At 71.7% G+C, this 115,023-nt stretch carries 96 protein-coding genes and 3 tRNA genes (2 of these 99 running past the window's edge); 68 read left to right on the forward strand and 31 right to left on the reverse strand.

The window, feature by feature from the left end; all coding sequences use genetic code 11:
- The 10 genes from CP980_RS21835 to CP980_RS21880 form a co-directional block, all read right to left on the reverse strand.
- Nucleotides 1-31, reverse strand: partial view of a hypothetical protein gene (locus tag CP980_RS21835; protein WP_150530314.1) — the 5' end (the start) only. 1,238 nt of this gene lie to the left of the window's left edge; 31 of the gene's 1,269 nt are visible here — the first part of the coding sequence; it begins with the start codon at nt 29-31; its stop codon lies beyond the left edge, outside the window.
- A gap of 71 nt (nt 32-102) precedes the next feature.
- Nucleotides 103-1,206, reverse strand: coding sequence for a glutamate ABC transporter substrate-binding protein (locus CP980_RS21840; protein WP_150528881.1), 1,104 nt, complete (start codon nt 1,204-1,206; stop codon nt 103-105).
- A gap of 5 nt (nt 1,207-1,211) precedes the next feature.
- Complete coding sequence (locus tag CP980_RS21845) at nt 1,212-2,621, reverse strand: hypothetical protein (protein WP_373312895.1); 1,410 nt, start codon at nt 2,619-2,621, stop codon at nt 1,212-1,214.
- Between the two features lie 179 nt (nt 2,622-2,800).
- A complete protein-coding gene (locus CP980_RS21850; protein WP_150528882.1) occupies nt 2,801-3,856 on the reverse strand; it encodes an N-acetylglucosamine kinase in 1,056 nt (351 codons plus the stop codon).
- Complete coding sequence (locus CP980_RS21855) at nt 3,847-5,121, reverse strand: 6-phospho-beta-glucosidase (protein ID WP_132755156.1); 1,275 nt, start codon at nt 5,119-5,121, stop codon at nt 3,847-3,849. Before CP980_RS21855 ends, CP980_RS21850 begins: the two co-directional genes overlap by 10 nt.
- A 5-nt stretch (nt 5,122-5,126) precedes the next feature.
- Complete coding sequence (locus CP980_RS21860) at nt 5,127-6,047, reverse strand: carbohydrate ABC transporter permease (RefSeq protein ID WP_150528883.1); 921 nt, start codon at nt 6,045-6,047, stop codon at nt 5,127-5,129.
- Between the two features lies 1 nt (nt 6,048).
- Nucleotides 6,049-6,930 (reverse strand): carbohydrate ABC transporter permease, encoded by an 882-nt coding sequence (locus tag CP980_RS21865; RefSeq protein ID WP_132756061.1) that lies wholly within the window; start codon nt 6,928-6,930, stop codon nt 6,049-6,051.
- Between the two features lie 116 nt (nt 6,931-7,046).
- A complete protein-coding gene (locus CP980_RS21870; RefSeq protein WP_132755160.1) occupies nt 7,047-8,381 on the reverse strand; it encodes an ABC transporter substrate-binding protein in 1,335 nt (444 codons plus the stop codon).
- A gap of 124 nt (nt 8,382-8,505) precedes the next feature.
- Nucleotides 8,506-9,723, reverse strand: coding sequence for an ROK family transcriptional regulator (locus tag CP980_RS21875; RefSeq protein ID WP_150528884.1), 1,218 nt, complete (start codon nt 9,721-9,723; stop codon nt 8,506-8,508).
- Between the two features lie 148 nt (nt 9,724-9,871).
- Nucleotides 9,872-10,954 (reverse strand): mechanosensitive ion channel family protein, encoded by a 1,083-nt coding sequence (locus CP980_RS21880; protein ID WP_132755164.1) that lies wholly within the window; start codon nt 10,952-10,954, stop codon nt 9,872-9,874.
- 261 nt (nt 10,955-11,215) lie between these two features.
- Here CP980_RS21880 and CP980_RS21885 point away from each other — a divergent pair, with 261 nt between their 5' ends.
- From CP980_RS21885 to CP980_RS21900, 4 genes are all read left to right on the forward strand, one after another.
- Nucleotides 11,216-11,749, forward strand: coding sequence for an HNH endonuclease (locus CP980_RS21885; RefSeq protein ID WP_099892298.1), 534 nt, complete (start codon nt 11,216-11,218; stop codon nt 11,747-11,749).
- Between the two features lie 342 nt (nt 11,750-12,091).
- The gene (locus tag CP980_RS21890) at nt 12,092-12,328 is read left to right on the forward strand and encodes a hypothetical protein (RefSeq protein WP_229907072.1); all 237 of its coding nucleotides are present in this window, start codon (nt 12,092-12,094) and stop codon (nt 12,326-12,328) included.
- A gap of 23 nt (nt 12,329-12,351) precedes the next feature.
- Complete coding sequence (locus CP980_RS21895; protein ID WP_150528885.1) at nt 12,352-14,334, forward strand: 4-alpha-glucanotransferase; 1,983 nt, start codon at nt 12,352-12,354, stop codon at nt 14,332-14,334.
- A 20-nt stretch (nt 14,335-14,354) separates the two neighbouring features.
- The gene (locus CP980_RS21900) at nt 14,355-14,594 is read left to right on the forward strand and encodes a hypothetical protein (RefSeq protein WP_099892304.1); all 240 of its coding nucleotides are present in this window, start codon (nt 14,355-14,357) and stop codon (nt 14,592-14,594) included.
- 131 nt (nt 14,595-14,725) lie between these two features.
- Here the strand turns inward: CP980_RS21900 and CP980_RS21905 are convergent, their stop codons facing one another.
- Nucleotides 14,726-15,229, reverse strand: coding sequence for a MarR family winged helix-turn-helix transcriptional regulator (locus tag CP980_RS21905; RefSeq protein WP_150528886.1), 504 nt, complete (start codon nt 15,227-15,229; stop codon nt 14,726-14,728).
- A 103-nt stretch (nt 15,230-15,332) separates the two neighbouring features.
- Here CP980_RS21905 and CP980_RS21910 point away from each other — a divergent pair, with 103 nt between their 5' ends.
- The 4 genes from CP980_RS21910 (at nt 15,333) to CP980_RS21925 (ending at nt 19,566) form a co-directional block, all read left to right on the forward strand.
- On the forward strand, nt 15,333-16,655 hold the full coding sequence (locus tag CP980_RS21910) for an MFS transporter (protein ID WP_150528887.1): 1,323 nt from the start codon (nt 15,333-15,335) through the stop codon (nt 16,653-16,655).
- 81 nt (nt 16,656-16,736) lie between these two features.
- Nucleotides 16,737-17,672: an EamA family transporter gene (locus tag CP980_RS21915; RefSeq protein ID WP_150528888.1), complete on the forward strand. Its 936-nt coding sequence runs from the start codon at nt 16,737-16,739 to the stop codon at nt 17,670-17,672.
- Nucleotides 17,673-17,724: 52 nt separating this feature from the next.
- On the forward strand, nt 17,725-18,651 hold the full coding sequence (locus CP980_RS21920; protein WP_373312896.1) for a DMT family transporter: 927 nt from the start codon (nt 17,725-17,727) through the stop codon (nt 18,649-18,651).
- A gap of 9 nt (nt 18,652-18,660) precedes the next feature.
- Entirely contained in the window at nt 18,661-19,566 is a 906-nt protein-coding gene (locus tag CP980_RS21925; RefSeq protein WP_150528890.1) for a LysR family transcriptional regulator, read from the forward strand.
- Between the two features lie 96 nt (nt 19,567-19,662).
- On the opposite strand, the gene pepN (CP980_RS21930) is transcribed toward CP980_RS21925, so the two are convergent.
- Entirely contained in the window at nt 19,663-22,248 is a 2,586-nt protein-coding gene (gene pepN / locus CP980_RS21930; RefSeq protein WP_150528891.1) for an aminopeptidase N, read from the reverse strand.
- 140 nt (nt 22,249-22,388) lie between these two features.
- On the opposite strand from pepN (CP980_RS21930), the gene CP980_RS21935 reads away from it, so the two are divergent.
- Nucleotides 22,389-22,910: a DUF1203 domain-containing protein gene (locus tag CP980_RS21935; protein ID WP_150528892.1), complete on the forward strand. Its 522-nt coding sequence runs from the start codon at nt 22,389-22,391 to the stop codon at nt 22,908-22,910.
- Nucleotides 22,911-22,971: 61 nt separating this feature from the next.
- Here CP980_RS21935 and CP980_RS21940 read toward each other — a convergent pair whose 3' ends face one another.
- On the reverse strand, nt 22,972-24,000 hold the full coding sequence (locus CP980_RS21940) for an aspartate-semialdehyde dehydrogenase (RefSeq protein ID WP_132755184.1): 1,029 nt from the start codon (nt 23,998-24,000) through the stop codon (nt 22,972-22,974).
- A 251-nt stretch (nt 24,001-24,251) separates the two neighbouring features.
- Here CP980_RS21940 and CP980_RS21945 point away from each other — a divergent pair, with 251 nt between their 5' ends.
- On the forward strand, nt 24,252-25,742 hold the full coding sequence (locus CP980_RS21945; protein ID WP_150528893.1) for a M28 family metallopeptidase: 1,491 nt from the start codon (nt 24,252-24,254) through the stop codon (nt 25,740-25,742).
- Between the two features lie 90 nt (nt 25,743-25,832).
- Here the strand turns inward: CP980_RS21945 and CP980_RS21950 are convergent, their stop codons facing one another.
- Together CP980_RS21950 and CP980_RS21955 are read right to left on the reverse strand one after the other, a co-directional pair.
- Complete coding sequence (locus tag CP980_RS21950; protein WP_150528894.1) at nt 25,833-29,159, reverse strand: S8 family serine peptidase; 3,327 nt, start codon at nt 29,157-29,159, stop codon at nt 25,833-25,835.
- A gap of 274 nt (nt 29,160-29,433) precedes the next feature.
- Nucleotides 29,434-30,000: a CGNR zinc finger domain-containing protein gene (locus tag CP980_RS21955; protein WP_150528895.1), complete on the reverse strand. Its 567-nt coding sequence runs from the start codon at nt 29,998-30,000 to the stop codon at nt 29,434-29,436.
- Between the two features lie 134 nt (nt 30,001-30,134).
- Here CP980_RS21955 and CP980_RS21960 point away from each other — a divergent pair, with 134 nt between their 5' ends.
- Together CP980_RS21960 and CP980_RS21965 are read left to right on the forward strand one after the other, a co-directional pair.
- Entirely contained in the window at nt 30,135-30,593 is a 459-nt protein-coding gene (locus tag CP980_RS21960; protein WP_180291120.1) for a VOC family protein, read from the forward strand.
- A 23-nt stretch (nt 30,594-30,616) separates the two neighbouring features.
- On the forward strand, nt 30,617-31,519 hold the full coding sequence (locus CP980_RS21965; RefSeq protein ID WP_150528896.1) for a PNPOx family protein: 903 nt from the start codon (nt 30,617-30,619) through the stop codon (nt 31,517-31,519).
- On the opposite strand, the gene CP980_RS21970 is transcribed toward CP980_RS21965, so the two are convergent.
- Both CP980_RS21970 and pepN (CP980_RS21975) read right to left on the reverse strand, forming a co-directional pair.
- A complete protein-coding gene (locus CP980_RS21970) occupies nt 31,495-32,454 on the reverse strand; it encodes a hypothetical protein (RefSeq protein WP_150528897.1) in 960 nt (319 codons plus the stop codon). The two genes, CP980_RS21965 and CP980_RS21970, sit on opposite strands and share 25 nt — an antisense overlap.
- A 169-nt stretch (nt 32,455-32,623) precedes the next feature.
- Entirely contained in the window at nt 32,624-35,260 is a 2,637-nt protein-coding gene (pepN, locus tag CP980_RS21975) for an aminopeptidase N (protein ID WP_150528898.1), read from the reverse strand.
- A gap of 125 nt (nt 35,261-35,385) precedes the next feature.
- On the opposite strand from pepN (CP980_RS21975), the gene CP980_RS21980 reads away from it, so the two are divergent.
- Entirely contained in the window at nt 35,386-36,033 is a 648-nt protein-coding gene (locus CP980_RS21980; protein WP_132755198.1) for a mycothiol-dependent nitroreductase Rv2466c family protein, read from the forward strand.
- Nucleotides 36,034-36,172: 139 nt separating this feature from the next.
- Here the strand turns inward: CP980_RS21980 and CP980_RS21985 are convergent, their stop codons facing one another.
- Nucleotides 36,173-36,829 carry a superoxide dismutase gene (locus CP980_RS21985; RefSeq protein WP_099892332.1) on the reverse strand — a complete coding sequence of 219 codons (657 nt, stop codon included), beginning with the start codon at nt 36,827-36,829 and terminating at the stop codon, nt 36,173-36,175.
- A gap of 160 nt (nt 36,830-36,989) precedes the next feature.
- Complete coding sequence (locus tag CP980_RS21990; protein WP_150528899.1) at nt 36,990-38,399, reverse strand: amino acid permease; 1,410 nt, start codon at nt 38,397-38,399, stop codon at nt 36,990-36,992.
- A 165-nt stretch (nt 38,400-38,564) separates the two neighbouring features.
- On the opposite strand from CP980_RS21990, the gene CP980_RS21995 reads away from it, so the two are divergent.
- Nucleotides 38,565-39,347, forward strand: a complete 783-nt coding sequence (locus CP980_RS21995) for an SDR family NAD(P)-dependent oxidoreductase (protein WP_150528900.1) — start codon at nt 38,565-38,567, stop codon at nt 39,345-39,347.
- A gap of 72 nt (nt 39,348-39,419) precedes the next feature.
- Here CP980_RS21995 and CP980_RS22000 read toward each other — a convergent pair whose 3' ends face one another.
- Nucleotides 39,420-40,844: an amino acid permease gene (locus CP980_RS22000; protein WP_229907073.1), complete on the reverse strand. Its 1,425-nt coding sequence runs from the start codon at nt 40,842-40,844 to the stop codon at nt 39,420-39,422.
- 286 nt (nt 40,845-41,130) lie between these two features.
- Between CP980_RS22000 and CP980_RS22005 the strand changes: the two genes are divergently transcribed.
- Nucleotides 41,131-41,712, forward strand: coding sequence for a biotin transporter BioY (locus tag CP980_RS22005; protein ID WP_132755205.1), 582 nt, complete (start codon nt 41,131-41,133; stop codon nt 41,710-41,712).
- A gap of 100 nt (nt 41,713-41,812) precedes the next feature.
- Here CP980_RS22005 and CP980_RS22010 read toward each other — a convergent pair whose 3' ends face one another.
- Nucleotides 41,813-43,246: an amino acid permease gene (locus CP980_RS22010; RefSeq protein WP_132755207.1), complete on the reverse strand. Its 1,434-nt coding sequence runs from the start codon at nt 43,244-43,246 to the stop codon at nt 41,813-41,815.
- Nucleotides 43,247-43,466: 220 nt separating this feature from the next.
- Between CP980_RS22010 and CP980_RS22015 the strand changes: the two genes are divergently transcribed.
- Both CP980_RS22015 and CP980_RS22020 read left to right on the forward strand, forming a co-directional pair.
- Complete coding sequence (locus tag CP980_RS22015; RefSeq protein ID WP_132755209.1) at nt 43,467-43,952, forward strand: ribose-5-phosphate isomerase; 486 nt, start codon at nt 43,467-43,469, stop codon at nt 43,950-43,952.
- A gap of 124 nt (nt 43,953-44,076) precedes the next feature.
- Nucleotides 44,077-44,886, forward strand: a complete 810-nt coding sequence (locus CP980_RS22020; RefSeq protein ID WP_132755211.1) for an Fpg/Nei family DNA glycosylase — start codon at nt 44,077-44,079, stop codon at nt 44,884-44,886.
- A 49-nt stretch (nt 44,887-44,935) separates the two neighbouring features.
- On the opposite strand, the gene CP980_RS22025 is transcribed toward CP980_RS22020, so the two are convergent.
- Entirely contained in the window at nt 44,936-46,168 is a 1,233-nt protein-coding gene (locus CP980_RS22025; protein WP_150528901.1) for a GNAT family N-acetyltransferase, read from the reverse strand.
- A gap of 117 nt (nt 46,169-46,285) precedes the next feature.
- On the opposite strand from CP980_RS22025, the gene CP980_RS22030 reads away from it, so the two are divergent.
- From CP980_RS22030 to CP980_RS22040, 3 genes are all read left to right on the forward strand, one after another.
- On the forward strand, nt 46,286-47,428 hold the full coding sequence (locus CP980_RS22030) for a PP2C family protein-serine/threonine phosphatase (RefSeq protein ID WP_132755215.1): 1,143 nt from the start codon (nt 46,286-46,288) through the stop codon (nt 47,426-47,428).
- Nucleotides 47,429-47,556: 128 nt separating this feature from the next.
- Complete coding sequence (locus CP980_RS22035) at nt 47,557-48,408, forward strand: ABC transporter ATP-binding protein (protein WP_167535964.1); 852 nt, start codon at nt 47,557-47,559, stop codon at nt 48,406-48,408.
- Complete coding sequence (locus tag CP980_RS22040; RefSeq protein ID WP_150528902.1) at nt 48,408-50,792, forward strand: ABC transporter permease; 2,385 nt, start codon at nt 48,408-48,410, stop codon at nt 50,790-50,792. The genes CP980_RS22035 and CP980_RS22040 overlap by 1 nt, the downstream gene beginning before the upstream one ends.
- 4 nt (nt 50,793-50,796) lie before the next feature.
- Here the strand turns inward: CP980_RS22040 and CP980_RS22045 are convergent, their stop codons facing one another.
- Both CP980_RS22045 and CP980_RS22050 read right to left on the reverse strand, forming a co-directional pair.
- A complete protein-coding gene (locus CP980_RS22045; RefSeq protein ID WP_150528903.1) occupies nt 50,797-51,399 on the reverse strand; it encodes an ATP-binding protein in 603 nt (200 codons plus the stop codon).
- Nucleotides 51,396-51,995, reverse strand: a complete 600-nt coding sequence (locus tag CP980_RS22050) for a DUF4232 domain-containing protein (RefSeq protein WP_150528904.1) — start codon at nt 51,993-51,995, stop codon at nt 51,396-51,398. The genes CP980_RS22045 and CP980_RS22050 overlap by 4 nt, the downstream gene beginning before the upstream one ends.
- Nucleotides 51,996-52,089: 94 nt before the next feature.
- Between CP980_RS22050 and CP980_RS22055 the strand changes: the two genes are divergently transcribed.
- The 4 genes from CP980_RS22055 to CP980_RS22070 all read left to right on the forward strand — a co-directional run bounded on the left by CP980_RS22055 (nt 52,090) and on the right by CP980_RS22070 (nt 54,807).
- On the forward strand, nt 52,090-53,478 hold the full coding sequence (locus CP980_RS22055; protein WP_150528905.1) for a pyridoxal phosphate-dependent decarboxylase family protein: 1,389 nt from the start codon (nt 52,090-52,092) through the stop codon (nt 53,476-53,478).
- Nucleotides 53,475-53,939 carry an HD domain-containing protein gene (locus CP980_RS22060; RefSeq protein ID WP_150528906.1) on the forward strand — a complete coding sequence of 155 codons (465 nt, stop codon included), beginning with the start codon at nt 53,475-53,477 and terminating at the stop codon, nt 53,937-53,939. Before CP980_RS22055 ends, CP980_RS22060 begins: the two co-directional genes overlap by 4 nt.
- A gap of 176 nt (nt 53,940-54,115) precedes the next feature.
- Complete coding sequence (locus CP980_RS22065; RefSeq protein WP_030159386.1) at nt 54,116-54,310, forward strand: hypothetical protein; 195 nt, start codon at nt 54,116-54,118, stop codon at nt 54,308-54,310.
- Nucleotides 54,311-54,537: 227 nt separating this feature from the next.
- Nucleotides 54,538-54,807 carry a hypothetical protein gene (locus tag CP980_RS22070; protein ID WP_150528907.1) on the forward strand — a complete coding sequence of 90 codons (270 nt, stop codon included), beginning with the start codon at nt 54,538-54,540 and terminating at the stop codon, nt 54,805-54,807.
- A gap of 106 nt (nt 54,808-54,913) precedes the next feature.
- Here the strand turns inward: CP980_RS22070 and CP980_RS22075 are convergent.
- Nucleotides 54,914-54,984 (reverse strand) — tRNA-Gly (locus CP980_RS22075).
- Nucleotides 54,985-55,151: 167 nt separating this feature from the next.
- Between CP980_RS22075 and CP980_RS22080 the strand changes: the two genes are divergently transcribed.
- The 5 genes from CP980_RS22080 (at nt 55,152) to clpX (ending at nt 59,879) form a co-directional block, all read left to right on the forward strand.
- Nucleotides 55,152-55,228 (forward strand) — tRNA-Pro (locus CP980_RS22080).
- A gap of 161 nt (nt 55,229-55,389) precedes the next feature.
- Nucleotides 55,390-56,778: a trigger factor gene (gene tig / locus CP980_RS22085; RefSeq protein WP_132755230.1), complete on the forward strand. Its 1,389-nt coding sequence runs from the start codon at nt 55,390-55,392 to the stop codon at nt 56,776-56,778.
- Nucleotides 56,779-57,063: 285 nt separating this feature from the next.
- Nucleotides 57,064-57,681, forward strand: a complete 618-nt coding sequence (locus CP980_RS22090) for an ATP-dependent Clp protease proteolytic subunit (protein WP_099892367.1) — start codon at nt 57,064-57,066, stop codon at nt 57,679-57,681.
- Nucleotides 57,682-57,767: 86 nt separating this feature from the next.
- Complete coding sequence (locus tag CP980_RS22095) at nt 57,768-58,439, forward strand: ATP-dependent Clp protease proteolytic subunit (RefSeq protein ID WP_099892369.1); 672 nt, start codon at nt 57,768-57,770, stop codon at nt 58,437-58,439.
- A 153-nt stretch (nt 58,440-58,592) separates the two neighbouring features.
- Entirely contained in the window at nt 58,593-59,879 is a 1,287-nt protein-coding gene (clpX, locus tag CP980_RS22100) for an ATP-dependent Clp protease ATP-binding subunit ClpX (RefSeq protein WP_030159377.1), read from the forward strand.
- A gap of 66 nt (nt 59,880-59,945) precedes the next feature.
- On the opposite strand, the gene CP980_RS22105 is transcribed toward clpX, so the two are convergent.
- Nucleotides 59,946-60,860 carry a hypothetical protein gene (locus CP980_RS22105; protein ID WP_150528908.1) on the reverse strand — a complete coding sequence of 305 codons (915 nt, stop codon included), beginning with the start codon at nt 60,858-60,860 and terminating at the stop codon, nt 59,946-59,948.
- Nucleotides 60,861-60,988: 128 nt separating this feature from the next.
- Between CP980_RS22105 and CP980_RS22110 the strand changes: the two genes are divergently transcribed.
- The 6 genes from CP980_RS22110 to CP980_RS22135 all read left to right on the forward strand — a co-directional run bounded on the left by CP980_RS22110 (nt 60,989) and on the right by CP980_RS22135 (nt 70,043).
- Nucleotides 60,989-63,610: a valine--tRNA ligase gene (locus tag CP980_RS22110; protein ID WP_150528909.1), complete on the forward strand. Its 2,622-nt coding sequence runs from the start codon at nt 60,989-60,991 to the stop codon at nt 63,608-63,610.
- A 174-nt stretch (nt 63,611-63,784) separates the two neighbouring features.
- A complete protein-coding gene (locus CP980_RS22115; RefSeq protein ID WP_150528910.1) occupies nt 63,785-65,176 on the forward strand; it encodes a glycoside hydrolase family 26 protein in 1,392 nt (463 codons plus the stop codon).
- 8 nt (nt 65,177-65,184) lie between these two features.
- Nucleotides 65,185-65,973 carry a hypothetical protein gene (locus CP980_RS22120; RefSeq protein ID WP_167535867.1) on the forward strand — a complete coding sequence of 263 codons (789 nt, stop codon included), beginning with the start codon at nt 65,185-65,187 and terminating at the stop codon, nt 65,971-65,973.
- A gap of 24 nt (nt 65,974-65,997) precedes the next feature.
- The gene (locus CP980_RS22125; RefSeq protein WP_099892382.1) at nt 65,998-67,446 is read left to right on the forward strand and encodes a glycosyltransferase family 2 protein; all 1,449 of its coding nucleotides are present in this window, start codon (nt 65,998-66,000) and stop codon (nt 67,444-67,446) included.
- 17 nt (nt 67,447-67,463) lie between these two features.
- Entirely contained in the window at nt 67,464-68,798 is a 1,335-nt protein-coding gene (locus tag CP980_RS22130) for a glycoside hydrolase family 113 (protein ID WP_268257421.1), read from the forward strand.
- A gap of 96 nt (nt 68,799-68,894) precedes the next feature.
- Nucleotides 68,895-70,043 carry a sensor histidine kinase gene (locus CP980_RS22135; protein WP_132755241.1) on the forward strand — a complete coding sequence of 383 codons (1,149 nt, stop codon included), beginning with the start codon at nt 68,895-68,897 and terminating at the stop codon, nt 70,041-70,043.
- Nucleotides 70,044-70,077: 34 nt separating this feature from the next.
- On the opposite strand, the gene CP980_RS22140 is transcribed toward CP980_RS22135, so the two are convergent.
- On the reverse strand, nt 70,078-71,127 hold the full coding sequence (locus tag CP980_RS22140; protein ID WP_150528912.1) for a rod shape-determining protein: 1,050 nt from the start codon (nt 71,125-71,127) through the stop codon (nt 70,078-70,080).
- Nucleotides 71,128-71,244: 117 nt separating this feature from the next.
- Between CP980_RS22140 and folC the strand changes: the two genes are divergently transcribed.
- From folC to CP980_RS22190, 10 genes are all read left to right on the forward strand, one after another.
- Entirely contained in the window at nt 71,245-72,774 is a 1,530-nt protein-coding gene (gene folC, locus CP980_RS22145) for a bifunctional tetrahydrofolate synthase/dihydrofolate synthase (protein ID WP_132755245.1), read from the forward strand.
- A 3-nt stretch (nt 72,775-72,777) separates the two neighbouring features.
- Nucleotides 72,778-73,125, forward strand: coding sequence for a DUF4233 domain-containing protein (locus tag CP980_RS22150; RefSeq protein WP_132755247.1), 348 nt, complete (start codon nt 72,778-72,780; stop codon nt 73,123-73,125).
- Between the two features lie 142 nt (nt 73,126-73,267).
- Nucleotides 73,268-73,678 (forward strand): nucleoside-diphosphate kinase, encoded by a 411-nt coding sequence (gene ndk / locus CP980_RS22155; RefSeq protein WP_123514492.1) that lies wholly within the window; start codon nt 73,268-73,270, stop codon nt 73,676-73,678.
- Nucleotides 73,679-73,973: 295 nt separating this feature from the next.
- On the forward strand, nt 73,974-74,993 hold the full coding sequence (locus CP980_RS22160; RefSeq protein WP_008738981.1) for a rod shape-determining protein: 1,020 nt from the start codon (nt 73,974-73,976) through the stop codon (nt 74,991-74,993).
- A 127-nt stretch (nt 74,994-75,120) separates the two neighbouring features.
- A complete protein-coding gene (gene mreC, locus CP980_RS22165) occupies nt 75,121-76,065 on the forward strand; it encodes a rod shape-determining protein MreC (RefSeq protein ID WP_132755249.1) in 945 nt (314 codons plus the stop codon).
- 12 nt (nt 76,066-76,077) lie between these two features.
- Nucleotides 76,078-76,773 carry a rod shape-determining protein MreD gene (gene mreD, locus CP980_RS22170; RefSeq protein ID WP_150528913.1) on the forward strand — a complete coding sequence of 232 codons (696 nt, stop codon included), beginning with the start codon at nt 76,078-76,080 and terminating at the stop codon, nt 76,771-76,773.
- A 13-nt stretch (nt 76,774-76,786) separates the two neighbouring features.
- Nucleotides 76,787-78,964: a penicillin-binding protein 2 gene (gene mrdA / locus CP980_RS22175; RefSeq protein ID WP_132755251.1), complete on the forward strand. Its 2,178-nt coding sequence runs from the start codon at nt 76,787-76,789 to the stop codon at nt 78,962-78,964.
- A 7-nt stretch (nt 78,965-78,971) separates the two neighbouring features.
- Nucleotides 78,972-80,171: a rod shape-determining protein RodA gene (rodA, locus tag CP980_RS22180; protein WP_099892399.1), complete on the forward strand. Its 1,200-nt coding sequence runs from the start codon at nt 78,972-78,974 to the stop codon at nt 80,169-80,171.
- An 80-nt stretch (nt 80,172-80,251) separates the two neighbouring features.
- Nucleotides 80,252-81,775: a CYTH and CHAD domain-containing protein gene (locus CP980_RS22185; RefSeq protein ID WP_150528914.1), complete on the forward strand. Its 1,524-nt coding sequence runs from the start codon at nt 80,252-80,254 to the stop codon at nt 81,773-81,775.
- A gap of 80 nt (nt 81,776-81,855) precedes the next feature.
- Nucleotides 81,856-83,781: a TIGR03960 family B12-binding radical SAM protein gene (locus CP980_RS22190; protein WP_189998565.1), complete on the forward strand. Its 1,926-nt coding sequence runs from the start codon at nt 81,856-81,858 to the stop codon at nt 83,779-83,781.
- A 958-nt stretch (nt 83,782-84,739) separates the two neighbouring features.
- Here the strand turns inward: CP980_RS22190 and CP980_RS22195 are convergent.
- Entirely contained in the window at nt 84,740-86,314 is a 1,575-nt protein-coding gene (locus tag CP980_RS22195) for a recombinase family protein (protein WP_150528916.1), read from the reverse strand.
- A gap of 176 nt (nt 86,315-86,490) precedes the next feature.
- Between CP980_RS22195 and CP980_RS22200 the strand changes: the two genes are divergently transcribed.
- The 9 genes from CP980_RS22200 (at nt 86,491) to galE (ending at nt 98,869) form a co-directional block, all read left to right on the forward strand.
- Nucleotides 86,491-87,318: an SAVMC3_10250 family protein gene (locus CP980_RS22200; protein ID WP_150528917.1), complete on the forward strand. Its 828-nt coding sequence runs from the start codon at nt 86,491-86,493 to the stop codon at nt 87,316-87,318.
- A 215-nt stretch (nt 87,319-87,533) separates the two neighbouring features.
- A complete protein-coding gene (locus CP980_RS22205) occupies nt 87,534-88,460 on the forward strand; it encodes a hypothetical protein (protein WP_229907075.1) in 927 nt (308 codons plus the stop codon).
- 115 nt (nt 88,461-88,575) lie between these two features.
- Nucleotides 88,576-89,355 carry a TIGR03936 family radical SAM-associated protein gene (locus tag CP980_RS22210; protein WP_132755257.1) on the forward strand — a complete coding sequence of 260 codons (780 nt, stop codon included), beginning with the start codon at nt 88,576-88,578 and terminating at the stop codon, nt 89,353-89,355.
- 234 nt (nt 89,356-89,589) lie between these two features.
- Complete coding sequence (locus tag CP980_RS22215) at nt 89,590-93,609, forward strand: Rne/Rng family ribonuclease (protein WP_150528919.1); 4,020 nt, start codon at nt 89,590-89,592, stop codon at nt 93,607-93,609.
- A 278-nt stretch (nt 93,610-93,887) separates the two neighbouring features.
- Complete coding sequence (gene rplU / locus CP980_RS22220) at nt 93,888-94,208, forward strand: 50S ribosomal protein L21 (protein WP_030159347.1); 321 nt, start codon at nt 93,888-93,890, stop codon at nt 94,206-94,208.
- A 13-nt stretch (nt 94,209-94,221) separates the two neighbouring features.
- Nucleotides 94,222-94,476 (forward strand): 50S ribosomal protein L27, encoded by a 255-nt coding sequence (gene rpmA, locus CP980_RS22225; RefSeq protein ID WP_048480572.1) that lies wholly within the window; start codon nt 94,222-94,224, stop codon nt 94,474-94,476.
- A 169-nt stretch (nt 94,477-94,645) separates the two neighbouring features.
- Nucleotides 94,646-96,091, forward strand: coding sequence for a GTPase ObgE (gene obgE / locus CP980_RS22230; RefSeq protein WP_099892409.1), 1,446 nt, complete (start codon nt 94,646-94,648; stop codon nt 96,089-96,091).
- Between the two features lie 77 nt (nt 96,092-96,168).
- Complete coding sequence (locus CP980_RS22235; RefSeq protein ID WP_150528920.1) at nt 96,169-97,788, forward strand: glycosyltransferase family 2 protein; 1,620 nt, start codon at nt 96,169-96,171, stop codon at nt 97,786-97,788.
- 79 nt (nt 97,789-97,867) lie between these two features.
- Nucleotides 97,868-98,869 carry a UDP-glucose 4-epimerase GalE gene (gene galE, locus CP980_RS22240; protein WP_099892413.1) on the forward strand — a complete coding sequence of 334 codons (1,002 nt, stop codon included), beginning with the start codon at nt 97,868-97,870 and terminating at the stop codon, nt 98,867-98,869.
- Between the two features lie 94 nt (nt 98,870-98,963).
- Here the strand turns inward: galE and CP980_RS22245 are convergent, their stop codons facing one another.
- Complete coding sequence (locus tag CP980_RS22245; RefSeq protein WP_150528921.1) at nt 98,964-100,112, reverse strand: glycosyltransferase; 1,149 nt, start codon at nt 100,110-100,112, stop codon at nt 98,964-98,966.
- Nucleotides 100,109-102,991, reverse strand: coding sequence for a bifunctional glycosyltransferase/CDP-glycerol:glycerophosphate glycerophosphotransferase (locus CP980_RS22250; RefSeq protein ID WP_132755267.1), 2,883 nt, complete (start codon nt 102,989-102,991; stop codon nt 100,109-100,111). The genes CP980_RS22245 and CP980_RS22250 overlap by 4 nt, the downstream gene beginning before the upstream one ends.
- A 158-nt stretch (nt 102,992-103,149) precedes the next feature.
- Between CP980_RS22250 and CP980_RS22255 the strand changes: the two genes are divergently transcribed.
- The 7 genes from CP980_RS22255 to CP980_RS22290 all read left to right on the forward strand — a co-directional run bounded on the left by CP980_RS22255 (nt 103,150) and on the right by CP980_RS22290 (nt 109,635).
- Nucleotides 103,150-104,181: a glycosyltransferase family 2 protein gene (locus tag CP980_RS22255; protein ID WP_229907076.1), complete on the forward strand. Its 1,032-nt coding sequence runs from the start codon at nt 103,150-103,152 to the stop codon at nt 104,179-104,181.
- Nucleotides 104,182-104,183: 2 nt separating this feature from the next.
- A complete protein-coding gene (locus CP980_RS22265; RefSeq protein WP_132755269.1) occupies nt 104,184-104,606 on the forward strand; it encodes a GtrA family protein in 423 nt (140 codons plus the stop codon).
- Between the two features lie 89 nt (nt 104,607-104,695).
- Nucleotides 104,696-105,823 carry a glutamate 5-kinase gene (gene proB / locus CP980_RS22270; RefSeq protein WP_132755271.1) on the forward strand — a complete coding sequence of 376 codons (1,128 nt, stop codon included), beginning with the start codon at nt 104,696-104,698 and terminating at the stop codon, nt 105,821-105,823.
- Between the two features lie 61 nt (nt 105,824-105,884).
- Nucleotides 105,885-106,331 (forward strand): hypothetical protein, encoded by a 447-nt coding sequence (locus tag CP980_RS22275; RefSeq protein WP_132755273.1) that lies wholly within the window; start codon nt 105,885-105,887, stop codon nt 106,329-106,331.
- 182 nt (nt 106,332-106,513) lie between these two features.
- Nucleotides 106,514-107,791: a glutamate-5-semialdehyde dehydrogenase gene (locus CP980_RS22280; RefSeq protein ID WP_132755275.1), complete on the forward strand. Its 1,278-nt coding sequence runs from the start codon at nt 106,514-106,516 to the stop codon at nt 107,789-107,791.
- Between the two features lie 77 nt (nt 107,792-107,868).
- Nucleotides 107,869-108,417, forward strand: a complete 549-nt coding sequence (locus tag CP980_RS22285) for an SCO2584 family spore wall biosynthesis protein (protein ID WP_132755277.1) — start codon at nt 107,869-107,871, stop codon at nt 108,415-108,417.
- Nucleotides 108,418-108,486: 69 nt separating this feature from the next.
- Nucleotides 108,487-109,635, forward strand: a complete 1,149-nt coding sequence (locus tag CP980_RS22290) for an SCO2583 family membrane protein (RefSeq protein ID WP_150528922.1) — start codon at nt 108,487-108,489, stop codon at nt 109,633-109,635.
- On the opposite strand, the gene CP980_RS22295 is transcribed toward CP980_RS22290, so the two are convergent.
- A complete protein-coding gene (locus CP980_RS22295) occupies nt 109,619-110,698 on the reverse strand; it encodes a M48 family metallopeptidase (RefSeq protein ID WP_099892429.1) in 1,080 nt (359 codons plus the stop codon). The two genes, CP980_RS22290 and CP980_RS22295, sit on opposite strands and share 17 nt — an antisense overlap.
- Nucleotides 110,699-110,839: 141 nt before the next feature.
- Between CP980_RS22295 and CP980_RS35225 the strand changes: the two genes are divergently transcribed.
- The 7 genes from CP980_RS35225 to CP980_RS22325 all read left to right on the forward strand — a co-directional run.
- Entirely contained in the window at nt 110,840-111,007 is a 168-nt protein-coding gene (locus CP980_RS35225) for a hypothetical protein (RefSeq protein WP_037836848.1), read from the forward strand.
- Between the two features lie 68 nt (nt 111,008-111,075).
- Entirely contained in the window at nt 111,076-111,693 is a 618-nt protein-coding gene (nadD, locus tag CP980_RS22300) for a nicotinate-nucleotide adenylyltransferase (RefSeq protein WP_030297205.1), read from the forward strand.
- A 24-nt stretch (nt 111,694-111,717) separates the two neighbouring features.
- Nucleotides 111,718-113,418, forward strand: coding sequence for an LCP family protein (locus tag CP980_RS22305; protein ID WP_150528923.1), 1,701 nt, complete (start codon nt 111,718-111,720; stop codon nt 113,416-113,418).
- Between the two features lie 108 nt (nt 113,419-113,526).
- Nucleotides 113,527-113,973, forward strand: a complete 447-nt coding sequence (gene rsfS / locus CP980_RS22310) for a ribosome silencing factor (protein WP_030297201.1) — start codon at nt 113,527-113,529, stop codon at nt 113,971-113,973.
- On the forward strand, nt 113,970-114,626 hold the full coding sequence (locus CP980_RS22315; protein ID WP_132755283.1) for a histidine phosphatase family protein: 657 nt from the start codon (nt 113,970-113,972) through the stop codon (nt 114,624-114,626). Before rsfS ends, CP980_RS22315 begins: the two co-directional genes overlap by 4 nt.
- Before the next feature lie 123 nt (nt 114,627-114,749).
- Nucleotides 114,750-114,822: transfer RNA gene (locus CP980_RS22320), tRNA-Ala, on the forward strand.
- Nucleotides 114,823-114,966: 144 nt separating this feature from the next.
- Nucleotides 114,967-115,023, forward strand: the 5' end (the start) of a protein-coding gene (locus CP980_RS22325; RefSeq protein ID WP_008738908.1) for a hypothetical protein. 177 nt of this gene lie beyond the right edge of the window; only the first 57 of its 234 coding nucleotides appear in the window; its start codon is at nt 114,967-114,969; its stop codon lies off the right edge, out of view.

Below are 115,023 nucleotides of genomic sequence, written 5' to 3' on the forward strand. Positions count from 1 at the left end.
CCAGCGCGCGGTCGACGTCGTCCCGGTCCATCACTGCCGACTGCGCCTCCACCCGTCCCGCCTCCGCTTCCCCGACATCGGGATCCGACTCTGCCACCTGTCTCAGCCGTCCCGGTACTTCGGCGCGGGCGGTCCGGCCACACCGGGCAGAACGGGCTTGAGGTGCGTCACGTACGCCTGCATCCAGGGGCTGTTGTCACCGCCGGCGCGGTAGTTCTCCAGCACCTTGTTGACCCGGCGGACCAGGTCGGAGGCGTCCTTGTTCATGGCCACCCCGTAGAACTCCCGGGTGAACGGGGAGCCGACGAGGCGCACCGACGGGTCCTGCGCGGCCTGGCCGGCCGCGAGCGCGTTGTCCGTGATGATGCCGTCCACCTCGCCCAGCTGGAGCCGGACCAGGCAGTCGAGCTGGTTGGGCACGCTGACGGACACCGAGCCGTACGGCTGGGCCCTGAGCGCCGCCTCGGCCGTGGAGCCGGCCGCGGTGCAGATGCGGCGGCCCTTCAGGGAGGCGTCGTACCCGGTGATGGGCGAACCCTTGGGGGCCAGGACCTGCTGGCCGGCCTCGAAGTACGCCGTCGAGAACGCGACGTCCTCCAGCCGCTTGCAGTTGATGGTCATGGTCCGTACCACGACGTCGACACGGCCGTCCTGGAGCGCGGGCACGCGCTGGCTGGTGGGGATCGCCCGGTAGATGACCGCGTTCTCGTCGCCCAGGATGTCCTTCGCGATGGCCTTGACCAGGGCGATGTCGAACCCGTCGAGGCGGCCGTCGACCGGGTTGCGGTAGCCCCACTTGAAGCTGTTCTGGTCCACGCCCGCGACGAGCTTGCCCGCCTTGCGGATCCGCTCGATGGCCGGCCCGTCCACGCCGTTCGGGCGCAGGCTGGCCTCGGGGTCCTGACAGGTGTCGGTGAGCGACCAGGGGCCCGGGGCGGCCGCCATGGAGGCGGGCTCGCGGACCACGGCCGGGTGGCCGCCCTCCGGGGCCGCCTGGGCCAGCGGCAGCAGGACGGCCGCGGCCGTCACCGCGCAGGCGGCGGCCATCGCGCTCACCCCGCCCCAGCCGCGCAGCCGCGCCGCCAGGCGCCGCACCCCGGAAGCGCGCGGCACCGGGCCGGGAGTCCCGGCCGTACCGTGTACCCCGGCCGCACCCCGTGCCCCGCCGTCGTGGCCCTCGTCGTGGGACTCCACGCGTATCCGCATCGCTGTCACCTGTACTCCGAAAGCCGGCGCCCGATGCCGAGCAGTGCCGCCGCGGCGCCGACGACCGCCAGGGCCGCCGAACCCGTCACCAAACCGCCCAGTGCGCCGAGCCCGCCCCGGGCCGCCCGGGTGAACTCCTTCTGCTCATGGGCCACTGCCTGCTCCAAGGACGCGTCGACCGTGTCGAAGGAGGCCCCGCTGCTGTCCTTGTGGTCCTTGTCCCCGATGACCTGGGGCAGCGCGGCCTGGTAGTCGCCGCGCAGATCGGTCTCCCGGGCCGCCGCGTGCCGCTGCTTCCACTGCTTGACGCCGTCCGCGGCCCGGGCCACCGGATCCCGCCCGCTGCTGTCGTCGGCGAGCTTCTGCGCCTTCGCCAGGCCCGCGTCCAGCTCCTTCATCTCGGCCGTGAAGTCCACGTCGTACTTGTCGGACTTGTTGTCCGCGGCCAGTACGGCGCCCCGCGCGATCAGGGTCAGGTTCTCGCTGGCGCGCGCCTGGAGCGAGGCGATCCGCGCGTCGTTGAGCACCTTCAGGGACTCCTGCCCGTCCGATCTGGCCACGGCCAGCTCCGACCGGGCGACCGTGTGCCCCACGGCCAGCCACATGAGCAGCACCAGCGAGGCGGCCGTCGCCGCCGCGAGGCCGTGGTTGAAGACCCGGTTCGTACGCCGGTAGTTGCGGCGCTGCGCCCAGGCCAGCGCGGCGAGCGCGAGCAGGCCCGTGCCGATCGAGGCCAGCGGGAGCGAGCGGGCGTCGTCGTAGTCCGTGTAGAGCCGGCCGGTCTCCGCCTCGTACAGCCGCTGCGCGGCGGGCAGCAGCTGGGTGCTCATCTGCTCGTTGGCGTAGCGCAGGTAGGCACCGCCCAGCGGCAGGCCCTGCTTGTTCGTGGCCCGGGCCTGCTCGATCAGGCCCGTGTAGCGCGGAAGCTGCTCGCCCAGCAGCGCGATCTGCTTGCGCGAGTCCTCGTCCGCCCCGGTGTTGGCCGCCGCGTTCACCAGCAGCTTCGAGGCGTTGGAGACGTCCTTCTCGTACCGCTCGCGGACCTCGCGCGGCTCGTCGGCGCCGGCCAGGAACCCGCTGGAAGAGGCCGTGTCGGCATCGGCGAGCGAGCGGTAGATGCTCGCCGCGTCCGCGCTCAGCGGCTGGCTGCGGCCCACCACGTCGTCCGCGGCGCCGACCCGGGCGGAGATCTCCCACACGGTCACCAGGCCGAACAGCAGCACCAGGGCGGCCAGGGCCGCCCCGATGATCCGCAGCCGGCCGGGCTCGGTCGTGGCGGCCGCGCGCAGCCGCTCCACGCCCTCGGCCCAGGCCGTACCCGGCCGCTCGGATCCGGGCGGCGGGCCTGGCGGGGGACCCGGCGGCGGCACGGCGACAGCGCCCCCCGGCGCGGGCGCGCGTGATGTGATGGCCACCGTGACCTCCCCCTCGGTCCTGACTGCTCCGCAGCAGTATGGCCGTAGTGGCGGTCAACCACAGCACCCGGTGCTGGATCTTGGCGATCCGCCACCGTCGTGCGCCGACCCCACCCCTTCACCGTGAATACGTCTCCACGGCCGCCACGGTTCCAGACGCGGGCCCCTCCGGGGCGGGTTCACCCGAAATGGGCACGGAGTTTTCCGTGTGCCTCGGGCAGCGCCCCGAGCGCGTCCAGCCCCAGCAGCCCCGCGCCCAGGACGGGCGGGGCCGAGACCACCGACACCCGCGCGTGCGGGGCCCGCCGGGCCAGCTCCGCCGCGATCCGCCCGTCCAACTGCTCGTGGCCGGCCGTGAGCACACCGCCGCCGAGCAGCACCGGGGTCTCCACCTCCAGGAGCTCCAGCCGGGCCAGCGCCACCGAGGCCAGCGCCACCACCTCGTCCGCCTGCCGCTCCACGATCGCCGAGGCCACCGCATCTCCGGCCGCGGCCACCGAGAACAGCACGGGCACCAGCTCGTGGGTCCGGCCGTGCGCCAGGGTCCCCAGGTGGAGCGCCTCGATCAGCTCGGCCATCGAACCCAGCCCGAAGTGCCCCGGCAGCGCCGCCGCCAGCTCCGTCGGGCCGCCGCGGCCGTCCTCCGCCCTGGCCGCCCACCACAGGGCCTCCGCGGCCAGGCCGCCCCCGCCGCCCCAGTCCCCGGAGATCTGCCCGAGGGCCGGGAAGCGGGCGGTGCGCCCGTCGGGCCGCATCCCCACGCAGTTGATGCCGGCCCCGCACACCACCGCGACCCCGCGCGGCCGCTCGCCCGCGGCCAGCCCGGCGCGCAGGATGGCGAAGGTGTCGTTGAAGACCCGGGTCGCCGCGCCCCAGCCGCGCGCGCCGATCGCGTCCGCGAGCTGCCGCTCCTCCACCGGGAGATCGGCATTGGCCAGGCACGCCGACACCTGCTCGGCGTACGGGGCCCCGGGTGCGGCCGGCGCCAGCCCGGCCGCCTCCGCGGCCTCCGCCACCGCCCGCCCCAGGACGTCCACCGCCTCCTCGACCCCGGTGCGCGGCGGCTGGAAGCCGCCGGCGCGCCCGGTGCCGAGGACCGTGCCGTCCGCGGCGATCAGGGCCGCGTCCGTCTTGCTGTTGCCCGCGTCGATGGCCAGGACGGCGGGCCGTACGGGCTGGGCGGGAGGGGCGGGAGGGGCAGGAGGGGCGGGAGGGGCGGGAGGGTTCACGCCCATGCCAGGTGCTCCTTGTTGTGCGCGAGGAGACGGTCGGTCAGGCCTTCGGCGAGGTCGAACTGGCCCACCAGCGGGTGGGCCAGCAGCGCCTTGAAGACCCGCTCGCGGCCGCCCCGTACGGCCGCGTCCAGCGCCAGGTCCTCGTACGCCGTGACGTGCGCGACCAGCCCCGCGTACAGCGGGTCCAGGCGGGCCGCGGCCAGCGGCACCGGGCCGGACCGGTCCACCCGGGCCTGCACCTCGATCACGGCGTCGTCCGGGAGGAACGGCAGCGTCCCGTTGTTGAGCGTGTTGACCACCTGTACGGAGGCCGGGCCCGGCCCGCCGTCGCCCAGCAGGGCCGCCGCCAGGTCCACGGCCGCCTCCGAGTAGAAGGCGCCGCCCCGCTTGGCCAGCAGCTCCGGCTTCTCGTCCAGCGCCGGATCGGCGTACAGGGCGAGCAGTTCCTTCTCCATCGCGGCCACCTCGGCGGCCCGCGAGGGCTTGCCGCCCAGCTCGCGCACCACGGCGTCGTGCGCGTAGAAGTACCTCAGGTAGTACGAGGGGACGACGCCGAGGCGGTCCAGCACCGCGCGCGGCAGCCGCAGGTCCTCGGCTACGGCCGCGCCGTGCTCGGCGAGCAGGCCGGGCAGCAGGTCCTCGCCGTCGGGGCCGCCCTTGCGCACCCCCAGCTCCCAGGTCAGGTGGTTGAGGCCCACGTGGTCCAGGTGGATGTCGGACGGGGCCAGGTCCAGCAGCGCCGCGAACTTCCGCTGGAAGCCGATGGCCACGTTGCACAGCCCGACCGCCTTGTGCCCGGCCCGCAGCAGGGCGCGGGTGACGATCCCGACGGGGTTGGTGAAGTCGATGATCCAGGCGTCCGGGTTGGCCCGCCGCACCCGCTCGGCGATGTCCAGCACCACCGGGACCGTCCGCAGCGCCTTGGCGAGACCGCCGGCGCCCGTGGTCTCCTGCCCGACGCAGCCGCACTCCAGCGGCCAGGTCTCGTCCTGGAGCCGGGCCGCCTGCCCGCCGATGCGCAGCTGGAGCAGGACCGCGTCGGCGCCCTCGACGCCCGCGTCGAGATCGGCGGTCGTGGTGACGCGTCCCGGGTGCCCCTGCTTGGCGAAGATCCGCCGCGCCAGCGCGCCGATCAGCTCCAGCCGTTCGGTGGCGGGGTCGATCAGCACGAGCTCGGCGATCGGCAGGGTGTCGCGCAGCCGCGCGAAGCCGTCGATCAACTCGGGCGTGTAGGTGGATCCGCCGCCCACCACTGCGAGTTTCATGGTCACTAGCCTTTCACTCCCGTCAGGGTGACGCCCTCGACGAACGCCTTCTGGGCGAAGAAGAAGAGGACGATCACCGGCGCCATGACCAGCACGGTCGCGGCCATGGTGAGGTTCCAGTTGGTGTGGTGCGCCCCCTTGAAGGACTCCAGTCCGTAACTGAGGGTCCAGGCGGCCGGGTTGTCCGAGGCGTAGATCTGCGGGCCGAAGTAGTCGTTCCAGGCGGAGAAGAACTGGAACAGCGCGACGGCGGCGATGCCCGGCTTGGCCATCGGAAGGACGACGCGCAGCAGCGTGCGGAGCTCACCGCAGCCGTCGACCCTGGCCGCGTCCAGGTACTCGTCCGGGATGGTCAGCAGGAACTGGCGGAGCAGGAAGATCGAGAACGCGTCACCGAACGCCATCGGGACGATCAGCGGCCACAACGTGCCGGACAGGTCCAGCTGCTTGGCCCAGAACAGGTACATCGGGATGACCACCACCTGCGGCGGCAGCATCATCATGGCGATCACCAGCAGCAGGGACAGCCGCCGCCCGCGGAAGCGGAACTTGGCCAGCGCGTACGCCACGGGCACCGAGGAGACCACGGTCAGCAGTGTGCCCAGCCCCGCGTACAGCAGGGTGTTGCGCCACCAGGTCAGGAATCCCGGGGTGTTCCACACCTTGGCGTAGTTGCCCCACTCCCAGGTGTCGGGCACCAGGTCGCGGGTCAGCGCCTGCTGGTCGCTCATCAGGGAGGTCAGGAAGAGGAAGACGAACGGGAGGACGAAGAACAGGGCGGCGGCCACCCCGAGGGCGTGCACCCCGATCCAGTGCAGGAGCGCCCTGCGGCCGGCGACGCCGCCGCGCCGCGGCCCGGCCGTCCCGGCCGCCGCCCCGGAGGTCCTCGGGGCGGCGGGAGCCGTCGTGTCGGTCAGCTGGGCCATCTCAGTCACCTGTTCCGATCAGCCCGCCACGGCGGCGCATCAGGAGTGCGGTGAAGGCCATGGAGAGGGCGAAGAGGACCAGCGCGACGACACACGCGGTGCCGTAGTCGAAGCGCTGGAAGCCGACGTTGTAGACGACCTGGGGCAGGGTCAGCGTGGACTTGTCGGGGTACCCCGGTTCGAACTGCTGGCCCGAGCCGCCGATGACACCCGCGGCGACCTTCCCCGCCACCAGGGGCTGCGTGTAGTACTGCATGGCCTGGATGACCCCGGTGACCACCGCGAACAGGATGATCGGCGAGATGTTCGGCAGGGTGATGTGCCGGAACCGCGCCCAGGCACCGGCCCCGTCCAGCTCCGCGGCCTCGTACTGCTCCTTCGGTACGTCGAGCAGCGCGGCCATGAAGATGACCATGAGGTCGCCGACCCCCCACACCGCGAGGACGGTGAGCGCGGGCTTGGACCAGTCGGCGTCGGTGAACCAGCCGGGGGCGGGCAGGCCGGCGGCCTCCAGCAGGGTGTTGACCGGGCCGGTGCCGGGGTTGAGCAGGAAGACGAAGGCCAGGGTCGCGGCCACCGGCGGGGCCAGGTAAGGCAGGTAGAACAGGGTCCGGAAGACCCCCGCACCCGTCTTGATCCTGGTGATGAGCAGGCCGACGCCGAGGCCGAAGACGACCCGGCAGGCGACCATCACCACGACCAGCCACAGGGTGTTGCGCATGGCCGGCCAGAACAGCGGATAGTCCGTGAACACGTACGACCAGTTGTCCAGGCCGTTGAAGACGGGCGGGCGGAAGCCGTCGTACTTCGTGAAGGAGAAGTACACGGTGGACAGGAGCGGGTACGCGAAGAAGACGGCGAACCCGATCAGCCAGGGCGACATGAAGGCCGCGGTCCGCAGGGCGGCCCGGCGGCGCTTCGCCCGCAGCGGGGGCGCGGGGGCGACGGCGGCGGCACTGGTGCCGGTGCCGGTGACGGTGACGGTGCTGGTCATCGGCGCTACTTCGCCTTCGCGATGTCCGTGTCGATCTGCTGGCCGGTCTTGGCGAGGCCGGCCGCGATGTCGGCGACGTCGCCCTTCTCGACCGCGTACGCGAGGTCCTGGAAGGTCAGCTGGTAGGTGCCGCCGTCGGCCTGGGCCGGGGTGGTGTTCGACTTCGGGTGCCGGGCGATGTCGAGGAAGGTCTTGAACTCCGGGGTGACCTGGAGGTCCGGGGAGTCCAGCGCCGCCAGCGTGGAGGGCACGTTGTGGATGGCGTTGGCGAAGGCCACGACCGCTTCGGTGTCGGTGGTCATGTACTTCACCAGCTCCCAGGAGGCGTTCTGCTTCTTGCTGCCCGAGGCGATGCCCATGATCGTGCCGGAGAGGTAGCCCTTGCCGTAGTCGCCGGCTTGGTCGTCCGGGACCGGCAGCGGCGCGGTGCCGATCTCGAAGGTGACCCCGGCCTCCTTGGCCATCGAGGCCCGCCACTCGCCGTCGATCTGCATCGCGACCTGTCCCTTGTGGAAGGGGTGCTCGGCGCTCCACTCGTCGCCGAAGGTGCTGCGGAACTTCTCCAGCTTCTCGTAGCCCCCCAGCTTGGCCACCAGGTCCTTCTGCGCCGTCAGCATGCCGGCGAAGGCCGGGTCCTTGGCCAGGTTGGACTTGCCGTCGGCGCCGAAGTACGTGGGGCTCCACTGCGCGGCCAGGCGCACCGGGGTGGTCTCGTAGCCGTGGTAGGTCGGCATGATGCCGAGCTGCTCGTAGGAGTCCCCGTCGGGCTTGGTGAGCTTCTGCGCGACCTCGACGAACTGACTCCAGGTCTTGGGCGGCTCGGTGATGCCCGCGGCTTTGAAGGCGTCCTTGTTGTAGACGAGCCCGTACGCGTCGTTCAGCAGCGGCAGCGTGCACTGGTTGCCGTTGAACTGGGTGTAGTCGAGGAGGGTCTTGGGGAAGACCTTCGCCTTGTCTATGCCGGCTTTCTTGAGGAAGGGGTTGAGGTCGGCGAAGGCGCCGGAGTTGCAGAACTTGCCGACGCTGTCGGTGGTGAAGGAGGAGACCACGTCGGGGGCCTTGTCCCCGCCCGCCCGGAGCGCCTGGTTGATCTTGTCGTCGGTCATGTTGCCCGTGACCTTGACCTTGATGTTCGGGTGCGCCTTCTCGAAGCGGGCGATGTTCTCCTCGATCGCCTTGGCCTCGCTCGGCGCGGACCAGCCGTGCCAGAAGTTGAGCGTGACCTCCTTGTCCGGATCGTCGGCGGCTGCGCTTCCGCTCTGGCCCGTGCACGCGGTGGCGAGGACGGACAGCGCGGCGACGGCGGTGGCCAGGGCGGTCAGGCGGCGGGTTCTGGGCATGGCGGGGCTCGCTCTCTGCGGGAGGAACTTCCGGGACGGGTGCCAGGGGTGCGAGGAGGGGCGTGAGGGGAGGGGCGGCGGGGGAGCCCGGGGCCGGTGGTGCCGGTCCCCCGGGGTGCGGTGGTCAGCGGCGCGAGGTGTCGAACACCTCGTCGCGGGTGGTGGCGAGGGCGCTCTCCAGCGCGCCCCGCAGTACGGGCCGCTCGCGTACGGTGCCGGACACCAGGCGGGGCCGCGCGGGGGCGAGCTCGGCGAGCTCGGCCTCGACGAGCCCGCGCAGCACGTCCCCGCCCGCCCCCGTCACCGCGCCGGCCAGGACCACGATCTCCGGGTCCAGTACGGCGACCAGCGAGGCGATGCCGGTGGCCAGGGCGGTGGCGTAGCGCTGGAGGAACAGCAGGTTCGCCCCCTCGGGGTGCTCGGCGGCGCGGGTCAGGAGTGCGACGGCCGTGGCCACCGGCGGGGCCGCCGGCCCGGCTCCGGGGCCGGGCGGCGCCGCGATGCCCAGCGCGGCCGCCATCGCGGGCACCGCCTGTACCCCGGCCAGCTCCTGGTATCCGCCGGAGTTGACCTGGGCGACGTGCCGGACCAGGGGGTGGCCCGGTACGGGCAGGAACCCGACCTCCCCCGCGCCGCCGGTCCAGCCGCGGTGCAGCCGGCCGCCGAGCACCAGGGCGGCGCCGAGCCCCTCCTCGTTCCACAGCAGGACGAAGTCCCCGTGGCCGCGGGCCGCGCCGAGCCGCTGCTCGGCGACCGCGGCCAGGTTCACGTCGTTCTCGTACTCGACCGGCATCGGCAGGGCCGCCGCGAGTTCCTCCAGGAGGGTGGGGGAGTGCCAGCCGGGCAGGTGGTCGGCGTAGCGCAGCGCCCCGGTGCTGGGGTCGAAGGAGCCCGGGGTGGCGATGACGACCCGGTGGACGTCGGAGCGTTCGAGCCCGGCGTCCCGGACGGCCGCGCCGAGGGCCCGGGTGACCCGGTCGACGGCGCCGGTGCCCTCGGCGTACGGGAGCGCGTGGCTGCCGATCACCTCGCCGGTGAGATCGGCGACGGCCGCGACGATGCCGCCGGGGGTGACGTCCAGTCCGGCGACGTGGGCGGCGCGCGGGTTGACCCCGTACAGCTGGGCGTTGGGTCCGGGGCGGCCGCCGGCGGTGCCGGAGGCCACGACGAGTCCGGCGGTTTCGAGGCGGGCGAGCAGCTGGGAGGCGGTGGGCTTGGAGAGTCCGGTGAGCCGGCCGATGCGGGTGCGCGACAGGGGACCGTGCTCCAGCAGCAGGTCCAGCGCGGCGCGGTCGTTCATGACGCGCAGCAGGCTGGGGGTGCCCGGGGTGGTGCCGGTCATGGGTGCTCTCCGCTCACGGGGCCGAGGCTGCGGCCGTCAGCAACTGTTAGGTAAGTTTCCTATCGGTGTTTGAGCTGTGTCAATGCCGCTGCCCCCGCAGAAATGAACCTGCGGGGGCAGCGGCGTGGTGCGGGAGGGGGGAAAGGGGCTACTTGGTGATCCGGGGGGTGCCGGAGGGCGGCGGGATCGGGGCGGTGGCCAGGGACTGCGGGGAGGCCGGGTTGGCGAGCGCCGACGGCGCGGCCACGGCGGCCGAGGGGTCGGCGGCCTCCTCCTCGTCCTCGGCGGCCGGCAGCCCGCCGATGATCCGGATGCCGGCCTCGTCGAAGGCCTCCTTGATCCGCCAGCGCAGCTCGCGCTCCACGGAGAACTGCTGGCCCGGCATCGTCTTCGCCGAGACCTTCACCGTCATCGAGGCCAGCAGCACCTCGTCCAGGCCCAGCACCTCCACCGGACCCCACAGGCGCTCGTCCCACGGGGACTCCTTGGCCAGGCCCTCCGCGACCTGCTTGACCACCTCGCGGATGTGGGTCAGGCTCTCCGACGGCTTGACCTGGACGTCCACGCCCGCCGTCGCCCAGCCCTGGCTGAGGTTGCCGATCCGCTTGATCTCGCCGTTGCGGACGTACCAGATCTCGCCGTTGTCCCCGCGCAGCTTGGTGACGCGCAGGCCGACCTCGACGACCTCGCCGGAGGCCACCCCCGCGTCGATCTTGTCGCCGACGCCGTACTGGTCCTCAAGGATCATGAACACGCCGGACAGGAAGTCCGTCACCAGGTTCCGCGCGCCGAAACCGATCGCCACACCGGCCACACCCGCGCTCGCGAGCAGCGGGCCGAGGTTGATGCCCAGCGCGCCGAGCACCATCAGTCCGGCCGTGCCGAGGATCAGGAACGAGGCCACCGAGCGCAGGACCGAGCCGATCGCCTCCGAGCGCTGCCGCCGGCGCTCCGCGTTGACGAGCAGCCCGCCGAGCGCCATGCCCTCGACGGCCTCGGCGCCCCTGTTCATGCGCATTATGAGCTTGGTCAGCGACTTGCGGACCAGCGAGCGGAGCGCGGCCGCGATCACCAGGATCAGCAGGATCTTCAGGCCGAGGTACAGCCATCCGGCCCAGTTCTCCTCGATGAAACTGGCGGCGTTCGTGACGCTCTCGTGGGCCTCCTTGACGGAAGCGGCCGGGTCCGGGGTGTCGGCTGCGAGGGGCAGCAGGGCGGCATGCCAGGGCACGACGGGAACCTCCAGGTATAGCGGTCTGCCCGCGGAAAGGGGTGTGCGGGCAGGCCTTCCACACTAACGGGGCATTCGGGTGACCCCGTTGCCGTGTTCGAGGGAGAGACCGGACTCACCTGGGGATGAAGCGGGTGTGGTTGAAAACACCTCGGACCCGTTACGGGCGCGTGGTGGCGCTTCGACCAGCCGTAAGGGGAGACTGGAGAGCAGATCGTCCCGGCGCGAGCCACGCGCCGCCGACGTACAAGGAGGCAGTCCGTGCCGCACGTCCTGGTCCTCAATGCGTCGTACGAGCCGCTCGGCGTCGTACCGCTCCGCCGCGCGCTCGTCCTCGTCCTGGAGAACAAAGCCGTCTCCCTGGAGGAATCCGGCGCCTTTCTGCACAGCGCGACAAAAGTCGTCCCCGCGCCCAGCGTGGTCCGGCTCAAGCGCTTCGTGCGGGTCCCCTACCGGGGGCCCGTTCCACTCACCCGCCGCGCGCTGTTCGCCCGCGACGGCGGTCGCTGCATGTACTGCGGAGGGGTCGCCACCAGCGTCGACCACGTGATCCCGCGCAGCCGGGGAGGACAGCACGTGTGGGACAACGTGGTCGCCGCATGCCGGCGGTGCAACCACGTCAAGGCGGACCGGCACCTGCTGGAGCTGGGCTGGCGCCTGCGCCACCAGCCGGCTCCGCCGTCGGGTCTGGCCTGGCGGATCATCGGCACGGGCCACCGGGACCCGCGCTGGATGCCGTACCTGGAACCGTACGGTGCGGAGGCGGCCCTGGACCGCATCGGCGCGGCGTCATAGGCCCGGCCGCCGGTCCGGCCCCGGTGCCGGGGTCCGGGCCCGGCGCCCGTACCCCGGAAGCGTGATCGCGCGCCGCCGAGCCCCCGTCGGGTCGGCGGCGCCGCTCGACGCTGCCCGGTGCCGTCCCCCGCTCGGCGCTGCCCGGTGCCGTCCCCCGCTCCACGCTCCCCACCCCTGCCCCCGCCCGTTCCCCGGGGCCGGTCCCGGGCCCCGCCGCCGAACGGCTCGGCGCCCGTGCCCCGCGCCGCGTCCGTGTCCGCGGCTGGGGGGTTCTGACCTGGATACGCCAGGAATGCGGCGCTCCCCACGGGGTATGGCTGCGATGTTCCCCGGCGGTGTTCCATGGTTCCTGACCCACTCTCACGCCCCGTACGGACAAAGGAGCAACCGCCCGTGAACACCGCACCCGGCACCCGACGCACCCCCCTCCTCGCCCACCTGCCCGCGCAGGCCGGGGCCGCCGAGGGGCCCCTCACCAGCGAGCCCCCGCTCGCCGGTGCCGCCCACGCGCCGCTGACCAGTGAGCCCCCGCTCACCGGCGAGGCGCCGCTGACGAGCGAACCGACCAAGCCCGCCTAGACACAGGGACACAGGTACTCACCATGGACGACCTCGCCCGGCTCGCGGCCCTGCACGGCGTCGCCACCACCTACCAGCCCGCCGAGGACGTCACCGTCCGGGTCCCGGAGGCCACCGTCGCCGCCGTGCTGCGCGAGCTGGGCGTGGACTGCGACACCCCGGACGCCGTCCGGGAGCACCTGGCCGAGGCCGAGCGCGAGGCCGCGCAGCGGCTGCTGCCCGCCGTGCTGGTGTGGTGGGCCGGGTCGCAGCCGCCCGCGGAGCTGGCCGCGCTCCCTCCCGGTACGCGGATCCGCCTGGAGGGTGACGAGGCCGGGGGCTGGGAGCCCGGCGGGCAGGGGGCGCCGCCGCTGGGCGTGCACCGGTTGAGTGCCCGGACCCCCGACGGGCGTACCGGAGACGCCACGCTGATCGTGGCTCCCGAGCGGGCGCCCGGCGCGGGCGAGCGGGTGCACGGGGTGCTCGTCCAGCTGTACTCCCTGCTCTCCGAGCGGTCCTGGGGCATGGGGGACCTCGGCGACCTCGCCGCGCTCGCGCGCTGGGCCGGGCGGGCCCACGGGGTCGGCTTCGTCCAGGTCAACCCGCTGCACGCCGCGGTGCCCGGGGCGCCGACCGACCCCTCCCCGTACCGGCCCTCCTCGCGCCGCTTCCCCGACCCCGTCCACCTGCGCGTCGAGGACGTCCCCGAGTACGCCGACTGCCCGGAGCGCGGGGCCTTGGCCGAACTCGCCGAGCAGGGCGCCGAGCTGCGCCGCGAGGTGCTGGAGAAGGGGGCGCTGATCGACCGGGACGCGGTGTGGGAGGTGAAGCGCCGGGCCCTGGAGCTGCTCTACGCCGTCCCGCGCGGCCGCGCACGCGAGAGCGCGTACCGGGCGTTCTGCGCGGAGCAGGGCGAGGCCCTGGAGCGGCACGCCGCCTGGTGTGCGACGGACGGCCGGAGCGCCGACTTCCACCGCTGGCTGGTCTGGCTGACGGACACCCAGCTCGCCGCCGCGCAGCGGGCCGCACGCGACGCCGGGATGCCGGTCGGCATCGTGCACGACCTCGCCGTCGGGGTGCACCCGCAGGGCTCGGACACCCTCGGCCCGCCCCTCTACGCCAAGGGCGTCTGCGTCGGCGCCCCGCCCGACGCCTTCAACGCGCGCGGCCAGGACTGGGGGCTGCCGCCGTGGCGGCCCGACCGGCTCGCGGCCACCGGGTACGCCCCGTTCCGGGCCCTGCTGCACGGGGTGTTCCGCTACGCCGGCGCCCTGCGCATCGACCACGTCATGGGCCTGTTCCGGCTCTGGTGGATCCCGGAGGGGGCCCCGCCCGCCGAGGGCACGTACGTCACGTACGACGGCGAGGCGATGCTCGCCGTCCTGGTCCTGGAGGCCCACCGGGCCGGGGCCCTGGTCATCGGCGAGGACCTCGGGACGGTGGAGCCGCGCGTGCGCGAGGCGCTGGCCCGGCGCGGGGTGCTCGGCACCTCGGTCCTCTGGTTCGAGCGCGACTGGGCGGGCGACGGCCGGCCGCTCGCTCCCGGGGCCTGGCGCGCCGACTGCCTGGCCACCGCCACCACCCACGACCTGCCGCCCACCGCCGCCAAGCTGGCCGGCGCCCACGTGGAACTGCGCGACCGGCTCGGCCTGCTGACCCGCCCGCTGGAGCAGGAGCGCGCCGAGGACGCCGCCGACACCGCCCAGTGGCTGGACGTGCTGGAGGGGCTCGGCCTGGACACCAAGGGCGAGGAGGCCGCCGTACGCGCCCTGTACGCGTTCCTGCTGCGCACCCCCGCCCGGATGGTCGGCGTATGGCTGCCGGACGCGGTCGGCGACCGGCGGCCGCAGAACCTTCCGGGGACCTGGGACCAGTACCCCAATTGGCGGCTGCCGCTCGCGGACTCGGCGGGACGGCCGCTGACCCTGGAGGCGCTGGCCGCCTCGCCCCGGGCGAACGCCCTGCTGGGCGCGGTGCGGGAGGGGGCGGGTGCCCGTACGGCACCCCCGGGCGCGCGCTGCGTTTAGGTGTTCGCTACGTTTGCACCGTGGACAAGAAGAACGCTCTGCGCGCCGGCGCCGTCACGGCCGGATCGACGCTGATGATGCTGCTGATGACGTCTCCCGCCCTCGCGGTGGCCCGCGACGACGGCGACGACCCGGGTCCGGGCCTGAGCATCGCCCAGACCCTCGGCCTGTACGTGGCCACGCCGATCGTGCTGTTCCTGATCATCGCGGGCCTGGTGATGGTCCTCGACAAGTCGGACAAGCCGCAGTCCGCCAGCTGAACAGCCTGAAGAACGGCTGACCCCGGTCGGGTCGGCCGCCCTCAGACCTCCGGAGCGCCGGGGGTCCGCAGCCCGATGCCTTCCCGGCCCGGGTGCGGACCTCCGGCGCTCCGTCGTGCGTCCGGGGGGAGTCAGACCCCCTGGGCCTCGGCCATCAGCTTGCGCAGCAGGCCGCCCAGGACGGCGACCTCCTCCTCGCCGAGCCCCTTGAGCGCGGCGCGCTGCACCTCCAGCCCGGCGGCGACGGCCTCGTCGATGAGCGCGAGCCCGCGGTCGGTGATCGTCACCTGGAGCCCGCGCCGGTCGTGTGGATCGGGCGAGCGGAAGAGCAGTCCGGCCTTCTCCAGCTTGTCCAGGCGCCCGGTCATACCGCCCGTCGTGAGCATGAGCGTGGCCGACAGCTGGCGCGGCGAGAGCGTGTACGGGGCGCCGGAGCGGCGCAGCGTCGCCACGACGTCGAACTCGCCGCGCGAGATCCCGTACGGGGCGTAGGCCCGCTCCACCGCGTCCCCCACGGTCCGGGCGATCCGGTAGATGCGGCCGAAGACGGCCATGGGGCCGGTCTCCAGGTCCGGTCGCACTGCGTGCCACTGGTCGATGATCGCGTCGACGGCGTCCTTGTTGGCCTCGGTCATGCACGCAGTATCGAGCGTTCCTCCAGTCGTTCGCAAGAAAGTTGCTTGACGGAAAGTAGCTTAGGGGTAAGCTACTTTCCATCGACCTACTTGGGGGGAAGCGATGGACAAGACCAGGGGAACAAGGGTGGCGGGGGAGCGGTCGCTGCTCGTCGGCGCCGGCGTCAGCGCGGTCGGGACCGGGATGTACGTCCCCTTCTCGCTCGTCTTCTTCCACCACGTCACCGGCCTCTCCTTCGCCCTCGTCGGCCTCGTGATGACCGTCACCGGCCTGGCGGGGCTGGCGTTCCTCCCGCTGGCCGGCTCGGCCGTCGACCGGTTCGGCGCGAAGCGGATCGTCCTCGCCCTCTACGGGGTCCGCGCGCTCGGCTTCGCCCTCTACCCCTTCGCCGGGTCGCTGCCCGCCTTCGCCGCCGTCGCCCTCGTCACCGCCCTGGCCGACCGGTCCTTCCCCGTCGTCCAGCAGTCCCTGATCGGCGAGGTCGCCCGCGGAGCCGACCGGGACCGGCTCCAGGCCTCGCTGCGCGCGCTGCAGAACGCGGGGATGGGTGCCGGGGCCCTGATCGTCTCCGGCGTCCTCGCCCTGTGGGGGGCCGCCGCCTTCACGTACACCGTCTGGGGCAACGCGCTGGCCTTCGCGGTCGCCGGAACGCTCGTCCGCAGGGTCCGCCCCGTGCACGAGGCTCCGGCCGCCCGCGCCGGCCGGCCCGCCGCCGGCTACCGGATGGTCCTCGGCGACCGGCCCTTCCTCGCCCTGACCGCCGCCAACTTCCTGACCGCGCTGGGCTACGCCGCCCTGTCCGTGCTCTTCCCGCTCTACATCGCCACCTGGCTGCACGGGCCCGACTCCCTCACCGGAGCCGCCTTCACCCTCAACACCGCTCTGTGCGCCGGGATCGGCGTCCTCGTCGCGGGCCGGGTCCGCCGCTCCGGAGCCCGCCGCACCCGCTCCGCCGCGCTCGGAGCCCTGCTCTTCGCCGCCGCCTTCGTCGGCCAGATCGTGCTCGGCACCCTGCGCCCCGGGCAGAGCGCCACCCTGGTCGCCCTGATGGCCATCGTCGTCGTCTACACCCTCGGCGAGCTGGTGCACAGCCCCTCCAGCGGAGCCCTGTCGGTCTCCGCCGCCCCGGAGGCCGTACGCGGCCGCTACCTGGCCACCTACCAGGTGTCCCACTCCCTGGCCACCGCCCTGGCGCCCTCGCTCTTCACCGCCCTGCTCGCCGTCGACGGCCGGCTGCCCTGGGCCGTCCTCGCCCTCGCCGCCGCTGGGGCCGCCCTGGCGCTGGTCCGGCTGGAGCGCCGGCTGCCCGCCGAGGCCGTGTACCCGCAGCCGTCGGTCGTGGCGGCCGCCTCGGCGCCGCGGCCCACGGCGCCGCAGCCGCAGCCGCAGCCGGCTCCGGCTCCGGCCCCGGCCCCGGCGGTCTGAGCCGTCCGGCCCCGCGGTCCGTCCGGCCCGCCCCCTCGCCTTCCGTCCCGCGTTCCTCATCCGTCCGAGGAGTCACCCGCCATGAAGCGCTTCACCACCGTCGCCCTGACCGCCCTCGCCCCGATCTCCTGGGGCTCGACCTACGCCGTCGCCACCGAACTGCTCCCGCCCGACCGGCCCCTGTTCACCGGGGTCATGCGGGCCCTGCCCGCCGGACTGCTGCTCACGGCCCTGGCCCGCAGACTCCCGACCGGCGCGTGGTGGTGGAAGGCCGCCGTGCTCGGCACCCTCAACATCGGAGCCTTCTTCCCGCTCCTCTTCCTCTCCGCGTACCGGCTCCCCGGCGGGGTGGCGGCCGTCCTCGGCTCCGCCGGGCCGCTGTTCGTCGTCGGACTCGCCGCCCTGGTCCTGGGGGAGCGGGCGCGGCTGCGGACCGTACTCGCCGCCGTCGCGGGGGCGTTCGGCGTGAGCATGGTGGTCCTGACCGCGGCCGCCCGGCTGGACCTCGTCGGCATCGTCGCCGGTGTGGTCTCCTCCGCCTCCATGGCCGCGGGCACGGTGATGACCAAGCGCTGGGGGCGTCCGGAGGGGGTCGGCCCGCTGGCCCTGACCGGCTGGCAGCTCACCGCGGGCGGGCTGGTCATCATCCCCGTCGCGGCGCTGGTCGAGGGGGCGCCGCCCGCGCTCGACGGCAAGGCCTTCCTCGGCTACGGCTACATGATGCTGATCAACACCGGTATCGCGTACTGGCTCTGGTTCCGCGGGATCGGCCGCCTCACCGCCACCTCGGTCACCCTGCTCGGCCCGCTCTCCCCGCTCACCGCCGCCGTCATCGGCTGGGCCGCCCTCGGGCAGTCCCTGTCGCCCGTCCAGGTGCTGGGCATGGCGATCGCCTTCGGGGCCACGGTCGCGGGCCAGCTGTTCGCCGCCGGGACCCCGACGCAACCGTTCAGTTCTGCTGAAGAAAATGATCGAAACATTTCGATGGACCTGACCGATGGGCCGGTGCGACGGTAGAGCCACTTCAGGCGAGAGCCGATCACACCAGCACCCGAGGGGGAGATACACCGTGGCCGTCATGGACAGGGTCCGTACCGTCGCGCAACACCGCTCCGGCAGCCGGGCGGCCAAGGGGTCCGCCGGCCTCGGCCTCCTGCTCGCCCTGGTCGCCACGGTCGTCTGGTCCGGCAGCTTCGTCGCCACGCGGGGGATGGCCGACAGCGTCCCGCCCGTCCAGGCCGTGTTCTGGCGCTGGATCATCGCCACCCTCGCCGTCGCCCCCTTCGCGGCCCGCCAGGCCTGGCGGCAGCGGGCGCTGATCCGCCGCCACCTCGGGTTCGTCGCCCTCGCCTCGCTGTTCGGCGTGGCCCTCTACAACACGCTCGTGCACCAGGCCGGACTGACCACCTCCGCCTCCAACATGGGCATGATCATGGCTGCCTCGCCGGTCGTCATGGCGCTGTACGCCCGCCTCGGCGGCGAACGGCTCGGCGCCCGGCGGACCTTCGGACTGCTGCTCGCCGCGTTCGGGGTGCTGCTGCTCGTCGGGGACGGCTCGCTCGGCTTCGACTTCGGCGCCGGCGACCTGTGGATGCTCGCCGCCGCCCTGTCGTTCGCCTCGTACAGCGCGCTGCTCAAGCGCAAGCCCGCCGAACTGGGCGGACCGGCCTTCCTGATCACCACCTTCGTGCTCGGCGCGCTGATGCTGGCCCCCGCGTACGCCGTCTCCGTCACCGTCCAGGGCGGTTTCGAGCTCACCGCGGGCACCGGCGGGATGCTGCTCTACGTCGGCGTCATGTCCTCCGCGGTCGCCTTCTTCGCCTGGAACAAGGCGATCTCGCTGATCGGCGCCGCCCGGGCCGGAGTCGTCTACTACCTCCAGCCGGTGTGCGTCGCCGGCCTCGGCCTCCTCCTGCTCGGCGAGCGGACGGGCCCGGCGGAGCTGCTCTGCATGGCGCTGATCCTCGGCGGCGTGAGCCTGGGGGCCCGCCGGTAGGTTCGGTCCATGACCGAGTGGGACATCAAGAAGCTGCGGATCCTGCGGACCCTCGCCGACCGGGGGACCGTGACCGCAACGGCCGAGGCGCTGCACATGACGCCCTCGGCCGTTTCGCAGCAGCTGACCAATCTCGCCCGGCAGCTGGGGGTGCCGCTGCTGGAGGCGCAGGGGCGCCGGGTCCGGCTCACGGACGCCGCGCACCTCGTACTGCGGCACGCGGAGGCGGTGTTCGCGCAGCTGGAGCGGGCGGACGCCGAACTGGCCGGGTACCTGGCCGGCGAGGCGGGAGAGGTCCGGATCGGGGCCTTCTCCACGGCCGTGCCGGTGCTCGTGGTCCCGGCGGTGGCGGCGCTGCGGCGCAGCCACCCGGGGGTGGAGGTGCGCGTACGGGAGACCGAGGCGGCGCAGTCGTACGAGCTGCTGGCGGCCGGGGCCGTCGACCTGGCCCTCTCGCTGGCGGCGCACGCCCCGACCGCCCGCGACCCCCGGTTCACCCGCATCACGCTGCTGGAGGACCCCCTCGACGTGGCCCTCCCGCCGGACCACCCCCTCGCCGCGGCCCCGGCCCTGCGGCTGGCGGACCTGTCCGGGGACCCGTGGATCTACGGGGGCAGCGGCCCCTGGCAGGAGATCGCCCGCAACGCCTGCGAGGCGGCCGGCTTCGTCCCGGAACAGGCGCACTCGGCCTCCGGCTGGACCGCGATCCTGGCCATGGTCGAGGCCGGGATGGGGGTGGCCCTGGTCCCCCGCATGGTGTCGAGCCGCGCCTCGGGGGTGGCGGTACGGGTCCTGGCCCACGACCGCCCCACCCGCCACGTCCTGGCGGCCACCCGCAGCGGCGGCGAGTCAGCCCCGGCGGTCTCCCAGGTCCTGACCGCCCTGCGCACGGTGGCCGCGCAGCGCACCCCGTGACCGCGACCGCCCGCCGGACCCCGTGACCGAACGCCGGTGCCCCGGCCCCCGCGTCGAGCGGGGCCGGGGCACCGGGCGGTCAGGCTGCCGGGCGGGTCAGGAAGCCGACGCCGCGTCCGCGGACTGGGCCTTCAGCGCCCGCTCCACGCCCGAGCGGGACTCCGAGATCAGACGGCGCAGGGCCGCGTTCGGCTCCGCCGAGGCCAGCCAGGCGTCCGTCGCCTCCAGGGTCTCCCGGGAGACCTGGAGCGAGGGGTACAGGCCCACCGCGATCTGCTGGGCGATCTCGTGGCTGCGGTTGTCCCAGATGTCCTTGACCACCGCGAAGAACTTCTCGGTGTACGGGGCCAGCAGCTCGCGCTGGTCGGTCTGGACGAAACCGCCGATCACCGCTTCCTGCACGGCGTTCGGCAGGTCCGCGGACTCCACCACCGAGGCCCACGCCTGCGCCTTGGCCTCGGCCGTCGGACGCGCGGCCCGCGCCGTGGCCGCGTGCCGCTCGCCCGCCGCCGTCCGGTCGCGCTCCAGCTCCGCGTCGATGGCCGCGTCGCCCAGGACACCCGTCGCGACGAGGCGCTCCAGGAACGCCCAGCGCAGCTCGGTGTCCACGACCAGGCCCTCGACCTCCGCCGCCCCGTCGAGCAGCGCCGCCAGGAAGGTCAGCTGCCCCTCGGTGCGGGCCGTCGCCGCGAACGCGCGGGCCCACGCCAGCTGGTGGTCGCTGCCCGGCTCGGCGCCGCGCAGGTGCTTCAGCGCGGCCTCGGTCCAGGTCGCCAGGCCCTGCTCCCGCCACGCCGGGTCGGCGTACAGGTCCACGGCCAGCTTCACCTGGCGGTGCAGCGACTGGACGACGCCGATGTCCGACTCCTTGCCGATGCCCGAGAGGACCAGCGCGAGGTAGTCGCGCGTCGCCAGCTCGCCGTCGCGGGTCATGTCCCAGGCCGAGGCCCAGCACAGCGCCCGGGGCAGGGACTCGGTGAAGTCGCCCAGGTGCGCGGTGACGTTCTCCAGCGAGACCTCGTCCAGGCGGACCTTGGCGTACGACAGGTCGTCGTCGTTGAGCAGCACGACGGCCGGCCGGGCGCGGCCGACCAGCTCCGGAACCTCGGTCAGCTCGCCGTCGATGTCCAGCTCGATCCGGTCCGTACGGACCAGCTTGCCGGCGGCGTCCAGGTCGTACAGGCCGATCGCGATGCGGTGCGGGCGCAGCGTCGGCTCGCCCTTCGCGCCGGCGGGCAGCGCCGGGGCTTCCTGGCTGACGCTGAACGCGGTGATCGTGCCGTCCGCGGCCGTCTCGATCCGGGGGCGCAGCACGTTGATGCCGGCCGTCTCCAGCCACGCCTTCGACCAGGCGGTCAGGTCGCGGCCCGAGGTCTCCTCCAGAGCGCCCAGCAGGTCCGACAGGCGCGTGTTCCCGAACGCGTGCGCCTTGAAGTACGCCTGCACGCCCTTGAAGAAGGCGTCCGTGCCCACGTAGGCGACGAGCTGCTTGAGCACCGAGGCGCCCTTGGCGTACGTGATGCCGTCGAAGTTGACCAGGACGTCGTCCAGGTCACGGATGTCGGCCATGATCGGGTGCGTGGACGGCAGCTGGTCCTGCCGGTACGCCCAGGTCTTCATCGAGTTGGCGAAGGTGGTCCACGCCTGCGGCCACTTCGTGCCCTCGGCGGAGGCCTGGCAGGCGACCGAGGTGTACGTCGCGAACGACTCGTTCAGCCACAGGTCGTTCCACCACTCCATGGTGACCAGGTCGCCGAACCACATGTGCGCGAGCTCGTGGAGGATGGTCTCGGCGCGGCCCTCGTACGCCGCGTCCGTCACCTTCGAGCGGAAGACGTACTGGTCGCGGATGGTGACCGCGCCGGCGTTCTCCATCGCGCCCGCGTTGAACTCGGGGACGAAGAGCTGGTCGTACTTGGCGAACGGGTAGTCGTACGCGAACTTCTCCTGGAACCAGTCGAAGCCCTGGCGGGTCACGTCGAAGATCGCGTCCGCGTCCAGGAACTCGGCCAGGGACGGGCGGCAGTAGATGCCGAGCGGCACCGACTGACCGTTCGCGCCCTCGTACGAGCTGTGCACCGAGTGGTACGGGCCCGCGATCAGGGCCGTGATGTACGTGGAGATGCGCGGGGTCGGCGCGAAGCGCCAGACGTTGTCCTTGACGTCCGCGGCATCCGGCGTCGGGGAGTTCGAGATGACCGTCCAGCCCTCGGGGGCGGTCACGGTGAACTGGAACGTCGCCTTCAGGTCGGGCTGCTCGAAGCTGGCGAACACGCGGCGCGCGTCGGGCACCTCGAACTGGGTGTAGAGGTAGGCCTGCTGGTCGACCGGGTCGACGAAGCGGTGCAGACCCTCGCCCGTGTTGGTGTAGGCGCAGTCCGCGACGACGCGGAGCTCGTTGGCGCCGGCCGCGAGGTGGGTCAGCGCGATGCGCGCGTCCCGGAAGACCTCGGCCACGTCCAGGGACTTGCCGTTCAGGACGACCTCGTGGACGGCCGGGGCGACCAGGTCGATGAAGGTCTCGGCGCCGGCCTCGGCGGACTGGAACCGCACGGTGGTCACGGACGGGTACGTGCCGCCCTCCTGCGCACCGCTGAGATCGAGTTCGACCTCGTACGAGTCGACGGTGAGCAGCTTCGCCCGCTGCTGAGCCTCTTCACGGGTGAGATTCGTGCCAGGCACGCGGTCATCTCCTTTGATGGTGACGTTGCCCGGCCATCCTTCCATGCGGGCCCGCCGGGCGCCCCGGAGTAATCCACGGGCGAAACGCGACGTCCGTTTTCCGCCAGCTTCACCGGATCCGGACGCGCACTCTGGACGCCATGACCACACGTTCCGCGCCCCGACCGGCGCTCCACGCCGCACGTTCCGTCGCCCCCCAGACCCTCGCCGGCCTGCGCGTCCGTGACGACGCGGGCCGGCCCTGCCGACCGTACGAGGACCTTGAGGGCGGCGCCCCGCTCCGCTGCTGCCTGCGCCGCAGCCGCCCCGGGGAGCGGATCGCCCTCGTCTCGTACGCGCCGCTGCGCCGCTGGGCGGCCGAGCGGGGCGTCGACCCGGGCGCGTACGACGAGCAGGGCCCGGTGTTCCTCCACGCCGCCGACTGCGGCGGCCCGGCCGGGGCCCCCGGCCACCCCTTCGCCCACCCCGGGGCGCTGCGCACGGTCCGCCGCTACGACGCCGGGGGGCACATCCTGGGCGGCCGCGCCCTGTCCCTCGGCGAGGACCCGGACGCGGTGCTGGAGCAGGCGCTGGCGGAGGCCTTCTGCGACCCGGAGGTCGCCCTCGTGCACGTCCGCGCGACCGAGTTCGGCTGCTTCCTCTTCGAGGTCCGCAGGCCCTGACGGCCGGCGGGAAGACAAAAGGGGCGGCGCCCGCGCGGCGCCGCCCCCGGTCGTGCGCCGATCAGCCGCGGAGCTCCTCGGCGACCAGCTCGGCGATCTGGACCGCGTTCAGGGCCGCGCCCTTGCGCAGGTTGTCGTTCGAGAGGAACAGCGCGAGGCCGTTCTCCGCCGTCTCGTCGACGCGGATGCGGCCCACGTACGAGGCGTCCTTGCCGGCCGCCTGGAGCGGGGTCGGGATCTCCGAGAGCTCGACGCCCGGGGCGTCCTTCAGCAGCTCGTAGGCGCGCTCCACGCTCAGCGGGTTCGCGAAGCGGGCGTTGACCTGGAGGGAGTGGCCGGAGAAGACCGGCACGCGCACGCAGGTGCCGGAGACCTTGAGCTCCGGGATCTCCAGGATCTTGCGGGACTCGTTGCGGAGCTTCTGCTCCTCGTCGGTCTCGAAGGAGCCGTCGTCGACGAGGTTGCCCGCGAGCGGGACCACGTTGTAGGCGATCGGGCGCTTGTAGACGGACGGCTCGGGGAAGTCCACCGCGCCGCCGTCGAAGGTCAGCTGGTCGGCGGCCTCGGAGACGGCGCAGGCCTGGCCCTTGAGCTCGGCCACACCGGCCAGGCCCGAGCCGGAGACGGCCTGGTAGGTGGTGGCGACCATCGCCGTGAGGCCGGCCTCCTCGTGCAGCGGCCGCAGCACGGGCATCGCGGCCATGGTGGTGCAGTTCGGGTTCGCGATGATGCCCTTGGGGCGGTTCTTGATCGCGTGCGGGTTGACCTCGGAGACGACCAGCGGCACCTCGGGGTCCCGGCGCCAGGCCGAGGAGTTGTCGATCACGACGGCGCCCTGGGAGGCGACCTTCTCGGCGAGGGCCTTGGAGGTCGCGCCGCCCGCGGAGAAGAGGACGATGTCCAGGCCGGCGTAGTCGGCCGTGGAGGCGTCCTCGATGGTGATCTCCTGGCCCTCCCATGCGAGGGTCGAGCCCGCGGAACGGGCCGAGGCGAACAGCCGCAGCTCGTCCACCGGGAACTTCCGCTCGGCGAGGATGGCGCGCATGACTCCGCCGACCTGTCCGGTGGCTCCGACGATTCCGACCCTCACGGTGACTCCTTATTGGTGCGTACGACGCGGGCGAGTGAAGCCATCATGCGTTCGACCCCACGAGGCTTGTCCAATCCATTGTCCGAGGAACGGACGGTGTCCCGAATGTGAACCCCCGTGACACGTTCGTGGCGGCTGTGTTGCACCTCCGCCGAGGGCCCGTTCTGCCTGGTCGCAGCCGGTTACGGTCCGGTCTGTCGCGTCCGCTCGCCGGACGGGCATTCCGCATATCGAACTCGGGGAGAACCATCGTGCGCGCCATCCGCCACCGCAGCCGGTCCATACCGGCCCTCGCCGCCCTCGCGGCGGCCGCCGTCGCCGCACCCGTCCTGCTGACCGCCACCCCGGCGTCCGCCCACCCGCGCGAGGGCCGGCTGGCCAAGGAACTGGTCGAGGAGGTCACCGCCCGCGGGGCCTACCGCCACCTGGCGAAGTTCCAGCAGATCGCCGACGCCAACGGCGGCAACCGCGCGGCGGGCACCCCGGGCCACGCGGCATCGGCCGCCTACGTCCACGACACCCTGAAGAAGGCCGGGTACGAGGTCTCCTACCAGGACTTCGACCTCTACGAGGCGCACACGAAGACGGAGAGGACCACCGTCCTGGCCGGCCTCGACGGAGCGCCGCGCGAGCTGCCCACCGCCGCCTTCACCTTCACCCGGTCCACGCCGGCGGGCGGCCTGGTCGCCCCGCTCGCCCTCGCCCGGGTCGACGAGAGCCCCGGCTGCACGGCCGACGACTACGCGAGCGGCACCTTCACCGGGAAGATCGCCCTGGTCAAGCGCGGCTCCTGCACCTTCGTGGAGAAGCAGAGGGCCGCCGCCGCGGCGGGCGCGCTCGGCGTGATCGTCTACAACCACAGCGGTACCACGCCGGTGCGCGGCGGGTTCTCCTCCCCGGACGAGGGGATCATCCCGAGCGCGGGCGTCAGCCTGGCCGACGGCGAGGCACTGGCCGCGGCCGCCGCGAAGGGCGAGGTCAAGGTGCGCCTGGACCTGGACCAGGAGCACGTGAAGAAGACCACCCGCAACGTGATCGCCGAGACCCGGGGCGGCCGCGCCGACCGCGTGGTCACCGTCGGCTCCCACCTGGACTCGGTCCCCGCGGGCCCCGGCATCAACGACAACGGCTCCGGCTCGGCCGGTCTGCTGGAGGTGGCCCTCAAGCTGGCCGACGAGGGCGCCAACAAGAAGGGCAAGGGCCCGGCGAACAAGGTCCGCTTCGCCTGGTGGTCGGCAGAGGAGCTCGGCCTGCTGGGCTCCGAGCACTACGTGGCACAGCTGTCCGAGCAGCAGAGGAAGGACATCGCGCTCTACCTGAACTTCGACATGATCGCTTCGCCGAACCCGGTGCAGTTCGTCTACGACGGCGACGACTCGGACAAGACCGGCGAGGGCGCCGGGCCGGCCGGCTCGGCGCAGATCGAGGCGCTCATCAACGGCTTCCTCGACAAGAAGCACAAGCCGCACGAGGGCAGTGACTTCGACGGCCGCTCCGACTACGGCCCGTTCATCGCGAACGGCATCCCGGCCGGCGGTACGTTCACCGGCGCCGAGGGCATCAAGACCGCCGAGCAGGCCGAGCGGTACGGCGGCACGGCCGGCGCCCCGTACGACCCGAACTACCACGGGGCGGGCGACACCCTGAAGAACGTGGACCTGAAGGCCTTCGACACCAACCTGGACGTCATCGCCCACGCGGTCGGCACGTACGCCCAGGACCTGAGCTCGCTGGGCAAGTAGCCGGCGGGCGCTGCCGAGGGGGGAACGGCGAAGGGGCGGGCGCCCGATGCGGGCGCCCGCCCCTCCGTCATGCGATCAGCCGGTCATCCGCTACGGGGTGACCTTCTCGATCTGGACGCTGCCGGTGCCGGCGGCGGTGCCGCGGGCGTTGAGCAGCTTGACCTCGCCGAAGAACTGACGGCCCTCGGGGGCCGGAGCGGCGGCGAGGACGTTCGCCGTGACGGTCGCCGAGGCGCCGTTGGCGAGGTTCACCGCGGCGCCCTCGTCGACCTGGACGGAGCCCAGGGCGGACGAGAAGTACACGTCGCGGTAGTTGAACGTGGTGGTGCCGGCCGGAACGGCGTAGCCGTCCACCTGGATGGTGTAGGTACCGGCGGCCGGGTTGAGCAGGGTCACGGCCTCCTCGGAGTCGCCGTCGGCGGAGGAGCCGACCTTCACGCCGTCCTTGAGGACGGTGAGGTCGAGGTCGGCACCGGTGTCGGAGACACCGCCGATGGCCACGTCCAGGCGGGAGACGCCCTCACCGATGGTGACGGTGCTGGTCTGGGTCTCGCCGTTCGCGATGGTCGGCTTGGCGACCTTCGCGGAGCCGAGCGGGCCGCCCTGGAGCTTGCCGCCGGAGATGGCGGCGGCCTCGTTCTTGATGGTCCACTGGACCGGGGCCGGGGTGCCCTGCTTCACCTCGGGCAGGACCTTGACCGCCGGGTCGAAGGCCGCGCCGAGCACGGAGACGTCCAGCTTGAACGGGTTGTCGAGCAGCGGCGACGTACGGCGCGACTCGACCTCGATCTCCCAGACGCCCGGCTGCGGGTTCGCGTACGAACGCAGGTCGGGGCGGCACTGGTTGGCCGGGTTGTCGTAGTTCGGGTAGCACTGCGTCGTCGCGCTGTCCTCGACGCCCACGCCGTACGGGTGGATCGAGATGAAGCGCGTCTGGCTGCCCGGGTTCAGGCCGCCGAGGGCGACCTCAAGGGACTTCGCGCCCTGCGGAACGGTCACGAAGTACGACTTGTGGCTGTTGCGCTGGACCGAGGAGGTGTCGGACATCGTGAACGACGGCTGCGCCAGCGGGGTGGAGGCGACGACCGTGGTCAGGATCTGCTTGTCGATGCCCTCGGTGGTCTCGTCGTCCAGCTGCAGGATGCCGCTGTGGACGCCGGCCGACTTCGGGTTGGCCTCGACCTTGATGGTGACCGGCTTGTTCAGCGGCAGCGTGACGTAGTCGTAGCCGCCGACGACCTTGAACGTGCCGTCGTTGTTGCGCCAGGTCAGGTCGTGGCGGGTGCCGTACTTGACGCCCGTGGTGCGGGTGACGACGACGTCGTAGACCTTCTTCTGGCCGACCTTGAGGCCGCCCTCGCGGTCGTAGAGGCCGGTGCCGAAGCCCGGGGTCTTCAGGAACTGGTCGATCGCGGTGTCGACCGGGGCCTTGACGGTGAACTCGTTGGCCTTGGCGCCGCGCTGGAGGGACTCCCACGCGTCGACGATGTTGATCAGGCCCGAGCCCTGGGCGTGCGCCGGGACGTCGGCGATCTTCTTCGCGGTGCTGGTGAGCGCCACGCGAAGGCTCGCCGGGGTGACCGTCAGGTGCTGCTGCTTGGCGGCCGAGAGCAGCAGGGCGCTGGCGCCCGTCGCCTGCGGCGAGGACATCGAGGTGCCCTGCAGCATCGAGTAACCGGCCGGCAGGTTGTAGCCGGCCTCCTTCACCGGGGAGCCGGGCAGCCAGGTCTGGGTGGTGTTGATGGCCGCGCCGGGGGCGGTGATGGTCGGCGTGAAGCCGCCATCCTCACGCGGACCGCGCGAGGAGAACGGGAACATGTCGTACTTCTTGGTCACGCCGGAGCCGTAGTTCGCGGCCCAGGTCTCCTTGGAGACCGCGGCACCCACGGAGATGACCTTGTCCGCGAGACCGGGGTCGCCGATGGTGTTGACGCCGGGACCCTCGTTGCCCGCCGAGATGACGAGCTGGACACCGTAGGTGTCGATGAGGTTCTTGTAGAGCTCGGCGCGGGCGTTGTTGCCGTCGTTCAGCGCCGGCAGACCGCCGATGGACATGTTGACGATGTCCACGCCGCGGTTGACGACGAGGTCGATCATGCCCTCGGTCAGCGCGACGTTGGTGCAGCCGCCCGACCAGGAGCAGGCGCGCGAGGAGACGATCTTCGCGCCGGGCGCCTCGCCGTTCATCTTGCCGCCGAAGAGGCTGTTGGCGGCGGTGATGCCGGCGACGTGCGTGCCGTGCTCGGACTCGATGATGCCGATGTTGACGAAGTCGGCCTTCTTGCCGACCCAGTCCCCGCCCAGCGGGTCCATCGGGACGTCCTTGCGGATCTGGATCACGAACGGGATGCGCTCGGCGACGTCGGTCGCCGGGTTGTCCGTGCCGAAGTAGCCGATCTGGTAGCCGTCCTTGTACGGCTTCATCGGCTCGTTGTTCGTGAAGTCGCCGTCCTGGTCGGTGTCGACGCGGACGGTGCCGGCGGCGGCGTCGTAGAGCATGCCGAACCGGTCGGTGGTGTCACCGTCGCGGTTGACGTCGCCCTTCGCGTCACCGGTGGCGGTGATCGACTCGCTGAACCGGCTCCACTGGTACGAGCCCTCCGGGGCCTTCCAGCTCTGACCGCCGGCGCTGAAGGTGCCGCCCGTGGCCGTGACCGGGGTGATCTGGGCGCGCCAGGTGGCGTCGTTGTCCGTGATCGGGTCGGTCGCGGTGACCCAGTCGACGATCTTGCGCTCGCCGGTGGTGGTCTTCTGGAGCGCCGGGTGGCCGAGGTCGACGCCCGAGTCCAGGATGCCGATGGTCACGCCGCGGCCGTCGGCCTGCGGGTTCTTGGCGACGAAGTCCACCGCGCCCGTCTCGAAGGACGGGTTGTACGGGTTCTTCGCGGGGGTGTTCTTGTCCGGCCCCGGGTAGGTCTCGGAGGCGGTCTTCCTCGCCGCCCCCGCGTCCTTGCCCGCGTCGGGACGCGGGTCCGAGAGCTGGATCTCGTGCTTGAGGTCCAGGGCGTGCACCGAGGACAGCTTCGCGGCCGCCTTCAGGGCGGCCTCGGCCTTGGCGGTCGGCAGCGTGGCGCGCACGTAGCCGAGCTTGTCGTTCGTCTGGCCGACCGAGGCGCCCTGGACCGCACCGAGCTGGTCGGCGACCTGCTTGGTCTGGCCGGGAGCGGTGGCCACCATGACGGTGACGGTCGCGTCGCCCTTGGCCTTGGCCGCCTGGAGCAGTTCGGCGTCGGCCGAGCCGATCTTCTCGTCGGCGGACTTGACGGCCGGGGTCGTGCCCGGGGTGCCGGCGGGGCCGGTCGCCGCGAACGCGGGCATCGCGCCCGCGGTCGCCAGTGCGGCGACCAGGCCGGCCGCGGCCGCGACGCGCGCGACGCGTCTGGCCCCGGATATGGAGCTGGGGGATTCGAGGGTCATCAGCATCCCTGGATAAGTGAAAGATACGGTCCGGATTTCGGTGCCGGATGACCGGTCAGCTTTGCGCAATCGACCGCTCTTTGGGGAGGCTTGTCATTGACCGAGACCTGACATGGCGGACTCTCGCCAGATCACGTCATGCGCCATCGAGGCCGTACCGGGGCGTACTCGTACGAATCACAGGGTCTGAAGAGTTGCTTTGTCGACTTCCCGACCTCTTTGCGAGGAGGGTCCGAAGTCCCGTCTCAGGTCGGGTGTGACAACTTCCGGGCCGTCAGCGCACGCGCGTGCGCGCGTAGTGCCGCGAGGCCTTCGCCCGGTTTCCGCACACGGACATGGAGCACCAACGCCGGGTGCCGTTGCGCGAGGTGTCGTGGAAGTGCAGCACGCACGACTCGGAAGCGCAGGTGCGGATCCGCTCGGGTGCCGAACCCAGCAGGTCCAGGTAGTCGCGGGCGGCCGTCCAGGCCGGACCCCAGGTCGGGTCCTCGAACTCGGCGCGTTCGCCCGGGCCTTCGGCGGTCAAGGTCACCCGGACCCGTCCGTGCTCCAGGACGGCGTCGATCAGCGCGCGCGCACTCTCGTCCGCCGGGTCCGCGACCGCACGGGCGAGCGCCTCGCGGGCGGTCAGCAGGTGGACGAGGGTGGCGGCGTCGGCGCGGAAACGGTCGGCCAGGCCGGTGCTGCGCAGCCAGATCGCGAGCCCCTCGACCCGGGTCAGCCCGAAGGCGCCGGCGAAGAGGTCGGTGAGCACACCCTCACGCATCCAGCGCGTGTTCAGCAGGTCCAGGGAGACCGGTTCGCCCGTCAGGGGCCGGGGGTCCGCCGCCTCTGTAGCCATCTCGCAGCTCCTTTGCGCCCGCCTGCTAACCCCTCAAGGTTACGTGACCGGTTGACGCTTCTCGATCTAACCCATAAGGTCGATTTAGAAGGTTAGATCGATCTGCATCGCCGAACCGATGGAAGGGGGCAGCCGTGACGGCTGTCATCAGCAAGCTGCGCACCGGGCACGTGGGCCTGAACGTCACCGACCTCACCCGCTCGCTCGCCTTCTATGAAGGAGCCCTCGGGTTCGAACTGCTCGGCGAGGGCAAGGAGGAGGGCCGCCGCTTCGCCTTCCTCGGGCAGGACGGTGAGCTCGTCCTCACGCTCTGGCAGCAGGCCGGCGCCGCGTACGCCCCGGCCGCGGCCGGACTGCACCACCTGGCGCTCTCCGCGGCCACCATCGGCGAGGTCCGCGCGTACGAGGAGCGGCTGCGCGGGCTGGGCGTGGATTTCGCGTACGAGGGGGTCGTCGCCCATGGAGAGGGCAGGGCCTCCGGCGGGATCTTCTTCCACGACCCCGACGGCACCCGCCTGGAGATCTCGGCGCCGGCCGGCGCCGAAGAGGCACCCGCCCCCACGTCGGGGGCTCCGACCTGCGGGTTCTTCTAGGCGCTCAGGCAGGAGGCGGCATCATGGAGCGGTACCACCAGGGCTCGCTGGCCGTGCAGGAACGCGTCGGCGTGCGCGAGCTGGCCGATCACGTCGGCCGTTCGATCGGCACGGGGATCAAGGACGTCGCCGCGGCCTTCCTCGCCCTGCAGCCGCACCTCGTCGTCGGCGCCGCCGACGGGGCGGGCGCGCTGTGGGCCTCGCTGCTCACCGGCACGCCCGGATTCGTACGGGCCACCGGGCCGCACCGGATGGCGGTCCGCGGCGGACTGCCGGCCGGGGATCCCCTCGACGGGGCGCTGGCCACGCCGGGCACCCGGGTCGGCACCCTCTCCCTCGACCCGCGCACCCGGCGCCGGATGCGGCTGAACGGGACCTTGGAGGTGACGGCCGGCGGGTTCGCCGTCGAGGCCGCGCAGGTCTTCGCCAACTGCCCCAAGTACCTCCAGAAGCGGCAGCCGCTGGAGCTGGTCGCGGAAGGGCCCGGTGTCGTGCGGCGCGGGGGCGCGCTCACCCCCGACCAGGAGCGGGCCGTCCGCGCCGCCGACACCTTCTTCATCGCCACCACCGCCGGGGACCGTGCCGACGCCAGCCACCGCGGAGGGATGCCGGGCTTCGTCGAGGTGCTCTCGCCGGTCGAGCTGTCCTGGCCGGACTACCCGGGCAACGCGATGTTCCTGACCCTGGGCAACCTGGCCACCGATCCGCGGGCCGGGCTGCTCTTCCCGGACTGGGAGAGCGGAGCGGTACTCCAGCTCAGCGGCAGCGCCCGGACCGAGTACGGGCCCGATGGCAGCCGGAGCATCCGCTTCCGCGTCGAGTCTGTGGTGGAGGGCCTGCACCCCGGGCGGCTGCGCTGGAGCGCCCCGGAGTACTCGCCGGCCAATCCGGCGCTGCCGCCTCACCGCGGGAGTACGACCAGGTAGGCGGCGGGCTCGCGGTCGGCGGAGGCCGTCAGTGCGGTCCGGACCACCGCGGCCTGCTGCTCGGGCCAGTCGCGCAGCTTGCGCGGGGTGATGTACACGACGGTCACGCCGAGCCGCTCCAGCGTCTCCCGCTTGCGGACGGCCTCCGAGAACTGCTCGTCCTCGCCCTGCCGGGGTGCGCGGGTGTCGATCTCGACGGCGACGGCCTGGTCGGGCCAGTATGCGTCGACCCCGCCGAGGTGCGGGCCGCCGGGCAGCCGCAGGTCCACGTTCCACACCGGCTCGGGGAGCTCGTAGCCCCGTACGAGCTGGTACAGCCGGTCCTCGGCGATGGCCCGGCCCTCCGCGAGCAGGGACTCGACGGCGTCCACGACGTGGGGCCGGTTCAGCAGCCGGGCCACCGTCAGCTCCCGTACCACGGCGGCGGGTTCGCAGTGCCCGCTGCGCACCGCCTCGCTGAGCAGGCGGCGTACGGTGCCCGCGTCGGAGAGCCGGCCGACCGCGTCGGCCAGCGCCCGGGCCACCGGGGCCACGGGCAGCCCGGTCACCTGCTGCGGACGCGGCGGGGTGTGCGTCCGTACGATCCGGACGGCGTCGACCGAGCGGAGCCGGCGGGTGTGGGGCACCAGCACGTCGATCTGCGTCAGGGCGAGCAGCGCGGGGGCGGAGGCGAACCGGTACAGCGCGAGGGCCGCGAGCCCGGTGATCATGGCCTCGCCGCCGCGGCGGCCGGCGTACAGCAGGGCGGCGTGCAGGCGCTCCTCGCTGGTCGCGGCGCCGGGGTGGAGGAGGAAGATTCCGGGCAGGATCTCCTGCCAGGGCCGCTCGGCGGCCTCGGAGGCGCTGACGCCGTGCTCGCGGAGCTGGGTGAGGCTCATCACGCGGGGGCTGCTGCCGGTGAGGTGGGCGAGGGGGAGGGGCGCGTTGTGGTTCATGCGGCGGAGATTCCCGCCCGCACCGGCCCCGCTAACCCCTGTTACACGCCCGTCGACAAATCCGGACAAGACCGCACTAAAGTACGGCCGTTCGAATGCCGATAGCGTCGTTCGCATCCGCCGGCGGGGCCGGACCGCCCACAGGGGGTCCGGCCCCGCCGGCAGGTGGCTACACGGCCGCGGCGGCCGCGTCGCAGGCCTGCGCGCGCAGCGCCCGGGCCAGGTCGTCACGGGCCTCCAGCACCAGACGGCGCAGCGCCGGAGCGGCGTCGGCGTGCGCGGAGAGCCAGGCGTCGGTGGCGGCCAGCGTCGACTCCGAGTCCTCCAGCGAGGGATACATCCCCTTCACCACGTGCATGGCGATCTGGATCGACCGGTCCGCCCAGATCCGCTCGATCACCTCGAAGTAGCGTCCCGCGTACGGCGCCAGCAGGGCCCGCTGCGAAGGCTGCTGCATCCCCGCGATCGTCGCCTCCACCAGTGCGTTCGACAGCGCGTCCGACTCGACGACCGCCGCCCATGCCTGGTCCTTGACCGCTGCGGAGGGCCGCGCCGCCAGGCAGCGCACCTGGTGACGCTTGCCCGACGCCGTGTCGTCGCGCGCCAGTTCGGCCGCCAGCACGGCCTCGTCCACCGCTCCGTGCGCGGCCAGCGGCAGCAGGAAGTCCCACCGCAGCTCCTGGTCCACCTCCAGCCCGTCGATCCGCGCCGAACCGTCCAGCAGGCCCAGCAGCAGCTGGAAGTCGCCCTCCGTCGCCGCGCCCGCCGCGAAGAAGCGGGCCCAGGTCAGCTGGTGCTCCGAGCCCGGCTCGGACATCCGCAGCTCCTGCAGCGCGACCGCCGACAGGGCCCGGCCGCCCTGCTCGCGCCAGTCGGCCGCGGCGTAGTGCGTGACCGCGGCCAGTGCCTGCGAGTGCAGCATCTGGAGCACGCCGACGTCGCTCTCGCGGCCGGCGTGGGCCAGCACCATCGAGATGAAGTCGCGCGCCGGCATCAGCCCGTCGCGCGTCAGGTTCCACAGCGCCGACCAGCACAGCGCCCGCGCCAGCGGGTCCACCACGCTCCCGAGCCGCTCGCGCAGCGTCGCCAGCGAGCCCTCGTCGAAGCGCATCTTGCAGTACGTGAGGTCGTCGTCGTTGACCAGCACCAGATCGGGCCGCTCCTGCCCGGCCAGCTCGGCCACGACCGTCGAGGCCCCGGCCACGTCCGCCTCGGCCCGCGCGTAGCGGACCAGCGCGGCGTCCTCCAGCCGGTACAGGCCGACCGCGACCCGGTGCGGGCGCCCCGCCGACGGAGTCGGCTGACCGGGCAGGGCCTCGCTCTCCTGGACCACGGTCAGCTCGGTCACCCGGCCGCCCGCGTCGTACGTCACCACCGGCGTCAGCACGTTCACGCCGGCCGTCTGCAGCCAGGCCCGCGACCACTCGGCCATGTCCCGCCCGGAGACCTCGCCGAGCACCGACAGCAGGTCGTCGAGCGTGGTGTTCCCGTACGCGTTGGCCTTGAAGTAGCGCCGTGCGCCCTCCAGGAAGGCGTCCCGCCCCACGTACGCGACGAGCTGCTTGAGCACCGCGGCGCCCTTGGCGTACGTGATGCCGTCGAAGTTGAGCTTCGCGTCCTCCAGGTCACGGATGTCGGCCGTGATCGGGTGGGTGGAGGGGAGCTGGTCGGCCCGGTACGCCCACGCCTTGCGGTTGTTGGCGAACGTCACCCACGCCTGGTCGAAGCGGGTCGCCTCCACCTGCGAGAAGGAGCCCATGAAGTCCGCGAAGGACTCCTTCAGCCACAGGTCGTCCCACCACTTCATGGTGACGAGGTCGCCGAACCACATGTGGGCCATCTCGTGCAGGATCGTGTTGCAGCGCCGCTCGTACGCCGCCCGCGTCACCTTGCCGCGGAAGATGTACTCCTCGCGGAAGGTCACCATCCCCGGGTTCTCCATCGCGCCCAGGTTGTACTCGGGCACGAAGGCCTGGTCGTACTTCCCGAACGGGTACGGGTAGTCGAAGTGCTCATGGAAGAAGTCGAAGCCCTGCTTGGTGACCAGGAAGACGTCGTCCGCGTCGAAGTGCTTGGCCAGCCCCTTGCGGCACATCGCGCCCAGCGGGATCGTCAGGTCCCCGCGGGTGTAGGTGTCCGTCACGTAGTGGTACGGGCCCGCCACCACGCAGGTGATGTACGTGGAGATCGGCGCGGTCTCGGCGAAGCGCCAGGTCTGGCCCTCCCGTCGCCCACCACCACCCTTCTGAGGAAGCGCTTCGCGCTCAGCCTTGCTGCGGGACTCCTCGGCCCCGTTGCTCCAGACGTGCCAGCCCTCCGGCGCGGTCACCTCGAAGCGGTACGGGGCCTTCAGGTCGGGCTGCTCGAAGTTCGCGTACACGCGGCGGGCGTCGGCCGGCTCGTACTGCGTGTAGAGGTAGACCTCGCCGTCCTCCGGGTCGACGAAGCGGTGCATGCCCTCGCCCGTCCGGCTGTACGCGCAGTTCGCGTCCACCACCAGGACGTTCTCGGAGGCCAGACCGGCCAGGGCGATCCGCGCCCCGTCGAAGACGGCGGCCGGGTCCAGCTCCTGCCCGTTGAGGGTGACGGAGTTCACCGACGGGGCGACGAGGTCCGCGAAGGTGGCCGAACCGGGGGCGGCGGCCCGGAAGCGGATCGTGGTCACCGAGCGGAAGGTCCGGGGGCCCTCTGCCGGTTCGGCCTCGTCCACGGCGGACCTCAGGTCGAGGACCACCTCGTACCCGTCGACGGACAGCAGCTCGGCCCGCTCGCGGGCCTCGTCACGGGACAGATTCTCTCCGGGCACGTGCACTCCTTCGTGCGTGATCGCGATACCTGACGGAATCCTCGCACGGGGGAATGCGCCGGGGCCCGGCCTGGTTGGCGAGGGGGAACACGACCAGTGATGCACACAGCGATTCGAGGAGAGACATGGCCGACACCCAGGTGCGCGAGAAGACCCCGGTCGACTTCTGGTTCGACCCGCTCTGCCCCTGGGCCTGGATGACGTCCCGCTGGATGCTGGAGGTCGAGAAGGTCCGCGACGTCGAGGTGCGCTGGCACGTGATGAGCCTCGCCGTCCTGAACGAGAACAAGCTCGACGAGCTGCCCGAGCGCTACCGCGAGCTGCTCGGCCCCAAGGGCTGGGCGCCGGTCCGCGTGGTCGTCGCGGCCCAGCAGAAGCACGGTGAGGAGATCACCGGCAAGCTCTACACCGCGCTCGGCACCCGGATCCACAACGAGGACAAGGGCGCGACCCGCGAGGTCATCGCCGAGGCGCTGGAAGAGGTCGGCCTGCCGGCCGAGCTGCTCGCCTACGCCGACTCCGACGAGTACGACCAGGTGCTGCGCGACTCCCACAACGACGGCATCGAGCGCGTCGGCCAGGAGGTCGGCACCCCGGTGATCTCCGTCCCCGGCGCCGAGGGCGACGAGGTGGCCTTCTTCGGCCCGGTCGTCACCCCGACCCCGCGCGGCGAGTCCGCCGCCCGGCTGTGGGACGGCACCCTGCTGGTCGCCTCCACCCCCGGCTTCTACGAGATCAAGCGGACCCGCACCAAGGGCCCGTCCTTCGAGTAGGCCCGCCGGTAGGCCGATGCGCCGACGCACACAGAAGACCCCCGCAAGTCACGTCCTTGCGGGGGTCTTCCGTTGGACACGCCCGCACGCGAAGGTTGAGAAGACGATCACGAGTCGGACGGGCTCGGTGGGGCCGTGATCAGCCCTTGGCGGGGATCAGCAGCGGGGTGTTCGCCTTGGCGTCGGTGTAGCGCCTGGCCACGTCCTGCCAGTTGACGACGTTCCACATGGCCTCGATGAAGTCCACCTTCTGGTTCTTGTACTGAAGGTAGAAGGCGTGCTCCCAGGCGTCGAAGACCAGGATCGGGGTGCTGGCCACGCCCACGTTGCCCTGGTGGTCGTAGACCTGCTCGACGACCAGGCGGCCGCTGACGGGCTCGTACGCGAGCACGCCCCAGCCGGAGCCCTGCGTCGCGGAGGACGCGAAGGTCAGCTGCTTCTTGAACTTCGCGAACGAGCCGAAGGACTCGGTGATCGCGTCGGCCAGGTCGCCGAGCCCGTCGGCCGCGGTGGGCTCGCCGCCGCCCTCGCCGGTCTTCGGGCTGGCCATGTTGTGCCAGTAGATGCTGTGCAGGATGTGACCGGAGAGGTGGAAGGCCAGGTTCTTCTCCAGGCCGTTCAGCGCACCCCAGTTCTCCTTGTCCCGGGCCTCCGCCAGCTGCTCCAGCGTGTTGTTCGCGCCGGTGACGTAAGCCGCGTGGTGCTTGTCGTGGTGCAGCTCGATGATCTGCGGGTTGATCACCGGCTCCAGCGCCGCGTAGTCGTACGGAAGCTCAGGAAGCGTGTAGATGGCCATACGTGTTATCCGGTCCCCTCAGCGTGCCAACTGCTTATTGCAATCAATGCGCAACTGCACGCTAGCAGTATCTATTCCGGTGATCACGTAAGGGTCACCTCTGTAAAACGCCGGTGGGCCCCGTGCGCACGCACGGGGCCCACCTGGGTTCGGGGGCGTGTCAGCGGGTGGCCGCCGCCCGCCGCTGCATCACGTACCCGGTCACCGCGAGGGCGACGGTCAGGCCTGCGGTGAACGCCACCTGGACCCGGGTGTCCTGGTCGAGCACCATCAGGACCAGCACCCCGGCCACACCGGCCAGCGCCACCCAGGTCAGGTACGGGAAGCCCCACATCTTCACGACCAGCTTGTCCGGGGCCTCCCGCTCCAGCCGGCGCCGCAGCACGAACTGCGAGACGGCGATGAAGCCCCAGACGACGAGGATGACCCCGCCGACCATGTTCAGCAGCCAGGCGAACAGGGTGTCCGGGTACCAGTAGGACAGCAGCACGGTGACGAAGCCGAACCCGCAGGAGGCGAGCACCGCGCGGCGCGGCACCCGGCCGCTGACCTTGCCCAGCGCCTTCGGGCCCTGGCCGCGCGAGACGAGCGAGTAGGCCATGCGCGAGGAGCCGTAGATGTTGGCGTTCATCGCCGACAGCAGGGCGATCAGGATGACCACGTTCATGATCTCGCCGGCGGCCGGGATCCCGAGGTGGTTCAGGGCGGCCGCGTACGGGCCCTGCTCGGTCACCGCCGGATCGTTCCACGGCAGCAGCGTGACGATGACCAGCATGGAGCCGACGTACACGATCGCGATCCGCCACATGGTGGTCTTCACGGCTCGGGCCACGCCCCTGACCGGGTCCTGCGACTCGGCCGCCGCGATGGTCACCGTCTCCAGGCCGCCGTACGCGACGACCGAGGCGAGCAGTCCGACCAGCAGGCCGTCCATGCCGTTGGGCAGGAACCCGCCGTCGTGCAGCAGGTTGGCGGCGCCGGGGGAGGAGGTGCCCGGCAGCAGGCCCAGGACGGCCAGTACGCCCAGGCCCAGGAAGAGCGCGATCGCACCGATCTTGAGGGCGGCGAACCAGAACTCGAACTCGCCGAAGTTGGAGACGGCGGCCAGGTTGGTGCCGCAGAACAGCGCCATGAAGGCCAGCACCCACATCCAGGACGGGGTGCCCGGGAACCAGCCGGTCATGATGTGCGCCGCGCCGATCGCCTCGATCGCCACGCCCACGCACAGCAGGGTCCAGAACATCCAGCCGGCGGTGAACCCGGCCCAGGGGCCGATCGCGCGGTCCGCGTGGACGGAGAAGGAGCCGGAGGCGGGGTTGGCGGCGGACATCTCGCCGAGCATCCGCATCACGAACATCACGAGCAGACCGGATGCGGCGTACGCGATCACGATCGAGGGACCCGCGGCGGCGACGCCGGCGCCGGAGCCGACGAAGAGGCCGGCGCCGATGACCCCGCCGAGGGCGATCATCGAAAGGTGGCGCTGCTTGAGGCCGTTGCCGAGGGGGGATCCGCCGTCGGCCGAGGAGGGTGCCTCCTGGGTGCGGGGTGCGGTGGATGTCTGGCTCATGAAGGTGTGGCCTGTCCGGTGTGCGGGTGGACGGGAGGAAGTGCCCCAGTCTCGCCCTTGTCCGATCATCGGACGTCAGGCGTCCGCTATTCGGACAACGGGATGACCTTCGGTGATCACCCCCGTACGCTCGCGACACGACACCAAGACGCGGCAGGGGGCCGAATGGACCACGTCATAAGGGAATTGGCGGCGACGGGCCGGGGCGTACTGGTCACCGGGGCCTCCCGCGGCATCGGGCGGGCCGTCGCCACCGCCTTCGCCCGTCAGGGCGACCGGGTCGCCGTGCACTGCACCGCCCGCCGGGCGGACGCCGAGCGGACCCTCGCAGAGCTGCCCGGGGAGGGCCACGTCCTGCTCACCGGCGACCTCGCCGACCCCGCGCAGGTGGCGGACCTGGCCGCTGCGGCCGAGGAGGCGCTGGGCGGTGTGGACGTGCTGGTCAACAACGCCGCCGTCATGGTCGCGCACCCGCTGCCCACCACCTCGTACGCCGATTGGCAGGCGGCCTGGCAGCAGACCGCCGCGGTCAACCTGTTCGGCGCCGCCAACCTCGTGCACTGCGTCGCCCGCCGCATGATCGACGGCGGCCGCGCGGGCCGCGTCGTCAACATCGGCTCGCGCGGAGCCTTCCGCGGTGAGCCCGACCACCCGGCGTACGGCGCCACCAAGGCGGCCCTGCACGCCCTCGGCCAGTCCCTCGCCGTCTCCCTGGCCCCGCACGGCATCGCGGTCGCGGCCGTCGCACCCGGCTTCGTGGCCACCGAACGGGTCGCCGGCCGGCTCGAAGGGGAGGAGGGGATGCGCATCCGCGCCCAGAGCCCCTTCGGCCGGGTCGGCACCCCCGAGGAGGTCGCCGCCGCGGTCCTCCACCTCGCCTCGCCGGCGGCGGCCTGGAGCTCGGGCACCGTCCTCGACGTCAACGGCGCCTCCTACCTGCGGACCTGACGGCCCCGAACGCCGGGCGGGCCCCCGCCGCCTTCCGGCGCGGGGGCCCGCTCCTTCGCCACCGCCGCGGGATCAGGCGCGCCGGGCCCTGATCTCGCGTACCCACGCCACCACGAGGACGGCCGCGGCCGCACCCGAGGACCACAGCAACTGCGGCCGCGCCGAGTCGTCGAACAGCATCAGCACCAGCACCGCCGCCATGCCGAGCAGCGCCGCCCACGTCAGGTACGGGAAGCACCACATCCGCAGGGTGAGGCGCTCCGGCATGTCCCGCTCCAGCATCCGCCGCAGCTTCAGCTCCGAGACGGCGATCAGCGCCCACACGAACAGCAGCACCGCGCCGACCGCGTTGAGCATGTAGAGGAAGACCGTGTCCGGCCACAGCAGGTTCAGCACCACCGAGACGAAGCCGAAGGCCACCGAGGCGAACACGGCCCGCCGCGGCACCCCGCCGCCGGACACCTTCAGCAGCGCCTTGGGCGCCTCGCCGCGCTCGGCCAGCGAGAACACCATGCGCGAGGAGCCGTACAGGTTGGCGTTGAGCGCCGAGAGCAGCGCCACGAACACCACGATGTTCATGATCTGGCCGGCCGCCGGGATGCCGATGGAGTCCAGGACGGCGACGTACGGGCTCTGCCCCGGCTCCAGCGAGTCCCACGGCAGCAGGGTCACGATGACGATCATCGAGCCGACGTAGAAGAAGAGGATGCGCCACACGGCGCTGCGCACCGCGCGGGCCACGGACTTGGCCGGGTCGTCGGACTCGGCGGCCGCGATGGTGACGACCTCCAGGCCGCCGAAGGCGAAGATGACGGCGAGCATGCCGGCGACCACCCCGCCGAAGCCCTCGGGGAAGAATCCGCCCTGGCCGGTGAGGTTGGCCATGCCGATGGGGTCCGTGTCCGGCAGCAGGCCGAAGATCGCGAGCGTGCCGAGGATCAGGAAGAGGACGATCGCGCCGACCTTCAGGGCCGCGAACCAGAACTCGAACTCGCCGAAGTTCTTCACGGCGGCCAGGTTGCTCACCGTGAAGACCACCATGAAGACCAGCACCCAGACCCACTGGTCGACCGAGGGCAGCCAGCCGTTCGCGATCTTCGCCGCACCGGTGGCCTCCACCGCCAGCACCACGACCAGCAGGAACCAGTAGAGCCAGCCCGCCGAGAACCCGGCCCAGCGCCCCAGCGCCCGCTCCGCGTACACGGAGAAGGAGCCGGAGGCGGGCATCGCCGCCGACATCTCGCCGAGCGCGCGCATCACCAGCATGGCGAGGGCGCCCGCGAGCAGGTACGAGCAGATGATCGCCGGGCCGGCGATGCCGATGCCGGCGCCGGAGCCGACGAAGAGCCCGGCGCCGATCACGCCGCCGAGGCCCAGCATGGTCAGGTGGCGCTGCTTGAGGCTGTGGCTGAGGGGTTCCGCCGGGAACTCGGGCCCGGTGGGAGGCTGGGATCCGGGCCGGCCTGCTGGGGGACTGGTGGGCAAGCGGTCGCGCATGAGTGGATGCTCGTACTCTCGTGCTCGGCAGCGGCGGTGGGGGCTCCGCAGTCGGATTGGCGGGACCCTACAGTCTCGCCGGACGGCGCCCATCCGCGCAAAACGGACGTGTTGTCTGAATCTGGCTCGTGACGCGGATCACTCCCCCCGGGGTGTGATCCGGCCTCTTTGTGCACTCCCCACCAAAGCGGTGAGCAGGGCTTTGTCCCGGCCGGAGGTGGGGCGGCGCCCGGCCGCGCACTAGCGTCGGTGATCGTCCCGTCACCCTCACTCCGCGGAGCCTCCGATGAGCACTGCTTCCGTCTCCTTCCGCCCCGGCGCCGTCCTGGCCGACCTGCTGCCCGCGAGCCGCGTCCGCGACATCGCGCTCGTCGTCGGCGGAGCCGCGCTCACCGGCCTCGCCGCGCAGGTCTCCGTGCCCGTTCCCGGCTCCCCGGTCCCGGTCACCGGTCAGACCTTCGCGGCCCTGCTCGTCGGCACCGCGTTCGGCGCCCGCCGCGGCTTCCTCTCCCTCGCCCTGTACGCGCTCGCCGGTATGGCGGGCGTGCCGTGGTTCGCGGGCGGCACCTCCGGCGCGGGCGGCGCCTCGTTCGGCTACGTGCTCGGCATGCTCCTCGCCGCCACCGTCGTGGGGGCGCTGGCCCGCCGCGGCGCCGACCGCTCGGTCCTCCGTACGGCGGGCACCATGGCGCTGGGCTCGGCCCTGATCTACGCCGTGGGCGTGCCGTACCTGGCGCTGTCCACCGGGATGTCCTTCGGCGCGGCCGTCGCGGCGGGCCTGACCCCGTTCCTGATCGGCGACGCGCTCAAGGCGGCGCTGGCGATGGGCCTGCTGCCCGCCGCCTGGAAGCTGGCCGGCCGCAAGTAGCGGCCCTCGCCCTCCGTACGACGCAGCTCGTACAGGCAGCCCGTACGACGCAGCCCCGGACCACGCGTGGTGGTCCGGGGCTGCGTCGTAGGGCGGCGGATCAGACGCGCTCGGCGGCCTTGCGGCGCACGTCGCGCACCACGCCGATGACCAGCACGACGGCGGCGACCAGCAGCGACAGCGTGACCGTCTCGCGGTTGTCCTTGTCGTAGACCATGTAGCCCAGGACGAAGGTGATCATCGCGGCGGTGGCCCAGGTCAGGTACGGGAAGAGCCACATCTTGACCGTCAGCTTGTCCGGGGCCTCGCGCACCAGGATCTTGCGCATGCGCAGCTGGGTCAGGCAGATGACCAGCCACACGAAGAGCGCGATCGCACCCGAGGAGTTCAGCAGGAAGCTGAAGACCGTGTCCGGGGAGGTGTAGTTGAAGTAGACGGCGGCGAAGCCGAAGACCACCGAGCCCAGGATCGCGGCCGTGGGCACGCCCCTCTTGTTGACCTTGGCGAAGACCTTGGGCGCGTCACCGCGCTCGCCCAGCGAGAACGCCATGCGGGAAGCCGTGTACATGCCCGAGTTCAGGCAGGACAGCACGGCGGTCAGGACGATCACGTTCATGATCTGGCCGGCGTGCGCGATGCCGATGGAGTCCAGGGCGGCGACGTAGGAGCCCTTGTCGACGATCGACTTGTCGTTCCACGGCAGCAGGGTGAGGACGATGAAGATCGAGCCCAGGTAGAAGACGCCGATGCGCCAGATCACCGAGTTGGTGGCCTTGGTGACCGCGCGGCGCGGGTCCTCGGACTCGCCGGCCGCCAGGGTGACGATCTCGCTGCCCATGAAGGAGAAGACGACCATCAGCACACCGGTGAGGATGGAACCCCAGCCGTTGGGCATGAACCCGCCGGCGTCGGTGAGGTGGGCGAAGCCCGCGCCCGGGTTGTCCGAGCCCGGCAGCACGCCGAAGACGGCGAGCATGCCGACGATGACGAAGGCGCCGATGGCGACGACCTTGATGCCGGCGAACCAGAACTCGAACTCGCCGTAGGAGGAGACGGAGCCGAGGTTCGTGAGCGTCAGGACCGCCATCACGATCAGGGCCCAGCCCCACTGCGGGACGGCCGGGATCCAGCCTTCGAGGATCTTCGCACCGGCGGTCGCCTCCACGGCGAGCACGACGACCCAGAAGAACCAGTACAGCCAGCCGATGGAGAAGCCGGCCCAGCGGCCGAGCGCGCGGTCGGCGTACGCGGAGAACGAGCCGGAGTTCGGGCTGGCGGCGGCCATCTCGCCCAGCATCCGCATCACGAAGACGACCATCGCGCCGACGAGGAGGTACGAGATCAGGATGGCGGGTCCGGCCTTGGCGATGCCGCCACCGGAGCCGACGAAGAGACCGGCGCCGATGACGCCGCCAATGGCGATCATGGACAGGTGGCGGTTCTTGAGACCGGCCTTCAGACCGTCGGAGGGCTGCGTGTCGCCGGAGTTACCGGACGGGTCGCCTGCCTTCTGAAGGGTCGTCGTGGAGCTCATGGACGGATCCTTAGGTTCTCGGGTTGCGAGCCCGGGCATTCAAACCTGAGATGAACGCAGGACGGAAGACCTCAGTCCGGATCGTTGCTTTGGGACGAACGTCCAAGTCCTGGGTCCCGCCGTGTCCCATCTGCGTTCTTTGGGTTTACTTGAGCTTTAGAAGTGACTTACGCGACACCCTGCCGCGGTCCGCGGGGGGTGCCCGTGCCACACTCGTCCCATGCGCGTGTACCTCGGATCCGACCATGCCGGCTTTGAGCTCAAGAACCACCTGGTGGACTGGCTCAAGAACAACGGCCACGAGCCCGTCGACTGCGGGCCCCACATCTACGACGCGGTGGACGACTACCCGCCGTTCTGCCTGCGCGCCGCGGAGAAGACCGCAGCGGACGCCGACAGCCTCGGCATCGTCATCGGCGGCTCCGGCAACGGCGAGCAGATCGCCGCGAACAAGGTCAAGGGCGTCCGCGCCATCCTGGCCTGGAGCGTCGAGACCGCGAAGCTGGGCCGTGAGCACAACAACGCCAACGTGATCTCCGTCGGCGGCCGCATGCACACGCAGGACGAGGCCGTCTCCTTCATCGAGGCCTTCCTGGCGACTCCGTACTCCGGCGAGGAGCGCCACACCCGCCGCATCGACATGCTCTCCGCGTACGAGAAGACCGGCGAGCTCCCCCCGATCCCGGCCCACCACCCGCAGGGCTGATCCTCCGCTCCACCGTGCCGCCGTGGCTACCGGGCCCGGCGGCACGGCTGTTTCCCCGTCTCCGTCCCCCGTCCTGCCCGATTTCCCGTCCTCCCCGTCCGGGTTCCGCCGAAGGAGCAGCACAGTGCCTGAGGGGCATACGATCCACCGCCTCGCGGAGGACCACCTCGACCGGTTCGCCGGCCGGGCGGTACGGGTCAGCAGCCCGCAGGGCCGCTTCGCCGAGAGCGCGGCCCTGCTCGACGGCCGGGTGTTCGACGGCGTGGACGCGCACGGCAAGCACCTCTTCCTCGGCTTCCGGGGCGGTGACTGGATCCACGTCCACCTGGGCCTCTTCGGGAAGTACGCGCTGGGGACGGCCCCGGCCGCCGCGCCCACCGACACCGTCCGGCTGCGCATCGCCGACGACGCGCACTACTCCGACCTGCGCGGGCCCACCACGTGCGCGCTGATCACGGACGCCGAGAAGAAGGCGATACACGAGCGGCTCGGCCCCGACCCGCTGCGCCGGTCCGACGATCCGGACCGCGCCTGGAAGCGGATCTCCCGCTCCCGCACCACCGTCGCCGCCCTGCTCATGGACCAGAAGGTGATCGCGGGCGTCGGCAACGTCTACCGCGCCGAGGTCCTCTTCCGGCACGGCGTCGACCCGTACCGGCTGGGCAAGGACCTCACGCGCGGCGAGTGGGACGCGATGTGGGCGGACCTGGCGGCCCTGATGCGCGAGGGCGTACGGAACAACCGGATCGACACGGTCCGCGACGAGCACCTGCCCGAGGCCATGGGCCGCCCGCCGCGTGTCGACGACCACGGCGGCGAGGTGTACGTCTACCGCAGGGCGAACATGCCCTGCCACATCTGCGGGACCGAGGTCCGCACCGCCGACCTGGCGGCGCGGAACCTCTTCTGGTGCCCGTCCTGTCAGACCCGCTGAGGCGGCTGGGGCCGCTGAGGCGGCTGGGGCCGACGGAGCCGGCCGGGGCTCAGAACCCGTGCGGGAGCCAGGGGGCCACATCGGCGGCGAAGGCCCGCGAGGCCTCCACCAGGGCCCCCGGGCGCAGCTCCCGCACCCGGCCGGCCGCCGCCAGCGAGGTCAGCGTGACCCCGCCGAGGTACGCCGCGCCCAGCTCCTGCGTCGACAGCTCCAGGTCCGCCGGGTCCGCGGTCCGGGTGCAGGCGACCGCGCCCTGAGCGTCGCGGACCAGCCGCCACCGCCCCTCGTTCCACGGGCAGAACGCGTCCTCGACCTCCATCACCACGTCCAGCGGAGCCGCGTACGCCCGCGCCTCCAGGGCCGCCGGGAGGTCCACCAGCCGCAGGTGCAGCGAGTCGCGCACGTTCGGGCGCGAGCGCCGGACGTCACTGACCAGGTGGAGCAGCGGATCGTCCGCGGGCCGCCTGCCCGCCCGTACGGTCGCGGTCAGGTCGATCTCGAACAGGTAGCGCCAGAGCGCCGCCGTCGTCGCCGGGTCCAGCGCGTCGAGGTCGGCCACCTCGACCTTGCCTTCCCACCCGTGGTCGTACACGGGCTTGACCCGGTAGCGGGCGTACCCGGCGACCTCGCCGTCCGCCCGCTCCGCCACCACGCACTTGAGCGGCGAGGCGCCCTCGCGCATCGACTCCGGGTCCAGCAGGGACAACCGCTCCCAGCCCGGCTGCCGCGCCGGCATGCCGGGCCGACGGGAGACCAGCTCCGCGTACACCTGCTCGCACTCCGGCAGGGCCTTCTCCGGATCGGCGAGCCGCAGCCGCACCTCGTCCGTCCCCGGCGGCACCGTGAGCCGCACGCGGGTGGTGTCGACGGTCAGGGAAAGGGCGTATGTCGCGATGCCGTAACCGAAACGCCCGTAGATCGCCGACTCCGAGGCCGTCAGCACGGCGATCGGCTCGCCACCCGCCCGGACGTCGTCGAGCTGGCGGCGCATCATCGACGTGAGCACCCCGCGGCGGCGGTGCGTGGGCGCGACGCCCACCATCGTGACCCCGGCCGCCGGCACCAGGGCACCACCCGGCACCGACAGCCGGAAGGAGAAGGCGCCGGCCGAGCCGACGCAGTTCCCGCCGTCCCAGACGCCCAGCGAGCGGCCGGGCTCCGTCAAGGACTTGTAAAGTTCCCGCTCCTGGGGAGACTCCGGCACTCCGCCGAACGCCAGTTCCAGGTGGTCGTACCAGACATCCCACTCATCAGCCTGCAATACGCGCATCTCAAGAGCCATACGCCCATCCTTACCAGGGCATTCCGTCACAGTCGAAGGGTTTTCGACCGGCCGGAGACCCCAGGTCCGGGGGTCCCCCTGCGCGCGCACAGCCAGGATGGATAGGGTCCCGAAGCAATGGCCGGAGCACGCGTGGAGACGCTCATGGCCCGGACGCGCATGCTGTCGCACCGGGCCCGCACCGCCCTGCGCAAATCCGCCGTCGACTACTTCCGCGGCGACGCCTCCGACTGGCTCGCCTTCGCCGGGCTGCTCCTGACCGTTCCCGCGATCGCCTGCGGCACACTCATGCTGCCCGTCTGGTTCTCGCCCTCCGCCCTCGTCCTGCCGATCGTCGCGGGCGGCCTGCTGCTGCGCCCCGCGAGCCTGCTCGCGCTGTACGCGGCCTCCGCGGCCGCGCTCATCGTCGAGGCGCTGGTCCTCGGCCCGTACACCCTGGGCCCGGCCCGGGTCACCCCCGGCACGGTCCTGACCGTCGCCGCCTGCGGGTTCTTCGGGCTGATCATCGCGCAGTTCCGCAGCCGCGTCGGCGTGCCCTGGCGGCGCGGCGGCACCATGCTCTTCGACCTGCGCGAACGCATCCGCGTCCAGAGCAAACTGCCCGCCCTTCCGCGCGGCTGGCACCGCGAGATGGCCCTGCGCCCGGCCGGCGGCCAGTCCTTCTCCGGCGACTTCGTCGTCGCCGCCCGGACGAACGGCGGCCGGACCCTGGAGATCGTCCTCACCGACGTCTCCGGCAAGGGCATGGAGGCCGGCAGCCGCGCCCTGCTGCTGTCCGGCGCGTTCGGCGGCCTGCTCGGCGCCCTGCCCCCGCACGGGTTCCTGCCCGCCGCCAACGGCTACCTGCTCCGCCAGGACTGGGACGAGGGCTTCGCCACCTCCATCCACCTCGTCCTGGACCTGGAGACCGGCGACTACGAGCTCCTGTCCGCCGGCCACCTGCCCGCCCTCCAGCTCTCCGCGGGTACCGGCCGCTGGCAGGAGAAGTCCGGCGAGGGACCGCTGCTCGGCGTGTACGACGGGGCCGAGTTCGAGCCCGCCCGCGGCAACCTCCGCCGCGGCGACGTCCTCATGCTCTTCACCGACGGGCTCGTCGAGACCGCCGACCGCGACATCAGCGAGGGCATCGACCGCCTCACCGGCGAGGCCGATCGCTACGTCGCCGCCGGGTGGGAGGGCGCGGCCTGGCACCTGATCGAAAAGGTCGCCAAGGACGTCAACGACGACCGCGCCCTGCTGCTCATCCGCCGCTCGCCCTGAGCCGGGCCCGACCTTCGTACGGGGGTTTTCCCCACCTCCGATCCGCCTGGCTCCGCCATGTCCGCACCCGCCACCGCCTCCGTAGCGTCGTGACCACGATCACCGACGGGTACGGAAGGCGGCACACCATGGGGCTCCGGCGGAGCGGGCGGCGGCGCGAGAGCGTGCGGACGGCGTACGAGGGCACGGCGCAGGCGGCGTACGAAGGCACCGCGCAGGCGCCGCACGAGGGCGCGGCCGCCGTCGAGCTGCGCGGCGTACGGCGCGAGTACGGGCGGGGGGCCGCCACCGTGCACGCGCTGCGCGGGATCGACCTCAGCCTGCCGCGCGGCAGCTTCACCGCCGTCATGGGACCCTCCGGCTCCGGCAAGTCCACCTTCCTCCAGTGCGCGGCCGGGCTGGACGTGCCCACCGCGGGCTCCGTCCGCCTCGGCGGCACCGAGATCACCGGCATGAACGAGAACGAGCTCACCGAACTGCGCCGCAGCCGCCTCGGCTTCGTCTTCCAGGCCTTCAACCTGCTGCCCTCCCTGACCGTGGAGCAGAACGTGCTGCTCCCGATGCGCCTCGCCGGCGGCCGCCAGGACCGGGCGCGGGCCGAGGACCTGCTCGCCCGGGTCGGCCTCGAAGGCAAGGGCCGGCGGCGGCCCGCGGAGCTCTCCGGCGGCCAGCAGCAGCGCGTCGCCATCGCCCGGGCCCTGGTCACCCGCCCCGACGTGGTCTTCGCCGACGAACCCACCGGCGCGCTCGACACCACCACCGCAGCCGAGGTCCTCGGACTGCTCCGCTCCGCCGTGGACTCCCTCGGGGCCACCATCGTCATGGTCACCCACGACCCGGCCGCCGCCGCCTCGGCCGACCAGGTGCTCTTCCTCGCCGACGGCCTGATCGCCGACCGGCTCCCGCGGAGCTCCGCCGCGACCATCGCCGCCCGCATGACCGCGCTCACCGCCCCGGCCTACGCGGGAGCGGCCGCCTGATGCCTCTCCGCCCCAACGGCCTGGCCCGGGCGGCGGTGCGCTTCCGACCCGCCGCCTTCGCCGGCACCTTCGTCGCCCTGCTCATGACCGTCGCCATCGTCTCCGCCTGCGGGATCCTGCTGGAGAGCGGAGCCCGGGCGGCCCTCCCGCCGACCCGGTACGCCCAGGCGCCGGTGGTCGTCGCCGCCGACCAGCGGATCCACTGGCAGGCGGGCAGCGGCGAGGGCGCCTACGAGGAAGCGGTACGGGTCCCGGAGCGGGCCCGGGTCGACGCCGCCCTGCTGGAGCGGCTGGCCCCGCTGGGCCGGGCCGTCCCCGACGTGGTGTTCCCCGTACGGGGCGAAGGGGGCTCCGGCTCCCTGGAGGCCTCGGGGTGGGGCGCGTCCGCCTTCACGGGGACGCCGCTCGCGGGGGGCCGGGCCCCGGGGGCTCCGGGGGAGGTCGTGCTGGGTGCGGGTGCGGGTGCGGGGGCGGGGGCCGCGGGGGAGCGGATCACGCTCGACACCCCGGTCGGGAAGCGGGAGTTCCGGGTCGTGGGACGGGCCGCAGGCACCGGCGTCTGGTTCTCCGACGCCGAGGCGCGGGCCCTGTCCGGACACCCCGGCGCGCTCGACGCCGTCGTCCTCTTCGACGCCGACCCGGAGCGGGTGCGCGCGGCCGTCGACGGCCGCGCCCAGGTGCTGACCGGCGCCGCCCGCGCCGTGGACCCGCAGCTCGCGGGTGCCAAGGAACTGCTGATGGGCCTCGGCGGCTCCTTCGGCGGCATCGCCACCCTGGTCGCCGTCTTCACCGCCGCCGGGACCGTCGCGCTCTGCGTCGGGCAGCGCTCGCGCGAGTTCGCCCTGCTGCGCGCCGTCGGAGCCACCCCGCGGCAGGTCCGGCGCATCGTCGCCACCGAAGCCCTGCTCGTCGCCCCCGCCGCGGGTGTACTGGGCTGCGTACCCGGCATCGGCCTCGCCGCCTGGTGGTTCGGGCAGCTCCAGGCCAAGGGCGCGATCCCGGACGGGGTCGAGCTCACCGTCTCCTGGATCCCGCTCGTCTCCGCCGCCGGGGCCGGCCTGGTCACCGCGCTGCTCGCCGGCTGGGCCGCCGCGCGCCGCCCCGCCCGGATCCGGCCCGGCCAGGCGTTGGCCGCGGCCGCCGTGGAACGCCTGCGGCCGGGGTGGATCCGTACGCCGCTGGGCATCGCCGCCCTGGCCGGCGGGGCCGCCTGCGCGGGGCTCGCCGCCACCTCCGGCGGGGACGACGCCGCCAACGCCGCGCTCGGCGTGGTCATGCTCTTCATGCTGGCCGTGGCCCTGCTCGGCCCGCTGATCGCCCGCGCCTGCGCCGGGGTACTCGGGCTCCCGCTCCGCGCCGCGGGGGCTTCCGGCTCGCTCGCCGCCGCCAACTCCCGGGCCAACGCCCGCCGGTTCGCCTCCGCGATCACCCCCATCGTGCTGGCCATGGCCTTCTCCTCGGTCCTCGTCTTCCTGCACACCAGCGAGGAGGAGGCGACGCGTCAGCAGCAGGCGGCGGGCCTCCTGGCCGACCACGTGATCACCGACCCGCCGGCCGACGCGCGCGGGGGAGTCGCGATCACCCGCACTTCGGTACTGGCGATGTCCGGCACGGGCTCCGAGCGGCGCTTCCAGTCCGCTTCGGCCCAGGGCGTCGCGGGCGACGTCACCACCGTCCAGGACCTGGGCGTACGCGAGGGCAGCCTCGGCGCGCTGCGCCCCGGCACGGTCGCCGTGGACCGCACCCTCGCCGAGTCCGCCCGCCTCGGCGTCGGCGACCGCGTCGAACTCCGCCTCCCCGACGGGGTCCCGGCGAACCCCGAGATCGTGGCCGTCTACACCCGGGGCCTGGGCCTCGGCCTGGTCACCCTCCCCGCATCCGACCTGACCGGCCACACGACGGCCGGGCGCGCCACCGAACTGCTGGTCCGCGGCCCGGTCCCGGCGGGGCTGGGGCCGGCCGTGTCGCCCTCGGAGTGGACCACCGCCCAGAGCACGGAGCGCGAGGTCGGCGCCTGGGCCAACGCCCTCATGGCGGCCGTCCTCGGCGGCTTCGCGGCCGTCGCCGCCGCCAACACCCTGGTGATGACCGTCCTCGACCGCCGCCACGAACTGCGGATGCTGCGCCTGGTCGGCTCGACCCGCGGGCAGGTGCTGCGGATGCTCCGCTGGGAGGCCCTCCTGGTCGGCGGCGCGGGCGTCACCCTGGGCAGCGCGATCGCCCTGGCCACGCTGTACCCGCTGACCAAGGTCGTGACGGGGGCGCCCCCGCACGTCCCGCCGGTGCTGTACGCCTCGTTCGTGGCGGCGGCCCTCGCCCTGGGCCTGACGGCCACCCTCCTCCCGGCCCGCTGGAGCCTGCGCCGACGGACGGGCACGGCCTGACGGCCTAGTCGAACCGGACGTGCCGGACGCCGACGAGCGCGCGCCGCAGCCGCGCGCGGAGCGGGCCGTCGGTGTCCGGGGCGGCGCGCAGCCCGGTCATGGCCGCGATCCGGCCCGCCACCTGGGACACCGTGAGGTGGTCGGTGACCAGGTGGTCGGCGAACTCCGGTCCGCGCAGGGCCTCCAGACAGCCGTCGAGCCGGGCCACCGCGAAGCCCTCCCGTTTCAGCCCGCGCCCGAGCCCGCGCTCCCCGAGCCGGCGCAGCACGGTCCGGCGCTCGGCCAGCAGCGCGAAGTGCCGTACGTCGTGCCCCGCTCCGCGCAGCCGGCCGACGGTCTCGGCGAAGTAGCGCGGCTCGGTCACGGTCATCGGGACGAGGACGGGTCCCGCGTGCCCCTCGGCGGCCAGCTCCAGCACCTCGAACACGCCCTGCCGCCACGCCGGCAGGTCCTGGAAGTCCCCGCGCAGCGCGGGCGGCGTCATGCGGTGCAGCCCGAACCCGACGTGCTCCGGATCGCACACGACGCTGCCCGGCAGCCGCCGGTGCAGTTCGTACGCGGTCTGCGTCTTCCCGCCCCCGAAGGGCCCGTTGAGCCAGATGATCACCGCGCCGCCGCCTTCCAGGGGCTGATCCCCAGCTTCCCGGTGTTCCCGAGGTCGACGGAATGGCGCAGCTCCAGCTCCAGCCGGGGCGCACCGGCCCGCGGGGTCACCTCCAGCACCCACCCCTCGGCGGCGGGCACGGTCGAATCGGTCACCAGGTTCCGCCACACCATGCCGAAGCCGGCCGCCTGTCCGGGCCGGAGCTCGACCCGCTGCGGATCGCCCTCGGTGCCGGTGGGCGCGGCGGCGATGCCGTCACCCCCGTGCTGGACGGCCACCTCGACGGGGGCCCGCTTGCCGTCCAGCAGCCGGACCTCCGGGTAGCCCTCCAGTACGTAGGGCTCCGTACCGCAGTTGACCAGCTGGATGTCGGCGACGCGCAGCCCCATGGCGGCGTCCCCGGCCCCCTCCGCCAGCCGCACCCCGCCCGCAGGACACGCGGGGGCCTTCGGCGCGGGCGGGGAGGCGGCGACCGTGGGCGCCGGGGGCCGGATCCCACTGGGTCCGGGCGCGGCATCCGGAGCGGGCGGCACATCACACCCCACCGCCGCCCCCGCCACGACCACCCCGACAACAACCCCCGCCACCCACCGCGTCATCCCCCGACCCTACGCCGCCCCGGGCACCCCCGGACCGGCCAATCACCCCCGATTGGCCGGTCCGCCGGGCCCGCCGGGTCCCTACCGTGCCCCCATGGACCGCACGCTCGCCACCGACCTCGCCCGCCTCCCCGACCTGCTGGAGGCCACCCGCCGTACCGCCGCCGGGGCCCTCGCAGCCCTGGACGCCCGTCCCGTCGTACCGTCCGCCGGGCCCCCGCGGGAGCCGGAGCCCCTGCCGGAGCGCGCCGACGGCACGGAAGCCGCCCTCGCCGCCTTCGCGGAGCGCTGGGCACCGCGCCTCTCCGCCTCCGCCGGCCCCCGCTACCTCGGCTTCGTCACCGGCGGCGCCACCCCCGCCGCCCTCGCGGGCGACTGGCTGACCGCCGTACACGACCAGAACTCCAACTCCGCCCTGGACGGCGCCGGACAGGACCTCGAACGCGAGACCGTCGCCTGGCTGCGCGAGCTCTTCGGCCTCTCCGACGCCCATACCGGAACCTTCGTCAGCGGCGCCACCCTGTCCAACACCACGGGCCTCGCCATCGCCCGCGAGTGGCTCGGCGAGCGCCTCGGCGTCTCCCCCTCCGAGGACGGCGCGGCGGCGCTCGGCCCCGTCCGCGTCCTCTCCGGGGCCCCGCACTCCTCCATCGCCAAGGCCCTCTCCGTCCTCGGCCTCGGCCGCCGCTCCCTCGTCCGCGTCCCCACCCTCCCGGGCCGCGAGGCCGTCGACCCCGCCGCCCTCGACCGCGCCCTCGCCGACACCCCCGGCCCGGCGGTGGTCGTCGCCAACGCCGGCACCGTCAACACCGTGGACTTCGACGACCTCCGCGCCGTCGCCGCCCTCCGCGAGCGCCACACCTTCTGGCTCCACACCGACGCCGCCTTCGGCGCCTTCGCCGCCCTCTCACCGGACCACGCCCACCTCGCCGAAGGCCTCGACGCCTCCGACTCCGTCTGCGTCGACCTGCACAAGTGGCTGAACGTCCCCTACGACAGCGCCGTCCAGTTCACCCGCCGCCAAGACCTCCAGGCCCGCGTCTTCCAGAACGCCGCCGCCTACCTCGGCCCCCTCGGCGAACACCCCGACCTGGTCCACCTCACCCCCGAGAACTCGCGCCGGCTGCGCGCCCTCGCCGCCTGGTTCACCCTCCGCGCGTACGGCCGCGAAGGCCACCGCGAGATCGTCGAGCGCGACATCGCCTGCGCCGAGGCCCTCGGCGCCGCGCTCGACCAGGACCCGGCCTTCCGCCTCCTCGCCCCGGTCCGACTGAACGTCGTCTGCTTCACCCTCGCCGAGGACCCCACCCCCGACCGCCTCACGGCCCTGCGCGAGGCCGCGCGGGAGGAGGTCTTCGTCACCCCCACCGTCTACGCGGGAACCCCCGCCCTGCGCGCGGCGTTCTCCAACTGGCGTACCACGCAGGCGGACGTACGCCGGGCCGTGCAGGCCCTCCGTACGGCGGCGAAGGGGATCGCATGACCCAACGGCAGCAGCAGCCGCTGACCCTGATCGAGGTCGAGGCCCTGGCGCGCTCCGCGCACGAGGGCCAGACCGACAAGGCCGGCCGGCCGTACGCGGAGCACCTCGCGGCCGTTGCCGAGGGGGTCCGCGTGCGCGGCGGCAGCCCGGAGCAGCAGGCGGCGGCCTGGCTGCACGACGCTGTCGAGGACGACGCGCTCAGCCGGGAATGGCTGGATTCCGCCGCTCTGCCGCAGCCGGTCAAGGACATGGTGCTGGCGGTGACGAAGCGGGTCGGCGAGCCGGTGGAGGAGTACGCGGCCAGGATCCTCGCCACTCCGGGCGCCCTCCTGGTCAAGGAGGCCGACCTGGCGCACAACGCGGACCCCGCGAGGCTCTCCGTACTGGACGGCCCCACCCGGGAACGGCTGTCCGCGAAGTACGCGTATGTCCGCTCCCTCCTCGGCCTCACCGCGCGATGACCCGGGCCCCGCGTCCGAAATATGCCCGGCGCATGGCCGGTTGGCGGGAAAGCGGCGATGCCGATTCGCCACGGGACGGATAGCCGGGGCCCGTTGGTGGGAGGATGGTCCGTGTGGGGTTGCGCTTGGCCGTGCGCCCCGGGCCGACCAGGGGACGACCGAAGGTGTGATCAGTAGTGGCCATTTCGCTGTCAGTGGTGGTTCTGTTGGCGGTCATCCTGGTGGTGCTGATCCGCGGCAACCACATCAAGGCCGGCCCCGCGATCGTCGCGGTCCTCTTCGGCTTCTTCCTGGCGTCCAGCTCCATCGCCCCGGACGTCAACCGCTTCCTCAACTCCCTCGCGGACACCATCGCGGGAATCAAGCTCTAGACCGCGCCCGCCCCCGGGGGTACCGGCCGGCCGCCGGTACCCCGTCGAGGCCGTCCGTGAGATGCCGCGCGACACACCGGCCGATAAAATGAGAGACGCCATCAGCACGGCAGAACGGGCAACGATCAACAGCCCCCGTGCCCACGCCGGCGCTGCCGCACCACAGGGCGTCCAAGGCAGGTCGAATGATGAACCGGACACGCCGTCTTGCAGTACTCGCGCTGATCATGGCTCCCGCTCTCGCGGCGGCCCCCGCGGCCCTCGCGGCCCCCGCGGCCGCCAAGTGCAACGTCGAGGTGGACTCGGCCGGCAAGTACCACGTATGGGGCGAGGGCTTCCCCGCCGGTACGACGGTGACCTACTCCGGCTCCAGCTCGGGCTCGGTCCCCGTCAACAAGTCGGGCCGGTTCGACCTCGGCGGCCTGAGCGGAGCCAAGTACGTCGTCAAGACGGCCGACGGCAAGACCACGGTCACCTGCGCCTCGGTCCACCACTGACCTGACGGCGCTCTCCGCAGGGGGCACGACGGGCTGATCGGAGCCCCGGGAACGACCAAGGGCCAGGTCGAGGAGACATCCTCTGACCTGGCCCTTCGTGCTTCAGAGCGGGCGACGGGAATCGAACCCGCGTAGCTAGTTTGGAAGACTAGGGCTCTACCATTGAGCTACGCCCGCAACGCGTGCGCCGCAGGTCCGGGGACCGCGGCACGGACAGCATCCTAGCGGGTCGGGCCGGGGGAGCGCACACCCCATTGCGCGGGCGCGGTGCGCCGTCCGGAAACGTTCGTAAAAACCCCGCGCATCAGAGGGTCTCCGGCCATGTACCCTACGTGTCGCACCGACGGGGTGTGGCGCAGCTTGGTAGCGCGTCCGCTTTGGGAGCGGAAGGTCGTCGGTTCGAATCCGGCCACCCCGACCACCACCACCGCATCACAAGATCGCGTTGTGGGCTGATTGCCGCTTGCGGTTACTATGCAAGCTGCGTGCCCGTGTGTCTGATGGACCGGGCCGAATCCGCCGAACCGCTGAATCGCAGCGTGGACGCAGACCCCAAGCAGTCAGCCACAAGGAGACCGAACCGTGAAGAGCGCCGTGGAGACCCTGAACCCGACTCGGGTTCGGCTCACTGTTGAGGTGCCCTTCGAGGAGCTCAAGGACAGCCTCGACGCGGCGTACAAGAAGATCAACCAGCAGGTCACGGTGAAGGGCTTCCGCAAGGGCAAGATCCCCGCCCGGGTCATCGACCAGCGCTTCGGTCGCGGTGCGGTGCTGGAGGAGGCCGTCAACGACGCCCTCCCGAAGTTCTACACCGAGGCGGTCAACGAGGCCGACCTGAACCCGCTGGGCCAGCCCGAGGTCGACATCACGGAGCTGAAGGACGGCGAGCTGCTGGCCTTCACCGCCGAGGTCGACGTCCGCCCCGAGATCGAGATCCCGGACTACTCCGGCATCGAGGTCGAGGTCGACGCGGTCGAGGTTTCCGACGAGGACGTCGAGAAGTCGGTCGAGCAGCTGCGCGGCCGCTTCGCGTCCACGAACGACGTCGAGCGCGCCGCCGCCGAGGGTGACGTCGTCACCATCGACCTGGAGGCCAAGGTCGACGGCGAGGTGCTGCCCGACGGCGTCGCCTCCGACGTCTCGTACACCATCGGCTCGGGCGAGCTCCTCGACGGCATCGACGAGGCCGTCAAGGGCCTGGAGGCCGGTGGCGAGGCCACCTTCACCTCCCAGCTGAAGGGCGGCTCCGCCGAGGGCAAGGACGCCGAGGTCACCGTCAAGGTCACCAAGGTCTCCGCCAAGGAGCTTCCGGAGCTGGACGACGAGTTCGCGCAGATGGCGAGCGAGTTCGACACGCTTGAGGACCTCAAGGCGGACAGCCGCAAGCGCCTTGAGAACATGAAGCAGTACGACCAGGCCACGCAGGCCCAGGAGCGCGTCCTGGAGAAGCTGCTGGAGCTCGTCGAGGTGCCGATCCCCGAGAAGCTGCTCGAGGACGAGGTCAACACCCGCAAGCACAACCTGGAGCACCACCAGCTCGGCCAGATGGGCCTGACCATCGAGAAGTACCTGGAGTTCCAGGGCAAGACGGTCGAGGAGTTCGACGCCGAGACCAAGGACCAGGCGATCAAGGGCATCAAGACCCAGTTCGTCCTGGACGCGCTGGTCAACAAGGAGAAGCTGGGCGTCGACCAGGAGGAGCTCACCGAGCACCTCATGCGCCGTGCGGCCTCCTCCGGCATGTCCCCCGACCAGTTCGCCCAGGCCGTCGTCGAGGGTGGCCAGGTGCCGATGCTCGTCGGCGAGGTCGCCCGCGGCAAGGCGCTCGCGGTCGTCGTCGAGGCCGCCAAGGTCGTCGACACCAACGGCGAGGTCGTGGACCTGTCCGACGAGGACGAGGAGACGGTCGCCGAGGCCGTCGAGGCGGCCGTCGACGGTGACGCCGAGGGCGACGCCGAAGAGGCCAAGTAACACCCTGGGCGGCGCCCTGAGCGCCGCCCGCCCAGCAGCATCCGGAAGGCCCGTACACAGCCGTGTGCGGGCCTTCCCGCATGTGCTGCCGGCCCCCGCGGACCTTGCGCTCCGAGCGAACAGTTCGGGAAGCGGGATGGCGTTGTCCGACCTGCGCGTTAGGGTCCATGAATACGAGGGCACGGGAGTAACCGGACGCAGGCGGCCACGCCGCCCCCAACGGTCCGCGCCCCAGAACGAGACGCTGAGACGGCATGTGGCCGTCGGAGACGAGCAGGTGGATACGTGACGAATCTGAAGCCTTACGCCGCGGGTGAGCCGTCCATCGGTGGCGGCCTCGGCGACCATGTCTACAACCGGCTGCTCGGCGAGCGCATCATCTTCCTCGGCCAGCAGGTCGACGACGACATCGCGAACAAGATCACCGCGCAGCTCCTCCTCCTGGCCGCGGAGCCGGAGAAGGACATCTACCTGTACATCAACAGCCCGGGCGGCTCGGTGACGGCGGGTATGGCGGTGTACGACACGATGCAGTACATCCCGAACGACGTCGTCACCATCGGCATGGGCATGGCGGCCTCGATGGGCCAGTTCCTGCTCACCGGCGGTACCGCGGGCAAGCGCTTCTCGCTGCCGAACACCGACATCCTGATGCACCAGGGTTCGGCCGGCATCGGCGGCACCGCCTCGGACATCAAGATCCAGGCCCAGTACCTGCTGCGCACGAAGCAGCGCATGGCCGAGATCACCGCGCACCACTCCGGCCAGACCGTGGAGGCGATCATCCGCGACGGCGACCGCGACCGCTGGTTCACGGCGGAGGAGGCCAAGGAGTACGGCCTGATCGACGAGATCATCTCCGCCGCGTCGCTGGTCCCGGGCGGCGGCGGCACCGGGGCCTGACCCCGGCCCCGGCGCGCGGGCCCTCGTACGAGGACCCGTACGCCCGCCCGCACCCGGCAAGCCCCAGCCCGCAGAACGCCACCAGGATGGTGAACACCCAGATGCACATGAACAACCTCTCTCCCGCGAGCGGCCTCTACACCGGCGCGCCGGTGGACAACCGCTACGTCGTCCCGCGCTTCGTCGAGCGCACCTCGCAGGGCGTGCGCGAGTACGACCCGTACGCGAAGCTCTTCGAGGAGCGCGTGATCTTCCTCGGCGTGCAGATCGACGACGCCTCCGCCAACGACGTCATGGCGCAGCTGCTGTGCCTGGAGTCGATGGACCCCGACCGCGACATCTCGATCTACATCAACAGCCCGGGCGGCTCCTTCACGGCGCTGACGGCGATCTACGACACGATGCAGTTCGTGAAGCCGGACATCCAGACGGTCTGCATGGGCCAGGCGGCCTCCGCCGCCGCCGTCCTGCTGGCCGCCGGCACGCCGGGCAAGCGCATGGCGCTGCCGAACGCCCGCGTGCTGATCCACCAGCCGTCCGGCGGCACCGGTCGCGAGCAGCTCTCCGACCTGGAGATCGCGGCCAACGAGATCCTGCGCATGCGCGACCAGCTGGAGACCATGCTGGCCAAGCACTCGACCACGCCGATCGAGAAGATCCGCGAGGACATCGAGCGCGACAAGATCCTGACGGCCGAGGACGCGCTCGCGTACGGCCTGATCGACCAGATCGTCTCGACCCGCAAGAACTCCCACTGATCCTTGCCGCCAGTTGGCGTGGGCACGTCGTCACATTCGGCGATGTGAACCACGTCAAGGGGGCCCCGAACGGGGCCCCCGGCAAGGTACCGTCGGATATGAGGCACCAGGAGCGCTGAACCAGGCGTCTCCCAGGCGAAGGGGAAGCACCTCGTGGCACGCATCGGTGACGGCGGCGACCTGCTCAAGTGCTCGTTCTGCGGAAAGAGCCAGAAGCAGGTGAAGAAGCTCATCGCAGGACCCGGTGTGTACATCTGCGACGAGTGCATCGACCTCTGCAACGAGATCATCGAGGAGGAGCTCGCGGAGACCTCCGAGGTCCGGTGGGAGGAACTCCCCAAGCCTCGTGAGATCTACGAGTTCCTGGAGAGCTACGTCGTCGGCCAGGAGCCGGCGAAGAAGGCCCTCTCGGTGGCGGTCTACAACCACTACAAGCGCGTCCAGGCCGGCGAGAACGGCGGTGCGCAGGGCCGGGACGACGCGATCGAGCTCGCGAAGTCCAACATCCTGCTGCTGGGCCCCACGGGCTCCGGCAAGACGCTGCTGGCCCAGACGCTCGCCCGCATGCTCAACGTCCCGTTCGCCATCGCCGACGCGACGGCGCTGACGGAGGCCGGGTACGTGGGCGAGGACGTCGAGAACATCCTGCTCAAGCTGATCCAGGCGGCCGACTACGACGTCAAGAAGGCCGAGACCGGGATCATCTACATCGACGAGATCGACAAGGTCGCCCGCAAGAGCGAGAACCCGTCGATCACGCGCGATGTGAGCGGCGAGGGCGTGCAGCAGGCCCTGTTGAAGATCCTGGAGGGGACGACGGCCTCGGTCCCGCCCCAGGGCGGCCGCAAGCACCCGCACCAGGAGTTCATCCAGATCGACACGACGAACGTGCTGTTCATCGTGGGCGGTGCCTTCGCGGGCCTGGAGAAGATCATCGAGTCGCGGGCCGGCGCCAAGGGGATCGGCTTCGGGGCGACGATCCGCTCGAAGCGCGAGATCGAGGCGAGCGACCAGTTCCAGGAGGTCATGCCGGAGGACCTGGTGAAGTTCGGGATGATCCCCGAGTTCATCGGCCGTCTGCCCGTCATCACCTCGGTGCACAACCTGGACCGCGAGGCGCTGCTGCAGATCCTGGTGGAGCCGCGGAACGCGCTGGTGAAGCAGTACCAGCGCCTCTTCGAACTCGACGGCGTCGAGCTGGACTTCGAGCGCGAGGCGCTGGAAGCCATCGCGGACCAGGCGATCCTGCGCCAGACGGGCGCGCGAGGGCTGCGCGCCATCATGGAAGAGGTCCTGATGTCGGTGATGTACGAGGTCCCGTCCCGCAAGGACGTGGCCCGTGTGGTCATCACCTCGGACGTCGTCCGCTCGAACGTGAACCCGACGCTGGTCCCCCGCATCGTCCCGAAGGACCAGGGCCCGCAGGAGAAGTCGGCGTAGCCGACACGACGCACGCGTAGGGGCGCCCGGCCATCGGCCGGGCGCCCCTACGCGTGTGGCCCGCGGTTACTTCTTGACGCGGGCGGTGTTGTAGAGCTTCGCCGCCAGTTCGGCGGTCTGCTCCAGGGTGTAGCCCTGCTTGCCCGCCAGGATGGAGGCGGCGTCGGAGGCGCTGACCATGGTCAGGGTGCTGTAGTCACCCCAGATGCAGATCGGAAGGGTCAGCTCCTTCGGACCCTTCGACGCCGTGGTGCTCGTCGAGGTGATCTTCATTTCCTGGCACTTCATCACTGCGCCGCTGAACCCGGAGGGGGACATCGACTTCGGGCTGCCGATCATGTCGACCGTCGCGGACTTGTCCTTGCCGGCGTTGAGCTTGGCGGTGGCGAAGTAGGCGTCCACCGACTTCTCGGGATCCGCGAGCTCGCCGTACAGGCCCTGGAAGCTCAGGCCCTTGGTCGTCAGCGCGTTGGACGGGTCGCCCGAGGTGTAGTCCATGGCGACCCTGGTGGGGTTCTTGATGCCGATGGCCTCCAGCTCCTGGCGGTCCTTGTCGCTGAGGGGCTTCTCCTTGTAGTTCGGGTTCTTCTTGAAGTCGTCCACCGACGCCGGGGCGACCAGCTTGTAGCCCTTGGTGTTCGCGGCGATCGGGCCCGTGGCGCCGCCGCCCTTCGTGAAGTACCAGCCCGCGCCGGCGACGGCCGCTATCGCGACGACCACCGCGATCACCACGCCCGCCTTGGACTTCTTCGGCGGCTGGGGCTGCATGCCGTACGGGGGCTGCTGGGGGTAGCCGTAGCCCGGCTGGGGCTGCTGCTGGGGGTAGCCCTGCGGGGGGATGCCCGGCGGCGGGGGCTGCTGCGGGTAGCCGTAGCCGGGCTGCGGCGCGGGCTGCCCGTACGGTCCCGGCTGCGGGCCGCCGTACGGTCCCGGCTGCTGCGGCGGCTGGCCTCCGTACGGCCCCGGCTGGTTGTAGCTCATGCCCGCATCCCCCTTCAGGAATCCTTATGCGTTTCAGACATCCTGTCGGAAGCAGATCCCCCGCAGGCCGCCGGGCCCCCGGATTACCGGTTTCATAGCTGGACTGTTACGGCTCTAAACTGTGCCTCGTGACCGAGAACACGCAGACACCCAGCAGCCCCCACTCCGAACTGCCGACCGCGTACGCTCCGGCCGAGGTAGAGGGGAAGCTCTACGAGCGCTGGGTAGAGCGTGGGTACTTCACGGCCGACGCCGCGAGCGAGAAGCCCGCGTACACCATCGTGATCCCGCCGCCGAACGTCACCGGCTCCCTGCACCTGGGGCACGCCTTCCAGCACACGCTCATGGACGCCCTGACCCGGCGCAAGCGCATGCAGGGCTACGAGTCGCTGTGGCTGCCCGGCATGGACCACGCCGGCATCGCCACCCAGAACAAGGTCGAGCAGCAGCTCGCCGAGGAGGGCAAGTCCCGCCACGACCTGGGCCGCGAGGAGTTCGTCGAGCGCGTCTGGCAGTGGAAGGAAGAGTACGGCGGCAAGATCCTCGGCCAGATGCGCCGCCTCGGCGACGGCGTCGACTGGTCGCGCGAGCGCTTCACCATGGACGAGGGCCTCTCCAAGGCCGTCCAGACGATCTTCAAGAAGCTCTACGACGACGAGCTGATCTACCGCGCCGAGCGCATCATCAACTGGTGCCCCCGCTGCCTCACGGCCATCTCCGACATCGAGGTGGAGTACCAGGAGGACGCGGGCGAGCTCGTCTCGATCAAGTACGGCGAGGGCGAGGACACGCTCGTCGTCGCGACCACCCGCGCCGAGACGATGCTCGGTGACACGGCCATCGCCGTCCACCCGGACGACGAGCGCTACAAGCACCTCGTCGGCAAGCTCATCAAGCTGCCGCTCACCGACCGCTCCATCCCGGTCGTCGCCGACACGCACGTCGACCCGGAGTTCGGCACCGGCTGCGTCAAGGTGACCCCGGCGCACGACCCGAACGACTTCGCCATCGGGCAGCGCCACGGCCTGCCCAACATGACGATCATGGACGAGCACGGCAACATCACCGTCCACGGCCCCTTCCTCGGCCTGGACCGCTTCGAGGCCCGTTCCGCGGTCGTCGGAGCCCTGCGCGAGCAGGGCCGGATCGTCGCCGAGAAGCGCCCGTACCTGCACTCCGTCGGGCACTGCTCCCGCTGCTCCACCACCGTCGAGCCGCGCCTGTCGCTGCAGTGGTGGGTCAAGGTCGAGACCCTCGCCAAGGCCGCCGGCGACGCGGTCCGCGACGACCGGGTCACGATCCATCCGAAGGAGATGGAGAAGCGCTACTTCGACTGGGTCGACAACCTCAACGACTGGTGCATCTCGCGCCAGCTGTGGTGGGGCCACCGCATTCCGGTCTGGTACGGCCCGGACGGCGAGATCGTCTGCGTCGGCCCGGACGACGAGGCGCCCACGGGCGAGGGCTGGCACCAGGACACCGACGTCCTCGACACCTGGTTCTCCTCCGGCCTGTGGCCGTTCTCCACGCTCGGCTGGCCGGAGAAGACCCCGGACCTGGCGAAGTTCTACTCCACCGACGTCCTGGTCACCGGCCACGACATCATCTTCTTCTGGGTCGCCCGGATGATGATGTTCGGCCTGTACGCCATGGACGGCGAGGTCCCGTTCAAGACGATCGCGCTGACCGGCCTGGTCCGCGACGAGCGCGGCAAGAAGATGTCGAAGTCCTTCGGCAACGTGGTCGACCCGCTGGACTGGATGGACAAGTACGGCTCCGACGCCGTCCGCTTCACCCTGGCCAAGGGCGCCAACCCGGGCACCGACGTGCCGATCGGCGAGGACTGGGTCCAGGCCTCCAGCAAGTTCGCCAACAAGATCTGGAACGCCACGCGCTTCGCGCTGATGAACGGCGCCACGATCGAGGGCGACCTGCCCCCCGTGGAGCAGCTCTCGGCGACCGACCGCTGGATCCTGTCCCGCCTGAACAAGACGGTCGCTCAGGTCGACGCGTACTACGAGGACTTCCAGTTCTCGAAGCTCAGCGAGGCGCTCTACCACTTCGCGTGGGACGAGGTCTTCGACTGGTACGTCGAGCTGTCGAAGACGACGTTCTTCGCGGGCGGCGAGCAGGCCAAGGTCTCCGGCCGGGTCCTGGGCGAGGTCATCGACGTCATGCTGCGGCTGCTGCACCCGGTGGTCCCGTTCGTCACCGAAACGCTGTGGACCACGCTGACCGGGCGCGAGTCGCTGGTCGTCGCCGAGTGGCCCAAGGACAGCGGCTTCCGCGACGAGGCCGCCGAGGCGGAGATCGAGAAGGTCCAGGCCGTCGTCACCGAGGTCCGCCGCTTCCGCAAGGAGCAGGGCCTCCAGGACGGCCAGAAGGTTCCGGCCCGCGTGGACCTGACCGGTACGGCGCTCGCCGCGCACGAGGCGGCCATGCGCCAGCTGCTGCGCCTCCAGCCGGAGGGCGAGGGCTTCACCGCCACCGCCACCCTGCCGGTCGCCGGTGCCACGGTCGCGCTCGACCTGTCGGGCACGATCGACGTGGCCGCCGAGCGGGGGCGCCTCTCCAAGGACCTCGCGGCCGCGGAGAAGGAGAAGCAGCAGGCCGAGGCGAAGCTGGGGAACGAGGCCTTCCTGGCCAAGGCCCCCGACAACGTCGTGGACAAGATCAAGGGCCGGCTGTCCAAGGCCGAGGCGGACATCGCCCGGATCCAGGCCCAGCTGGACGCGCTGCCCGCCGCGTGACGCGAACCACGCACCACGTGACGTGTAACAAACGGTGAACCATCGGCCCCCGGGCACATTGCCCGGGGGCCGACGCGTAGGGTGAATCCGGCCCCAGAGGTTCCGCGCAACCCACAGGGGGCCGAAGCCTGCCGGCTGTCGACCGAGGGGGGTCTCGGAGTGTGGGGTCGTGACGTGCGCGCCCGCGGGTTAAACCGCGAGCTGAAACGCCGCAACCTCCTCCTCGGCGCGGCCGCCACCGTGGCGACGGGCGGCGCCCTCGCCGGAGTCGCCGCGTTCAACACCTCGCGCGCGCCGGCCGCCGCCCTCCAGAAGGACCTGCTGTCGCGGGACCCCAAGGCCTCCAAGACGGCCCAGGCCGTGTACCGGCTCCTGGTCGCCCTGGAGACGGACGCCCGGGCGGGCCGCCGCCGGGGCACCCTCATGGGCCAGCACGCCGAGGTCCACAACGAGCGGTACAACCCCGAGTACGGCGACCACACCGGTCCCAAACCGCCCGGCTACTACTACCGCAAACCCCGGGACATCACCGGCAAGCTGCCGGCCTTCCTCGAACTCGACCTGGGCCCCGGCTACCAGCAGCAGGGCTGGGGCGTGGGGGAGGCCCGGGACTACTCGCGCGCCGCCTGGCCCGCCCGCCGCGAGTCCTGGACCTACACGAACGACGTGGTGGACCTCGCCCTCGGAGTCTGGCACGGACTGCCCCGCGAGGCCGACGGCTCGTACAACCCGACCGGCACCGAACAGCTGTGGAACGGCACCACGACCGTGCTGCCGGAGAACGGGGGAGCACCCGCGGGCCTGGTCGGGATGTCGTTCCACCAGCCGTGGCCGGGCAGCCCCGTCAAGAGCTACGAGCAGACGCTGCGCCGCAACGCGCCCTCCGCGAAGGATCCCGGCTGGATCGACCGGATGCTCACCCCCGGCACCCCCGAGCACGCGGCGCTCCTGCTCGACCTGTCCTTCCTCGCGGACCACCTCGGTTACCTGGCCGCGTACGACGTCCCCGTACTGCTGCGCCCGTACCACGAGATGAACTCGCTCGGCGGGGAGCAGAGCTTCTGGTGGGCCGGGCTGAGGCCCCAGCAGTACACGGCCCTGTGGAAGTTGCTCCACGACTACCTGGTGGGCTCCCGCGGACTGCACAACCTGATCTTCGTGTGGGCCCCCACCGCCTGGGACGGCGTCCACGGCGGCGAGCCCTGGGACTTCTACCCGGGCGGCGAGTACGTGGACGTGGTCGGGGTCGACGACTACAGCGGAACGCCGGACCGGCCCTTCGACCCCGGCGGCTGGACCACCACCTGGCACCGCGGGCTCGCGGACTACGGCAAGCCGCGGATCCTCGCGGAGTCCTTCCACGTGCCGCTGGGCGCGGCGCAGCGCACGACGCTCGACCAGGCCCCGTGGGTGCTGTGGACCGTGTGGGGCGACGGACTCACGGCGAAGAACTCGGACGCCGATGTCCGACAGACGTACGACGACCCCAAGACGATCACCGGCGGCCGTGAATCCGGCCCCGTGGGCGTGCAGTGGTCCGCCCTGCACGACGGAACATTCGAATAGGAGTGAAGTTGAGCGCGTCAACGCCACGCCCCCACCGTGTGGCCGCCTTCGTGGCCATGGGCTGGGCAGGCATCCTGCTCCTCTGGGCCGTGTACAACTGCTTCTGGCAGGTCGGCGTCGCCGACTTCCTCCAGGGCATCGTGTACTACGGCACCGGTGACGGCTCCGGAACCGCAGAGACGTTCAACCTCAACTGGGGTGTCGTCTATGTGGCGGGCGGCCTGCTGGTCCTGCGGGGGAACACCCTCGGGCGGGGCATCATCATCGGCGGCGCCGCCATCGAGGGCTACAACCGGGTGCGCAGCCTGTCGGGCGCGCTCTTCGACGACAAGCAGACCGAGTACTTCACCACGACCGCCCAGGGCGGCCTCAAGCTGGCGACCTTCGCCGCCGGAGTCCTGGTCACCTGCACCCTCATCGCCTTGTTGCTGCGGGACTTCGCGGTGTACCAGGCGTGGCAGCCGCCGGCGAACCCGTGGACCCAGCAGGCCAACGAGGCCCGGCAGGCCCAGCAGGCGCAGCAGGCGCAGCAGCTCCCGCAGCAGCAATCGCCGCAGCCGGCCCACGGGTTCGGAGCTCCGCCGGCCTACCAGGCGCAGCCCGGGCCGCAGTTGCCGCAGACGGGCTACGGCCAGCCCCAGCCCCAGCCCTACGCGCCCCAGCAGCCGCCGCAGCAGCCCCAGCCCGGCTACGGTCCCGGACCGTACGGCGGTCAGCCCGCCTGGCCGCAGCAGCCCCAGCAGCCGCAGCATCAGCCCCAGCAGCCCCGGCAGTCGCCGCCTCAGCAACAGCAGTAGTAGGAACCCCGAAGGACCTCTTCCATGACCCCCGCCTCCGTACAAGAGGTCGCGCCCGCCACCCGGCGCGATGCGAAACTGGTGCAGCGCCATTCCGAGTGGAAGCCCGGCGTGCTGCCCTTCCTGCTGCCCTTCCTGCTCCTCGCCGGATTCGGCCTGTGGGCGTACAAGCCGAATCCGACCCCGCTGGGCTGGACCCTGTCGGTGGTCTGGTCGCTGCCCGGCGTCGGCGTGATGGTCGGTCTCCAGGGCGCACTGCTGATCCGCCGCCGGCTGCGGAAGTCGCACGAGATGGTTCCGCCGACGCCGGTGGAGGAGGACTTCCTCATCGTGCTCGTGCCGACGATCGGCCGCCACGACACCTACCCGGCGCTGGAACGCTCGGTCCTGAGCTACGTGGAGCACCTGCCCCCGTACTTCCCGCTCATGCGGGTCGACGTCCTCACCGAGGAGGGCTGCGAGGCGACCGAGCAGATCGACGACCTGGCCGCGATGCACCCGCTGATCCGCGTGGTCACGGTGCCCAAGTCGTACGAGACGGCGAACGGGACCCGGTTCAAGGCCCGCGCCAACCACTACGCGCACGAGCTGCGGATCGACGAGGGCGAGGCCCTCGACGACATCTGGGTCCTGCACATGGACGACGACACCGGGGTCGGCCCCGACACCGCCGCGTCCATGGCGCAGTTCGTCAACCGCCAGCGGCGGGCCGGGGACGACGGCAAGCACATGGCGCAGGGCATCCTCGCGTACCCGCGCGAGAACGCCGTGAACCGCTTCACCTGGCTGGCCGACGCGGTCCGCCCCGCCGACGACATAGCCCGGTTCCGCGCCCTCACCGGCCTCGGGACCCCGGTCGCCGGTGTGCACGGGGAGCTGCTGCTGCTCCGCGCCTCGATCGAGGCCACGATCGGCTGGGACTTCGGCCCGAAGGCCATCGTCGAGGACGCGCAGCTGGCGCTGACGTTCTGCCGTACGTACCCCGGCCGCAGCGACTGGTTCAACGGCCGCTGCTACGGCGCTTCCCCGGCCACCACCAGGGACTTCATCAAGCAGCGCGAGCGCTGGGCCTGGGGGCTCGTCGCGCTGTGCTTCAACCGCACGGTGCCGTTCCGCTACCGCTGGTTCCTGCTGCTCTGCGTGGCGACCTGGGTGTTCGGCCCGCTCCAGCACGTCGCGACGGTGCTCTTCGTGGCCTGGCTCATCGGCGACTTCAACACCTCGCCGGTGGCCCAGACCGTCGTGATCATGTGGGCGCTCAATTTCGCGTACGTCATCTGGACGTACTGGGAGGGGCTGCGGCTCAACGCGCTGGTCTCGGCGAACGGCCGGCGGCGCTGGTGGGAGCCGATCGTCGTGCTGGGCCTGATCCCCGTCTTCTCCGTGATGGAAGGGCTCGGCGGCCTGCGCGGGCTGATCAAGTTCATCAAGCGCGAAGAGAACAAGTTCGTCGTCATCGCCAAGCCCGCGTGAGAAACCGAGAGTCCCTCGTGAACGACGAGATGAACGACGTGACGCACCACGACGTGACGCACCACGAGGACGAGAGCAGGAGCAAGAAGGGGAAGGCGGCCCGCCGTTCCAAGGTCCCCCTGCTCGCGATCCTGCCCGTCACCGTGACCTCCCTGGTCATAGGCCTGCCGTTCGTGGTCGGAGACCATCCGCTGCGCTGGCGGCCGGGCTCCCTGGAGCCGGCCCTGGTCCTGCGCGACTCCGCTTCCGACCCCGCCCGCACCACGGCCCACGGTTCCCCCACCGACCCCGCGGCCGGCGGGGCAGAGCCAGAGAAGACCGAGCAGGCCCCGCCCGCCGGGCCCGCGCCGAAGGTGGACAAGCCCTGGAAGGCCGGCATGCCCGAGTGGGGCGTCCAGATCTTCTGGGAGGACAAGAAGGACCGCGACGACGCGTACATCGAGAACCAGGCGCGCCGGCAGGCCGCCTATCTCGTCGGGCTGAAGGCGAACGCCGTCTCCGTCTCCTTCCCCTTCTACACGGAGGGCCGCACCTCGACGAAGCTGGCGGCCGGCCGCGGCACCCCGACGCCCGAGCACCTCGACACGGTGCTGCGCGTCTTCCACGAGGCAGGACTGCGCACCACCGTCCGCCCGACGCTGGACGAGGCGGTGCTCGTCCCCCCGGAGGGCTGGCGCGGCAACATCAAGCCGACCGACAAGGACGCCTGGTTCGATGCGTACGGGGCCCTGCTCGGCCCGTACCTGGACGTGGCCCAGCGCCGACAGGCGGCGACGTTCGTGATCGGCACCGAACTGAACTCGATGGAGGGCCACCCGGGCTGGAAAGGCCTCATCGCCGCCGCCGAGAAGCGGTTCAAGGGCGAGGTGTCCTACGACGCCAACTGGGACAACTACGTGGGCGGCCACATCGACGTGCCCGTCGAGCGGCTCGGCGTCGACGCTTACTTCCCCGTCAAGGTCCCCGACGACGCGCCGGTCGACCAGCTCGTGGACGGCTGGAACGCCTGGCTGGACAAGAAGAGCAAGGGGCCGCTGCCGCGGATCGTGCTCGCCGAGGCGGGGATCAGCGCCATGGACGGGGCGTACTACGCGCCCGGCGACTTCTACGCGCGGCGCAAGCTGAACCCCACGGTGCAGGCGAACTGGTACAAGGCGGTCTGCCAGGTCGTCCGGGAGCGGAAGATGACGGGCGTCTACTGGTGGTCGGTCACCTTCGACGCCGACCCCAAGGCGGCCCCCAAGGAACACGATTCCCGGCTCAACTTCGCGGGGCGCCCGGACTCGGAGCGGGAGATCAGAGCCTGCTTCGGATCGGACTACGCGGGCCCGGGCGCCGATTCCACACCCTGACCGACTGTGTCCCGAGTTGTCCGGAGTGTCGCACATCACGTTTTCGGCCGGGTTGGCTGATCCGATACCCCTCGCCGAGCACGGATGATGGAGGGCATGTACGTCCCGCCCGTCGCCTCGGCGCTCCACCGGGCCGCGGCCGCCGGCCGCCGGCTCGCCGCGAGCTGGGCCGGATCCCCCCGGGCGCTTGACGTGCTCACCGCACTCAGCTGCCTGGGCCTGATGGCGCTGGACCTGCCCGGTCTGGCCGCCGCGGACAACTCGCTCAGCGGCCCGACGGCCGCCGCCGTGCTCGCCGCCGGGTGCTCCTCCCTGGTGGTGCGCCGCCGGGCGCCCTGGATCTCGTACGTCACCGCCCTGCTCTTCATCGGCTGGCTGCACGAGCTGACGCTGATCCAGTTCGCCCTGTACTCGGTCGGCCGCTACCGGGGGCGGCGGCCCGCCGTCCTGGCCACCGCCGGGTACATCGCCTTCGCGCTGACCGTCTTCAGCGTCCCGGGCTGGCCCGAACCGCACGCCCAGACGCTCAGCGCGTTCCTGAGCCTCGTCGTGCCGATCGGGGTGCTGGCTTCGGCGGTCGGCATCGCCGCCTACCGGCACGACCTCGTGGGCGAGCTGGCCGCGCGGCGCGCCGAGTCGGCGGTGTTCCAGGCCGTCGAGCAGGAGCGCACCTCGGTCGCCCGCGACGTCCACGATTTCGTCGGCCGCGAGCTGACGCTGCTGACCGTCCGCTCCGAGGTGCTCTCGACGCGGGCCCGCGAGACGGCGTACGCGAAGGACTTCGAGGAGCTCGCCGACACCGCGCGCCGGGCCCACCTGGTGCTCAACGAGATCATCGTGCAGCGCGGGGAGCGGGCCTCGACCCCGGGCGTCGACGGGCTGCCGGCCCTCGCGGAGGAGAGCGGCCGGGCCGGTTCACCCGTACGGCTGGCCCTGGATCCCGAGGTGCACGCCCTGTCGCCGCTGCGCCAGGCGGCGGTCTACCGGGTGGTGCAGGAATGCCTGACCAACGCGGCCAAGCACGCCTGCGGGGAGACCATCGACGTGTCGATCGAGGCGGACGGCCCGCACCTGCGGATCGCGGTCCGCAACGGCCTGCCCGTCCGGACGCCCGCGCGCGCCCCCGTCTCGGCGGGCTCGGGCACGGCGAGCATGTCCGAGCGCGTGCGCAGCCTGGGCGGAACCCTGACGGCGACGCGTACGCAGGACTCGTACACGGTGGTGGCCGTCCTCCCGCGCGGGTAGCCCGCCGCCCGGCCGGGGCTCGGGCAGCCGCAGCTCAGGCCTTCGCCGGGACCAGCAGGCTGCTCAGCTCGTCCAGGTCCTCCACGCACCGGCCCGAACCCAGCGCCACGCAGTCCAGCGGCGCGTCGGCGACGAAGACGGGGATCCCCGTGGCCGAGGCCATCCGCAGGTCCAGCCCCGGCAGCAGCGCCCCGCCGCCGGTCAGCACGATCCCGTGCTCCATCACGTCTCCCGACAGCTCCGGCGGGCACTCCTCCAGGGTGGTGCGCACGGCGGCGATGACCGCCTCGACCGGCTCGTCGAGGGCGGCCCGTACGTCCGCCGCGCCCAGCGAGAGCGTCTTCGGCATGCCGCCGACCCGCTCCCGGCCGCGGACCGTGAAGGTCCGCGTCTCCAGCTCCGGCCGGTCCGGCACCGGCCAGGCCGAGCCGATGGCGACCTTGACGTCCTCCGCTGTGCGCTCCCCGATGAGCAGGCCGTGCTCCTTGCGCACGTGGTCCATGATCGCGCCGTCCAGCCGGTCCCCGCCGACCCGCAGGGACTGCGAGGTGACGATCCCGCCGAGTGAGATGACGGCGACCTCGGTGGTGCCGCCGCCGATGTCGACCACCATCGAGCCGCGCGGCTCGGCCACCGGCAGTCCCGCCCCGATCGCCGCGGCCATCGGCTCCTCGATCAGGTGGACGGTCTTGGCCCCGGCCCGCTTCGAGGCCTGGACGATGGCCCGCCGCTCGACGGGGGTGACCCCCGACGGCACGCAGATCACCATCCGGGTGCGCGGCCGCCGCCCGGGAACGGCCTTGCGGACGAAGTGCCGGATCATCTCCTCGGCGGCCTCGTAGTCGCAGATCACCCCGTCCTTCAGGGGGCGGATCGCGGTGATGGAGCCGGGGGTGCGGCCGATGGTCTCCTTGGCCTCGGTCCCCACGGCCAGGGCCGTGGTCGTGCCCGCCTTGACCGCGACCACGGACGGCTCATTGAGGACGATGCCGTGCCCCCGGGCGTAGACCAGGGTGTTCGCGGTCCCCAGATCGATCCCTATGTCGCGGCTGGAAGCGGACGTGTCGGTGCTGGCCTGCGGCATTTGTTCCCCTATCTCCTGCTCGCAAGGCTTGCATAACGATCAGGTCGCAGCGGCCGCCGAAGGTCCCGAAACGGCCGGGTCGAAAGTCCCCGGGCCCCCCGTCCGTAGACTGGCCCCGTGAGTGAGCAGCAGCCCGAGAGCAACGGACCCGACGACCGCGACGAGACCTCCGATCTCTTCGAACGGATCGTGGCCGAAGAGTCCGACCGCGACCCCGACCTGGCGGTGATCGAGGCCGGCAGCCGCACCCTGCGCGCCCAGGCCGGACCGCCCCAGGGCGACCCGGTACCGTCGCAGCCCCTCGACCCGGAGGTGGCGCGGGCGCTCCAGGAGGTGGAGCAGGAGCTCTCCACCCGCTGGGGCGAGACCAAGCTGGAGCCGTCCGTCACGCGGATCGCCGCGCTGATGGACGTGCTGGGCGAACCGCAGCGCGCGTACCCCTCCATCCACGTCACCGGCACCAACGGCAAGACCAGCACCGCGCGCATGATCGAGGCCCTGCTGAACGCCTTCGAACTGCGCACCGGTCGCTACACCAGCCCGCACGTGCAGTCGGTCACCGAACGGATCAGCCTCGACGGGGCGCCGATCACCGCCGAGCGCTTCGTCGAGACGTACCACGACATCAAGCCGTACGTGGAGATGGTCGACGCCGCCGAGGAGTACCGGCTGTCCTTCTTCGAGGTGCTCACCGGCATGGCGTACGCGGCCTTCGCGGACGCGCCGGTGGACGCGGCCGTCGTCGAGGTCGGCATGGGCGGTACCTGGGACGCGACCAACGTGATCGACGGCGCGGTCGCCGTCATCACCCCGATCAGCCTGGACCACACGGACCGGCTCGGCTCCACGCCCGGGGAGATCGCTCAGGAGAAGGGCGGCGTCATCAAGCAGGACGCCACCGTGATCCTGGCGCAGCAGCCGGTGGACGCGGCGCAGGTGCTGCTGAAGAAGGCCGTCGAGGTGGACGCGACCGTGGCCCGCGAGGGCATGGAGTTCGGCGTCGTCTCGCGCGAGGTGGCCGTCGGCGGGCAGATGCTGACGCTGCGCGGCGTGGGCGGCGAGTACGACGGGATCTTCCTGCCGCTGTACGGGGCCCACATGGCCCACAACGCGGCGGTGGCGCTGGCGGCGGTCGAGGCCTTCTTCGGCGTCGGGGCGCAGCAGTCGCGGGAGCTGGACCTGGAGACCGTACGCCGGGCCTTCGCCTCGGTGACCTCGCCGGGCCGGATGGAGGTCGTACGGCGCAGCCCGACGGTGGTCCTGGACGCGGCGCACAACCCGGCCGGCGCACAGGTCACGGCGGAGGCGGTGACCGAGGCCTTCGGCTTCAGCCGGCTGATCGGGGTCATGGCGGCGAGCGAGGGCAAGGACGTCAAGGGGGTCCTGGAGGCCTTCGAGCCGATCTTCGCGGAGATCGTCGTCACGGAGAACTCCAGCCACCGGGCGATGTCCGCCGACGAGCTGGCGGCGGTCGCGGTCGAGGTCTTCGGGCCGGACCGGGTGCAGGTGGAGCCGCGGCTGGACGACGCCCTGGAGGCGGCGATCACCCTGGCGGAGGAAGAGGCCGAGTACGGAGGGGCCGGGGTCCTGGTGACCGGTTCCGTGATCACGGTGGGCGAGGCCCGCCTGCTGCTGAAGAGGGGCTGAGGGATGCGCACGCTGTGTGCTTCGACGCTGATCGGCGAGTTCTTCGTGATCGGCTTCGCGGGGCTGGTGGCCATGAAGAACCCGGATCTGACCCAGGCCACGGTGTGGACGGTCTGCGGGGTCGCCATGCTGCTGTCGGTGCTGCTGTGCGGGATGCTCTCGCGTCCGGGCGCGGTCCAGATCGGCTGGGCGCTGCAGATCGGTCTGGTCCTGAGCGGGTTCGTCGTCCCGATGATGTTCATCCTGGGCGCCGTCTTCGCGGGTCTGTGGTGGTGCTCGGTGCACTACGGCACCAAGATCGACGCGATCAAGGCCCGCTGGGCGGCGGCGCAGGGCGAGGCACAGGCCTGAGGAGGCCCGCAGCCCCCGGCCGCGAGGGCCCGGGGCTCCGGGGCCCAGAGTCCGGGTTCCGCGGTCCGGGGCCCGCGCGAGGGCCCCGCTGACTCCCTGTAGCCTCGTCGGACCGCACCCGTATGCCGCAAGGAGCCGCAACATGACCCAGCGCACGCTCGTCATCCTCAAGCCCGACGCCGTCCGTCGAGGCCTGATCGGCGAGATCATCGGCCGCATCGAGCGGAAGGCCGGCTGGACCGTCCCCGCGATGGAGCTGCGCACGCTGGACCAGGAGACCCTGGAGACCCACTACGGCGAGCACAAGGGCAAGCCCTTCTACGAGCCCCTCATGGGCTTCATGGCGAGCGGCCCGGTCGTGGTCCTCGTGGTGGAAGGGGAACGCGCGATCGAGGGTGTCCGCCAGCTGGCCGGACCCACTGACCCGATCGCCGCGGCGCCCGGCTCCATCCGGGGGGACTTCGGCACCATCACCCGGGAGAACCTGATCCACGCCTCGGACTCCGAGGAGTCCGCGGAGCGCGAGCTGAAGCTGTTCTTCCCCTCGCTCTGATGAGTCCTTCCTGACGTAACATCAGCCGAATAGCGCTCATGACCTGGGGCGACCGAAGTAATTTCGGTCGCCCTTCGGTATTGCCGGGCGAGAGCGGGAACGCATGTGCAGGACACGTCGTCACCACTAGGGGGCGGGTTTCCGTTCCGGCGGGATTGCCGGAGTCCCGTCGCGCGGTGTTCATACTTGCGGCACTACGATGGGGCCTCCACCCACACACCCACCTCGCCGACCTGACAGCAGCCGCTATCAACTGGAAGGCCAGACGCTCCTCATGGGGAACAAGGGGAACAACATGTCGTTCATCGGCCGTGACATGGCGATCGACCTCGGGACCGCCAACACGCTGGTGTACGTGAGGGGCCGGGGGATCGTCCTGAACGAGCCGTCCGTGGTCGCCATCAACACGAACACCGGTGGCATCCTGGCGGTCGGCTCCGAGGCGAAGAAGATGATCGGCCGGACGCCCGGCAACATCGTCGCCGTACGGCCCCTCAAGGACGGCGTCATCGCCGACTTCGAGATCACCGAGCGTATGCTCCGGTACTTCATCCTCAAGATCCACAAGCGCCGCTACCTGGCCCGTCCGCGCGTCGTGGTCTGCGTCCCCTCCGGCATCACCGGAGTGGAGCGCCGCGCCGTCATCGAGGCGTCCACGCAGGCCGGCGCCCGCCAGGTGCACATCATCGAAGAGCCCATGGCCGCCGCCATCGGCTCGGGCCTGCCCGTCCACGAGGCCACCGGCAACATGGTCGTGGACATCGGCGGCGGCACCACCGAGGTCGCCGTCATCTCCCTCGGCGGAATCGTCACGGCGCAGTCCATCCGGGTCGCCGGCGACGAGCTCGACAACGCGATCATCCAGCACATCAAGAAGGAGTACTCGCTCCTCCTCGGTGAGCGCACCGCAGAGCAGATCAAGATCACCATCGGGTCGGCCTACGACCTCGACAAGGACGAGCACACCGAGATCCGCGGCCGGGACCTGGTCTCCGGCCTCCCGAAGACGGTCGTGATCTCCGCCGCCGAGGTCCGCAAGGCCATCGAGGAGCCGGTCAACGCCATCGTCGACGCGGTCAAGACGACCCTCGACAAGTGCCCGCCCGAGCTCTCCGGCGACATCATGGACCGCGGCATCGTGCTGACCGGCGGCGGCGCCCTGCTCCGCGGCCTCGACGAGCGGCTGCGCCGCGAGACGGGCATGCCGATCCACATCGCCGAGGACCCGCTCGACTCCGTCGCCCTCGGCTCCGGCAAGTGCGTGGAGGAGTTCGAGGCACTCCAGCAGGTCCTGGACGCCCAGCCCCGGCGCTGACACAGACCCCCGTCCGGGGGCCATGCGGAACACAAGGATCCGCCGTACGGGTGCTGCCGCGCCCGTGCGGCGGATCGTTGATATACAGACCAATAAGTTTCCGACGAGGAAGGCACGGCCGCCGCACGTGAGGGACACACGAGAAAGCCGGCTGCTCCTGGTGCTTCTGATCGCCATCGCGTTCGCGTTGATCACGGTGGACATCAGGGCAGGCGAGGAGTCTCCGGTCGACGGCGCCCGGCAGGCCGCCGCAGCGGCCTTCGGCCCGGTCGAGGAGGGGGTCGCGACCGCGGTCGACCCCGTCGCCAACGCCATAGGGGCCGTACGGGACTCGGGCGAGCGCCACAACCGCATCGCCACGCTGGAGCGCGAGAACGCCGCCCTGAAGGCCAAGCTGGGCAGCGACGACCAGACCCGCAGCCGCATCCACGAGCTCGACGAGATGCTCAAGCGGGCCGGCGCCGGACAGTACGGCATCAAGGGCGCCGAGGTCATCGCCATAGGAGCGGCCCAGGGCTTCTCCTGGACCGTCACCATCGACGCCGGCAGCAAGGACGGCATCGAGCGCGACATGACCGTACTGAACGGAGAAGGACTCGTCGGCCGGGTCTCCACCGTGGGCCCCGACACCGCCACCGTCGTCCTCGCCAACGACCCCGACTTCACCGTGGGCACCCGGCTGGAGAAGACCGGCGAGCTCGGCTTCGCCACCGGACAGGGCGACCGCGCCCTGTCCGTCCAGATGCTCAACGGCAAGGCCAAGGTCAGCCCCGGCGACCGGCTCGTCACCTTCGGCTCGCGCGGCAACAAGCCGTTCGTGCCCGGCGTCCCGATCGGCGAGGTGGTCAAGGTCGACCCCTCGCGCGGCGACCTGACCCGCACCGTCTGGGTGCGTCCGTTCGTCGGTTTCTCGCGCCTGGACATCGTCGGGGTCGTCGTGATGCCCCCGCGCGAGGACCCGCGCGACGCCGTACTGCCGCCCAAGCCCGAGGTGAAGCCCACCCCGACGGTCACCGTCACGGTCACGCCGTCGCCGTCCGCCAGTGTGCCCGCCAAGCCGGCCGACGAGTAGGAGCCCACCGTCATGCGCTTCAACCGGATCCTGCTTTCGGCCACGCTCGTCGTGGTCGCCCTCGTCGTCCAGGTCTCGGTCCTGGGCCGGCTGCAACTGCCCGGCGCCGTACCCGACCTCGTCCTGCTCACCGTCGTCGCGCTCGCCCTCGTGTACGGGCACCTCAGCGGCGCGCTCATCGGCTTCGCCGCCGGACTCCTGGCCGACCTGGCCCCGCCCGCCGACCACGCCGCCGGGCGGTACGCGCTCGTGCTCTGCGTCATCGGGTACGCCGCGGGCCTCGCCCGCCCCGACTCCGGGCGGTTCCGCTCCGCCTGGGGCCCGATGCTGACCGTCGTCGCCGCAGCGATCGGCTCCACCCTGCTCTACGCCGGGGTGGGCGCCCTCGTCGGAGACACCGCGGCCCGCCACGTCGGGCTCACCGGGCTGCTGTTCACCGCGACCCTCTACGACCTGCTGCTCGCCCCCTTCACCGTGCCGTTCATCATGGCGCTGGCCCGCCGCGCCGAGAACGACCCGATGGCCGTCGAGGCGGGCGGCGGCCAGAGCGCGGCCACCGACGTGTCCTCCGGCTGGCTCGCCGGCGGCACCGGTCTGCGCATCGGCAGCCAGCGCGGCGGCCTGCGGCGCGGGCTCGCACGCGGCCGCGCCAACAAGGCCGGCCGGATAAAGGGCGTCAAGGCGATCAAGAGCGTCAAGAAGCTGTGAGGGAGGAGCTCCCGTGACCAACGCCCCCGAGACCGGCCGCACCTCCCGCGTGCGGATCAGACTCGTGATCATGCAGGTGCTCGTCCTCTCCTTCCTCTGCACCCTGGGCGGGCGCCTGTGGTACCTCCAGGTCCGCAACGGCGCCGAGTACTACCACGAGGCCAAGAGCAACCACGTCCAGCAGGTGGTCCAGCCGGCCGTGCGCGGCTCGATCCTGGACGCCCGCGGCATCCCCCTCGCCGACAACGAGACCCGCCTGGTCGTCTCCGCCAGCCGTACCGCGCTGATGAAGATGAAGGACAAGGGCAAGGGCGTCCTGACCCGGCTCGCGGGCGTCCTGGACATGAAGCCGCAGGACGTCATGAACAAGGTCCGCATCTGCGACTCCCAGACCCCCAAACCCTGCTGGAACGGCTCCCCCTACCAGCCGATCCCGGTCACCACCGAGGCCACCACCCAGCAGGCCCTGCAGATCCGCGAACGCCCCGAGGAGTACCCCGGCATCACCGCCGAGCCCACCGCCGTCCGCCGCTACCCCGCGCCCGGCGGAGCCAACACCGGCCAGGTGCTCGGCTACCTCTCCCCGGTCACCGACGACGAGATCCAGAAGGCCAAGAACACCAACTCGCCGCTGCTGCGCTCCGACCAGGTCGGCCGCTTCGGCCTGGAGCGCACCTACGACAGGACCCTCCGCGGCAAGTCCGGGGTCACCCGCTACGAGGTCGACAACCTCGGCCGCGTCATGGGCCAGGCCAAGAACGACCCGACGGTCGCCGGCGCCCACCTCGTGACCAGCATCGACGCCCGCGTCCAGGGCGTCGCCGAGTTCGAGCTGAACGCGGCGATGGTCGAGGCCCGCAAACAGATCGACCGCAACACCGGCGTCCCCTACAAGGCCGACGCCGGCGCCGTGGTCGTCCTGGAGTCCAAGACGGGCCGGGTCGTGGCCATGGCCTCCATGCCCACGTACGACCCGAACGTGTGGGTCGGCGGGATCTCCGCCAAGGACTACGCCAAACTCACCGCCAAGGAGTCCAACGTCCCGCTGATGAACCGGGCGATCCAGGGCCAGGCCGCCCCGGGCTCCATCTTCAAGGTCATCCCGACCGCGGCCGCGGTCAACGCCGGCTACGACTTCGACGGGGACTACCCCTGCCCGAGCTCCTACTCCATCGGTGGCCAGGTCTTCAAGAACTTCGAGTCCCAGGGCCACGGCAACATCACCCTCGGCCGGGCCCTCGAAGTCTCCTGCGACACCGTGTTCTACGCCCTCGGCCACCAGCAGTGGATCAAGGACGGCGGACTCCACCCGAAGAAGCCCCCGGCCGAGATCTTCTACAAGACCGCCCACCAGTTCGGCCTCGGCGCCGAGACCCACGTGGACCTGCCGGGCGAGGAGAAGGGCCGGGTCCCCGACCGGGCGTGGAAGCAGAAGTTCTGGCAGGCCAACAAGGACATGTGGTGCAAGACCGGGAAGAAGGGCGGCACCTACGTCGAGCTGCTCTCGTACGAGAACTGCCTCGAAGGCAACCTCATGCGCGCCGGTGACGCCATCAACTACTCCATCGGACAGGGCGACACCCTGGTCACCCCGATCCAGATGGCCACCATCTACGCGGCCATCTCCAACGGCGGCACCATGTGGAACCCGACCATCGGCAAGGCCGTCATCAGCGCCGACGGCAAGCAGGTCGAGCCGATCCCGCCGCAGTCCCACGGCAAGCTGCCCATGACCGAGGCCACCCGGGTCAAGATCAACGCCGCCCTGGAGGGCGTCGCCACCCGCGGCACCGCCGCCTGGCGCTTCGGCGGCTGGCCGCAGAAGCAGATCCCCATGCACGCCAAGACCGGTACCGCCGAGGTCTACGGCAAGCAGACCACCTCGTGGTTCGCCACGTACACCGAGGACTTCACGATCGTGATGACGATCTCCCAGGGCGGTACCGGTTCGGGTGCGTCCGGACCCGCCGTCCGCAACATCTACAACGCCATCTACGGTCTGAGCATGTCCGGCAAGCAGGACACCGAGAAGGCCTTCCTGCTCAAGCCGGAGGCGAAGCTCCCCACCATCGGGCCCGACGGAACCATCGACGCCCCCGACATCAAGCCGTACGTGCCCCCGTCCCCCGAGGACCTGGCGCCCCCCGCGCTCGCCGGTCCCCCCGCACCGCCCGCCGCGCGGCAGGACTGAGACCCCGATGCAGACCGCCAACAAGTTCTCCGTATCCCGGTACGCGCCCGAGCGCGGCGCGATGGCCAAACTGACCTCGCGCGACTCGGTGCTGCGCCGGCTCGACTGGCCGATACTCCTTTCGGCGCTCGCCCTGTCCTTCATCGGCGCCCTGCTGGTGTGGTCGGCCACCCGCAACCGCACCCAGCTCAACCAGGGCGACCCCTACTACTTCCTGATCCGGCACGCCCTGAACACCGGCATCGGCCTCGTGCTGATGATCGGCACCGTCTGGCTCGGCCACCGCACGCTGCGCGGCGCCGTACCGATCCTGTACGGGCTCTCCCTGGTGCTGATCCTCGCCGTGCTCACCCCGCTCGGCGCCACCATCAACGGCGCCCACGCGTGGATCGTGATCGGCGGCGGCTTCTCGCTCCAGCCCTCCGAGTTCGTGAAGATCACGATCATCCTGGTCATGGCGATGCTGCTGGCCACCCGGGTGGACGCGGGCGACCTCACCCACCCGGACCACCGCACCGTGGTCAAGGCGCTGTGCCTGGCCGCCGCGCCGATGGGCATCGTCATGCTGATGCCCGACCTCGGCTCCGTCATGGTCATGGTCGTCATCGTGCTCGGCGTCCTGCTCGCCTCCGGCGCCTCCAACCGCTGGGTGGTGGGGCTGATGGGATCCGGCGCGGCCGGGGCCGTCCTGATCTGGCAGCTGGGCGTGCTCGACGAGTACCAGATCAACCGCTTCGCGGCCTTCGCCAACCCCGACCTCGACCCCGCCGGCGTCGGCTACAACACCAACCAGGCGCGCATCGCGATCGGCTCGGGCGGGCTGACCGGCTCCGGGCTCTTCAAGGGCTCGCAGACCACCGGGCAGTTCGTGCCCGAGCAGCAGACCGACTTCGTCTTCACGGTGGCGGGGGAGGAACTCGGCTTCCTCGGCGCCGGGCTGATCCTGGTCCTGCTCGGCATCATCCTCTGGCGGGCCTGCATGATCGCCCGCGAGACCACCGAGCTGTACGGGACGATCGTGTGCGCCGGGATCATCGCCTGGTTCGCCTTCCAGTCGTTCGAGAACATCGGGATGACCCTCGGGATCATGCCGGTGGCCGGGCTCCCCCTACCGTTCGTCTCCTACGGAGGCTCGTCCATGTTCGCGGTGTGGGTGGCGGTCGGACTGCTGCAGTCGATCAGGGTGCAACGGCCGATGTCGGCCTAGCGGGGCCGATCTTCGGCCGCTTCGCCGTAGATTTCCCGTTCACCCTGCCGTGGTGATCCGTTCAGGACTAAGTTCGATGCATGGCGGACACGAAACGCGAGATCGAGCGCAAATTCGAGTTCACGACGAGCAAGGCCGCGCGCCGCGGAGTCCCGGACCTGACCGGCACGGACGCGATCGCGTCCGTCGCCGACCGGGGGACCGTCGACCTCGACGCGGTCTACTACGACACCCCCGACCAGCGGCTCGCCGCCGACGGCCTCACCCTGCGGCGGCGCACCGGCGGCGCGGACGCCGGCTGGCACCTCAAACTGCCCGTCTCCCCGGGCGTGCGCGACGAGGTCGGCGCCCCCCTCGGCGACACCGTCCCGCGCGCCCTCGCGGCCCTCGTCCGCTCCCGGGTCCGCGACGCCGCCCTGGAACCCCAGGTCCGGCTGGTCTCCTCGCGCCGCGTGAGCCACCTCCTCGACGCCGAGGGCATCCTCCTCGCGGAGCTCTCCACCGACGCCGTCCGCGCCGAACGGGACGAGGCCGCCGCCTCCTGGACCGAGGTCGAGGTCGAGCTCGCCGACGGGGCCGACCCGGCGCTCCTCGACGCCGTGGAGAAGCGGTTCCGCAAGGCCGGACTCAAGGTCTCCGACGCCCCCTCGAAGCTGGCCCGGGCCCTCGCCGAGACGGGGACCGAGCCGCCGGCCCGGCCCGGTCCGGCCGGCGCCGAGGGCACCGCGGGCGCGCTGGTCCTCTCGTACCTGCGCGAACAGCGCGACGTGCTCGTCGCCCAGGACCCGGCCGTCCGCCGCAACCTGCCCGACTCCGTCCACCAGATGCGGGTCGCCTGCCGCCGGATGCGCAGCGCCTTCAAGACGTACCGCAAGGTCCTGGACCGCGACGTCACCGATCCGCTCGGCGAGGAGCTGCGCTGGCTGGCCGCCGAGCTCGGCCTCGACCGGGACCAGGAAGTCCTCTACGACCGCATCCAGACCCACCTCACCGAGCTCCCCCGCACCCTCGTGGTGGGCCCCGTGCGCGGCCGCCTGCGGACGTGGAACAACTCCCGCCGCTCGGGGACCCGGCGCCGCGCCCTCGCCGCCCTCGACGCCAAGCGGTACACGGCCCTGCTCGACGCCCTCGACGCGCTGCTGGCCGAGCCGCCCCTGCTCCCCGGCGCGGCTGAGCCGGCCGCCCGGCGCCTGCCCAAGGCCGTCCTCAAGGACTACGAACGGCTCGCCACCCGGGTCGCCGCCGCCCTGGACCTGCACCCGGGCGAGGAGCGCGACCTGGCCCTCCACGAGGCCCGCAAGGCCGCCAAACGCGCCCGCTACGCGGCGGAGGCGGCCGTCCCCGAGCTCGGCAAACCGGCGAAACAGCTGGCCAAGGCCATGAAGTCGGTCCAGAGCCTGCTCGGCGAGCACCAGGACAGCGTCGTCGCCCGCGAGGCCCTGCGCGGCCTCGGAGCCCAAGCGTCCGGAGCCGGAGAGTCCGCTTTCACCTGGGGCGTGCTCTACGCCCGCGAGGAGGCGCTGGCCGCACAGGGCGAGCGGGAGCTTCCGGACGTATGGGGGCAGGCCTGTGACCCCGCGCTCCGGGCGGAGCTGGGCGCCTAGGCGGCGATCATGGCGGCAGGAGGCGGCTGCGCCTCGGGTTACGCTTGAGAGTCGCCCCCTGCCCGCTTCACGAAAGTCGCGTGATGTCCGAGTCGGTCTTCCCACAGCTCGAAGCTCTGCTCCCGCATGTGCAGAAGCCCATCCAGTACGTCGGCGGTGAGCTCAACTCCACCGTCAAGCCGTGGGATTCGTGTGACGTCCGCTGGGCGCTCATGTACCCGGACGCGTACGAGGTCGGGCTGCCCAACCAGGGCGTCATGATCCTGTACGAGGTGCTGAACGAGCGCGAGGGCGTGCTCGCGGAGCGCACGTACAGCGTCTGGCCGGACCTCGAAGAACTGATGCGCGAGCACAAGGTGCCGCAGTTCACCGTGGACAGCCACCGCCCCGTGGGCGCCTTCGACGTGTTCGGCCTGTCCTTCTCCACGGAGCTGGGCTACACGAACATGCTGACGGCCCTGGACCTGGCGGGCATCCCGCTGGAGGCCAGGAACCGTACGGTCGACCACCCCATCGTCCTCGCGGGCGGCCACGCGGCCTTCAACCCCGAGCCGATCGCGGAGTTCATCGACTGCGCCGTCATCGGCGACGGCGAGCAGGCCGTCCTCGACATGACCGAGATCATCCGCACGTGGAAGGCCGAGGGCCGTCCGGGCGGGCGCGAAGAGGTCCTCTTCCGTCTGGCCAGGACCGGTCAGGTCTACGTGCCGGGCTTCTACGACGTCGACTACCTGCCCGACGGCCGCATCGCGCGCGTCGCGCCGAACAAGTCGGGCGTCCCGTACCGCGTGTCCAAGCACACGGTCATGGACCTCGACGAGTGGCCCTACCCGAAGCAGCCGCTGGTCCCGCTCGCCGAGACCGTCCACGAGCGGATGTCCGTCGAGATCTTCCGCGGCTGCACCCGCGGCTGCCGTTTCTGCCAGGCCGGCATGATCACGCGCCCCGTGCGGGAGCGAAGCATCACCGGCATCGGCGAGATGGTGGAGAAGGGCCTCAAGGCGACGGGCTTCGAGGAGGTCGGCCTCCTCTCGCTGTCCTCCGCGGACCACACCGAGATCGCCGAGATCGCCAAGGGCCTCGCGGACCGCTACACGGACGACAAGGTGGGCCTGTCCCTGCCCTCGACCCGCGTGGACGCGTTCAACGTGGACCTGGCGAACGAGCTGACCCGCAACGGACGCCGCTCCGGCCTGACCTTCGCCCCCGAGGGCGGCTCCGAGCGCATGCGCAAGGTCATCAACAAGATGGTCTCGGAAGAGGACCTGATCCGCACCGTCGCCACCGCGTACGGCAACGGCTGGCGCCAGGTGAAGCTGTACTTCATGTGCGGCCTGCCGACCGAGACCGACGAGGACGTGCTCCAGATCGGCGACATGGCGGTCAACGTCATCGCCAAGGGCCGCGAGGTCTCCGGCCAGAACGACATCCGCTGCACGGTGTCGATCGGCGGGTTCGTGCCCAAGCCGCACACCCCCTTCCAGTGGGCGCCGCAGCTGTCGGCCGAGGAGACGGACGCCCGCCTGGGCAAGCTCCGCGACAAGATCCGCGCCGACAAGAAGTACGGCCGCTCCATCGGCTTCCGCTACCACGACGGCAAGCCGGGCATCGTCGAGGGCCTGCTCTCGCGCGGTGACCGCCGCATCGGCGACGTCATCCGCGCCGTGTATGAGTCGGGCGGCCGCTTCGACGGCTGGCGCGAGCACTTCTCGTACGACCGCTGGATGGAGGCCGCGGAGAAGACCCTGCCCGCCTACGGCGTGGACGTGGCCTGGTACACGACCCGCGAGCGCACCTACGAGGAGGTCCTGCCCTGGGACCACCTGGACTCCGGTCTCGACAAGGACTGGCTCTGGGAGGACTGGCAGGACGCCCTCGACGAGACCGAGGTCGACGACTGCCGCTGGACCCCGTGCTTCGACTGCGGCGTCTGCCCGCAGATGGACACGGCCATACAAATCGGCCCCACCGGCAAGAAGCTGCTCCCGCTCACGGTCAAGAAGTAGCCGTGACCAGCGGCGACGCCATCCAGCGGATGGCTGAGGCGCTTGCCGAAGTACCTGAGGCGGACCGCGCCGAAGCCCTTCGAGGGCTCGGCGTGAAGGAGTGCGAGCCGGCTCCCCGCCGTGAGCGGCGCACGCCGCTTCCTGCCCCTCGGCGAGATTCGGGCATCGTCTCGGCGGTCGAGTGGGTGTAGACGTAGAGAGGCGTTCGGACGATCCGGTCCGGGCGCCTCTCGGCGTTCCTGGGGTCCTGTTTATGCGACAACGCGCATAGTCGCGTTTCCGCACAGACGACGTGTCCACCCGCTCGTACGGTCGTGGCGACCGGCCCGCAGAGGGCTCGCAAGAGGGGGTTCAGCATGGCGCGCGAAGAACTCAGGAGATCAAGCGGTCGGAGCGCGTCCGGCGCGGCTACCTGCGCCCCGAGGGAGACGGGTCGCACGGCATGGCGGTGGTCTGCCACCACTGCCCGAAGTGCCCGGCCTGATGGTCACGCGGAAGGACATCGGGCACCTTGTCCAGGACAGACACGGCCGCACCGGAGCGCTGACGGACGTGATCCCGGACTACGAGGACCCGGCGAAGATGGCCGCAGGAAGCAGCGCATGGCGTTCGCGCGCCCCTAGGGTGGCGGCGCGGAGTGGCTGGCCCTCCCGAACCGCTCAGCCGCTTATAGCCCTGAGGCTAGCTGATGGCCACCGGTCGCACCCCCTTCCTGGGGGGCATGGCAGCAGTACCGTCCTGCGCTTCGGGATGTCCTCGACGTCCCCGCGAGCCCTTCGGGATCGCGGCCCCTTCACTGAGTGGCCAGCTCTACCGCCGCTGAGCGGTGGGAGCTACGGTCTCCCGCTCAAGGAAGGAGCGGGAGAGTCTTCCTACCCGGAGGCCGCGGTCGTCAAGCCGAACACCCCCGGAGCCTGGCCGGCCAAGCTACCCAGAGGTGTATGTCTCTGCTCGGTCGTCAGAGCCTTGCGGCGAAGTCATCGCCCTTGATGACCAGGCGTTCGCGGACGTCGCGCGGGATCTTGAGCCGCAGGTGTACGGACGGGGCGCGCACCCCCTTCACCTTCGTGCGGGTCACCTCGCACGTGACGCCCACGCGGCGCAGGTCCTCGGCCATGGCCTCCATGCCGCCCGCTTCCCACATCGCACGGAAGGTCTTGCCGTTGTGCACGAGGACCCAACGGTCTTGTGTGGTCTCGGGATCGATGGCGTCCAGCTCTTCCGTGAGTCTGTCGAGCGTCTTCTCCGCCCGCTCGCGAGTGAACCGCGTCTTCGAGAAGCGGCCTTCTGGTTCGAGCTCCGCCATGTAGTAGGAGATGGCGTCTTCGAGCCGCTTCACCTCGGCGCGTGCCTCGGCTCCCTTCGCGTACTCCCGGACCTGGACGGGGAAGTCACCGAGGACGCGGAGCACGTCGCCCACGAGGACGTCGTACACGTCCTGGGGGTTGGGCGCGCCGAGGCCGCCGCCCTTGCACTTGCCGCAGCGCAGGTAGGTGTAGCTCCGGCCGTTGCTCATGTTCTTCTGCACGGTCATGTTGGTCGAGCAGTCGACGCAGATCAGTACACCGAGGAACCGCGTCGCACCGTGCGCCTGCCGGGTGGGCTGGTTCTTGCCCCGGCGGTCGAGTGCCGCTTGCAGCGTCTCGAACTCCTCCTCGGTGAAGATCGGAGGGCCGACCCGTATCGGCTTGCCGTCGTTGCCGAGGACGAGCCTGCTCCGTCGCTTCCCGCCCTGCTTGTCCTCCTCGACCCGGTAGCCCATGAGCGCGGGGTTACGAAGACGTCGGAGAAGAGTCGACGTGGTGAGTCCTGCAGACATGAGGCCGGAGCGGACCAGACAGAGGGCCATGCGTCGGGCAGAGACGCCCCGGAGTGCCATGCGTCGGGCCCAGTGCAGTGCTTTGTGCGCGCTCGGCTCGATGGCGAGTGCCGGCTTGCCGTCCACCTTCGTCGTGACGTAGCCGTACGTCGGTTTGCCCACGAGCCATGAGTCCTGCGTGCGCGCGTAGTCCCACAGTGAGGTGACGCGGGTGGACGTGTTCGCCGCCTCGATCTCGGCGATGCCGCCGATGAGCGTGACCATGATCCGGCCCACGGTCGTACTGAGGTCGATCGCGTCGTTCTTCGACACGAGGTTCTTCCCGTACCGCTCGCACCACTCGATCATCGTGGACAGGTCCGTCATGCGACGGATGAAGCGGTCGAGCTTCCAGAAGAGCAGAGCATCGAACTCCGGGGCCTGGTTGTTGAGCCACTCGCCGAGCTCCTTCCGCTTCCACGGCGGAACCTTCGTCGCCGACACGTTGAGATCGGAGGCGACGCCGACAACGCGGTACCCCTTCTCCCTGGCCAGGAGACGTAGGTCGAGTTCCTGTCGTACCGGTGAGGTGGTGTCCTCCGTAAGTACGGACAGGCGGACGGAGAGAAGTGCGCGCGGAGCGTCCTCGGGGAGCAGAGCCTCCGCCCGCTTCAGGTCCTCCAGGAGGGCCAGGTCCGAGGCTGTCCACTCGCTCTCGATGTCGTACGTCTTCATGGTTACGAAGAGTACGGAGTAGATGTGATGTTGTCGCGGTGTTTCCCGTATGGAAACACACATCCGACTCCTTGATCATGGGGAATCGTCCCAACTGGTTGAGTCCGGCGCGTGTTCGGGAAGGCTCACCAAGCCCGTCGGCCTGGTGGGCTGGTTCTGGGGCGCCTGGAGGCGGCATGAGGGAGTTGCTGTACCTGTCCAGTGCAAAGCTCGCGGAGTTCCTGCCCGAGAGGGGTGGCGGGTTCTCCGGTCGGTCAGTGGAGGCAGAGGTATCGGCGCTCGGCGCCGGCATGCGCCTGGCGGTGGGTGAATCCCCATCCGTTGAAGAGTCACTGGGGGAGCGCTTACAGCAGGCGCTTGATCACGTCAGTGCCAAGTGCGAGGCGCACACGAGCCTCCCGGACTCCTGTGAGTCGCTCACCGCCTATGACTGGCTTGAGTTCACAGGGTTCTTCCGGTACGGGCCCAGGGTGCGGGACTGGGGACTCATCGATAGAGGTGTGTACACGTTCATGTCGCTTGAAGACCCGTCGTGTGCACTCAGGCGCGGTGACGACAGCTGTGCTGGTGTTCAGGTCATCCTGTGTGGTTCTCGGCAGCACGTCCTGACCGAGACTGAGGCTCCACCGACGCGAATGGGGTCTGGGTCTGACTGGCTACATGATCTAGCCGCTGCCTTGGTCGAGAGGGAAGGGCAGGGAGATGCGTCGTTTCCGGATGACCTTGATTCCACGAGCCGGCGCGACAAGGAGTTCGCTGCCCGTTCTGCATACGACATGCTTCTGACCGAGTACGAAGGGCCCGCGTACCTTCACGGCCACGCCCGAGTGTTGTGCAACTTCCCTCCTGGGGCGTGGCAGCACAGGTTGATCGTGGCGACCCCCTTGTATGCGGAGGCTGTGCCGCGTCCTCGGCGCGGAGCCATCGAGATGGCTGGGCAGTCAGCTCCTGTTGGCGTGTGGAAGCGAATGCGGCGGGTCGTGCGTCGAGAGACGCGACGGTGAAAAGTCGTGTAGCCCTGCATGAATCTGTTCCAGATGGACACCCACATCCAGATCGGCCCCACGGGCAAGAAGCTCCTTCCCCTCACGGTCGTGAAGTAGAAGTAACCCTTGAGTCACGAGAGGCCCCCACCCGCAACGGGTGGGGGCCTCGCCCGTGTCCTACGGGTATGGAACTCGACAAGCGGCCTCCCGGTGACGGCGGCGAAGGATGCCTGGTGGGAATCGTCCGGGTGCCCGTCAAGATCGTGGCGTTGATCGTCGTACTGCCCGTACGGGTGGTCTGGGACCTCCTCGTCGCTTGCGGGCGGGCCGCTCGGCGGCACGTGCTGGGACCCTTCTGCGCGTACGTCCTCCAGCCGGTGCTGCGCGGCATCGGCCGGGTGCTGACCGTGCTGCTCAAGCTGGTGTTCGTCTGGCCCTGGATCGGTCTGTGGCGCTACCTGCTCCAGCCCCTGTACGCGTACCTGCTCGCTCCCGTCGGCCGGGGGCTGTACGCCTACCTCCTGCGTCCGCTCGGCGAGGCGCTGGCCTGGGTCGGGCGCGGGGGCGTGCGGTACCTGCTCGCGCCGCTGGCCAAGGGCGTGGCCTGGCTGCTTCGGGCGCTCGCCATGACCCTGTTCGTCTGGCCCTGGGTGGGGCTGTGGCGGTACGTGCTCGCGCCCGTGGGGCGGGGACTGGCCTGGGCGGGCGCGGTGTCGTACCGGTACGTGCTCACCCCGGTCGGGCAGGCGCTGGCGTGGGCGGGCGCCGTCTTCCACCGCTACCTGCTGCGGCCCCTGGGGCTCGGGGTGTACCGGTACCTGCTCGCGCCGCTCGGGCAGGCGCTCGTCTGGGCCTGGCACGTCGCCGGGCGGATCGTCCGCGCGGTGTGGCGCGGAGTCCGACTGGTCGGGTGGGTGCTCATCGGCCTGCCCGCGGCGCAGGTGTACCGGTACGTACTGACACCGGTCGGACATGTCGTACGGGATGTGTGGCGCGCCGTCCGCAACACCGTCCGCGAGGTCCGGGCCGAGGTGCGAAAGGCCCTGTTCGGCAGCCCCGCCCGGGAACCGGCGAGGTCACGGGCGCGTACTCTGGGTAGTACGACAGCCGTGGGCGAGACGCCCTCCGCTCCCGAGATCTCCTGGCGCAAGCGAGGGTGAGCCGGAGAGCGCCGGCTCACCAGACCTCAGGGCGACGCGCGAGCCGCGGAGCCCCGCACAAGGAGAAGAACCACTGGGCAAGCGACAGCCCGAAGGCCCGCCCCCCGCACCGGTGGTGCAGCGCATCCGACTGCGCTACACCAAGCGCGGCCGCCTCCGGTTCACCAGCCACCGAGACTTCCAGCGCGCGTTCGAGCGGGCGCTGCGCCGCGCCGAGGTGCCCATGGCGTACTCGGCCGGCTTCACCCCGCACCCCCGCGTGTCGTACGCGAACGCCGCGCCCACCGGCACCGGCAGCGAGGCCGAGTACCTGGAGATCGCCCTCGCCGAGCCCCGCGACCCCGAGAAGCTGCGCGAGCTGCTCGACGAGTCGATGCCGGTCGGGCTCGACATCACCGAGGCGGTCGAGGCCCGTACCTCCGGGCTCGCCGACCGTCTGACCGCCTCCGTGTGGGAGCTGAGGCTGGAGGGCGTGGAGGGCGCCGACGCCCAGCGCGCGGTCGAGGCCTTCCTCGCCGCCGAGGCGGTGGAGGTGCAGCGCCGCACCAAGAACGGCATGCGCACCTTCGACACCCGGGGGGCCGTCGTGAGCCTTGAGACGGTTCCCGCCCCGGCTGATAGGACGCCGGACAATGCCTGTGCGATACTGCGGCTGGTTGTTCGGCATCTGACACCTGCCGTTCGACCCGACGACGTCCTGTCCGGTCTCCAAGCTGTGGCCGACCTGGCGCCGCCGGTCCCCGCAGCGGTGACCAGGCTGGCGCAGGGGCTCTTCGACGAGGAGTCCGGCACGGTGACCGACCCGCTCGCGCCCGACCGCGAGGCTGTCACGGCCGCCCCACCCACGGCCGCCGTAGCAGCCGACGCGAAGGCGCCGGAAGGTCCCGCCGCGTAGGGATCGTCGTCGTCGCGCAGCCCTGGCACTCGGGAGCCACCTGGGTCGGGCCGCGCACAGACCTGAAGACTTCCGCCAGGCCGTACGACAAGACGTACGGAACCGGCGGCCATGGACTACAGCTCCCGTGTGGCGACCGCGCCCCGGAGGCCGGGTCCGCGCTGATCGCGCGGAACCCGTGCCGGACCGGAAGTCAGCCGCGGCGCCCGGGAGCGTGACGGGAGAACCGCCCGCATGCTCAACAACGAAACCAACAACACCACCGGTGGCGCCGACAGCGGCAGCCCGAGCGACAACCTGCCCCCGCGCAGGCGTCGCCGCGCCGCGTCGCGGCCCGCGGGACCGCCCGGTGCGACCGCCGTCACCCCGGCCGCCGACGTGACCGAGGCCGCTCCGGCCGCACCCGCCCCCGCCGCCGAGGAGGCCGCTCCGGCCGCCGCCCCGGCCCGTACCCGCCGCCGCGCGACCCGCGCCGTGGCCGCCCCCGAGGCTCCGGCTGCCGCCGAGGTCGCCGTGGAGGCCGCTCCGGCCGCCCCGGTCGTCGAGGAGCCCGCTGCTCCCGCGCCGCGTGCCCGTCGCCGTGCCACCCGCGCCGTCACCGCTCCTGAGGCCCCGGCCCCCGCGGTCGAGGCCGTCGTCGAGGCCGCTCCGGCCGCTCCGGTCGTCGAGGAGCCCGCTGCTCCCGCGCCGCGTGCCCGCCGTCTTGCGACCCGCGCCGTCACCGCCCCTGAGGCCCCGGCCGCCGCCGAGGTGGTCGTGGAGGCCGCTCCGGTCGTCGAGACGGCTCCGGCCGTCGAGGAGCCCGCCGCTCCTGCGCCGCGTGCCCGTCGCCGTGCGACCCGCGCCGTCACGGCCCCTGAGGCCCCGGCCGCCGCCGAGGTGGTCGTGGAGGCCGCTCCGGCCGTCGAGACGGCTCCGGCCGCCGAGCCCGCCGCTCCCGCGCCGCGTGCCCGTCGCCGTGCGACCCGCGCCGTCACCGCCCCCGAGGCCCCGGCCGCCGCCGAGGCCGCCGAGCCCGCGGCCGAGGCGCCCGCGGCGAAGGCCACCGTGACCGTCGCCGACGCCGTCGACTCCCCGAAGCGCGGCGGCCGCCGCCGCGCCACCCGCTCCGCCGCGTCCGCCGCCCCGGCCGCTCCCGCCGCCGCTCCGGCGCAGCCCGCCGCGGAGGAGCCCGCCGCTCCGGCGCAGTCTCGCGCCGGCCGTCGCGCCGCGCGCCCCGCCGTCGCCGTGTTCCAGGCGCCGGTGTTCGCCGAGCCGATGTTCCAGACCCCCGAGACCGCCGCCATGGCGGCCGCGGCCGCCGCCGCTGCCGTCGAGGCCGAGGAGGTCGAGGAGGAGGAAGAGCTCGAAGCCGAGGCCGAGGTCGTCCAAGCGCCCCCCGCCCAGCCGGCCGGCCGCCGCCGTCGCCGTGGCCGCGGTGCGGCCGAGTCCGCCCCGGCCGCCGAGTCCGCGCCGGTCTCGCTGGCCGATGTGGAGCGCGTCGAGGACGAGGCCGAGGCCGCCGAGCTCGACGAGGAGAGCGCCGAGTTCGAAGACGGCGACGAGAGCGGCGAGCGTCCGTCCCGCCGCCGCCGTCGCGGTGGCCGTCGCCGCCGCCGCGGTGAGGCCGCCGACCTCGACGAGTCCGCCGAGGAGGAGCCCGAGGCCGCCGACCAGGAAGCGGACGAGGAAGAGGGCTCCGCCGAGGACGACGACGAGGAGAACGGGGCCCTCGGCTCCAGCTCCAGCCGTCGCCGCCGTCGCCGTCGCCGCCGCAGCGGTGACACCGGTACGGACGCCGAGGCGGGCGAGGAGGACGGCGTACGCACCGTCGTCAAGGTCCGCGAGCCCCGCCCGGCCCGCGAGAAGGCCGAGCCGTCCGACGAGGTGCAGTCCATCAAGGGCTCGACCCGTCTGGAGGCGAAGAAGCAGCGCCGCCGCGAGGGCCGCGAGCAGGGCCGCCGCCGGGTCCCGATCATCACCGAGGCCGAGTTCCTGGCCCGCCGCGAGGCCGTCGAGCGCGTCATGGTCGTCCGCCAGGCCGGCGAGCGCACCCAGATCGGCGTCCTGGAAGACAACGTGCTCGTCGAGCACTACGTCAACAAGGAAGAAGCCACCTCGTACGTCGGCAACGTCTACCTGGGCAAGGTCCAGAACGTGCTGCCCTCGATGGAGGCCGCCTTCATCGACATCGGCAAGGGCCGCAACGCCGTGCTGTACGCCGGCGAGGTCAACTTCGAGGCGCTCGGCATGGCCAACGGGCCGCGCCGCATCGAGTCCGCCCTCAAGTCCGGCCAGTCGGTCCTCGTGCAGGTCACCAAGGACCCGATCGGCCACAAGGGCGCCCGCCTGACCAGCCAGGTCTCGCTGCCCGGCCGCTACCTGGTCTACGTGCCCGAGGGTTCGATGACCGGAATCAGCCGCAAGCTGCCCGACACCGAGCGCGCCCGCCTCAAGACCATCCTCAAGAAGATCGTCCCCGAGGACGCGGGCGTCATCGTGCGCACCGCCGCCGAGGGTGCGAGCGAGGACGAGCTGCGCCGCGACGTCGAGCGTCTGCAGGCCCAGTGGGAGGACATCCAGAAGAAGTCGAAGCAGATCTCGACCTCTTCGCCGAGCCTGCTGTACGGCGAGCCGGACATGACCGTCCGCGTCGTGCGCGACATCTTCAACGAGGACTTCTCCAAGGTCATCGTCAGCGGTGACACCGCCTGGGAGACCATCCACGGCTACGTGAACCACGTGGCCCCGGACCTGGCCGACCGGCTGTCGCGCTGGACCTCCGAGGTCGACGTCTTCGCGACGTACCGGATCGACGAGCAGCTCGCCAAGGCGCTCGACCGCAAGGTGTGGCTGCCCTCGGGCGGTTCCCTCGTGATCGACAAGACCGAGGCGATGATCGTCATCGACGTCAACACCGGCAAGTTCACCGGTCAGGGCGGCAACCTCGAAGAGACCGTCACCAGGAACAACCTGGAGGCGGCCGAGGAGATCGTCCGCCAGCTGCGCCTGCGCGACCTCGGCGGCATCGTCGTCATCGACTTCATCGACATGGTCCTGGAGTCCAACCGCGACCTGGTCCTGCGGCGCATGCTGGAGTGCCTGGGCCGCGACCGCACCAAGCACCAGGTCGCCGAGGTGACCTCGCTGGGCCTGGTGCAGATGACCCGCAAGCGGGTGGGCCAGGGTCTGCTGGAGTCCTTCTCCGAGACCTGTGTCCACTGCAACGGGCGCGGTGTGATCGTGCACATGGAGACGCCGACCGCGGTCGGCGGCGGTGGCAACGGCAAGCGCGCCAAGCGGCGCGGCGGCCGAGGCCACGAGCACGACCACGAGATCGAGGGCGTGGAGACCGTCGAGGTCCTCGAAGCCGATACCGAGACCGAGGCCGAGGTGGCCGCCGAGCTCGCGGCGCCGGTGGCGCTGCCCGAGCCGGCGTTCGTCGCGGACGAGGAGCTCTACAGCAGCCCGGCCGAGGCGGAGGCAGCGGCCGGCGGTCTGAGCGGCCGTCGCAACCGCCGCCGTGCCACCCGCAAGGCGACCGCCCCGGCGGGCGCCCCGCGCGGTACGGCCGCCCCGGCGCCGGCCCGCGAGGCCGAGCCGGTCGTCGAGGCCGTCGTGGAGCCGGTGGTCGAGGCCGAGCCGGTGACCGAGGCCGCCGACACGGTGCTGGAGCCGGCCGCCGAGGTCGTCGTGGAGGCCGTGGAGGCCGCCGAGACGGTCGAGGCCGCGCCCAAGGGCCGCACCCGTCGCCGCGCCACCCGCAAGGCCACGGCCCCGGCCCCGGTGGCCGAGGCCCCCGCCGAGCCGGAGCCGGTCGTGGAGGCCGCCCCGGAGCCCGAGGCCGTGGAGGCCGCGGTCGCCGAGGCCCCGGCCGAGGAGGAGGCCCCGGCCGTGGTGGAGGCCGCCCCGGCCCGTCCCCGCCGCCGTGCCACCCGTAAGGCCACCGCACCCGCCGGCTCCCCGGCCGGCGCGGCCGAGGCCGCCGTCCTGGTCGTGGAGACCTCCGCCGCCGAGCCCGAGGCCGCCCCGGCCCAGGTCGAGGCGGAGGAGGCCCCCGAGGCCGAGAAGCCGGCCAAGAAGGCGGTCCGCAAGACGGCCGCCAAGAAGGCCCCGGCGAAGAAGGCCACCGCCGCCAAGAAGGCGACGGCGGCCAAGAAGACCGTGGCCAAGAAGGCGACCGCCAAGAAGACCACGGCGAAGCGGACGACGAAGAAGACCGCGGCGGCCGAGCAGCAGCCGCAGTCCTCCGTCTCGGCCCCGGCCGAAGACTGATCCACCGCACGGCCGTGGGCCCCGCCCGCAGGCGGGGCCCACGGCCTGCGCGGGGCCCGGTTTGACCCTCCGGAACCGGCCCCGTAACCTAGACCGTCGGCATGTCCTAGACGATTACGTCTGGTGCGCGTCGCGCTCCTGAGCACCTTCCTCCGGCCGGGCCCCGCCCGCAGGAGAGGCCGCTCGTCCAATCCGGATCAGTTCGGTCCCCCCGCAAGAGGGGTCTGCCTGAGCGTCTGGCTTCAGGAGCATCCGTCCCGAGTGAGAGAGAGATCCGCGTGTACGCCATCGTGCGCAGCGGTGGTCGCCAGCACAAGGTTGCTGTTGGTGACATCGTTGAGGTTGACAAGATTTCCACTGCCAAGGTTGGCGACACGGTCGAGCTCTCGACCCTGCTCGTTGTCGACGGCGACGCCGTGACCAGCGACCCGTGGGTGCTGGCCGGGATCAAGGTCCAGGCCGAGATCGTGGACCACCACAAGGGCGCCAAGATCGACATCCTGCGCTACAAGAACAAGACCGGCTACCGCCGTCGCCAGGGTCACCGTCAGCAGTACACGGCGATCAAGGTCACCGGTATCCCCACGGCTGCGAAGTAAGAGGGACTGAGACATGGCACACAAGAAGGGCGCATCGTCCACCCGGAACGGGCGCGATTCCAACGCTCAGCGGCTCGGCGTGAAGCGCTTCGGCGGTCAGGTCGTCTCCGCTGGTGAGATCCTCGTCCGCCAGCGCGGCACCCACTTCCACCCGGGTTCGGGTGTGGGCCGCGGCGGCGACGACACGCTGTTCGCGCTGCAGGCCGGTGCCGTCGAGTTCGGCACCCACCGCGGCCGCAAGGTCGTCAACATCGTTCCGGCCGCCTGATCCAGCTCCTGCTGATCAGCGGTACGTAACTTCCCGAGGGCGGATCTCAGCTCTTCCCGGCGCGAGCCGGGAAGAGAGGTCCGCCCTCGGCGCGTTGTCATACAGACCACGTTTTAATGGGCAGCTAGGCCTGCCCGGGACATTCCCGTATGTATCTGGAGGAACAACCATGACCACCTTCGTGGACCGCGTCGAGCTGCATGTCGCCGCGGGTAACGGGGGCCACGGCTGCGCCTCCGTTCACCGGGAGAAGTTCAAGCCGCTCGGCGGCCCCGACGGCGGAAACGGCGGCCGTGGCGGCGACGTCATCCTGGTGGTGGAGCAGGCGGTCACCACCCTGCTGGACTACCACCACAGCCCCCACCGCAAGGCCACCAACGGCAAGCCCGGCGAGGGCGGCAACCGTTCCGGCAAGGACGGCCAGGACCTGGTCCTGCCCGTGCCGGACGGCACCGTCGTCCTCGACAAGGAGGGCAACGTCCTCGCCGACCTCGTCGGCCAGGGCACCACGTACGTGGCCGCCGAGGGCGGCCGCGGCGGCCTCGGCAACGCCGCGCTGTCCTCCGCCCGCCGCAAGGCCCCCGGCTTCGCGCTCCTCGGCGTCCCCGGTACCACCGGCGACATCGTCCTGGAGCTCAAGACCGTCGCCGACGTGGCCCTCGTCGGCTTCCCGTCCGCCGGCAAGTCCTCCCTCATCTCGGTGCTCTCCGCTGCCAAGCCGAAGATCGCGGACTACCCCTTCACCACCCTCGTCCCGAACCTGGGCGTCGTCACCGCCGGCTCGACCGTCTACACGATCGCCGACGTCCCCGGCCTGATCCCGGGCGCCAGCCAGGGCAAGGGCCTCGGTCTGGAGTTCCTGCGCCACGTCGAGCGCTGCTCGGTCCTCGTGCACGTCCTGGACACCGCCACGCTGGAGTCCGACCGCGACCCGGTGGCCGACCTCGACGTGATCGAGGAGGAGCTCAAGATCTACGGCGGCGGGCTGGAGAAGCGCCCGCGCCTCGTCGTCCTGAACAAGGTCGACATCCCCGACGGCCAGGAGCTCGCCGACATGGTCCGCCCGGACCTGGAGGCCCGCGGCTACAAGGTCTTCGAGGTCTCCGCGGTCGCCCGTACGGGCCTCAAGGAGCTCTCGTACTTCCTCGCCGAGGTCGTCGCCAAGGCGCGCGCCCGCAAGCCCAAGCAGGAGGCGACCCGCATCGTCATCCGCCCGAAGGCCGTGGACGACGCCGGCTTCACCGTCACCTACGACGAGGTCGAGGACGTCTACACGGTGCGCGGCGAGAAGCCGGAGCGCTGGGTGCGCCAGACCGACTTCAACAACGACGAGGCCGTGGGCTACCTGGCCGACCGGCTCGCCCGCCTCGGTGTCGAGGACGCGCTGAAGAAGGCCGGTGCCCGCGCCGGCGACGGCGTCGCCATCGGCTCCGACGAGAACGCGGTCGTCTTCGACTGGGAGCCGACCGTGATGGCCGGCGCCGAGATGCTGGGCCGCCGCGGCGAGGACCACCGTCTGGACGCCCCGCGTCCGGCCACCACCCGCCGCAAGGAGAAGGAAGCCCAGCGCGGGGACTCGGCGCAGAAGGAGTACGACGAGTTCCGGCCCTTCTGATCTGCCGCTTCGCCGTTCTTCCCTCCCGGACGGCGGTGTTGAAGGGATGTTTACCCCGGTCGCCTAGGATCCACCGGGTGAGCAGCACCAACACTCCCAGCGTTTCCGTCGTGGTGATCGCGTACAACGACGCCGTGCTCGTGGGCGAGGCCGTATCCTCGGCTCTCGCCCAGGGCCCGGTCGTCGCCGAGGTGATCGCCGTGAACGACGCCTCGGCCGACGGCACCGCGCAGGTGCTGGACGAGCTGGCAGCCGTCCACCCCCGCGTGAAGGTCGTGCACCGCACGGAGAACAGCGGGGGCTGCGGCACCCCGCGCAACGACGGCATCGCGGCCGCGACCTCCCCGTACGTGCTCTTCCTCGACAGCGACGACGTGCTGCCCCCGGGGGCGGCCGACGCCCTCGTGCGGGCCGCCGAGGAACACCGCGCGCCGGTGACGGTGGGCGCGTGCGTACGCCGTGAGCTGCCGCTCCACCACGACGTGCCCTGGATGCCCGGGCTGTACACCGCGGGCGACGTCATCGAGCGGCCGGACGACCGGCCCGAGCTCGTCCGGGACACCCTCTGCGTCAACAAGCTGTACGAGCGGGCCTTCCTGGACAAGCATGCGATCCGCTTCCCCGACGGCCGGTTCACCTACGAGGACTTCGTCTTCACCGCGCGCGTCCTGGCCGCCGCCCCGCGCATCGCCGTCATCGGCGACCTCGTCTACGTCTGGCACGTGCGCCGCGACGCCGCCCAGGTGTCGATCTCCCTGGACCGCAAGGACGTCGGCAACTGGCGCTCCCGGACGGAGGCCCACCGCGAGGCCCGCCGGATCCTCACCGAGTCCTCCCCGGAGCTCGGCCTCGCCTGCCAGGTGAAGTTCCTGGAGTACGACCTGCGCATGTACCTGCGCGAGCTCGGCAAGGACCCCGCGTACCAGGCCGCCTGGTGGACCCTGACCCGCGACTACCTCACCGGCTTCGACGAGGCCGCGGTGGAGGCCGCGGGGGCGCACGCCCGCTGGATCGTCCGGCTGCTGCGGGCCACCGCGACCCCGCCCGCCGACGTGGAGCGGCTCACCCGCTTCGCCGCCGAGCCGCCCCGGCTGCTGCCCCCGTACGCCACCGGCCCGGACGGGCAGCCCGTGTGGAGCCGGGAGCTCCCGGTGGTCCTCGACGGGCTGGCCGGGCTGCCGGTGGCCGAACTGCCCGTCAGCGTCGACGCCGAACCGGTCGGCGCGGGCCGGCTCCGGATCCGGGTGCGCGAGCTGTACGGGCGCCTCGCCGAAGCCGGACCGCGCACCGCCCGGCTGAGCTTCGTACCCCGCTCGGGCGGGCAGCCGGTCCAGGACCGGCCGGTTGAGCTGCGCGCGGCCGCGGACGGCGACGGCTGGACCGCCGAACTGCCGTTCCGGCTCACCGGCGTGGCCGCCGCGGGGCGCCGCCAGGGCCGCCGCGGCATGCAGGCGTGGGGCATCCAGGTCGGCGTGGAGTTCGCCGACGGGAGCTCCCTGGTCACCTCCCCGCGCCCCCTCGAAGGGCTCCTCCACCGCCGCGCGCTGCCGAGCAGCAGGTACGGTGTTCTGCTGGCGCAGCCGTTCCGTACGGGCGGGGGATCGATGGCCCTGCGGCTCGCGCCGGGTGCCGCGGGCGCGCTGAGCCTCGTACGCAACCGTCTCCACCGGGCCCGGGCAGGCCGCGGATCGGAGTGAAGACAGCCGGCGGCCGCCAGGCCGCCCGAGATTTCGGACAGGACCCCGGACCCGTTCCGGGGACCCCAGGGAGATACGCATGACTTTTCTGATCACCGGTGGCGCCGGCTACATCGGCTCGCACGTCGTCCGCGCGATGCTCGCCGCGGGGGAGGAGGTCGTCGTCTACGACGACCTGTCCACGGGCAACGAGGACCGCGTCCCTCAGGGCGTCCCGCTGGTGATCGGCTCGGTCCTGGACCGGCTGTCCCTGGACGAGACCATCCGTGAGCACCGGATCACCGGCGTGGTCCACCTCGCGGGCAAGAAGCAGGTCGGCGAGTCCGTCGAGAAGCCGCTGTACTACTACCACGAGAACGTGGAGGGCCTTCAGGTCCTGCTGGGCGCGGTGGCCGCCGCCGGCGTCCGCAACTTCCTCTTCTCCTCCTCCGCCTCCGTGTACGGCATGCCCGACGTGGAGCTCGTCACCGAGGAGACCCCCTGCGCGCCGCTCAGCCCGTACGGCGAGACGAAGCTGGCCGGCGAGTGGCTGGTGCGCGCCGCGGGCAAGGCGCACGGCATCTCCACCGCCTGCCTGCGCTACTTCAACGTGGCGGGAGCGGCCGCCCCCGAGCTCGCGGACACCGGCGTCTTCAACCTCGTCCCGATGGTCTTCGAGCGCTTCGACAAGGGTGAGGGCGCCCGGATCTTCGGCGACGACTACCCGACCCCGGACGGCACCTGCATCCGCGACTACATCCACGTCGAGGACCTCGCCGAGGCCCACGTGGTGGCGGCCCGCAAGCTCGTCGAATGGGGCGCGACCGGGGACTACAAGGACCTCACCGTCAACATCGGCCGCGGCGAGGGCGTCTCCGTACGGGAGATGGCCCAGCTGCTGAACGAGGGCACCGGGCACACCTACGAGCCCGTCGTCGTCCCGCGCCGCCCCGGCGACCCGGCGAAGGTCGTGGCCTCGGCTGACAAGATCGCGGCGGAGCTGGGCTGGAAGGCCAAGCACGACGTCCGCGAGATGATCACCTCGGCCTGGGCGGGCTGGGAGGCCAACCGCAAGGGCGCCGTGCCGCACGTCGCGCGCTGATCCGCCGCACGTACCCCGTACGAAGCCGCCCGCCCCGGACAGTTCCGGGGCGGGCGGCTTTCGTACGGCGGGCGGCTTCGCCGGCGGACCGCCCTCAGCGCTCCAGGAACGTGAAGAGCTCTTCCCAGCGGTCGGTGATCTCGGCGCTGGAGTACCGCCGCACGTTGCGGAAGGCGTTGTCGCCGAGCCGCTCGCGCAGCTCACGGTCCGACATCAGCACGCGCAGGTGGCCCGCCAGCTCCATCGTGTTGCCCAGCCGGGCCAGCAGCCCGTCCTCGCCGTGCTCCACGATCTCCCGGACGCCCGGCGCGCAGTCGAAAGCGGCCACCGGCACGCCCGCGGCCATCGCCTCCAGCAGTGTGATCGGGAAGCCCTCGGCCCGCGAGGCCTGCGCGAACACCGAGGCGCCGCGCAGCGCGCCCAGCACGTCGTCGGTGCTGCCCATCCACTCTACGGAGTCGCCCAGCCCGAGCGCCGACGCGTGCGCCCGCAGCGCCGGCTCCTCGACGCCCGCCCCGTAGATCCGCAGGACCCAGTCGGGGTGGTGCGGAGCGGCGTCCGCCCACGCGTCGAGCAGCAGGTCCACGCCCTTCTCGAAGGCGAGACGGCCGATGCTGGCGACGACCTTCCCGGTGCGCGGCGCGGGGGAGTCCGGCATGAACGGCAGCGGGTTCGGCATGCTGCCCACGTTCTCCATGCCGGCCCGGATCCACAGGTCCGCGTCCTCCGGGGTCAGCACCAGCAGCCGGTCGACCTCCCGGTAGTGGCGGCGGACCCGATCGGCGCGGGTGGACTTCTGGCTGGCCTCGAACGACTCGTGGCTCATGCCGATGACGCTGAGCCCCTTGGTGTCGGCGAGCGCCACCCACTCCATCGCCCAGACCTGTGTGACGATCACGACGGCCCCGGGGCCGGCCGAGCGGAAGAGCTCGTTCAGCTTCTCCGCCTTGGCCCGCATCTGCGCCCGCCGGGCCGCCTGGCGGCGCCGCTCGGGGGCGTTCAGCCTGCCCTTGATCCCGCGCAGGCGGCGCGCCTTCGGCGGGTGGGCGTCGTACAGGGTGGTCATCGCGTACGGCAGGTCCTGCGGCAGCTTCTGCCGGATCTCCTCGGCGACCGGGGCGATGCCGACGATGTGCACCCGGTGCCCGCGGTCGGTGAACAGCCGGGCCATCTGGTGCGACCAGGTGGTCACACCGCCGAGCTCGTCGACGCTGTTGGAGACGATGAAGATGTCCCGGCTCACTTGCCGCTCCCGGTGAAGAACTTCTCGACGATCTGGCGGGCGGCGTCCCCGCGGTCGTACTCGCCGAACTCGGTGAGGAAACGCTGCCGGGCCTCGGCGTACTTGGCGTCCGCCTCGTCGAAGGCGGCGAGCGCCTGGAGGAGTTCGTCGGCGGTGGCCACCACCGGGCCGGGCGCCTTCTCCTTCAGGTCGAAGTACGTGCCGCGGATGTCGGTCGCGTACTTCTCGTAGTCGTACGCGAAGAACACCATCGGCCGGTCCAGGACCGAGTAGTCGAACATCACGGACGAGTAGTCGGTGATCAGCCCGTCGGCGAGCGCCAGCAGCGGGGTGATGTCGTGGTGCCGGGAGACGTCGATGACCCGGCCGGCGACCGACGGCGGCAGCGAGACGCTGTTGAGGTAGTGGGTGCGCACGAGCAGCGTGAAGCGGTCACCGAGACGCTCGGCGAACTCCTCCACGTCGAAGGGGAACTCGAAGCCCTCCACCGCGCCGTCCGCGCTCGCCCGGAACGTCGGCGCGTACAGCAGCACCTTCTTCTGCGGGTCGATGCCCAGCTCGGCCGCGAGCGGTCCGCGCACCCGCTCCCCGCTCTGCGCCTCGGCGCGGTGCGCCTCGACCAGGGCGTCGTTGCGCGGGTAGCCGGTGCGCAGCAGCACCTCGTCGCGCAGCCGGAAGCCCTTGGCGAGGGTGCGCGCGTCGTGCTCGGAGCGGATCAGGAAGTGGTCGAAGCGGTTGACGGCCGCCTGGAACCTGTCCTGGCCGGCCTTGCCCTGCGCCTTGGTGCGGGGCTCGTGGAAGCCCATGCGCTTGAGCGCGGAACCGTGCCAGGTCTGGATGTACGTGGTTCCCTCGCGCTTGGCCAGGGCCAGCGGGAAGCCCTGGTTGTCGACCCAGAACTCGGCCTGCGCCAGCGCGCGCAGGTACGGCCAGCTCCAGCGGCGCACCAGGGTGGCTTCCTTGGGGAAGCCGGTGGGCTTGCCGCCCGCGTACGACCAGATCGCCTCGAACGGGACGCCCTGGCGGACCATCTCCTCGTAGATCGCCTTCGGGCTGTCGCTGTACTGCTTGCCCATGTGGCTCTCGAAGACGACCGTGCCCTTCTTGACCGGCAGCTTCGAGAAGACCTCGTGGTAGACCTTCACCTTCTGCTCGCCCGAGCCGAGGTTGCGGCGGGCCCGCAGGGCCTTGCGCAGGCCCCGCTTGACCACGCCGGCGGTCTTGCCGTGCATCGCGCTGCTGATCAGCGCCTGCGTGCGGACGGCCGCGGCGCCCTGGGCGGTCAGGACGTAGGAGAGGTTCCCCTTCTTGGTGACCTCCGGCTCGAAGCGGTCGGAGACCAGCCGGGTCAGGCGCGGGCGCACGCGCAGGCCGGCGGCCGACTCCAGGTCGACCCCGCCCACGGAGACGCGGGTGGTGAGGCGGGTGCCGCCGGCCTTCAGCTTCAGCCGGACGTCCCAGACGGCGTCGATGATGCCGAGCGGGCGGACCGTGCCGGCGATGTCGGCCGTGGCGGTCCACTCGATCGTGTCACCGGCGTGCCGCACCGTTGCCACCGGGAAGCTGAAAGACCGCACGCCGATCTGCCGGCGGGCCCGGAACTCCAGCGTGGCCGACAGCTCGGCTTCCGGGCTGATGCGGCCCAGCGGGTTCACCACGGCGCCGGAGAGGGTGACGGTGCCGCGCCCGTCGTCCTCGTACGAGGTCAGGCGGTTGCCCAGCGCGAGGGAGGAGAGCGGGGTGGTGTGGAAGCCCTGGTCGGTGACGTCCAGTATCCGGCGGGCCTCGGCGCCCTCGACCTCGTCGTCGACGTGCTTGGCGCACCAGTAGATCCGGCCGTCGCGCTCGGCGAGCGGCGAGGTGAGCCGGCCCTTGTTGGTCATGGCGTCGGCGGCCGGGAGCAGGTTGTCCCAGTCCTCCTTGCCGAGCAGGTAGGCGCAGATCGCCTGGAGGTACGTGACGTTCTCGTAGGCGGCCGGGTCGATGCCGGCCAGGTAGCCGTTGGCGAGGCGGGCGAACTCCTGGCGGTACGCGTCGCCCAGCAGGGGCAGGTCGCGCAGGTGCAGCACCAGGTCGTGCTTGAGGAACTTGGCGTCCTTGGCGGACTTGATGTCCGTGTGGCCCTTGGCGGCCAGCAGCTCGTCGACGCGCCGGTGGATCTCCATGCGGTGCACGAAGTTGGCGATCTCGTGGCGCCGGTTGCTGATCGACTTCGCCGCGGCCTTCTCGACCACGTTCCAGTAGTAGACGTGGTTGGGGATCAGCGTGATGCGGCGGGCGGCGACGTAGGCCTGCGCGGAGAAGAGCAGGTCCTCGTAGTGGATGCCGACCGGGAACTCCAGGCCCTGCTCCAGCAGGAACGCGCGCCGGTAGCACTTGTTCGTGGAGAGGGTGTCGTAGACCAGCAGGTCCGGGTCCTCGGTGATCGACTCCAGCGTGCGGGTGCGCGAGTAGATCCAGGGGTACCACTCGGTGGTCTTGCCCCATCGGTTGTCGAGGTGCACGCGCACGCACATGCCGGAGACCAGGTCGGAACCGGTCCGCTCGGCGGCGGCCAGCATGTTGCGGCAGGCGTTGCGTTCCAGCACGTCGTCGCTGTCCAGGAACATGACGTACGTGCCGGTGGCCTGCCGGATGCCGTGGTTGCGCGGGGCACCGCAGCCGCCGCTGTTCTCCGGCAGCCGGAAGGCGCGCACTCTGCCCGGGTGCGCGGCTTCGAGCTCCTGGGCGACCGCGTACGACCGGTCCTTGCTGCAGTCGTCGACGATCACGACTTCGACCCCGTGCAGGGTCTGGTCCAAAACCGACTGGACGGCTGTCGGCAGACGCTCTGCGTCGTTGTAGACGATGACGACCACGGAGACGTCAGGCACGTGCACCTCGATCCCTTTGTTCCATTCCGCTTAACCCGTCAAAGCTACCGTGTGCCGCGCTCGGATCCGGCAGGCCGACCCTCGGCGTGCATACTTCTAAGGAAGAGGTGTGTGGCGGGTCCGGTCGCCGACAATCACCCGTTCGGACCCAGCAGGAAGTGTTCATGACGAAGCTGTCCGTAGTAGTCCCCTGCTACAACGAAGAAGCCGTGATCGACCGCTTCGACCTGGAGATCCGCAGGGTCCTGGACTCCCTGCCCGTCGAGTACGAGGTCTGCTACGTCGACGACGGCAGCCGCGACGGCACCCTCGCCAAACTCCGCAAGATCGCCGCCGAGCACGGGGACCGCACCCGGTACGTCTCCTTCAGCCGCAACTTCGGCAAGGAGGCCGGCATGCTCGCCGGCCTGCGCGAGGCCACCGGCGACGCGGTCGTGATCATGGACGCCGACCTCCAGCACCCGCCGGAGCTCATCGCCACCATGCTCGACTACTACCGGCAGGGCCACGACCAGATCATCGCCCGCCGCACCCGCGAGGGCGACAAGAAGGTCCGCTCCGCGCTCAGCCGCCTGTACTACCGGGGCGTCAACCGCTGGGTCGACGTGGAGCTCACCGACGGCGTCGGCGACTTCCGCCTGCTGTCCCGGCCGGCCGTGGACGCGCTGCTGTCGCTGCCGGAGTACAACCGCTTCTCCAAGGGCCTCTTCTCCTGGATCGGCTTCGACACCGTCCACTTCGACTACCGCAACGCCCAGCGCGAGGCCGGCGAGACGAAGTGGAAGTTCGGCTCGCTGCTGAACTACGCCATGGACGGGCTGATCTCCTTCAACAACCGGCCGCTGCGGATCGGGATCTGGGCGGGCGTGTCGCTGGTGGGGCTGACCGTCCTGTACGCCATGGTCATCGCCATCATGGCCATGACCAACGGGGTCACCGCACCCGGCTACGTCACCCTCGTCGCGATCATCACCGGCATCGGCGGCGTCCAGATGATCATGCTGGGTCTGATCGGCGAGTACATCGGCCGCATCTACTACGAGACCAAGCGCCGCCCGCACTTCCTGGTGAAGGAGGCGCACGGCGCGGACCCCCAGGGCCGCCCCGACGCCGCCGGGGTCCCCACCGGCGCCCGCGAGCGCGGCGGCCTGTCCGCCCCGCCCCTGACGGTCTCCGCCGAGCGCGAGGTGCGCTGACCATGCGCAGCCAGTTCGGCCAGATCCTCCGCTTCGGCCTCGTCGGAGCCGTCAACACCGGCACCTTCTTCGTCATCTACCTGCTGCTGCACCCGTGGATGCCGTACTTCCTCGCCTACACGCTCGCGTTCCTGCTGGCGATGGTCGGCTCGTTCTTCATGAACACGTACTTCACCTACCGGACCAAGCCCACCTGGAAGAAGTTCCTCCTCTTCCCGCTGACCAACATCACGAACTACGTGATCCAGTCCGTCGGGCTCTACGCCCTGGTGACCTGGGCCGGACTCGACACCCGGATCGCCCCGCTCGTCGCCGCGATCGTGGCCATCCCCTTCACCTACCTGCTCTCGCGCAAGATCCTCGTTCCGGGCGCCGCGGCCGCGGCCGAGGACCCCGAGCCGGCCCGCAGCGGCTCCGGGGCCTGAGTCCACCGGCTGAAACCCCTGCGCGGGCGCGGCGCACCACCCCGTAGATTGAGGTGGCAGACGTACCGGCAAGGGGCAAGGGGACAGACGTGTCAGCGGCTAGGCAAGGTGTCGTGGACGCCCGCAGGATCGTGGTCAAGGTCGGCTCCTCCTCCCTGACCACCGCGGCGGGCGGACTCGACGCCGACCGGGTGGACGCCCTGGTCGACGTACTGGCCAAGGCCCGCAGCGGCGGCGAGAAGGAGATCGTCCTCGTCTCCAGCGGGGCCATCGCCGCCGGACTCTCCCCGCTCGGCCTGCGCCGCCGCCCGACCGACCTGGCCCGGCAGCAGGCCGCCGCCAGCGTCGGCCAGGGCCTGCTGGTCGCCCGGTACACCGCCTCCTTCGCCCGGTACGGGATCCGCGTCGGGCAGGTGCTGCTGACCGGCGACGACACCAGCCGCCGGGCCCACTACCGCAACGCGTACCGCACCCTCGACCAGCTCCTGGCCATGGGCGCCCTGCCGGTGGTCAACGAGAACGACACCGTCGCCACGGACGAGATCCGCTTCGGCGACAACGACCGGCTCGCCGCCCTCGTCGCCCACCTGGTCCGCGCCGACCTCCTCGTTCTCCTGTCCGATGTGGACGGCCTCTACGACGGGGACCCCTCGCAGCCCGGCACCACCCGCATCGACGAGGTGCGCGGCCCCGAGGACATCGCGCACGTCTCGATCGGCAGCGCCGGCAAGGCGGGCGTCGGCACCGGCGGCATGGTCACCAAGGTCGAGGCGGCGCGGATCGCGGCCGCGGCCGGCATCCCGGTCGTCCTCACCTCGGCGAGCCAGGCGGCCGACGCCCTCGCGGGCCGGCTCACCGGTACGCACTTCCACGCCACGGGCCGCCGGTCGGCGGACCGGCTGCTCTGGCTCCAGCACGCCTCGACCCCGCAGGGGCACCTCGTCCTGGACGAGGGCGCCGTACGGGCCGTCACCGAGCGCGGCAGCTCCCTGCTGCCCGCCGGGATCGCGGCCGTCGAGGGAGAGTTCGTCGCCGGCGACCCGGTGGAGCTGCGCGGGCCCGACGGCCGCGCCGTGGCCCGCGGGCTGGTGAACTTCGACGCGAAGGAACTCCCGCAGCTGCTCGGCCGCTCCACCCGGGAGCTGGCGAAGGAACTCGGCCCCGAGTACGAGCGCGAGGTCGTACACCGCGACGATCTGGTCCTGCTGGAGGGCTGAGGTTCGGTAAAACCGCCGCGCGGCGGCCCGGGGACTGGTCAACTGTGAGGGGCGGACAGGCATGTCGCAGACAGGAGGCGGGCTGGTGAGACGAGCGCTGACCAGCATCAGCGGCGGCGGGGACGGCGAGCACGGCGACCACGACGACCACGACGACCACGGCGAAGCCTCCCGCCTGTGGCACGTCACCCTCAGCGTCTCCGGCAAGCCGGCGCCGCTGTCGGAGGTCCGGCGCGGCCTGGAGCAGCTGGCGCACGACCACCCCTTCCTGCTGACCAGCCGGTACGCCGAGGACCACGCGGAGATCCGGTACTGGGAGGAGGCCCGCGACCTGCACGACGCCGCGGCCGTCGCCCTGCGCCTGTGGGGGGAGCACCGCTCCTCGGCGCAGCTCCCGCCGTGGGAGATCGTCGGCCTGGAGGTCATCGACCGCGCGACCTACCACCTCCGGGTCGCGGAGGGCTACGGCCCGCCCCCGGCCCACCCGGTCGGCGTGCACCCCTACTAGACGCGGCCCGCGCACCGCTTCGCGGGCTTCGGCCCGCTGCACCGGACTCCGTCCGCCGGGGCCGGGCCCGTCCTCCCCCGACGCGCGCCTCGGCCGCAGGCGGCCTCCCCGGCCCGGGCCGGGCGTCTCGCGGGGTGGAAGGCACCGCCGGAGGCGGCGGACCGGGGACTACCCTGGGCGGCATGACCTCGCTCGACGCCCCCGTCTCGCCCGTGACCGCCACCGCGCAAGCCGCCCGCACCGCCGCCGCGGCCATCGCCCCCCTCCCGCGGTCCGCCAAGGACGCCGCCCTGCTGGCCGTCGCGGACGCGCTGGTGGCCCGTACGGCCGAGATCGTCGAGGCCAACGCCGCGGACATCGCCAAGGCCCGCGAGGCCGGCACCAGCGAGACCGTCATCGACCGCCTCACCCTCACCCCCGAGCGCGTCGCGGCCATCGCCTCCGACGTCCGGGACGTCGCCGCCCTCCCCGACCCCGTCGGCGAGGTCGTCCGCGGCTCGACCCTCCCCAACGGCATCGACCTGCGCCAGATCCGCGTCCCGCTCGGCGTCGTCGGCATCATCTACGAGGCCCGCCCCAACGTCACCGTCGACGCCGCCGCCCTCTGCCTCAAGTCCGGCAACGCGGTCCTGCTGCGCGGCAGCTCCTCCGCGTACGCCTCCAACACGGCCCTCGTCGCGATCCTGCGCGACGCCGTCGAGAGCGCCGGCCTGCCCGCGGACGCGATCCAGCTCGTCCCCGGCGAGTCCCGCGACTCCGTCCGCGAGCTGATGCGCGCCCGAGGCCTCGTCGACGTGCTCATCCCGCGCGGCGGCGCCTCGCTCATCAAGACCGTCGTCGAGGAGTCCATCGTCCCGGTCATCGAGACCGGTACCGGCAACTGCCACGTCTACGTCGACGCCCAGGCCGACCTCGGCATGGCCGTGGACATCCTCGTCAACTCCAAGGCCCAGCGGCCCTCCGTCTGCAACTCCGCCGAAACCCTCCTCGTCCACCGGGACATCGCCGACGCGTTCCTGCCGCGCGCCCTCGACGCCCTCGCCGAGGCCGGCGTGACCGTCCACGGCGACGACCGGGTCCTCGCGGCCGCCGAGCACTCCAAGGTCACCGCGCTGCCCGCCACGGACGAGGACTGGGCCGCGGAGTACCTCTCGTACGACATCGCCGCCGGGGTCGTGGACTCCCTCGACGACGCCGTCGCCCACATCCGCCGCTGGACCTCCGGCCACACCGAGGCCATCGTCACCACCTCGCAGGCCGCCGCTCGCCGCTTCACCCAGCTGGTCGACTCGACCACGGTCGCCGTGAACGCGTCCACCCGGTTCACCGACGGTGGCCAGTTCGGCTTCGGCGCAGAGATCGGGATCTCCACCCAGAAGCTGCACGCCCGGGGCCCGATGGGCCTTCCGGAGCTCACCTCCACCAAGTACATCGTCACGGGCGACGGTCACGTCCGGTAGTCGGACCCCGCACACCGGGTGGCCGGATTTCGGCTTACACCCTGCCCAAAGCACCGCCCCCGGTCTAGGCTGGTGCTGTGCCGGACGACGTGGGGGGCAAGTTCCCGGACGACGGGGAGCCCGACAACGACGACCGCGGAGGCGCGGATCAGGACTTCGCCTCCGTGGTGTTCGACGAGGACTTCGTCCGGAGCGCCGAGATCCATGAACCGAGCGCCGCGGAGCGCCAGCGCGCCGCCGACCGGGCCCGCGCGGAGGCGGAAGCCGCCCGCGCCGTCGCCGGCGGCTGGACCTCCGACGACGACTACGACGGCTACGGCTACGGCCGCCCCGACGGGTACGCCCTCGACGAACCCGGCTGGGACCACGCCTCCGGCTACACGGACGGCCCGTACGGGGCCTACGGCGGCTCCCTGCGGCCCTACCGGGGACGCTCGCCCTGGCTGCGCCCGGTCGCCTGGGTGCTCGCCTTCGTGATGGGCCTCGGCATGGTCGCCCTGGCCTTCAGCGCCGTCTACCGCAGTGCGTCGAGCGACGCGGACCACGCGCCCGCGCCCGCCACCACCCCGCTCACCGAAGTCACCGGCGCCGGAGCGTTTACGTACCCCGTCGCCCGCCAACCCTGAAGGTACGACCCCACTCGCGTTCACCGGAGCTTGGGGGCTTCTCTGAAGCGGGGACAGCGGGGAGAAGCAATGGCCGTACCAGGAGATCCACCCGACGGCACCCCCGAGGGCATCGGCGGGGGTGACGAGGAATTCCGGTCGGACGAGTACCGGTCGGTGGTGTTCGACGAGGACTTCGTCCGGGCTGCCCGGCTCCAGGAGTTCTCCGCCCAGGAGCGCATGGGCGAACACGCGCGCGCCGTGCGCAGCCGGTCCATCTGGTCCGGCGCCGGCTCCTCCGGGCCCCGCACCGGCACGCCCGGCCGCGGCGCCCGCCAGGGCATGGTGCTCGTGCTGCTCATCGCCGTGGCCTTCGCCGCGGCCGTCTACATGGGGCTGAGCAACCCGGCCCCGGCCCCGCCCGTCGGCCGCACCGAGCAGCTGGCCAGCACGATCGTGCCGCTCGCGCCCACCGCGGCCGTGCCCGGCGGACGCCCCGCCGACCTGTACGAGAACAGCCCGGCGTCCGATTACCGCGTCGGGGCGGCCGGGATCAGCCTGCCCGGCGCGCGCCGCACCCACCACTTCACCGAAGGCCAGGTCGTCACCGCGCTGTCCATCGCCAAGGACTACCTGGTGCAGTCCTCGCTGGACCCCGACGTGCTGGCAGGCGCCGCGACCCGGCCCGTGCGGGTCCTGCTCGACCCCGACCAGCTGGACCAGTTCGACCGCAGCATGGCCTCGCCCTCCGGCGACGGGCGGCACGCCGCCACCGGCTGGCTGGTCCGCTTCGACCCGGGCACGGCCGTCGTGGCCGACACGCGGGTCCGGGTCAGCGGGACCCTCGCCATCGACGAGGTCTCGGCGGACGCCCTCGAAGTGATCACCGACCACACCTTCGTGTACGCCGTGCGCCCCGCCACCGGATCCCCGGCGGCCGCCGAGGGCGCCTCGCTCTTCACCGTCCGGCGGGAGCTGAAGCTGCGCTTCGACCGGGAGGACCTCGTGGCCCGACGGGCGGAGCTGGTCACCGCCTACGTGATGGCCGGGCCGCAGGACTGCTCCGACGAGCCGGCCGGGGGCTTCCGCCCCGTCCTGGCCGGGGCCGGGCCGACCACGGTCGGACCGGCCGCGAGCGATCCGTACGCCAGCGGCACTCCGAGGCGCACCGCCGGGCTGTGCGGCGTGCTGGCGCCGCCCACGCCCGCCGGGACGGCTCCCGTCAGCCCTGCTCCGTAGCCCCGCCCTTGGCCCCGCCGTTCGGGGCGGAGCCCCCTCCGGCCGCACCGGTGAACTTGTCGCGCAGCTTGCCGCCGACATCGGCCGCGCCGCCCGCGATGTCGCCGACCAGCTTGAACAGCGGATCCTTGCTGCTGCGCACCGCGTCCGCGTAGTGCGAGGCCGACTCGCGGAAGGAGTCCGACACCGAGGTGTCCTTGTCCTCCTCGCGCCGCGGGTAGTGGCCGTCCATGATCCGCTGGTAGTCCCGGTTCTGGGACCACTTCTTCAGCTCGGCCGCCCGGACGGTCGCGAAGGGGTGCGTCCGCGGCAGCATGTTGAGGATCTTCAGGACGGAGTCGCGCAGATCGCCGCTGGACTCGTACTCCTCGGCCTGGGCCAGGAAGGAGTCCACGTTCATCTCGTGGAGGTGGTTGCCGCCCGCGAGCTTCATCAGGCCCCTCATCGACGCGTTCACGTCCTGCCCGACCAGCAGCCCGGCCCGGTCCGCCGACAACTCCGACTTGCGGAACCACTCCCGCAGCGCGGTCACGATCGTCATGATCGCCACATTGCCCAGCGGGATCCACGCCACCTTCAGCGCCAGGCCCGTCAGGAACAGCAGGACCGTGCGGTACACCGCGTGCCCCGACAGCGCGTGGCCCACCTCGTGGCCCACGACCGCCCGCATCTCCTCCTCGTCGAGCAGCTCGACCAGGCCCGTCGTCACCACGATGATCGGCTCGTCCAGCCCGATGCACATCGCGTTCGGCTTCGGGTCCTGCTGCACGTACATCTGCGGGACCTTCTCCAGGTCCAGGATGTAGCAGGCGTCGCGGAGCATCTCGTACAGGTGCGGGAACTGGGTCTCGCCCACCCGGACCGAATCCGACAGGAAGAGCAGCCGCAGACTGCGCTCGGGGAGCAGCCCGCTCAGGGCCTTGAACACGGTGTCGAACCCGCTCAGCTTGCGCAGCGCCACCAGCGCCGAGCGGTCCGCCGGGTGCTCGTACGCGCGCGAGGAAATACCGGGGAACCTCCTGCGGTCCCTCGCCGGCACCTTCTCGAACCCGGTCTCCTTCATGACGCCCTCCCCCTTGATCGGCCTGAGTGCTCCTGCGTCTATCCTCTCCAACGCCTGAGTCGGCGTGAGCGTGCCCCAGGCCCCCGCATACGATGTGAGCGAAGTCTCCGCCCGCTCCCCGACTCGATAGGTACCTGCCTGATGAGCCTCTCCTCCACCGCCCACAACCTGGTCGTTCTCGCGTCGGAGGGCGCCGAGCAGCACGGCGGCAACCACGACAGCCTGAACCCGTACCTGACCGGCGGCGGCGCGCTGTTCATCCTGCTCCTGATGCTCTGGGTGACCACGCGCCTGAACCGCGACCGCTGATCCCGGCGTCGCGCGCACGCCCGCATGCGGGTCCGCACCGCTCCGCCGGGCCAGTAGGCTCTGCGCTCATGGGAGAGCAGGAGATGCCTACCGGCCCGGTCAAGCGCCGGCTCGGCGTGATGGGCGGGACATTCGACCCGATCCACCACGGACACCTGGTGGCGGCCAGTGAAGTCGCCGCGCTGTTCCACCTCGACGAGGTGGTGTTCGTGCCCACCGGCCAGCCGTGGCAGAAGTCGCAGCGCGCCGTGTCCCCCGCCGAGGACCGCTATCTGATGACGGTCATCGCGACGGCCTCGAACCCGCAGTTCTCGGTGAGCCGCATCGACATCGACCGCGGCGGGCCGACGTACACGATCGACACGCTGCGTGATCTGAGCGCCCTCAACGAGGACGCCGACCTGTTCTTCATCACCGGTGCCGACGCCCTCGCCCAGATCCTGACCTGGCGCAACGCCGACGAGCTCTTCTCGCTCGCGCACTTCATCGGGGTCACCCGGCCGGGCCACGTGCTCACCGACGACGGTCTCCCCGAGGACGGGGTCTCCCTGGTGCAGGTGCCCGCGCTGGCGATCTCGTCCACGGACTGCCGCGCCCGGGTGGCCCAGGGGGATCCTGTCTGGTATCTGGTGCCCGACGGTGTGGTGCGCTACATCGACAAGCGTGAGCTGTACCGGGGAGCCTGAGCTTCCGGAGAGAGGGGCCCCGCGGTGAACGACCGACAGGATCCGTACGACCCGTACGCCCAGGAGCAGCAGCTCATCGGCTACGACCCGTACGGGCGGCCGGTGTACGGCCAGGTGCCCGCGCAGCCCGCCCCCGGGCAGCAGCAGTACGAGCAGGCGTACGAGCAGCCGTACGGCTACGACCCGCAGGGCTACGGCCAGCAGGCCTACTACCCGCAGCAGCCCCAGCAGCCGGCCGCGCCCGAGTACGGGCAGCAGGAGTACCCCGCTCACCAGGAGTACCCGCAGGCCCCCGGCTACGGGTACGAGACGCAGCAGACCCAGCAGTGGATCCCGCAGCAGGCCGCCCCGGAACAGCAGGCCGCCGCTCCCGCTCCCGCCCCGGCCCCCGAGGCCGAGCCCGGGCCGTCGCGCGCCGACCGGGTCCCCGAACCGCGCCGGCCCGGCGGTGACCCGTCCGCCCCGGACTGCCGCACCGAGCAGTTCGCGTTCATCGACCAGCCGGACGAGGAGTCCGAGGACGTCATCGACTGGCTCAAGTTCACCGAGAGCCGGACCGAGCGCCGCGAGGAGGCCCGCCGCCGCGGCCGCAACCGGGTGGTCGCCCTCATCGTCGTCCTCGCCCTCTTCGTCGTCGGCGGCGTCGGCTACCTCTGGTACGCGGGCAAGCTGCCCTTCCTCGACGGCCCCGGTCAGAAGGAGGACGCGGCGGCCGCCTCCGGGCCGCAGAAGCGCGACATGATCGTCGTCCACCTGCACAACACCAAGAAGGGCGGCACCTCCACGGCGCTGCTCGTCGACAACGTCACCACCAAGAAGGGCGCCACCGTCCTCCTGCCGAACACGCTCGGCGTCGCGAAGGACGACGGCACCGCCGCGGCCCTCGGCAAGGCGGTCGAGGAGGGCGGCGTGGGCGTCAAGGACTCCCTCGACTCGGTGCTCGGCACCCACATCGGCGGCACCTGGCGCCTGGACACCCCCTTCCTGGAGAACCTGGTCGAGCTGGTCGGCGGCATCGAGACCGACACCGACGTCGCGGTCCCGGCCGACGACGCCGCCAAGATCCCGGCCGTGGGGCAGGGCCCGAAGCAGCACCTCAGCGGTGCGATGGCCGTCGCGTACGCCACGTACCGCGGCCAGGGCGAGCCCGAGGCCAAGCAGCTCGACCGGCTCGGCAAGGTGCTCTACGGAGTGCTGCGCAAGGTGCCAGGGGACGCGAAGTCGGCGACCGTCACGGTCGAGAGCATGGGCCAGATCCTCGACCCCTCCCTGAACGCACAGGCCCTCGGCACGCTGCTGTCCAAGCTCGGCGAGCACGCCAAGGAGGGCGCGTACCGTACGGACGTCCTCGCGGTGAAGCCGGACGGGACGCTCACCGACGACGCCAACAAGAACGTCGTCAAGGAGGTGCTCGGCGGCAGCTTCAACGCGGCCCAGGCCGGCAGCGCACCCCGCGTCGGCCTCAAGGACGCCACCGGCGACGAGAAGACGCAGGTCACGGCGAAGGCGGCGCTGCTCAACGGCGGCTACACCTTCGTGGACGGCGGCAAGGCCGACAAGACCCAGCCCGCCACGCAGATCACGTACCAGGACGACGCGCAGCGGGCCAAGGCGGTCGAGGTGGCCAAGACCCTGGGCCTGCCGGAGACCGTCGTGAAGAAGGGCGAGAACGCGGTGAACGCGGACATCGTGGTGACCCTGGGCAAGGACTACAAACCGTCCTGACCGGGCACGGGCGGGCGGCCCGGCCCGCGCGCACCGCTGCGCGCGGGCGGGGTCGGCGGTACATGAGACCCTTGTATGGATCTGCCCGCCAACCCGAAAGCATGGCCAGTGACCGCCACGGACCGCTCCATCGAGCTCATCACCGCCGCCGCCCAGGCCGCGGCCGACCGGCTCGCGCACGACATCATCGCGTACGACGTCAGCGACGTGCTGTCGATCACCGACGCCTTCCTGCTCGCCTCGGCGCCCAACGACCGCCAGGTCAAGTCGATCGTCGACGAGATCGAGGAGCGTCTGCTCAAGGAGCTCGGCGCCAAGCCGGTGCGCCGCGAGGGCGACCGCGACGCCCGCTGGATCCTGCTCGACTACATCGACATCGTCGTCCACGTGCAGCACAGCGAGGAGCGGGTCTTCTACGCGCTGGAGCGCCTGTGGAAGGACTGCCCCGAGATCGAGCTGCCCGAGGACGCCAAGCTCACCAAGGGCAAGGCGGAGGAGCACGCCAAGCTGCGCGAGGCGGCGGGCGACGACGAGCTGGACGGTGATCTGTTCTGAGCGCGACCGCCACCCGCAAGACGGGCCGGAAGATCGTTCTCTGGCGCCACGGCCAGACCTCGTGGAACCTGGAGCGCCGCTTCCAGGGCTCCACGGACATCGAGCTGACCGACACGGGTGTGGCGCAGGCGCGCCGCGCCGCCCGGCTGCTCGCCTCTCTGAAGCCGGTCGCCATCGTGGCCTCGGACCTGCGGCGGGCTTCCGCCACGGCCGCCGAGCTGGCCGCCGTCACGGGGCTGCCCGTGGCGCACGACGCCGCGCTGCGCGAGACGTACGCCGGTGAGTGGCAGGGCCTCACGCACGAAGAGATCATCGCGAAGTACGGCGAGCAGTACGCGGCGTGGAAGCGCGGCGAGCCCGTGCGCCGCGGCGGCGGCGAACTGGAGACCGAGGTCGCCGACCGCGCGGCGCCGGTGGTGCTGGAGCACGCAGGCCGGCTGCCGGACGGCGGCACGCTCGTCGTGGTCAGCCACGGCGGCACCATCCGTACGACGATCGGCCGGCTGCTGGGCCTGGACGCGCGCGACTGGGAGAGCCTGGGCGGGCTCTCCAACTGCTGCTGGTCGGTCCTCGGCGAGGGCGCGCGCGGCTGGCGTCTGATGGAGCACAACGCCGGCACGCTGCCGGAACCGGTGCTCGGCGACGACGACTGAGCCCGCCTCAGGGCGGCTCCCGCCCGGCTCCCACCCGGATTTCACTTTCCGTCTGGTCACAGGCTAGAGTTCTTCTTGTTCGCAGCGCGGAACACCGGAAACGGGGGGAGCGCGGCGGAGAGCGGGGCTATAGCTCAGTTGGTAGAGCGCCTGCATGGCATGCAGGAGGTCAGGAGTTCAATTCTCCTTAGCTCCACAATCAGGATCCCGTCCCCAACAGGGGGCGGGATCCTTCCGTTTGTTCCTTCGGTGCCTGCTGACCTGCCCCGTACCCGCGTGGCAGAATCGGGACCGCCGGAGGGGGAGTCGACGGCCCGACGTGGGAGGGAGTCGCTGACGGATGGGTGCACACCGGCGGCGGTGCGACTGGTGCAACAACGGCACGCCGATCGTGCGG

The sequence above is a fragment of the Streptomyces vinaceus genome, from assembly GCF_008704935.1.
Lineage (GTDB): Bacteria > Actinomycetota > Actinomycetes > Streptomycetales > Streptomycetaceae > Streptomyces > Streptomyces vinaceus.

What these genes read in the sequence shown, in the direction of transcription:
- CP980_RS22160 (WP_008738981.1), top strand. Translation starts at nt 73,974, where the DNA reads ATGTCGTTCATCGGCCGTGACATGGCGATCGACCTCGGGACCGCCAAC.
- CP980_RS22150 (WP_132755247.1), top strand. Translation starts at nt 72,778, where the DNA reads ATGCGCACGCTGTGTGCTTCGACGCTGATCGGCGAGTTCTTCGTGATC.
- CP980_RS22140 (WP_150528912.1), bottom strand. Translation starts at nt 71,127, where the DNA reads ATGCCGCAGGCCAGCACCGACACGTCCGCTTCCAGCCGCGACATAGGG.
- CP980_RS21965 (WP_150528896.1), top strand. Translation starts at nt 30,617, where the DNA reads ATGGAGCGGTACCACCAGGGCTCGCTGGCCGTGCAGGAACGCGTCGGC.
- CP980_RS22030 (WP_132755215.1), top strand. Translation starts at nt 46,286, where the DNA reads ATGGCCGGAGCACGCGTGGAGACGCTCATGGCCCGGACGCGCATGCTG.
- CP980_RS22125 (WP_099892382.1), top strand. Translation starts at nt 65,998, where the DNA reads ATGACCCCCGCCTCCGTACAAGAGGTCGCGCCCGCCACCCGGCGCGAT.
- CP980_RS22275 (WP_132755273.1), top strand. Translation starts at nt 105,885, where the DNA reads ATGTCGCAGACAGGAGGCGGGCTGGTGAGACGAGCGCTGACCAGCATC.
- CP980_RS22185 (WP_150528914.1), top strand. Translation starts at nt 80,252, where the DNA reads ATGGCGGACACGAAACGCGAGATCGAGCGCAAATTCGAGTTCACGACG.
- CP980_RS21980 (WP_132755198.1), top strand. Translation starts at nt 35,386, where the DNA reads ATGGCCGACACCCAGGTGCGCGAGAAGACCCCGGTCGACTTCTGGTTC.
- mreD (WP_150528913.1), top strand. Translation starts at nt 76,078, where the DNA reads ATGCGCTTCAACCGGATCCTGCTTTCGGCCACGCTCGTCGTGGTCGCC.
- CP980_RS21905 (WP_150528886.1), bottom strand. Translation starts at nt 15,229, where the DNA reads ATGACCGAGGCCAACAAGGACGCCGTCGACGCGATCATCGACCAGTGG.
- CP980_RS21860 (WP_150528883.1), bottom strand. Translation starts at nt 6,047, where the DNA reads ATGGCCCAGCTGACCGACACGACGGCTCCCGCCGCCCCGAGGACCTCC.
- CP980_RS22215 (WP_150528919.1), top strand. Translation starts at nt 89,590, where the DNA reads ATGCTCAACAACGAAACCAACAACACCACCGGTGGCGCCGACAGCGGC.
- CP980_RS22280 (WP_132755275.1), top strand. Translation starts at nt 106,514, where the DNA reads ATGACCTCGCTCGACGCCCCCGTCTCGCCCGTGACCGCCACCGCGCAA.
- ndk (WP_123514492.1), top strand. Translation starts at nt 73,268, where the DNA reads ATGACCCAGCGCACGCTCGTCATCCTCAAGCCCGACGCCGTCCGTCGA.
- CP980_RS22015 (WP_132755209.1), top strand. Translation starts at nt 43,467, where the DNA reads ATGCGCGTGTACCTCGGATCCGACCATGCCGGCTTTGAGCTCAAGAAC.
- CP980_RS22255 (WP_229907076.1), top strand. Translation starts at nt 103,150, where the DNA reads ATGACGAAGCTGTCCGTAGTAGTCCCCTGCTACAACGAAGAAGCCGTG.
- CP980_RS22035 (WP_167535964.1), top strand. Translation starts at nt 47,557, where the DNA reads ATGGGGCTCCGGCGGAGCGGGCGGCGGCGCGAGAGCGTGCGGACGGCG.
- CP980_RS21850 (WP_150528882.1), bottom strand. Translation starts at nt 3,856, where the DNA reads ATGGGCGTGAACCCTCCCGCCCCTCCCGCCCCTCCTGCCCCTCCCGCC.
- CP980_RS21840 (WP_150528881.1), bottom strand. Translation starts at nt 1,206, where the DNA reads ATGCGGATACGCGTGGAGTCCCACGACGAGGGCCACGACGGCGGGGCA.
- CP980_RS21855 (WP_132755156.1), bottom strand. Translation starts at nt 5,121, where the DNA reads ATGAAACTCGCAGTGGTGGGCGGCGGATCCACCTACACGCCCGAGTTG.
- nadD (WP_030297205.1), top strand. Translation starts at nt 111,076, where the DNA reads ATGGGAGAGCAGGAGATGCCTACCGGCCCGGTCAAGCGCCGGCTCGGC.
- CP980_RS21895 (WP_150528885.1), top strand. Translation starts at nt 12,352, where the DNA reads ATGGACGACCTCGCCCGGCTCGCGGCCCTGCACGGCGTCGCCACCACC.
- CP980_RS22025 (WP_150528901.1), bottom strand. Translation starts at nt 46,168, where the DNA reads ATGGCTCTTGAGATGCGCGTATTGCAGGCTGATGAGTGGGATGTCTGG.
- CP980_RS21935 (WP_150528892.1), top strand. Translation starts at nt 22,389, where the DNA reads ATGACCACACGTTCCGCGCCCCGACCGGCGCTCCACGCCGCACGTTCC.
- CP980_RS21910 (WP_150528887.1), top strand. Translation starts at nt 15,333, where the DNA reads ATGGACAAGACCAGGGGAACAAGGGTGGCGGGGGAGCGGTCGCTGCTC.
- CP980_RS22055 (WP_150528905.1), top strand. Translation starts at nt 52,090, where the DNA reads ATGGACCGCACGCTCGCCACCGACCTCGCCCGCCTCCCCGACCTGCTG.
- CP980_RS22070 (WP_150528907.1), top strand. Translation starts at nt 54,538, where the DNA reads ATGGCTCCCGCTCTCGCGGCGGCCCCCGCGGCCCTCGCGGCCCCCGCG.
- rodA (WP_099892399.1), top strand. Translation starts at nt 78,972, where the DNA reads ATGCAGACCGCCAACAAGTTCTCCGTATCCCGGTACGCGCCCGAGCGC.
- CP980_RS22050 (WP_150528904.1), bottom strand. Translation starts at nt 51,995, where the DNA reads ATGACGCGGTGGGTGGCGGGGGTTGTTGTCGGGGTGGTCGTGGCGGGG.
- CP980_RS22105 (WP_150528908.1), bottom strand. Translation starts at nt 60,860, where the DNA reads ATGAGCTACAACCAGCCGGGGCCGTACGGAGGCCAGCCGCCGCAGCAG.
- CP980_RS21875 (WP_150528884.1), bottom strand. Translation starts at nt 9,723, where the DNA reads ATGACCGGCACCACCCCGGGCACCCCCAGCCTGCTGCGCGTCATGAAC.
- CP980_RS21985 (WP_099892332.1), bottom strand. Translation starts at nt 36,829, where the DNA reads ATGGCCATCTACACGCTTCCTGAGCTTCCGTACGACTACGCGGCGCTG.
- galE (WP_099892413.1), top strand. Translation starts at nt 97,868, where the DNA reads ATGACTTTTCTGATCACCGGTGGCGCCGGCTACATCGGCTCGCACGTC.
- CP980_RS22010 (WP_132755207.1), bottom strand. Translation starts at nt 43,246, where the DNA reads ATGAGCTCCACGACGACCCTTCAGAAGGCAGGCGACCCGTCCGGTAAC.
- CP980_RS22000 (WP_229907073.1), bottom strand. Translation starts at nt 40,844, where the DNA reads ATGCGCGACCGCTTGCCCACCAGTCCCCCAGCAGGCCGGCCCGGATCC.
- CP980_RS22195 (WP_150528916.1), bottom strand. Translation starts at nt 86,314, where the DNA reads ATGAAGACGTACGACATCGAGAGCGAGTGGACAGCCTCGGACCTGGCC.
- CP980_RS21990 (WP_150528899.1), bottom strand. Translation starts at nt 38,399, where the DNA reads ATGAGCCAGACATCCACCGCACCCCGCACCCAGGAGGCACCCTCCTCG.
- CP980_RS21950 (WP_150528894.1), bottom strand. Translation starts at nt 29,159, where the DNA reads ATGACCCTCGAATCCCCCAGCTCCATATCCGGGGCCAGACGCGTCGCG.
- CP980_RS22040 (WP_150528902.1), top strand. Translation starts at nt 48,408, where the DNA reads ATGCCTCTCCGCCCCAACGGCCTGGCCCGGGCGGCGGTGCGCTTCCGA.
- CP980_RS21955 (WP_150528895.1), bottom strand. Translation starts at nt 30,000, where the DNA reads ATGGCTACAGAGGCGGCGGACCCCCGGCCCCTGACGGGCGAACCGGTC.
- CP980_RS22135 (WP_132755241.1), top strand. Translation starts at nt 68,895, where the DNA reads ATGTACGTCCCGCCCGTCGCCTCGGCGCTCCACCGGGCCGCGGCCGCC.
- rpmA (WP_048480572.1), top strand. Translation starts at nt 94,222, where the DNA reads ATGGCACACAAGAAGGGCGCATCGTCCACCCGGAACGGGCGCGATTCC.
- CP980_RS21970 (WP_150528897.1), bottom strand. Translation starts at nt 32,454, where the DNA reads ATGAACCACAACGCGCCCCTCCCCCTCGCCCACCTCACCGGCAGCAGC.
- CP980_RS21915 (WP_150528888.1), top strand. Translation starts at nt 16,737, where the DNA reads ATGAAGCGCTTCACCACCGTCGCCCTGACCGCCCTCGCCCCGATCTCC.
- CP980_RS22265 (WP_132755269.1), top strand. Translation starts at nt 104,184, where the DNA reads ATGCGCAGCCAGTTCGGCCAGATCCTCCGCTTCGGCCTCGTCGGAGCC.
- CP980_RS21870 (WP_132755160.1), bottom strand. Translation starts at nt 8,381, where the DNA reads ATGCCCAGAACCCGCCGCCTGACCGCCCTGGCCACCGCCGTCGCCGCG.
- CP980_RS22060 (WP_150528906.1), top strand. Translation starts at nt 53,475, where the DNA reads ATGACCCAACGGCAGCAGCAGCCGCTGACCCTGATCGAGGTCGAGGCC.
- CP980_RS22005 (WP_132755205.1), top strand. Translation starts at nt 41,131, where the DNA reads ATGAGCACTGCTTCCGTCTCCTTCCGCCCCGGCGCCGTCCTGGCCGAC.
- CP980_RS22295 (WP_099892429.1), bottom strand. Translation starts at nt 110,698, where the DNA reads ATGAAGGAGACCGGGTTCGAGAAGGTGCCGGCGAGGGACCGCAGGAGG.
- CP980_RS21890 (WP_229907072.1), top strand. Translation starts at nt 12,092, where the DNA reads ATGGTTCCTGACCCACTCTCACGCCCCGTACGGACAAAGGAGCAACCG.
- CP980_RS21925 (WP_150528890.1), top strand. Translation starts at nt 18,661, where the DNA reads ATGACCGAGTGGGACATCAAGAAGCTGCGGATCCTGCGGACCCTCGCC.
- CP980_RS22290 (WP_150528922.1), top strand. Translation starts at nt 108,487, where the DNA reads ATGGCCGTACCAGGAGATCCACCCGACGGCACCCCCGAGGGCATCGGC.
- CP980_RS35225 (WP_037836848.1), top strand. Translation starts at nt 110,840, where the DNA reads ATGAGCCTCTCCTCCACCGCCCACAACCTGGTCGTTCTCGCGTCGGAG.
- CP980_RS21865 (WP_132756061.1), bottom strand. Translation starts at nt 6,930, where the DNA reads ATGTCGCCCTGGCTGATCGGGTTCGCCGTCTTCTTCGCGTACCCGCTC.
- CP980_RS22095 (WP_099892369.1), top strand. Translation starts at nt 57,768, where the DNA reads ATGGTGAACACCCAGATGCACATGAACAACCTCTCTCCCGCGAGCGGC.
- CP980_RS22200 (WP_150528917.1), top strand. Translation starts at nt 86,491, where the DNA reads ATGAGGGAGTTGCTGTACCTGTCCAGTGCAAAGCTCGCGGAGTTCCTG.
- obgE (WP_099892409.1), top strand. Translation starts at nt 94,646, where the DNA reads ATGACCACCTTCGTGGACCGCGTCGAGCTGCATGTCGCCGCGGGTAAC.
- CP980_RS21995 (WP_150528900.1), top strand. Translation starts at nt 38,565, where the DNA reads ATGGACCACGTCATAAGGGAATTGGCGGCGACGGGCCGGGGCGTACTG.